Source organism: Flavobacterium sp. MR2016-29, assembly GCF_015350695.1.
Taxonomy (GTDB): Bacteria; Bacteroidota; Bacteroidia; order Flavobacteriales; family Flavobacteriaceae; genus Flavobacterium.
Genome location: NZ_JADKPU010000004.1, coordinates 115344 through 230686, shown reverse-complemented (window position 1 = coordinate 230686; position 115343 = coordinate 115344). Strand labels below are relative to the sequence as shown.

Annotated in this window: 94 protein-coding genes, 3 tRNA genes and 1 pseudogene (2 of these 98 cut by a window edge); 58 read left to right on the top strand and 40 right to left on the bottom strand. The window is 33.4% G+C overall.

Annotation, left to right across the window (positions count from 1 at the left end; all coding sequences use genetic code 11):
* The 11 genes from IR010_RS11730 to nirB all read right to left on the bottom strand — a co-directional run.
* Positions 1 to 429 carry the 5' portion of a class I SAM-dependent methyltransferase gene (locus IR010_RS11730; RefSeq protein WP_194604010.1) on the bottom strand. It extends 195 nt beyond the left edge of the window, so the window shows 429 of its 624 coding nt (coding positions 1–429); the start codon lies at positions 427 to 429; its stop codon lies off the left edge, out of view.
* A 2-nt stretch (positions 430 to 431) separates the two neighbouring features.
* Entirely contained in the window at positions 432 to 1145 is a 714-nt protein-coding gene (locus tag IR010_RS11725) for an endonuclease/exonuclease/phosphatase family protein (RefSeq protein ID WP_194604008.1), read from the bottom strand.
* Positions 1146 to 1176: 31 nt separating this feature from the next.
* Positions 1177 to 1881, bottom strand: coding sequence for a hypothetical protein (locus IR010_RS11720; RefSeq protein ID WP_029273035.1), 705 nt, complete (start codon positions 1879 to 1881; stop codon positions 1177 to 1179).
* 154 nt (positions 1882 to 2035) lie between these two features.
* The gene (locus IR010_RS11715) at positions 2036 to 2401 is read right to left on the bottom strand and encodes a hypothetical protein (RefSeq protein ID WP_029273036.1); all 366 of its coding nucleotides are present in this window, start codon (positions 2399 to 2401) and stop codon (positions 2036 to 2038) included.
* A 137-nt stretch (positions 2402 to 2538) separates the two neighbouring features.
* Complete coding sequence (locus IR010_RS11710; protein WP_194604004.1) at positions 2539 to 3795, bottom strand: alginate export family protein; 1257 nt, start codon at positions 3793 to 3795, stop codon at positions 2539 to 2541.
* 100 nt (positions 3796 to 3895) lie between these two features.
* Positions 3896 to 5374, bottom strand: coding sequence for an MFS transporter (locus tag IR010_RS11705; protein WP_194604001.1), 1479 nt, complete (start codon positions 5372 to 5374; stop codon positions 3896 to 3898).
* Positions 5375 to 5470: 96 nt separating this feature from the next.
* Entirely contained in the window at positions 5471 to 6130 is a 660-nt protein-coding gene (locus IR010_RS11700; RefSeq protein WP_194569158.1) for a response regulator transcription factor, read from the bottom strand.
* 228 nt (positions 6131 to 6358) lie between these two features.
* Positions 6359 to 8161 carry an ATP-binding protein gene (locus IR010_RS11695; protein ID WP_194603998.1) on the bottom strand — a complete coding sequence of 601 codons (1803 nt, stop codon included), beginning with the start codon at positions 8159 to 8161 and terminating at the stop codon, positions 6359 to 6361.
* Between the two features lie 9 nt (positions 8162 to 8170).
* Complete coding sequence (locus IR010_RS11690; RefSeq protein ID WP_194603995.1) at positions 8171 to 8755, bottom strand: DUF4202 domain-containing protein; 585 nt, start codon at positions 8753 to 8755, stop codon at positions 8171 to 8173.
* Between the two features lie 143 nt (positions 8756 to 8898).
* Positions 8899 to 9276: a nitrite reductase small subunit NirD gene (gene nirD / locus IR010_RS11685; RefSeq protein ID WP_194569152.1), complete on the bottom strand. Its 378-nt coding sequence runs from the start codon at positions 9274 to 9276 to the stop codon at positions 8899 to 8901.
* Between the two features lie 167 nt (positions 9277 to 9443).
* A complete protein-coding gene (gene nirB / locus IR010_RS11680) occupies positions 9444 to 11957 on the bottom strand; it encodes a nitrite reductase large subunit NirB (protein ID WP_194603992.1) in 2514 nt (837 codons plus the stop codon).
* A gap of 273 nt (positions 11958 to 12230) precedes the next feature.
* On the opposite strand from nirB, the gene IR010_RS11675 reads away from it, so the two are divergent.
* The 3 genes from IR010_RS11675 (at position 12231) to IR010_RS11665 (ending at position 14891) form a co-directional block, all read left to right on the top strand.
* On the top strand, positions 12231 to 13016 hold the full coding sequence (locus IR010_RS11675; protein WP_194603989.1) for an META domain-containing protein: 786 nt from the start codon (positions 12231 to 12233) through the stop codon (positions 13014 to 13016).
* A gap of 107 nt (positions 13017 to 13123) precedes the next feature.
* A complete protein-coding gene (locus IR010_RS11670; protein ID WP_194569146.1) occupies positions 13124 to 13555 on the top strand; it encodes an META domain-containing protein in 432 nt (143 codons plus the stop codon).
* A gap of 104 nt (positions 13556 to 13659) precedes the next feature.
* Positions 13660 to 14891, top strand: a protein-coding gene (locus tag IR010_RS11665) for an IS3 family transposase (RefSeq protein WP_194603986.1) whose coding sequence is annotated in 2 segments (ribosomal slippage) — positions 13660 to 14020 and positions 14020 to 14891 — 1233 coding nt in all. Because the reading frame shifts where the segments join, the coding sequence is not laid out codon by codon here.
* A 216-nt stretch (positions 14892 to 15107) separates the two neighbouring features.
* On the opposite strand, the gene IR010_RS11660 is transcribed toward IR010_RS11665, so the two are convergent.
* Positions 15108 to 16388 carry a DUF2130 domain-containing protein gene (locus IR010_RS11660; RefSeq protein ID WP_194603983.1) on the bottom strand — a complete coding sequence of 427 codons (1281 nt, stop codon included), beginning with the start codon at positions 16386 to 16388 and terminating at the stop codon, positions 15108 to 15110.
* Positions 16389 to 16759: 371 nt separating this feature from the next.
* Positions 16760 to 17647, bottom strand: a complete 888-nt coding sequence (locus tag IR010_RS11655; protein WP_194603981.1) for a LysR family transcriptional regulator — start codon at positions 17645 to 17647, stop codon at positions 16760 to 16762.
* Positions 17648 to 17862: 215 nt separating this feature from the next.
* Here IR010_RS11655 and IR010_RS11650 point away from each other — a divergent pair, with 215 nt between their 5' ends.
* Positions 17863 to 18570 (top strand): class I SAM-dependent methyltransferase, encoded by a 708-nt coding sequence (locus IR010_RS11650; RefSeq protein WP_194603978.1) that lies wholly within the window; start codon positions 17863 to 17865, stop codon positions 18568 to 18570.
* 109 nt (positions 18571 to 18679) lie between these two features.
* Here IR010_RS11650 and IR010_RS11645 read toward each other — a convergent pair whose 3' ends face one another.
* The 3 genes from IR010_RS11645 to IR010_RS11635 all read right to left on the bottom strand — a co-directional run bounded on the left by IR010_RS11645 (position 18680) and on the right by IR010_RS11635 (position 20701).
* Positions 18680 to 18958 (bottom strand): putative quinol monooxygenase, encoded by a 279-nt coding sequence (locus tag IR010_RS11645; RefSeq protein WP_194603975.1) that lies wholly within the window; start codon positions 18956 to 18958, stop codon positions 18680 to 18682.
* A gap of 2 nt (positions 18959 to 18960) precedes the next feature.
* Positions 18961 to 19563, bottom strand: coding sequence for an NAD(P)H-dependent oxidoreductase (locus tag IR010_RS11640; RefSeq protein ID WP_194603972.1), 603 nt, complete (start codon positions 19561 to 19563; stop codon positions 18961 to 18963).
* Positions 19564 to 19714: 151 nt separating this feature from the next.
* Positions 19715 to 20701, bottom strand: a complete 987-nt coding sequence (locus IR010_RS11635; protein ID WP_194603969.1) for an aldo/keto reductase — start codon at positions 20699 to 20701, stop codon at positions 19715 to 19717.
* A 117-nt stretch (positions 20702 to 20818) separates the two neighbouring features.
* Here IR010_RS11635 and IR010_RS11630 point away from each other — a divergent pair, with 117 nt between their 5' ends.
* Entirely contained in the window at positions 20819 to 21664 is an 846-nt protein-coding gene (locus IR010_RS11630; protein ID WP_029273053.1) for an AraC family transcriptional regulator, read from the top strand.
* A gap of 110 nt (positions 21665 to 21774) precedes the next feature.
* On the opposite strand, the gene IR010_RS11625 is transcribed toward IR010_RS11630, so the two are convergent.
* Both IR010_RS11625 and IR010_RS11620 read right to left on the bottom strand, forming a co-directional pair.
* Complete coding sequence (locus IR010_RS11625) at positions 21775 to 22536, bottom strand: C40 family peptidase (protein WP_194603966.1); 762 nt, start codon at positions 22534 to 22536, stop codon at positions 21775 to 21777.
* A 68-nt stretch (positions 22537 to 22604) separates the two neighbouring features.
* Positions 22605 to 23783, bottom strand: coding sequence for an acetyl-CoA C-acyltransferase (locus tag IR010_RS11620; protein ID WP_194603963.1), 1179 nt, complete (start codon positions 23781 to 23783; stop codon positions 22605 to 22607).
* Between the two features lie 240 nt (positions 23784 to 24023).
* Here IR010_RS11620 and IR010_RS11615 point away from each other — a divergent pair.
* The 8 genes from IR010_RS11615 to IR010_RS11580 all read left to right on the top strand — a co-directional run bounded on the left by IR010_RS11615 (position 24024) and on the right by IR010_RS11580 (position 29886).
* Positions 24024 to 24107, top strand: a tRNA-Ser gene (locus tag IR010_RS11615).
* Between the two features lie 16 nt (positions 24108 to 24123).
* Positions 24124 to 24198 (top strand) — tRNA-Pro (locus IR010_RS11610).
* A gap of 31 nt (positions 24199 to 24229) precedes the next feature.
* Positions 24230 to 24303 (top strand) — tRNA-Arg (locus IR010_RS11605).
* Between the two features lie 373 nt (positions 24304 to 24676).
* Positions 24677 to 26071, top strand: a complete 1395-nt coding sequence (locus IR010_RS11600; RefSeq protein ID WP_194603960.1) for a DUF262 domain-containing protein — start codon at positions 24677 to 24679, stop codon at positions 26069 to 26071.
* The gene (locus IR010_RS11595) at positions 26065 to 27177 is read left to right on the top strand and encodes an AAA family ATPase (RefSeq protein WP_194603958.1); all 1113 of its coding nucleotides are present in this window, start codon (positions 26065 to 26067) and stop codon (positions 27175 to 27177) included. Before IR010_RS11600 ends, IR010_RS11595 begins: the two co-directional genes overlap by 7 nt.
* Position 27178: 1 nt before the next feature.
* The gene (locus IR010_RS11590) at positions 27179 to 28084 is read left to right on the top strand and encodes a hypothetical protein (protein ID WP_194603955.1); all 906 of its coding nucleotides are present in this window, start codon (positions 27179 to 27181) and stop codon (positions 28082 to 28084) included.
* A 123-nt stretch (positions 28085 to 28207) separates the two neighbouring features.
* Positions 28208 to 29380: an ImmA/IrrE family metallo-endopeptidase gene (locus tag IR010_RS11585; RefSeq protein WP_194603952.1), complete on the top strand. Its 1173-nt coding sequence runs from the start codon at positions 28208 to 28210 to the stop codon at positions 29378 to 29380.
* A 5-nt stretch (positions 29381 to 29385) separates the two neighbouring features.
* On the top strand, positions 29386 to 29886 hold the full coding sequence (locus IR010_RS11580; protein WP_194603948.1) for a DUF4411 family protein: 501 nt from the start codon (positions 29386 to 29388) through the stop codon (positions 29884 to 29886).
* A gap of 308 nt (positions 29887 to 30194) precedes the next feature.
* Here the strand turns inward: IR010_RS11580 and IR010_RS11575 are convergent, their stop codons facing one another.
* Positions 30195 to 30737: a hypothetical protein gene (locus IR010_RS11575; RefSeq protein WP_194603946.1), complete on the bottom strand. Its 543-nt coding sequence runs from the start codon at positions 30735 to 30737 to the stop codon at positions 30195 to 30197.
* Between the two features lie 87 nt (positions 30738 to 30824).
* Between IR010_RS11575 and IR010_RS11570 the strand changes: the two are divergent.
* Together IR010_RS11570 and IR010_RS11565 are read left to right on the top strand one after the other, a co-directional pair.
* Positions 30825 to 31052, top strand: a pseudogene (locus tag IR010_RS11570) (helix-turn-helix domain-containing protein); the annotation flags it as partial.
* Between the two features lie 233 nt (positions 31053 to 31285).
* The gene (locus IR010_RS11565; RefSeq protein WP_194603943.1) at positions 31286 to 32338 is read left to right on the top strand and encodes an alpha/beta hydrolase; all 1053 of its coding nucleotides are present in this window, start codon (positions 31286 to 31288) and stop codon (positions 32336 to 32338) included.
* Between the two features lie 69 nt (positions 32339 to 32407).
* On the opposite strand, the gene IR010_RS11560 is transcribed toward IR010_RS11565, so the two are convergent.
* The 6 genes from IR010_RS11560 to IR010_RS11535 all read right to left on the bottom strand — a co-directional run bounded on the left by IR010_RS11560 (position 32408) and on the right by IR010_RS11535 (position 36606).
* On the bottom strand, positions 32408 to 32887 hold the full coding sequence (locus IR010_RS11560) for a hypothetical protein (RefSeq protein WP_194603940.1): 480 nt from the start codon (positions 32885 to 32887) through the stop codon (positions 32408 to 32410).
* Positions 32888 to 32974: 87 nt separating this feature from the next.
* Positions 32975 to 34159 carry a DUF3570 domain-containing protein gene (locus tag IR010_RS11555; RefSeq protein WP_194603937.1) on the bottom strand — a complete coding sequence of 395 codons (1185 nt, stop codon included), beginning with the start codon at positions 34157 to 34159 and terminating at the stop codon, positions 32975 to 32977.
* Between the two features lie 18 nt (positions 34160 to 34177).
* Complete coding sequence (locus IR010_RS11550; protein WP_051662788.1) at positions 34178 to 34411, bottom strand: DUF4266 domain-containing protein; 234 nt, start codon at positions 34409 to 34411, stop codon at positions 34178 to 34180.
* Entirely contained in the window at positions 34408 to 35301 is an 894-nt protein-coding gene (locus IR010_RS11545; RefSeq protein ID WP_194603934.1) for an FAD:protein FMN transferase, read from the bottom strand. The genes IR010_RS11550 and IR010_RS11545 overlap by 4 nt, the downstream gene beginning before the upstream one ends.
* Positions 35302 to 35341: 40 nt before the next feature.
* On the bottom strand, positions 35342 to 35776 hold the full coding sequence (locus tag IR010_RS11540) for a thioredoxin family protein (RefSeq protein WP_194603930.1): 435 nt from the start codon (positions 35774 to 35776) through the stop codon (positions 35342 to 35344).
* A gap of 113 nt (positions 35777 to 35889) precedes the next feature.
* Complete coding sequence (locus tag IR010_RS11535; RefSeq protein ID WP_228515146.1) at positions 35890 to 36606, bottom strand: VIT family protein; 717 nt, start codon at positions 36604 to 36606, stop codon at positions 35890 to 35892.
* Positions 36607 to 37005: 399 nt separating this feature from the next.
* On the opposite strand from IR010_RS11535, the gene IR010_RS11530 reads away from it, so the two are divergent.
* The 9 genes from IR010_RS11530 (at position 37006) to nagB (ending at position 46491) form a co-directional block, all read left to right on the top strand.
* The gene (locus IR010_RS11530) at positions 37006 to 37596 is read left to right on the top strand and encodes a Crp/Fnr family transcriptional regulator (protein WP_194569345.1); all 591 of its coding nucleotides are present in this window, start codon (positions 37006 to 37008) and stop codon (positions 37594 to 37596) included.
* Positions 37597 to 37671: 75 nt separating this feature from the next.
* Positions 37672 to 38259 (top strand): NAD(P)H-dependent oxidoreductase, encoded by a 588-nt coding sequence (locus IR010_RS11525; protein ID WP_194569118.1) that lies wholly within the window; start codon positions 37672 to 37674, stop codon positions 38257 to 38259.
* A 24-nt stretch (positions 38260 to 38283) separates the two neighbouring features.
* A complete protein-coding gene (locus IR010_RS11520) occupies positions 38284 to 38502 on the top strand; it encodes a 2TM domain-containing protein (protein WP_194603927.1) in 219 nt (72 codons plus the stop codon).
* Between the two features lie 11 nt (positions 38503 to 38513).
* Complete coding sequence (locus IR010_RS11515) at positions 38514 to 39251, top strand: putative quinol monooxygenase (RefSeq protein ID WP_194603924.1); 738 nt, start codon at positions 38514 to 38516, stop codon at positions 39249 to 39251.
* A gap of 51 nt (positions 39252 to 39302) precedes the next feature.
* Positions 39303 to 40127: a DJ-1/PfpI/YhbO family deglycase/protease gene (locus IR010_RS11510; protein WP_194603921.1), complete on the top strand. Its 825-nt coding sequence runs from the start codon at positions 39303 to 39305 to the stop codon at positions 40125 to 40127.
* Between the two features lie 341 nt (positions 40128 to 40468).
* The gene (locus IR010_RS11505; protein WP_194603917.1) at positions 40469 to 41119 is read left to right on the top strand and encodes an NAD(P)H-binding protein; all 651 of its coding nucleotides are present in this window, start codon (positions 40469 to 40471) and stop codon (positions 41117 to 41119) included.
* A gap of 187 nt (positions 41120 to 41306) precedes the next feature.
* Complete coding sequence (locus tag IR010_RS11500) at positions 41307 to 42128, top strand: phospholipase A (RefSeq protein ID WP_194603914.1); 822 nt, start codon at positions 41307 to 41309, stop codon at positions 42126 to 42128.
* A 209-nt stretch (positions 42129 to 42337) separates the two neighbouring features.
* Positions 42338 to 44437 carry an alpha-L-fucosidase gene (locus IR010_RS11495; RefSeq protein WP_194603910.1) on the top strand — a complete coding sequence of 700 codons (2100 nt, stop codon included), beginning with the start codon at positions 42338 to 42340 and terminating at the stop codon, positions 44435 to 44437.
* Between the two features lie 140 nt (positions 44438 to 44577).
* Positions 44578 to 46491 (top strand): glucosamine-6-phosphate deaminase, encoded by a 1914-nt coding sequence (gene nagB / locus IR010_RS11490; RefSeq protein ID WP_194603907.1) that lies wholly within the window; start codon positions 44578 to 44580, stop codon positions 46489 to 46491.
* Between the two features lie 420 nt (positions 46492 to 46911).
* On the opposite strand, the gene IR010_RS11485 is transcribed toward nagB, so the two are convergent.
* Both IR010_RS11485 and IR010_RS11480 read right to left on the bottom strand, forming a co-directional pair.
* Positions 46912 to 47625: a LytR/AlgR family response regulator transcription factor gene (locus IR010_RS11485; protein ID WP_029273074.1), complete on the bottom strand. Its 714-nt coding sequence runs from the start codon at positions 47623 to 47625 to the stop codon at positions 46912 to 46914.
* Positions 47626 to 47700: 75 nt separating this feature from the next.
* Positions 47701 to 48759 carry a sensor histidine kinase gene (locus IR010_RS11480; RefSeq protein WP_029273075.1) on the bottom strand — a complete coding sequence of 353 codons (1059 nt, stop codon included), beginning with the start codon at positions 48757 to 48759 and terminating at the stop codon, positions 47701 to 47703.
* A gap of 121 nt (positions 48760 to 48880) precedes the next feature.
* Between IR010_RS11480 and IR010_RS11475 the strand changes: the two genes are divergently transcribed.
* The 18 genes from IR010_RS11475 to IR010_RS11390 all read left to right on the top strand — a co-directional run bounded on the left by IR010_RS11475 (position 48881) and on the right by IR010_RS11390 (position 82373).
* Complete coding sequence (locus IR010_RS11475) at positions 48881 to 51124, top strand: GH92 family glycosyl hydrolase (protein WP_194603904.1); 2244 nt, start codon at positions 48881 to 48883, stop codon at positions 51122 to 51124.
* A gap of 38 nt (positions 51125 to 51162) precedes the next feature.
* Positions 51163 to 53040 carry a sodium:solute symporter family protein gene (locus IR010_RS11470; protein WP_194569093.1) on the top strand — a complete coding sequence of 626 codons (1878 nt, stop codon included), beginning with the start codon at positions 51163 to 51165 and terminating at the stop codon, positions 53038 to 53040.
* Between the two features lie 222 nt (positions 53041 to 53262).
* The gene (locus IR010_RS11465; RefSeq protein WP_194569091.1) at positions 53263 to 54228 is read left to right on the top strand and encodes a glycoside hydrolase family 130 protein; all 966 of its coding nucleotides are present in this window, start codon (positions 53263 to 53265) and stop codon (positions 54226 to 54228) included.
* 7 nt (positions 54229 to 54235) lie between these two features.
* Positions 54236 to 55306 carry a carbohydrate-binding family 9-like protein gene (locus IR010_RS11460; RefSeq protein WP_194603901.1) on the top strand — a complete coding sequence of 357 codons (1071 nt, stop codon included), beginning with the start codon at positions 54236 to 54238 and terminating at the stop codon, positions 55304 to 55306.
* 6 nt (positions 55307 to 55312) lie between these two features.
* The gene (locus IR010_RS11455; RefSeq protein ID WP_194603899.1) at positions 55313 to 56392 is read left to right on the top strand and encodes a putative glycoside hydrolase; all 1080 of its coding nucleotides are present in this window, start codon (positions 55313 to 55315) and stop codon (positions 56390 to 56392) included.
* 119 nt (positions 56393 to 56511) lie between these two features.
* Positions 56512 to 57540 carry an isoaspartyl peptidase/L-asparaginase family protein gene (locus IR010_RS11450; RefSeq protein WP_194603897.1) on the top strand — a complete coding sequence of 343 codons (1029 nt, stop codon included), beginning with the start codon at positions 56512 to 56514 and terminating at the stop codon, positions 57538 to 57540.
* A 158-nt stretch (positions 57541 to 57698) separates the two neighbouring features.
* Entirely contained in the window at positions 57699 to 60839 is a 3141-nt protein-coding gene (locus IR010_RS11445; protein ID WP_194603895.1) for a glycoside hydrolase family 2 TIM barrel-domain containing protein, read from the top strand.
* A gap of 6 nt (positions 60840 to 60845) precedes the next feature.
* The gene (locus tag IR010_RS11440; protein ID WP_194603893.1) at positions 60846 to 63167 is read left to right on the top strand and encodes a beta-N-acetylhexosaminidase; all 2322 of its coding nucleotides are present in this window, start codon (positions 60846 to 60848) and stop codon (positions 63165 to 63167) included.
* 263 nt (positions 63168 to 63430) lie between these two features.
* Positions 63431 to 64915, top strand: coding sequence for an alpha-L-fucosidase (locus IR010_RS11435; protein ID WP_194603891.1), 1485 nt, complete (start codon positions 63431 to 63433; stop codon positions 64913 to 64915).
* Positions 64916 to 64919: 4 nt separating this feature from the next.
* The gene (locus IR010_RS11430; protein ID WP_194603889.1) at positions 64920 to 67163 is read left to right on the top strand and encodes a GH92 family glycosyl hydrolase; all 2244 of its coding nucleotides are present in this window, start codon (positions 64920 to 64922) and stop codon (positions 67161 to 67163) included.
* Between the two features lie 13 nt (positions 67164 to 67176).
* The gene (locus IR010_RS11425; protein WP_194603887.1) at positions 67177 to 69837 is read left to right on the top strand and encodes a glycoside hydrolase family 3 protein; all 2661 of its coding nucleotides are present in this window, start codon (positions 67177 to 67179) and stop codon (positions 69835 to 69837) included.
* A 265-nt stretch (positions 69838 to 70102) separates the two neighbouring features.
* Positions 70103 to 73198 carry a SusC/RagA family TonB-linked outer membrane protein gene (locus IR010_RS11420; protein WP_194569072.1) on the top strand — a complete coding sequence of 1032 codons (3096 nt, stop codon included), beginning with the start codon at positions 70103 to 70105 and terminating at the stop codon, positions 73196 to 73198.
* 17 nt (positions 73199 to 73215) lie between these two features.
* A complete protein-coding gene (locus IR010_RS11415) occupies positions 73216 to 74802 on the top strand; it encodes a SusD/RagB family nutrient-binding outer membrane lipoprotein (protein WP_194569068.1) in 1587 nt (528 codons plus the stop codon).
* A 140-nt stretch (positions 74803 to 74942) separates the two neighbouring features.
* Positions 74943 to 76265, top strand: a complete 1323-nt coding sequence (locus IR010_RS11410; protein ID WP_194603885.1) for a sugar MFS transporter — start codon at positions 74943 to 74945, stop codon at positions 76263 to 76265.
* A gap of 105 nt (positions 76266 to 76370) precedes the next feature.
* Positions 76371 to 77342 carry a sialidase family protein gene (locus tag IR010_RS11405; RefSeq protein ID WP_317174456.1) on the top strand — a complete coding sequence of 324 codons (972 nt, stop codon included), beginning with the start codon at positions 76371 to 76373 and terminating at the stop codon, positions 77340 to 77342.
* 52 nt (positions 77343 to 77394) lie between these two features.
* The gene (locus IR010_RS11400) at positions 77395 to 78375 is read left to right on the top strand and encodes a M20/M25/M40 family metallo-hydrolase (RefSeq protein ID WP_194603879.1); all 981 of its coding nucleotides are present in this window, start codon (positions 77395 to 77397) and stop codon (positions 78373 to 78375) included.
* A gap of 319 nt (positions 78376 to 78694) precedes the next feature.
* The gene (locus IR010_RS11395; protein ID WP_194603876.1) at positions 78695 to 81091 is read left to right on the top strand and encodes a TonB-dependent receptor; all 2397 of its coding nucleotides are present in this window, start codon (positions 78695 to 78697) and stop codon (positions 81089 to 81091) included.
* Between the two features lie 178 nt (positions 81092 to 81269).
* A complete protein-coding gene (locus tag IR010_RS11390; RefSeq protein ID WP_194603874.1) occupies positions 81270 to 82373 on the top strand; it encodes a fatty acid desaturase family protein in 1104 nt (367 codons plus the stop codon).
* A gap of 45 nt (positions 82374 to 82418) precedes the next feature.
* Here the strand turns inward: IR010_RS11390 and IR010_RS11385 are convergent, their stop codons facing one another.
* On the bottom strand, positions 82419 to 82946 hold the full coding sequence (locus IR010_RS11385) for a hypothetical protein (RefSeq protein WP_194603871.1): 528 nt from the start codon (positions 82944 to 82946) through the stop codon (positions 82419 to 82421).
* 236 nt (positions 82947 to 83182) lie between these two features.
* Between IR010_RS11385 and IR010_RS11380 the strand changes: the two genes are divergently transcribed.
* The gene (locus IR010_RS11380) at positions 83183 to 83836 is read left to right on the top strand and encodes a M15 family metallopeptidase (protein WP_194569055.1); all 654 of its coding nucleotides are present in this window, start codon (positions 83183 to 83185) and stop codon (positions 83834 to 83836) included.
* Here the strand turns inward: IR010_RS11380 and IR010_RS11375 are convergent, their stop codons facing one another.
* The 8 genes from IR010_RS11375 to tsaD all read right to left on the bottom strand — a co-directional run bounded on the left by IR010_RS11375 (position 83837) and on the right by tsaD (position 90928).
* Positions 83837 to 84400 (bottom strand): hypothetical protein, encoded by a 564-nt coding sequence (locus IR010_RS11375; protein ID WP_029273096.1) that lies wholly within the window; start codon positions 84398 to 84400, stop codon positions 83837 to 83839.
* Positions 84401 to 84402: 2 nt separating this feature from the next.
* Positions 84403 to 85590 (bottom strand): THUMP-like domain-containing protein, encoded by a 1188-nt coding sequence (locus IR010_RS11370; RefSeq protein ID WP_194569053.1) that lies wholly within the window; start codon positions 85588 to 85590, stop codon positions 84403 to 84405.
* 2 nt (positions 85591 to 85592) lie between these two features.
* A complete protein-coding gene (locus tag IR010_RS11365; protein ID WP_194603868.1) occupies positions 85593 to 86684 on the bottom strand; it encodes an AI-2E family transporter in 1092 nt (363 codons plus the stop codon).
* A 109-nt stretch (positions 86685 to 86793) separates the two neighbouring features.
* On the bottom strand, positions 86794 to 87744 hold the full coding sequence (locus tag IR010_RS11360) for a zinc metalloprotease (RefSeq protein ID WP_029273099.1): 951 nt from the start codon (positions 87742 to 87744) through the stop codon (positions 86794 to 86796).
* A gap of 159 nt (positions 87745 to 87903) precedes the next feature.
* On the bottom strand, positions 87904 to 88398 hold the full coding sequence (locus IR010_RS11355) for a TrmH family RNA methyltransferase (RefSeq protein ID WP_194603865.1): 495 nt from the start codon (positions 88396 to 88398) through the stop codon (positions 87904 to 87906).
* A gap of 10 nt (positions 88399 to 88408) precedes the next feature.
* Entirely contained in the window at positions 88409 to 89047 is a 639-nt protein-coding gene (locus IR010_RS11350; protein WP_194603862.1) for a DUF4159 domain-containing protein, read from the bottom strand.
* Between the two features lie 142 nt (positions 89048 to 89189).
* Positions 89190 to 89903, bottom strand: coding sequence for a 16S rRNA (uracil(1498)-N(3))-methyltransferase (locus tag IR010_RS11345; RefSeq protein WP_194603859.1), 714 nt, complete (start codon positions 89901 to 89903; stop codon positions 89190 to 89192).
* Between the two features lie 2 nt (positions 89904 to 89905).
* Positions 89906 to 90928, bottom strand: coding sequence for a tRNA (adenosine(37)-N6)-threonylcarbamoyltransferase complex transferase subunit TsaD (tsaD, locus tag IR010_RS11340; RefSeq protein ID WP_194603856.1), 1023 nt, complete (start codon positions 90926 to 90928; stop codon positions 89906 to 89908).
* A gap of 205 nt (positions 90929 to 91133) precedes the next feature.
* Between tsaD and IR010_RS11335 the strand changes: the two genes are divergently transcribed.
* From IR010_RS11335 to IR010_RS11315, 5 genes are all read left to right on the top strand, one after another.
* Positions 91134 to 95621 carry a translocation/assembly module TamB domain-containing protein gene (locus IR010_RS11335; RefSeq protein WP_228515145.1) on the top strand — a complete coding sequence of 1496 codons (4488 nt, stop codon included), beginning with the start codon at positions 91134 to 91136 and terminating at the stop codon, positions 95619 to 95621.
* Positions 95622 to 95930: 309 nt separating this feature from the next.
* Positions 95931 to 96917, top strand: coding sequence for a 6-phosphofructokinase (pfkA, locus tag IR010_RS11330; protein ID WP_029273105.1), 987 nt, complete (start codon positions 95931 to 95933; stop codon positions 96915 to 96917).
* Positions 96918 to 97015: 98 nt separating this feature from the next.
* Positions 97016 to 98020 carry a type I glyceraldehyde-3-phosphate dehydrogenase gene (gap, locus tag IR010_RS11325; protein WP_194603853.1) on the top strand — a complete coding sequence of 335 codons (1005 nt, stop codon included), beginning with the start codon at positions 97016 to 97018 and terminating at the stop codon, positions 98018 to 98020.
* Positions 98021 to 98151: 131 nt separating this feature from the next.
* Complete coding sequence (locus IR010_RS11320; protein WP_194569043.1) at positions 98152 to 99003, top strand: N-acetylglucosamine kinase; 852 nt, start codon at positions 98152 to 98154, stop codon at positions 99001 to 99003.
* Between the two features lie 10 nt (positions 99004 to 99013).
* Entirely contained in the window at positions 99014 to 99388 is a 375-nt protein-coding gene (locus IR010_RS11315) for a methylglyoxal synthase (protein ID WP_029273108.1), read from the top strand.
* On the opposite strand, the gene IR010_RS11310 is transcribed toward IR010_RS11315, so the two are convergent.
* Positions 99369 to 99749: a RidA family protein gene (locus IR010_RS11310; RefSeq protein WP_194603850.1), complete on the bottom strand. Its 381-nt coding sequence runs from the start codon at positions 99747 to 99749 to the stop codon at positions 99369 to 99371. The genes IR010_RS11315 and IR010_RS11310 overlap by 20 nt on opposite strands.
* Before the next feature lie 26 nt (positions 99750 to 99775).
* Complete coding sequence (locus IR010_RS11305; RefSeq protein WP_029273110.1) at positions 99776 to 102475, bottom strand: putative LPS assembly protein LptD; 2700 nt, start codon at positions 102473 to 102475, stop codon at positions 99776 to 99778.
* Between the two features lie 82 nt (positions 102476 to 102557).
* Here IR010_RS11305 and IR010_RS11300 point away from each other — a divergent pair, with 82 nt between their 5' ends.
* From IR010_RS11300 to IR010_RS11270, 7 genes are all read left to right on the top strand, one after another.
* Positions 102558 to 103682 (top strand): N-acetylmuramoyl-L-alanine amidase, encoded by a 1125-nt coding sequence (locus tag IR010_RS11300; protein ID WP_194569037.1) that lies wholly within the window; start codon positions 102558 to 102560, stop codon positions 103680 to 103682.
* A 50-nt stretch (positions 103683 to 103732) separates the two neighbouring features.
* The gene (locus IR010_RS11295; RefSeq protein ID WP_194603847.1) at positions 103733 to 104698 is read left to right on the top strand and encodes an MlaD family protein; all 966 of its coding nucleotides are present in this window, start codon (positions 103733 to 103735) and stop codon (positions 104696 to 104698) included.
* A gap of 5 nt (positions 104699 to 104703) precedes the next feature.
* Positions 104704 to 106038 (top strand): (Fe-S)-binding protein, encoded by a 1335-nt coding sequence (locus tag IR010_RS11290; RefSeq protein WP_194603844.1) that lies wholly within the window; start codon positions 104704 to 104706, stop codon positions 106036 to 106038.
* 121 nt (positions 106039 to 106159) lie between these two features.
* Positions 106160 to 106951, top strand: coding sequence for a (Fe-S)-binding protein (locus IR010_RS11285; protein ID WP_194569031.1), 792 nt, complete (start codon positions 106160 to 106162; stop codon positions 106949 to 106951).
* Between the two features lie 99 nt (positions 106952 to 107050).
* On the top strand, positions 107051 to 107533 hold the full coding sequence (locus tag IR010_RS11280; RefSeq protein ID WP_194569029.1) for an ABC transporter ATPase: 483 nt from the start codon (positions 107051 to 107053) through the stop codon (positions 107531 to 107533).
* A 501-nt stretch (positions 107534 to 108034) separates the two neighbouring features.
* A complete protein-coding gene (bshA, locus tag IR010_RS11275) occupies positions 108035 to 109180 on the top strand; it encodes an N-acetyl-alpha-D-glucosaminyl L-malate synthase BshA (RefSeq protein ID WP_194569027.1) in 1146 nt (381 codons plus the stop codon).
* A gap of 16 nt (positions 109181 to 109196) precedes the next feature.
* A complete protein-coding gene (locus IR010_RS11270) occupies positions 109197 to 109619 on the top strand; it encodes a protease complex subunit PrcB family protein (protein WP_029273118.1) in 423 nt (140 codons plus the stop codon).
* Between the two features lie 135 nt (positions 109620 to 109754).
* Here the strand turns inward: IR010_RS11270 and IR010_RS11265 are convergent, their stop codons facing one another.
* Both IR010_RS11265 and IR010_RS11260 read right to left on the bottom strand, forming a co-directional pair.
* Positions 109755 to 110252, bottom strand: coding sequence for a hypothetical protein (locus IR010_RS11265; RefSeq protein ID WP_029273119.1), 498 nt, complete (start codon positions 110250 to 110252; stop codon positions 109755 to 109757).
* Positions 110253 to 110413: 161 nt separating this feature from the next.
* Positions 110414 to 111238: a UDP-2,3-diacylglucosamine diphosphatase gene (locus IR010_RS11260; RefSeq protein ID WP_029273120.1), complete on the bottom strand. Its 825-nt coding sequence runs from the start codon at positions 111236 to 111238 to the stop codon at positions 110414 to 110416.
* A 188-nt stretch (positions 111239 to 111426) separates the two neighbouring features.
* On the opposite strand from IR010_RS11260, the gene aroC reads away from it, so the two are divergent.
* From aroC to IR010_RS11245, 3 genes are all read left to right on the top strand, one after another.
* Complete coding sequence (aroC, locus tag IR010_RS11255; RefSeq protein WP_029273121.1) at positions 111427 to 112485, top strand: chorismate synthase; 1059 nt, start codon at positions 111427 to 111429, stop codon at positions 112483 to 112485.
* 57 nt (positions 112486 to 112542) lie between these two features.
* Complete coding sequence (locus IR010_RS11250) at positions 112543 to 113826, top strand: dicarboxylate/amino acid:cation symporter (protein ID WP_194603841.1); 1284 nt, start codon at positions 112543 to 112545, stop codon at positions 113824 to 113826.
* Positions 113827 to 113974: 148 nt separating this feature from the next.
* Positions 113975 to 115343, top strand: partial view of a response regulator gene (locus tag IR010_RS11245; RefSeq protein WP_228515144.1) — the 5' portion only. The gene runs 809 nt beyond the window's last position; only the first 1369 of its 2178 coding nucleotides appear in the window; it begins with the start codon at positions 113975 to 113977; the stop codon falls past the right edge of the window.

Sequence of the window (115343 nt, the reverse complement as noted above, 5' to 3'; positions counted from 1 at the left end):
ATGTTTTTTGCTGAAGGCTTCAAAAATAATAACACCGTTTTTACGCAAATAAGTTTCAAGGGTTTTGTGAATAGCCGATTTAATTTCTCCAGGAAAGTGTGCGTAAATTAGAGCAATTGCATCGAATTGTTCTGGTTGATAATTTAGAGTTTCTAATTCCCCAACCTGATAATCTATTACAACATTATTAATTTCGGCAAGTTTAATTGCTTTGTTTTTTCCTTCTTCACTAATATCAAAAGCAGCAACTTTCCAGCCTAATTTTGCAGCAAAAACAGCATTTCTTCCTTCGCCTTCTGCAGGAAAAAGAATAGTTCCTGGATTTAGTTTTTCTATTTGTTCTTTTAAGTAATTATTAGGTGCTGTGCCGTATGCAAATTCTTCGTTGCTGTAGCGGTCGTTCCATCTGTCTGTCCAGGCGTTGGTCATTTTTATAAATTGAAGTTGATTATTAATGGTTTATGATCGCTGTGAATTGTCCAATCTTGATAATTTCCTATCTCTACGCTTTCTAAGATTTCGATAAAATCATTCGAAGCAAAACAATAATCAAGATGATACGGTTTGTTTTCGTGGCGATACAAATATAAAGTAGGATGTTCTTCTTTTCCCTGCGTTTGATTGTAATATTTGTGATAGGTGCTAAAGATTTTCTTGGCTTCTAATTTTGTTACAACGGCGGTGTGGTTTCCTTCTCGCCGTGGTTTGTCCCAAATAGTATTGCTGTTGAAATCTCCAATTAAAATCGTTTTATTTTCTTGAATCAAATTTTCATAATAATGAATCGCTTTCCAAACCTGAGTTACGTAAGCTCCATCTTTATCAGCTGGGTTATTTGCCCAAACGGCAAACAATGTAAAATCAACTTTTCCGCCAGTTACGGCAATGGGCAAAATGTTTTTAAAATCGGGATTATGGCAATTCAGCAATTTAAATTTATAGTCGCTATAAGAAAAAACGCCAAGCCCTTTATGCGGATTTGTGCCGTACCAAAGAATATCGTTTGGCAATTGTACTTCGCTTGAAAATTTCAATTTTTCAGGACTTTCACACTCAGAAATTACGACAATATCAGGATTATAAGCAAGAATAAATGCTGCTTTTTTTCTGAATGCCATGTTGCAATTCCAAGCAATGAGTTTCATTTTCTGGAAATTTTAAAAAGAGAATAAAAAACTAAGCAATCCAAGTGCCTTCAACTTGATCAATAATCCATTTATTATTGACTTTTTTAATATAAATTCTAAATCCTTGTCCACAAAGTCCGCCACAAACAAAACCTCCATCTAAAATTCCAAATTGTTTATTTTTATCGAACTGTATTCTAGAAAATGAAACCACTCCAGAAAAGACAAAATTATATTTAGTATTCCAAATAGCGTCTCTTTCTTTTGGAAATTCTGAAATATTCTTGAGTACAAATTTATTATTGAGTCTTATGTCTTTAAATTCGAATAAATATTCGCTTTCAATCTTTTCTTTTGGTGTGAAGATTTTTGAGTTTTTAAAATGTTTTTCAAAATCTTCTTTTAGATCTTGACTGTTGTTTTTTAATTTTGGATCAAATGCAATAATAATTTTTGATGTATCATTTTTAATTTTTTCCGTATTGATTTTCCATTCTAACAATTTTTGCTTTTGCTCTTTTGTTGCTTTTGTACTGTCAACACCAATGTAATGACCAGTTTTATCATAAATTGCTTTTCCATACTCAGGAGGAAAATTTGTGTATAATCTTAAATCAAGACAAGTTGAATCGATTAAACTTGGAAAAATTTCAGTCATAACATTTTTCTCAAATTCTAAATCAGTAATTTTCCTTTCACAGCTAGCAAAAAGAATAATTCCTACTATTATTGGTAAATTGATAAGTCTCTTCATATACCAAATATAACAATTAAACCTGCAAAATAAATTATGCAAAACCTCAAAAAAAAATACCCTTTTCCAAAATTGAAAAAGAGTAAATTGTAAATGTTTATTTTAAAAAAAAATTGTTTCTTTCAACTAAAAATTCTAGGATTTAAACAAATTATTAACCAACAAGTGTTGTAATACCACTATTTATGTCAATTTCTGCAAAATTATGTTTTCCCATAACGATAAGCAGTTTGTCTGAATTATAACCTACATATCTTATTTGAGGTTCTCCACGTTTTGGTTCTCCGCAAACAGAAATAACATTGGTCTGCCATTTTAATTTGCTTCTTTTGTAGGCTGATATTGTTTGTAAATCGTTTTCAACATAATAAATAATGTTGTTTTTTTTAATTCCTCTTTTTTGTGTTTTTGCAAAATTTATTTCTGAATTTTTTGAAATTAAAGCATCATTGTATTTTTCAGAAATACCACTGTGAGTTGCAATAAAAGTAAGCATCGATAATTTTAAAAATTGTTTCATAGGATAGAATTGGGGGTTCGTAATCATTTCAAATATAACTAATTAAAACATATAACCAACTTTTCATAAAGAAAAAAAAATACCCTTTTCAAGAAATAGGAAAAGGGTAAAATTGATATGTTAATTTTGAATAAAAACTATTTTTTCCAGCTAAAAATTTTGGGATTTACAGAAATCATTAACCAAGCCCAATTGTTTGTATGACCGGCGTCTCCATTTTTGATGAATTCTAAAGTGTGAGAACCAAACATTTGAGAATAACCGCCTGAAACAGTAATGTCTTTTTTGAAATTATAAGCAAAAGTTGCGTCTATCTCTGTTCCTAAATACGAATCTAATTTTTCATTTAGTGGCGTAACTACATCTGCAGCAGCTAAGAATGCATGCGGAATTAAAGCAAACTGCCATTTATTGGCATTGTAATTTAATTTGATAAATGCATCTTGCAAACCAACATTGTTCAGGTGATTTCCAACATAAAAATAATCCATATAACCATTAAAACCGTGATTGGTGCCAAAAATTGGGTTGAACGATTTAATTACAGAACTTCCGTCGTTTGTATTTTTTCCGGAAAGGAATTCATATCCTAAACCAGCTTTAAATGATGCTGTTATTTGATAGCCAAAATTGGCACCGGCGTTCCACGCGCTTACTTGCAAATTTGTACTTTTTCCTGTTTGTCCGTATGCCCAAAAATTACTGTCGATTTTACTGGTTTTATAAGCGAGATATGGGCCAAAAGTTTGTTTGTAATCGACCAATAATTTAGCATCAGCATTTGCGTATTCATAACCTGTGTTAAGCACTAAAAAACTCAACCCTAAATCACTAAATTGAGTGTGGTACCAAGCATATTGCAAAGCTTTGTAATTGGCAACTGTATATGGCGTTTGCAAAACATTTTCAGCAGTCGAATTATAAGCTCCTCCAAAATCTAACTGCTGTTTTTCTTGACGGAAAGAAACCGTTAACGCATCATGGCTTTGCGCTTGTTGTCCCCAATCTTGCTCTCCCAAAATACGCTGATTATCGTATGAAAGGACTTGACGGCCAATTTTTGCACTCCATTTTTCGGTAAAATTATATTGTGCCCAAGCTTCAAAAACGGCAACTCCATTTTTATCGGCAACAGTATTTGGAGCAACATCGCCCCAAGTTCTCGTATTTTGAAAAGTTAATTTTACAGTTAACTCGTCTTGTTTGTAATTGAAATTTAAACGAGAACGTTGTGAGATTTGCGAAGTGCCTTCTTGTCCTTCCGGCAACAATGTTTTATAACCATTTCGGTATTCAAAACGAGGCCTTATCTGTAAATTTACATCTAATTCCTGAGCTTCAATTGAAGCATTGATTCCGAGAACTATCAGGAGAATTATTTTTATTTTTTTCATAAAACTGGTAATTTTTTGATGGCGTAAATTTATAAGAAAAATAAGCCTTTACTAAATATGGAAGTTATTATTTTAAAATTTTAGCAACAGGTTATTCAAACTATTGTCTGTCAATAACTTTTGATAATATAGGCTGTTTTTCATTCATTATTTTTGTGATTGTGTAATGCATCCAAATCAAACAAATGACAGAGAAAACTAAAATAAAAATCCATGAGCTGGACCAAATTCCGGTTGCAGTTAATAAATACCCAAAAATAATTGGTCCGAAGAAACCGCCCAAACCGCCAATCATTCCGACCATGCCGCCAACAACGCCAACTTCTGTCGGGAAATATTCTGGAATATGTTTGTAAACTGCTGCTTTCCCAATTCCCCACGAAATACCAATTAAAATTACTAAGACTAAGAAAACCCACATATTGGCGTCAAATTTAATTACGGTGATTCCTTTAGCCAAAAGTTCTTTTTTCTTTACGGTTTGGTTTTGCTGCACGACCACTTGCTGCCATGAAGTGCTGGTTGGAAAAATAGCATTTTCAGATTCATTTTCTTTTTTCTGAGCGATTGCAAAGGCTGTTTCCCCAATTTTAATATTATCTTTCGCAACAGAAGTTACAGTTCCTTTTTTAGTGGCCAAAACGCCAGGTCCGGTTGTTGTGATTTCCATTTTCGGAACCATTAACAGGGCACTTAAAATGACAGATGAACTCAAAACCCAATACATAACTTTTCGTGCTCCGAATTTATCTGATAAGTAACCTCCAAAAGCCCTGATTACACCAGATGGCAAACTGAAAAGCGTTGCAAACAAACCGCCCATAACCAAACTCGTCTGATATACATTCATGAAATTTGGCAGAAGCCATTGTGAATACGCGACAAAACATCCAAAAACTAAAAAGTAATACGCCCCAAATCGCCAAACTCTGGCTGATTTTAAAGACTGAAGCATTTCAGAAACAGACTTTGTATGGTTTTCTATTTTTTTGTTTGTTGCAAAAATTAAAAAGGCAATTCCGATTACGACTAAAGCCACAGCATATATTATGGGAAGGATTTTCCAGCCATTCTGCGGATCATTAGTAGAAAAATGATTTAATAATGATGGCGCTAAAAAAGTGGTTATTGCAGCGCCGGCATTTCCCATTCCGAAAATTCCAAGCGCGCGCCCTTGCCATTCTTTTGGATACCAAATTGAAGTATAACCAATTCCGACAGCAAAACTCGTTCCTACCATTCCAAAAAAGAAACTCAATAAAGCAAACATAAAAAAGCTGTCAGCAAATGGAAGTAAGAATAATGGAACGGAAGAGAGGAGAAGCAAAAGAGAAAAGACATATTTGCCTCCAAATTTATCTGTCAACATACCTATTGGCAAACGCATAATAGAACCAGTCAAAATTGGGATACCGAGTAACCAGCCAACTTGAACAACGCTCCAATGGAAAATACCGTTATCGATTAAAAAGGTAACTAATACACCATTTAAAGTCCAACAGGCAAAACACACCGTGAATGCCAAAGTATTTAAAAATAAAATTTTGTGTGACTGCGAGAGTGCGTTTGTATTTTTCATAGTACTTATATTTTTGAGTAAAAATAAGTACTATAACGTAGTTAAAAACTGCTAAAACGCAGTTTTTTAAAAATAATTAAGTATTTATACGTAATTTTATAAAAGTGAATATTCAGTTGCTTTATTAGAAAGCTCCATCAGATTTTTTACTTTTAGCTTTTTCATTAAATTAAAGCGATGTACTTCTGCAGTTCTCTTGCTGATTTCAAGAGCTTCGGCGATTTCTTTGTTTCCTTTTCCAGACAATAAAAGCTGAAGAATTTCTTTTTCTCTTTTCGTAATCATCATTTCATCTCCTAAATTTTGTTTCGGTTCTAAAGATGAAGATGAATTTGTCAATTGGCTGATTAGAATAGAAGAGATGTCGCCACTGAAATATTTTCCGCCTGCAGCAACAGTATGCAAAGCTTTTAAAAATTCTTCTTTGCTTGAACCTTTTAGTAAATAACCATCGGCTCCAGCTTTGATTGATTTTAATACATATTCTTCAGATTCGTGCATTGAAAGCATAATAATTTTTATGTTATTATTTTCGCTTCTAAGTTTTTCTACTACCTCAATACCGGTTAAGTTTGGCATACGAATATCTACTATAAGTAAATCAGGTTTGGTTGTGGCAACTACTTCAAGAGCATCAGAGCCATCAATTGCTTCGCCTGCTACCTCAATGTTTGCTTCGTTTTCAAGTAAAGATTTTATGCCATCTCTCACAAATACATGATCATCTGCTAGAACAACTCGAATAGTATTACTCATGACTTACTTAATTTTGATTCTAAATTTTTACGTATATTCATCTATAAATATTGGGCTAAGATACGTAATTTTTAAAAATTAGATTCCAATTTTTAAAAATTCCAAATTCCAAAGATTAGCTGAACATTAAAAGTAAATTAAAAAATTATAAAGTTTAAGATTACAAATTGCAATTATCTGATTTGCATTTTGAAAAAGTTTGGAATTTGGAATTTAAAAATTGGAACTTTATATAGGAATATTAAAAGTAATCCTCGTGCCTTCGCCGGGAATCGATTTGAAGAAAACGCGTCCGTTTATGTATTGAATTCTTTCTTTCATAAACAATAATCCCATTCCGGATTCGCTGTTGCGTTTTTTGTCCACTTCAATTATGTCGAAACCTTTTCCATTGTCGTCTACGATGATGCTTAATAAAGTTTCACTGTGCGAAAGCTGTACAATAATATGAGAGGATTCGGCATATTTTATAGCATTGTTGATTGCTTCCTGAGTGAGACGATAAATATTGATTTCGATTAATGAATCTAAACGTTGCTTAAAATCGGTTTTGTTGTAAAACAGAATTTCTTTTCCGGTTAGTTTTGAAAGTTCTTGTGTTAATTTTGCTAAGGAAGAAACGATTCCGTGATCGCTTAATTCTGGAGGCATTAAGTTAAAAGTTGCGGTACGAACGCCTTTAATAATATCAAGTGACAGCTTCTTTAAATATTCAATTTTTTGGGATGATTTTTCTTTGTCATCCAGATTTATGCTTTCTAAACTAAATTTTAAACCGGTCAGCATTTGCCCAATTCCGTCATGAATTTCTTTAGCAATTCTGTTTTGTTCATTTTCTTGATTTTCAACAATTTTACTCGAAATAATTTTTTGCTGATTTATCTTTTCGGTACTGTTTTCAATATTTAAGCGTTCGACTTCTCGTTGTGCTTTTTTGCGTTCCGTAATGTTGAAACAGATAATTAAAAGCTCAGATTCTTCTTTTTTAATTGTTACTGGAACCATTGATAAGTCAAGCCAAATCGTCTGGTTTTCTTTGTTTATTATTTTAATTTCGCCTTGCCAGCCACTTCTGTGCTTTTCAAAAATGATTCGGTCAATATTTAATTGTTCTTTTTCATCGGTTGTTAAAACTTCAGAGAATTTTTTGTTCGATGAAAACTTGGTGTAGTTTAGAAGTTTGGCGAATTTTTCTCCAATATGAATAATGGATCCATCCGGCGCAATTCGGCAATAGAGTAAAGTGTTCTCCATTGCATAATTCAGAGATTTTAATTCTTTAACTGAATTTTCTTTGATTTCACTGATAATTTCCGTGTCATAAGCCAATTTTAACGCTTTCTTTTCTGAAGATAAAAGCCTTGTAATTAATTTTTCTATTTTTTTATTTGTAGGCTTGAAAATGAAGAAAAATTCTAAAAGCAAAACAAATAAAGTAAAACCAAAAATCCAATATTCTATTTTGCGTTGTTGTGTTACCTTTTCGTGCGCCTCGAGATCATACTGCGTTACAATCTGATTCATTTTCGAAAGGAAAATGCCTTCGTTTTCTAAAATAATCTGTACCAGTTTTTGATTTTCAACTTGCTTGTTTTTGTCGTTTAAATTTGAAATTAAAATATTTGAAGCAGTATAAATTCTATTAAAACTAGGTTCTATTTCAAGATATAATTGATTTAGAATTTCACTTTTTTGATGTGGAAAACCCAAACTGTCACTTCCATTCTCAAGTGCATCATGGTTGTCTTTCCAATTGGATAAAACCTTTTTTAAATGCGATTTTTTTTTGGCTGTAGCCGAATCAGAAACATAATGCAGAATCAGGACTTCTTTCACGATTTTCTGGCTCAGCATCCTTTGTTTTCCAGAAAAATTAATGATTTTAGAATCGCTTAATTGCTGATTCAGATTGTATTGCACTAAAACCTGACTTAAAATGATAGTTACAGCAATAGTCAAAAGTGCAAAAAAATACAGACGACGTAAATTTTTGAAAGTAATTTTATCTTCTTCCTGATTGCTGTTTTTCATATAATTCAATTACAATCCTAGAGAAGCTTTAATTAGGCTTAAATTTTCTGCAGAATAATTGATTTTTAAGGCTTCCTGATGTCCTTTCTCAGACATTTTGTCCCAAGTTTTTTTGATGATGTTTTTTAGTTTTTCCTCGTCGTGTTTGTGTACAAAAGGATCTAAATAGTACTCAAGAAAAACAAGACAGATCACATCTTCTAGCAATTGAGTTTCGTGATCTTTTTTAAGTAATTTTTTCTCAATTAAAAAAGAAACGCGATCAATAAAAGTCTGATCGTAACCTGCTTTTTCTAGGATTTCGGCAGTCTTTTTAGCGTGAAATTTTTTTAATTCTTCTCTCCATCTCAAATAACCAACGCGATCCATCGGATACGATTCGCGAGCGACTTTCCATCTGCAGATGTGCTGTGCTTTTGAAGCAATCTGGATTTCTTCTGAAGCTTCTGGATCAAATTGCATCAACCTCCCATACATCCGGTTTGAATATAATAATTCTTTAGGGAATTCATTATTTTGATCGATTTCGATATTTGGATCTTGTGCATTTTCAGCATCAATCCATTCGCTTGCTTTTTGAAAAGGTGTAGTCATTTTTTGGTTTGATAATAGATTTCAAAGATAGGGAATTAGTAAATATGTGAAATGTGAAAAGTGAGTAGTTAAAAGTGAGATGAAAGAAGCAAGAAGCAAGATGATAAAAGTTCTTCAAATCTTGCTTCTTGGCTCTTAAAAGTCTAATCAACAAATCCAACAAATACTTCATTCTCCACAACTTTAATCGGATAGGTTGCAATTTTAAAATCATCTCCGTTTAAGTTAGATCCATCAATAAGTGAAAATGTTTTTTTATGCATAGGACAAGCAATTTTCGGAATATCATCTGCAGATCCAGTCATTCCTCTTGATAATACCATTTCCATTTTGTGCGGACAGGCATTTTGGCAAGCATACCATTCATTACGTCGTGTGAAGTTAAAAATAGCAATTTGTTTGTTTTTGTATTTGATACAGCCGCCGCGATTGGTTGGAAAATCTTCAACTTTACCTGCTTTGAACCAAATTGTAGCATCATTAGGATGTACTGTTTCGTATTGATTTAAGATTTCTTCCATTTTTAATAATTTTTTATTTGCCACTAAGGCGCTAAGGCGCAAAGTTTTTCTTTCTCTTCTTTGTCTTTTTAATTTCGCAAATTCGCTAAGACGCAAAGTTTTTTTTAAAATTTCTTACAATAAAACTTTGCGACTTAGCGTCTTTGGGATCAATTCCAATTAGCTTTTTATGACCAAGCTTTTGGTGCTTTTTGATCTCTTAACGGAACAAAAACAGCATTATCATCTTTTTCGTCTGAGTTTATGAAATGATTGAAACGTTTCAGTAATCTTGGTTTTTCCAGAACTTGTTTCCATTCGCATTCAAAAGTGTTAACCAAAGTCTGCATTTCGGCTTCTAAGGTTTCACAGATTCCTAAACGGTCTTCGATAATAACTTCTTTTAGATATTCTAAGCCACCATCTAGTTTTTCTAGCCAGGTTGATGTTCGAATAAGCGGACCGGCAGTTCTTATATAATACATTAAAAATCTGTCCATATATTTGATAACAGTTTCTTTATCAATTTTTTCTGCTAATAAAACAGCATGTTTTGGGTTGGCTCCGCCATTTCCGGCGATGTATAAATTCCAGCCTCCTTCAACGGCAATTAATCCAAAATCTTTTCCGCGGGCTTCTGCGCATTCGCGAATGCAGGCCGAAACACCACCTTTTAATTTGTGTGGAGAACGAATTCCTTTGTATCTGTTTTCCAGTTCGATGGCAAATCCGGCGCTGTCGTCCATTCCGTAGCGACACCATGCATTCCCGACACAGCTTTTTACGGCACGAAGCGATTTTCCGTAGGCATGACCGCTTTCGAAACCATTGTCAATTAAGATTTTCCATATTTTTGGAAGATCACTCAAATGTGCTCCGAATAAATCAACTCTTTGCGCTCCGGTAATTTTAGTATATAAATCGAATTGTTTAGCCACTTCGCCAATTACGATTAATTTCTCGGCCGTAATTTCTCCTCCTGCAACTCTTGGAACAACAGAATAAGTTCCGTTTCGTTGAATATTCGCTAAAAATCTGTCGTTTGTATCCTGAGTGGTAACGTGTTTGTTTGCCGTATCGTTATATATACTGGAGAAAATAGAAGCAACAACAGGTTTGCAAACTTCACAGCCATCGCCTTTTCCGTGATGATCCAAAACCTCATAAAAATTTTCATATTTGTTGATTTTAACGAAATCGAATAGTTCCTGGCGATTATAATTGAAATGCTCACAGATTACTTCTTTTACTTCTTTTCCTAAAGATTTTTGTGTTGCTTTTACCAAATCTGAAACCATTGGCTTACAGCCTCCACAGCCAGAAGTTGCTTTTGTATGTTTTACAACATCAGAGAAACTAGAACAGCTTTCGTCTAAAATTTTACAGCAAATAGTGCCTTTAGTAACATTTTCGCAAGAACAAATTACAGCTGTATCTGGTAAGTCCATTACACTTCCTAAACTTGAACCTTCAGCACCATCGCGTGAACCTAAAATCAAATCTTCAGGATTTTTAGGTAAGGCCATCGCATTGCTGTAAATCTGAAAAAGCGAATTATAATCACTGGCATCTCCCACTAAAATTCCGCCTAGTAAGGTTTTAGAATCTTTAGTAACGTTGATTCTTTTGTAAATGCCGCTTAATTTGTTTTCATAAATAATTGCCGTTACATTTTCGTTTTCGACAAAAGGATCACCAAAACTCGCTACTTCAACACCAATTAATTTTAATTGAGTCGACATATCAATGGTTTCTCGCATGGTTTTAGAACCCTTTAAGATTTGCTCGGCAGCAACATCGGCCATTTCGTAACCCGGAGCAACAAGTCCGTAAATATTTTGATTGTAAAGCGCTACTTCGCCAATAGCATAAATGGAAGGATCTGATGTCTGCATCTGATTGTTTACCACAACGCCGCCTCGTAAACCCACTTCAAGTCCTGAAACTCTTGCAAGTTCGTCGCGAGGTTTGATTCCGGCAGATATAACCAGCATATCAACTTTTAACAATTCGTCCTCGGCAAACATCATTCCTGTTATGCATGCTGCTCCGTCAATATATTGTGTGGCTTTGTTAAGATGAATTCTTATATTTAATTCCTCAATTTTGGATTGCAGCATATCGCTTGCTCCTTTGTCTAATTGTCTCGGCATTAATCTCGGAGCAAATTCCACCACATGCGGATTCAGTCCTAAATCCCTAACGGCTTTTGCTGCTTCAAGACCTAATAAACCGCCTCCTAAAACGGCAGCTTCTGTTGCGCCTTTTTGTTTTATTTTTTTGGCGTAAGCCATAATTGCATCCAGATCTTCGATTGTTCTGTAAACAAAAACACCTTCTTTTTCTACTCCGTCAATTGGAGGAACAAATGCAGATGAACCTGTTGCTAAAACTAAGTAATCGTACGTATGCGTTTTTTCAAGATGTGTATGTATCGTTTTTTCTTTTCGGTTAATGTCTGTAATTAATTCAGAAGTGTTTAAAGTAATATTGTTTTCTTCGTACCATTCGCTAGTTGATAAACATAAATCGTCAGCGGTCTTACCTCCAAAGTATTCACTTAAGTGAACACGATCGTAAGCACGTCTTGGTTCTTCACCAAAAACCGTAATCTGATACTTTTCTTGTCCTGATTTTGAAATGAATTTTTCGCAAAATTTATAACCAACCATCCCGTTTCCAACTACTATTACTTTAATCATGATTTCTTTAATTATGTATTATTATGCGAATATAAGTATTTATACTTATTTAAATACGTATTATTTTCAATTTTTAATTATTTTGCATTTTTCATAATTACGTATTTTAGCGTAAATCTCTACGTAATCCGGATTTGAGGGAGATTTGCTATCTTGAAAATTATTCTAAATTTGAAAGCATTCTAAATAATAAATTCAAAAAAATGTCGTAAATTCATAAGAATTTTACTCGTGTTTTATTAAAAACAAAAAGACATTTTAAATAAAAAAGTTATGAAAAATATACTTTCGCTAGTGCTTTTACTTTCTTTACTAATAGGCTGCAAATCTACAGCCGGCAAAACTTCGGATATAAAACAAACTACTTCTTCTGAATACGGAACTCAAGAAGATGAAATGAAATATTTTTTTACAGCTACTGGAAATGAACCTTTTTGGGGACTAAAAATGGGAAATGATAATATAATTTTTACTTCGCTGATTACAGGAAAGGAAAAGCTTATTTTTCCTGCTGTTGAAGCTATAAAATCAATGGATGCGAATGTAAAGATGTATAAATTAAGCAATGAAACAGCCACGGCAACAATTTCAATACAACAGTTAGAATGTCAAAATTCGATGTCTGGTGCTATTTCTCCGTACAAAGTTACAGTCGATATTAAAAATAATATAGAGATGGAATCAAAAAAGCTTGAAGGATGCGGGAAGTACAATACCGATTATCGACTTCATGATATCTGGGTTTTGGAAGAATTAAATGGATTTAAAGTTTTTGTGACTGATTTTCAAAGAGAACTGCCAAGAATTGAAATTAATTCAACTGAAAATAAATTTATGGGTTACGGCGGATGTAATGCTATCACGGGAACTATATTTTATGAAAAAGATCTGTTGAGATTTACAAATGGAATTTCGACTTTGATGGCCTGCCCGCAGGGAAATAAGGAAAGTCAATTTACGAAAGCGCTTCAAAGTACGACAACCTATACTATTGGAGATAACAGATTAACACTTTCAAATCCTTCAGGTAAGCTTTTGGTTTTTAGAAAAGTAGATTAATCTTATGATTATAAATGTCTTAGAATAGTCTAAAAATAACTTATAGCAGCTATAGGTTAGTGTAGTGGTATAATACTTTTGTAAAATAAAACTTATATTTATTTTGCATGAAAAGGATTTTAATGCTATTTATTGCTGTTTCGTTGACTTACAGCTGTAAATCTTCTAAAGAAGTGAATTCAACAGCTTCAACTACTGAAAAGTCAATTGAAAAGAAATTACAGCAAACTTGGGTTTTAGAGAATCTAAACGGTAAAATTGTTACTGAAAAAGATTTTTCAACGCTTCCAAAAATTACGATGAATGCTTCAACTTTTTCGGGATTTACAGGATGTAATGCGATAAAAGGGAATTTACTTTCGAAAGGTGAGGGACAAGTTCAGTTTACGAGTCTTTCCTTAGAAACCAAAAAATGTGATGCGAAGAAAGAAGGTGAATTTGTACAGTTGTTAAGAACCAATTCAGGTTATTCTGTTGAAAATAACAAGCTTTACTTATCTAATCAGTTTGGTTTGACAATGTCTTTCAAAAAAGGTTAATTCAAAAAGAAAACTGAAAAAGAAAAAAGGCTTCGAAATTAATCGAAGCCTTTTTTCTTTTGTCTGTCTCGTCCTAGAATAAGTTGACAAAAAATTGACTTATTATGAATTTACCTGAAAATAAACCAGAAAGACGAAGTCAAAGAGATTATAATCATGGCTTTAAATTAGCTGTAATTTCTCAAGTAGAAAAAGGCGAATTAACCTATAAGCAGGCCCAAAAGAAGTATGGTATTCAAGGAAGAAGCACTGTTTTGGTATGGTTAAGAAAATTTGGTACCTTAGACTGGAGTAAACCTAATTTGTTGTTTATGTCTAAGTCTAAGGAAACACCCGCACAAACCATCAAACGCCTGGAAAAAGAGTTAGCAGATGAAAAGCTTAGAAATCTGGTTCTTAACACTATGATTGATATTTCAGACAGTCAGCATGGAACCCAGATAAGAAAAAAGTATTCTCCCAAACCATCCGACGCATCCAACAAGGACAAGGCATAAGCATGTCAAAAACTTGTAGATTGTTTGGGATAAGCCGGCAAGCTATTTATCAGCAGGAAGCACGTTGCTTAGAGCAAGAAAAAGAATTGCTTAAAGTAAAACAATTGGTTGAAAATCAAAGAAAAATCATGCCGCGTATAGGCACAAGAAAATTATATTTTTTACTCAAGCAGCCCTTATTGGACAATGGAATAAAAATAGGAAGAGACAGGCTTTTTGATTATTTAAAAAGGGAGCAGATGCTTGTGAAACCAGTAAAAAATTATACCAAAACAACATTTTCAAAACATTGGCTGCGCAAGCATCCAAATTTACTAAAAGACCTTGTTGTTTATAGGCCCGAACAAGTATTTGTTAGTGATATTACTTATATTAAATCATATGAAAGAACTCATTATCTCTCTTTGGTCACAGATGTTTTTAGCAGAAAAATTGTTGGGTATAAATTAAGTGATGATATGGGTGCTGAAAATGTAGTTAAAGCTTTGAGAATGGCTATCAAAAACAGAAAAACCAATCACCCTTTGATACATCATTCAGACAGAGGCTTGCAATATTGCTCAAGTATTTATCAGCAGGAACTAAGTAAAAATAATATCATGCCTTCAATGACAGATGGTTACGACTGCTATCAAAATGCTTTAGCTGAGCAAATAAATGGAATATTGAAATGTGAATTCTTAATATATAAATGTAAATCAGGAATTGATCTTAAACGATTCATTAAAGAATCAATAGAATGCTATAACACCAAAAGACCACATTTAAGTTTAAAAATGAAAACACCTAATTTTGTATATGAAAAAACCAGTGAAAATAACTTCACTGGTTTTAATTAATATTGTAAAAATCGTCAATCTATTTTAGGACGACTCAGTCATTTCAATCCCGACGCCTCGGGATCGAAATGACAATATTGTGTTTGATTTTCAACTTTTAACGAATTGAAATTCGTTGCCACAAAATAAATTGTTCTTTGGTAACTTTAAAAAAAAATCCGTGCCCATCCGTGTTTTCGCGTTAGCGAATCCGTTTAATCCGTGTCCCATATATTGTTATTCCAATAATTCCTTAGGATCTTCATTATCATCTTCAATAAAATCCAATTCTAAAGCTCGAACAGTCTGCACAGCATTTCCGGCAATTCCACGAATCGAACCGTACATCCCTAAGGTATTGTGAACTACTTTTTCGATTTGTTTCTCTCGCTGTTTCCAGATTCTCTGCATGGCTCTTTTTTCAGACTCTAAATCATTCTGCATTTGCGTAAAACCTTCAACAATTCCCTCAATTTGCAAGAGGAATTCATTGCTGGTTAAGAAATCGTATAACATCGACATTTTATCACCTTTATTTTCCTGCGCCTGAACTGCCTGACTTACCTGAATCAAGGATTGACGCAAAACAGCGCTCAAACCTTTAAATTCTTCATAAGTACAAATCCAGATTCCGTCGCGCATGCCCATTCGGTCCATTCCGGAAGGCATAACTTCGGTAACTAAAACTCCAATATTAGCTCTTTTCGTTCTGATATCATTTTTGAATTTTTCAATCCATGTGGGCTGAAAAGCTTTTGTTCTTTTGCTTTCGTAATAAATAGAACCGCAATTTTGCAGTTCGCGAGTGTTCACAATTTGAAGACAATCAGCGCCATTTGCACCTTTTTTGACTTCGTCGATACTATCTAGCGGAAAATTATTTGCCAGCCATTCTTCAATAGCCAATTCCATTACTTCGCCTTGCAATTGCATAGAACCTTGTTCCTGCTTGCGTTTCATTTCTTCAATTAGCTTTTTCTGATCATCAGATTGCTTTTGGTATTCTTTAATTTTTAGCTCGTTTTTTTCTTCTTCCTGTTTACGGATTTTATCACGTTCCAAAACCAAAGTAGCATTTAGCTGTTTTTGTGCTTCGGCTTCAATTGCATCTTTCATTTCCAGTTTTTCACGCTGTAACTTGGCAATTTCACCCTGCATTTTATTTAACTCCCTGATTTTATCTGATTTTTCAGAAAGTTCTTTTTCCATTAAAAGTAAACGGTCTTTATTTTCTTCGTCGAGTTTAATTTTAAGCCTTTCAGAAATTTCTTTTTCGGCTATTTTTCTTTCTCTTTCCAGTCGCTCGGCAAAAAGTTCGTTTTCTTGTTTCTTTTTAGCTTCAAATTCGGCTTTGGCTTTCTCGAATTGCTCGTTCTTAAGTTCTAATTCTTTATTTTGAATAGTTGCTTTTTGCTGAAATTCTTTGCGTATGCTATCTTCTAACTGATGTTTTAAAATATCATTTACATCGATAGTTGTTCCGCAATTTGGGCACTGAATTGAAGATTGCTCTGCCATTTTATTGATTTTTTGAGTAGAATTATAATTTGCTAAGGTATTTAAAAGTTCTCTTTTTCTTATTGCGATTTGTGTGATAAATTGTAACGATTTTTGTTTTCCACCAATGGCACTAATTTGCACTAATTCTTTTTTACAGTGTGCAATTTAAATGCTTTTAAAGTTTACTTTTTACGGATTTCCTTAATTTAAAAATAATTTTTTCCAGTTGATGTCCATCCTGACGAAGGAAGGATCACACACGAAACTCGACAAACATTGAAGATTCTGTTTACTGCATTTCTTGTGTGATCCTTCCTTCGTCAGGATGACAAATAGCTATGAAAAAATCTGCGCCTTTGTGACTCTGCGCGATTAATTTCAAAACACACTTAATTCGACCCACTTTTCTTCAACAAAAAATCAACCGCAGCTTGAGTAATTTCAGAATCATCTTCTTTTGAAGTAATCAGAGAAACATCAGTAAAAAGATTTACTTTTTTTAGTTCGATAAAACCTATTTCAGAATCCTGATTGTTTTTGGCAATATTGGATGGAACAATCGAAATTCCTAATCCGTTTTTTACCAATTGCACAATCGAATTGATATTGTTGGCTTCGTGAATAATCTTTGGCGTAAAGCCATAAAAAGAACAAAGTTCTAATAAAACTTCGTGATAATGCGGTGCGTAATCTTTGTTGAAAAACACAAAAGTTTCATCTTTTAGATTTAAAATTTCTGTATCTGATTTTATTTGAATACTTTTTTGATGGTAAACCAGAGAAAATCCATCTTTAAACCATAAATGTGCTTTTATTTTGGGAGATTTTATGGGTGAGCGAATAATTCCCAGTTCAATTTTTCCTTGTTCTAAAGCATCAATTTGTTTGGTTGTAGAAACTTCAAAAAGCTTGAAATTCACGTAGGGAAATTGTATTTTTAAATGTTGGATCAATTCAGAAATGACGGCTGAATAAATTGAACTGATATATGCGATTCTAAATTCGCCCGAAACATTTTCGGCGATCTTTTTTGTTTGAATGGAAATGCATTCCAAATTCTTAAAAAGCGCTTTTACTTCTTTTTCGAAATATTTTCCGGCTTCGGTCAATTCAACCTTTTTATTATTTCGGATGAATAGTTTTGCCTGAAGTTCGTCTTCCAGCTCCATAATCTGTCGACTTAACGGTGGCTGAGAAATAAATAGCTTTTCTGAAGCTTTGGTGAAGTTCAGTTCTTCGGCTACAGCCAAAAAATATTTAAGATGACGTAATTCCATAAATACCTATTAAGTATTGATAATTGACAAAATAAGTATTTTTGAAGTATATATCAAAGTGATAGTTTTGGAAAATAAAATATTTCTCTCGCAGATTCTGCAGATTCTGCAGATCTTTTTTTCTTTTAGGAATAGAGATCTTATGATTAAATTATTTATAAAATAATAATCTGCTGTATCTGCAAAATCTGCGAGAGAAATCTAAAACAAAAAACATGAAAAAATCAACTATTGAAGAGATTAGAGAAAGGTTTGACAATGATGTCGAACGATTTTCAAATTTAGAAACGGGTCAAGTGGCCACAATCGACGCGACAATTTCTTTAGAATTAATTACTGAAGCTTCAAAAAGAATTGTTCCGATTGCTAAAAATGTATTGGATATTGGCTGTGGTGCCGGAAATTACACTATAAAAATGTTATCTAAAGTGCCAAATTTGAATTGCACTTTGGTCGATTTAAGTTTGCCAATGCTGGATCGTGCGTTTGAAAGAGTTTCGGCAGCAACAAACGGTAAAGTAGAAGTGAAGCAGGGCGATATTCGTGACATAAACTTACCGGAAAATGAGTTTGATATTATTTTAGCCGGAGCGGTTTTGCATCATTTAAGAGATGATGAAGATTGGGAAACGACTTTTACTAAAATATTTAAGTTATTGAAACCCGGCGGTTGTTTTATGATTTCAGACTTGATTACGCAAGACACAGCGTTATTAAATGAATATACCTGGCAACGCTATGGTGATTATTTAGAAGGTATTGGAGGTGCTGAATATCGTCAGAAAGTATTGGATTACGTTGAAAAAGAAGATACGCCAAGATCAATGAATTACCAATTGGATTTAATGAAGAAAGTTGGTTTTAAAAGCGTTGAAATTTTGCATAAGAATATGTGTTTTGGTGCTTTTGGCGGAATTAAGTAATTCTTGTACATTTTTTGTCCTGCAAGGTTTTCAGAACCTTGTGGGTCTTCTTTTATGCATATAAGACACCTGCAAGGATTTGGAAACCTTGCAGGAGACTTATTGTGTTTTATAAAATTTGCAGCGTTTTATAAACCTGAATAGGTGACGAAACCAAACTTTCGCTTTTTGAAATAAAATCCAGTAAATAAGGCTGGTTATTGTGAATGTCAAGTCCTGGCTGATCTTTCCATTCTTCCCAAATAATAAACACATTTTCAGATGCGTGAAGATCGTAACGTACGCAGGCAGCTTCTTTTCTGGTTTCGGTAACCAAATGATTTAACATGCTTTGTAGTTGTTCTGTACTTTCGGTTTTGCTTTTAAAAATAGCTGTAATTGAAATCATGATTATAAATTTTTAAAAATTTGTTCTAAATGATTGGTATAATTTTCTTTAAAGATGCTGATGTTTTCTGCGGTTGCACCTTTTTCAACGTCGTGGAAATGGAAACCGTTTAGTTTTTCCATACCTGTAAATTTATTCATTTTATGGAAACCAAACATTGCTCCGTCATCAACAGATGTTTCTTCGAAGAATTCTCCCGGAAGTGTAAAAGCAGTTGCAGGAGCGTTCCAGCTGGTGGTTAACATGTATTTGCGTCCGTGTAAAAGTCCGCCAGTTCCGTAATTAATGTCGGGATTGGTTCTGGTTCTTCCGTCGCTTTTGTAAATTCCTTTGTTGTGTCCGGCGGTGAAAACGTCGTCGATGTATTTTTTGAAAAGGTTTGGTAATTGAAACCACCAAACTGGTGTGTGATATACGATAACATCTGCCCAAACGAATTTCTCTACTTCTTCATCAAGGTTGATTTCTTGCTTAATGTCGGTTGCTTTTATTTCGTAGTTTTTACTTTTTAGGTATTCGATTGTCCAATCGGTAACGGTTTCATTGAATTTCCCGCCTGAATGTGCGAAGTTTTGACTGCCGTTGATGATAAATATTTTTTTCATTTTCTTGTTTTCTTATGAAATCTTAAGTGTGAGGGATAGAGGCGGTATCCTTTTGTGAAGTGAAACGGAACAAAAGATATAGCCGAAAGCCCGACCCGGAGGGGCACACCCAAATTCTAATTATTTAAATTTTGAGATTGTTTTTGATTATTTATTGTAATTTCGAAATGGCCTGATTGATGAAATCCAGTTCTGAAAGTGATAAATCAAAATCCATTGCTTTTGCGTTTGAAATGGCTTGTTCTGCGTTTCTTGCTCCGGCTAAAACAATTGCGATTCCTTTTTGTAAGGTTGTCCAGCGTAAAACCAATTGCGAAATTGAAATGTGTTTTGAGTTTGCCAGTGAACTTAATTCTTCGACCAACGTTTTTACTTTTTGAAGATCAAACTGACCGAAATAACCGTTTCTGTGATCGTTTTCTTTTAATTTACTGTCGGTGAAATATTTTCCGGTTAATAAACCTCTTTCCATTGGACTATAAGCAATAATTCCGATGTTTTCTGCGATTGTAAATGGAATTAAATCGGTTTCGATTTTACGGTTCAGCATACTGTAAGCTACTTGATTTGAAGCTATTTGAACTGTTTTTTGTGCTTCCTGAATTTGAGAAATATTATAATTGCTTACTCCAAATGCTCTGATTTTTCCTTGCTGGATTAAGGTTTCTACCGCCTCCATCGTTTCAGAAATTGGTGTTGTAGAATCTGGCCAGTGAATTTGTAACAGGTCGATATAATCGGTTTGAAGTCGTTTTAAGCTGTCTTCGATTTCTTTTATAACATTGCTTTTTGAAGAATATTTGTAAACGGGAATTTTTTTTCCGTTGTCATCAGCATCAAAAAAGAAATCTCCTTTTCCGTTATTACTTCCGTCCCAAACCAAACCGAATTTTGTAAGTAACTGAATTTTAGAACGGTCCTGGCTTTTGATCGCTTCGCCAATCATTTCTTCACTTAATCCGAATCCGTAAAAAGGGGCGGTGTCGATTGTGGTTACGCCGTGATCGATTGAGGCGTGGATGGAATCGATTGAATCTTTTTTTTCGTTTCCGCCCCACATGTTGCCGCCAATAGCAAATGCACCGTAAGTTATGGTTGATAATTCAAGTTCTGAGTTGCCTAATTTTCTATATTCCATAATGTTGTATTTTAAATCTTAAATTTCACTTGGCAAAATTATACCATTTTTAAGAGTGTTAAATGGTATATATTTGTGTTTTTTATGTAAATTTGCAACTTCAAAATTATTATTGATATGAAAAAAGAGAACTTATATGAGCCTTTTACAGTTTCTTTCGAGACTTTAGACGAATATCCGGATGTGGGTGATCGTCATAATTTTTTTGAATTGGTTTACATTTTAAGCGGAACAGGAAGGCAGTGTATCAATAAAAATATTTTTGAATATGATGCCGGACATATGTTTTTATTGACGCCTGAGGATTGTCATAATTTTACAATTGAAACGGAAACGAAGTTTTTCTTTTTGAGGTTTAATGATATTTATTTGAAGAATTCGAGTCTGCAGAATGAGAATATTCAGCGTTTAGAGTATATTCTACAAAATGCCAATCATCAGCCAGGCTGTATTTTGAAAAATGATGCCGATAAATGTTTGGTAAAAGTGATGATTGAAGCAATTTGTCGTGAACATCAGGATAAAGATGTGTACAATAAAGAATTGATTCAGCAATTGGTGAATACTTTAATTATTATTGTGGCGAGAAATATTGCGAAGTATTTACCGGAACAGGTAAATGTTGGCACAGAAGCAAAAGCGATGGATATCCTGCAATATATTCAGACTAATATTTATTATCCTGAAAGAATCAAGGCCGAATCTATAAGTGAGTATTTCGGAATTTCAAATACGTATTTAGGGCGTTATTTTAAGAAACATGCCGATGAAACGATGCAACAATATATTAGTAATTATAAAACGAAACTGATTGAACATCGTTTGCAATTCAGTGATAAGCGTATTAATGAAATCGCTTATGAATTTGGTTTTACGGATGAAAGCCATTTTAATAAGTTCTTTAAGAAGCAAAGAGGGAATAGTCCTTCGGAATTTAGAAAGACGATTCGAATTAGTGCGTGATATATTGGCACACGGATGACACGGATTTAGACTGGTTTACACGGATTTTATTTTTTTGCCGATGTTGGATAAATTTTAATTATTTGAATCTTGAAATCTGGGCTGAAAAATTAAATGATCTTTTTAATTACGCGTAATTTATGGGTGTGTTTGTTTAGTTCCGGATTATAAATTCCTAAATGGTCAAGACGGTCAATGCGGACTTTTCCACTTGCGTGAATGATGTAATTATTCTCCATAATAATACCGACGTGAATGATGTTTCCTTCGTCATTATCAAAAAAGGCTAAATCTCCGGCTTCACTTTCTTCAATAAAACTTAAAGGTTCGCCGTCAAGCGCTTGCTGTGAGGCGTCACGGTGAATTTTATAGCCGTTTAATTTGTAAACCATTTGTGTAAAACCAGAACAATCGATTCCGAATGGTGTTTTTCCGCCCCAAAGATAAGGTGCGTTCAAATACATAAAGGCAGTATTTATAAGTGCGCTTTTTGGTTTTACGCCACTGGTTTTTGTTCCTTCAAAATCAAAGTTTGAAGTGTTGATTTCAGTATTGTTTAAGAATGATAAAGAAGCTCCAAGCGGAATTGGAAGTAATAAGTTTTCTGGCGCGGTGATATAATCAATCAAATCAGCGTTTAAAATAATTGCTTCATTGCTTAACTGATTGTAATTTGCTTCAGAAATTACCTGATATTGCTTAGGATCTACCCAGCCTTCATAATCATCAAAATGAATTTTTATTTTTGCCCATTGATTTTGGCGTTCTAAGATTTGGATGTGCTCGCCAAACAAAAGCTGTGTAACGATTTCACTTCTGTCGCTTGGTTCAGATCGAACGGGTACTATGGCTAGATTGCAAATTCCGAACATTTAGGGTAATTTATAGGTTTAAAATTAGGAGTTACTTTATCATAACTCCTAATCTAATGTATTATTATTTAGGCTCTTTCAATAACAATTGCCGAAGCACCGCCACCGCCATTACAAATTGCAGCAGCACCAGTTTTAGCATTATTTTGTTCTAGAACATTTAGTAAAGTTACGATAATTCTAGCTCCAGAACATCCAAGAGGATGTCCTAATGAAACTGCTCCGCCGTTTACATTTACTTTATCATTATTAAGACCAAGGATTTTTGAATTGGCTAATCCAACAACAGCGAAAGCTTCATTAAATTCGAAATAATCCACATCATCAATTGCAATTCCAGCCTTATTTAGTGCTTTTGGCAATGCTTTTGCAGGACTTGTTGTAAACCATTTTGGCTCTTGAGCAGCATCAGCATAACCTTTTATGTAGGCTAGGGGCTTTAATCCCAATGCAATTGCTTTTTCTTCAGACATTAAAACTATAGCTGCAGCTCCATCATTAATGGTAGAAGCATTTGCAGCAGTAACTGTTCCGTCTTTAGTGAAAACGGCACTTAAAGAAGGAATTTTATCTAGTTTTACGTTAGTGTATTCTTCATCTCTAGAAACGATGATTGGTTCACCGCGTCTTTGCGGTACTTCAACAGGAACAATTTCGTTGTCGAATTTCCCGGCATCCCAAGCTTTTGCACTTCTTTCGTAAGATTGAATCGCAAAATTATCTTGTTCTTCACGGCTGATGTTGTATTCAGTTGCACATAAATCAGCGCAAACTCCCATTGCGTTGTTATCGTAAGCATCTGTCAAACCATCTTTTTGCATTCCGTCAAGCATAGTTGCTGGACCAAATTTAGTTCCGTTACGCATTTGTACGTAATGTGGAATCAAGCTCATGTTTTCCATTCCTCCGGCTACTACAATTTCGGCATCGCCACAAGCGATTGCCTGAGCGCCAAACATAACAGCTTTCATTCCAGAAGCACAAACTTTGTTTACGGTTGTAGCAGCAACCTCTTCAGACAAACCAGCAAAAAGTGCCGCTTGACGTGCAGGTGCCTGACCAACTCCGGCCTGAACTACATTGCCCATAAAAACTTCATCAACTAATTTTGGGTCTAGGTTAATTTTTTGAAGTGCGCCTTTTATAGCGGCAGCACCTAATTTTGGTGCGGGTACGGTAGATAACCCTCCCATGAAACTTCCGATAGGTGTTCTAACGGCAGAAACGATAACAACTCTTTTGTTCATTTTCTGTTAATATTAGTTAATCAAGCAAATTTACTCTTTATTTGAATAAATTCAAATTTTGCATCTATTCGATTGAATTTTTAATTTAGTATGAATTTTTTGTTAATTCTATTCGTTTGATTGTGAACTGTTTTAAAAAAAAGATTGAAAAAAGATAAAAAAAAGCGGAGAAATAGTTGTGAGTAATATAATGTTGTGTTACATTTGCAACCGCAAAATAGGACATGTTTCCTTGAGCTTGGAGAGGTGCCAGAGCGGTAATGGAGCAGATTGCTAATCTGTCGACGGGTAACCGTCGCCAGGGTTCGAGTCCCTGTCTCTCCGCTTAAAAATTTGCCTTCGGGGTGTAGCGTAGCCCGGTTATCGCGCCTGCTTTGGGAGCAGGAGGCCGCAGGTTCGAATCCTGCCACCCCGACAAAAACTTTGCCATAAGTTTTAAAATAAATGGACGCATAGCTCAGCTGGATAGAGCACCTGCCTTCTAAGCAGGCGGTCGAAGGTTCGAATCCTTCTGCGTTCACAAAAAGCCTCATAATCTTTTGATTTTGAGGCTTTTCTTTTTTAGTTACCAGTTTAGTTGCCTTTTTGGATGTTGGTAACTTATTAATTTTTTTACAAATTAATTTTTTATTTAAGTTGATTTCTTTAATAGTTTAAAGTTCTTTTTTAAATAATTTAAATAGAAAAATTTAATGATCTCTTGGAAAAAGAGAGTTCTTCGTGTAACTCTAGTTACTTTTGGTGATTAAGAATATAATATTTTCCATTAGTTGATACATGCTTGAATATCAAAATATACTATATTTAAACTTTTAAATTTAGCATGTTAGCCTTTTTTGTTTAAGATTGGATAACAATATAATTACTATTATCGAAATAAATAAAGAAAAGCTATGTTAAATATTTACGTTGAAATTGATGGTCAAGAACAAGAGGTTAAATTTTTTAAAAATGAAAATCTTAAAACTTGGATAGCTGATTGTTTAATACCAGACGAATTTATAACAATTGATGAAATTGATGGAACACTTGAAGAAACTACTTTAAGTATGTCAATTGGTATTTCTACTCCTAAGATTATTGTGTATGAAAGAATTTTGGATTCTTTTATAGATTATAAAGAAGATATGGCGGTAGGATTTGAACCTACTGATGAAAATTTATCTAATGAAAATTTAATTGAGCCATATAATCCAGATGATATTAAAGTTAGAAGAGAGGGGTTTTCAGTTTTTGAAGTTAATAGAATGATGATTTCAAAAGATGGTGATATTGATTTGAATCCAGATTTTCAAAGAAATCTTGTTTGGGATAATACACGAAAATCAGCGTTAATAGAATCAATATTACTTGGCATACCAATACCGGTTTTTTACTTTGCTGAAACTAAATCGGGTAACTACAATGTAGTTGATGGTCTACAGAGATTATCGACGATTAAGCAATATCTTAATAATGAATTTTACTTAAAAAAGCTAGAGCATTTAGGTGAAGATTGTAATAATAGATATTATATGAAGCCAGAAGATGATTCCGAATTTAAACCTAAAAGAAAATATTTAGATCGAAAATATACTAGAAGATTAGAAAACGCTCAATTGATTGTAAATGTTATTGAGCATGCTTCACCTCAAAAGGTAAAATACGATATATTTAAAAGACTTAATACAGGAGGAAGACCACTCAATAAACAGGAGGTTAGAAATTGTATAGCAACGAAGGAAGTCAGAAAGTTTTTAAAGGCGTCCGTACTTTCTGAGGAATTTTTAAAAGCAACAGGAGAGAGTGTTAATGATAATCGAATGGATGCGCAAGAATTAGTATTAAGATTTACTGGATTCAGAGCAGAAAGAGAAGGTAGACTTGTCTATGGAGGCGACATGAATTCATTTTTAGATAGTACAATGGATTTGATTAATGACTTTAGTGAATTAGAGCTTGAAAGATATAAGTTAGAATTTATCAATTCTTTAAAAATTAATTATCATCTTTTTGGCGAATTTTGTTTTAGAAAATGCCTAACAGAGCATTTAATAACAGGAGCAAGAAAACAATTTATCAATAAAGCATTATTTGTTACCTGGAGTATGATAAATTTTGATAATGAATATGAAAAAATCAAGCAAAGTTTTGGTTTTGGAGAATTTTCTAAAATCTTAGCCGAAGAATTAGATCAAAAAGGAAAGTATTATACTATACTAACTACAGGAACGAGTGATAAGAATAATCTTAAGGATGCTATTACAATTGGTAGAAATTTATTATTACAAAATAATATAGTATGGTAGATAAAATTCATATAAAAAATTTTAAGTGCTTAAAAGATAATGCTATAAATTTTAGAAATTTAACAGTCCTCGCTGGAACAAATTCTGTGGGTAAATCCTCAGTAATACAAGCATTGTTACTTTCTAAAATTACGATTGAAAAATTAATACAATTTAGTCAACTAGCTGAAGCATTTAAAAAAAATAAAAAAATAGAAATACCATTAAATGGTAAGTACCTTTTAAATTTAGGCAATACATTGGAAGTACTAAGTAGAGATGTTGATTCTAATATTATATCATTTTCTCTTTACAATCATCAATCTAAAAGTGAGATGTTTTTTCCATTAATTGCTGAAGATAATAAGCTAGATTCATATAATTTAGAGCTTCATGAAAGTTGGATAAACAAAAATAGTTTTCAGGATTTACAAGAAGAATTTTATTATTTGAATGCAGAAAGACTTGGACCTAGACTTACATATGATGTAGAACAACAAGAGTTTGAAAATGTGGGGTATCAAGGAGAATATGCAATACAGGTTTTGGCTCAGAATAAAGAGAATCAAATTGTTAATTTTGAAAAGAGAGGTTATTCTAATATACAAGACCCCAAATTGATTAGTCAAGTTAGGGCTTGGATGTCCTATATTATTCCTGATTTCTACATAGATATTGCGGAATTAGAAGGTAAATTAAAAAAAGCGCATACAACTTATTCAAAAAGTAGTCCAACAAATGTTGGCTTTGGAATATCGTATGTTTTACCAATAGTTGTCAATGGATTAATAGCTAAAGAAAATTCTCTATTTATAGTTGAAAACCCGGAAGCGCACTTACATCCAAAAGGCCAGTCAAATATTGGTTATTTTCTAGCTCAATTATCAAATTCTGGACTTCAAGTTGTAATAGAGACTCATAGCGAACATGTTATTAATGGAATTAGAAGAGCGGCAATTTCAACCAAAGGTTTTGATGTAAAAAATATTCTTTTTAATTTTTTCTCAAAGGAAATAGTAAAGGAGATTAATGTTTTAAATAATGGAGATTTAGATGATTTTCCCATTGATTTTTTTGATCAGACTAGACAAGATCTACTTGAAATTTTAAAACTTTCTAAAAGATAATATGGGAAATTTATTTTTTATTAATGAAACTTTAGAACTAAGCACAGTATCAATTTCAGATAGAGATCAGAGATTTATTAATTTTTGTAAAGCTATGAATTTAGTAAAATTAGAGAAGGATAATTTATATGCAACAGAAGATATTTTTACAATACAGTTCTCTTATGGTAATGTCTTTTCTGATTTGTTTTATAAGAGTTGGTCAGAAATAAATATTAATCCAAATTTACAAGGGATATCAAATACTGCTCACTCATTATTTCAATCACTTTTTTTCGCTGTTCCAAATATGATCTCTATAGTTAATTCTTATGAAGAGTTTTTTAATTTATATGAAAAATTTAACATTGGCTATACGGGAATTGAACAAAACCAAAATGATTATATTCCATTTGTTTGTTGTGCAAATACTTGGCTTGAATGGAAATGTGAATGGTTGTCAAATAACCAAAACTTAATTAAATGGGATGATGTCGAAGACCTTTTTTTGCCTAATAAAAAAGAATCTGATGAACTTTTACGTCAGGAAATAATTAAACATGGCAAGGAATCTGCATTAATAGATAAATATGAAAATAATATTGGACAAGCATTTCATGATGAAGTTATGAGGCATAAAGGAAGTCAAATAGGAGCCTATACTATTGAAATTGGTGGAAAAATTGCAAAAATTAACTTTTATAAATACGAAGTAGAACTATCCAAAAAAGAGCAGTCAGAATGCCACTCCCTGAGAAATATTTTTAGTATCATTTCGAAAGATGGTTCACTGCAATATATTTCCTTAGATCATGCACACGGAATGTTTGAGTTTCATAATCATACTGGTGCGCATCAGGGTGAGTATAAATTTAATGGCAGTTTTAATTCTGAAGCGGAAGATGACCACAGTTTTAGAACGCTTTAAAAAGTATGACATATAAGAATATGTCGTGACCATCAGTTTGCTAATTTGATATATAAAACATAAATGCTTAGGTAAATGTTTTTATTGAAAACATTATTGTATATTTCATTAATAATTAAAAGAGTGGCAGATTTAGCGTACATAACTCCAAATATATTAAAGTGGGCAAGAGAATCTGCTAAGATGACGATTGATATTGCTGCACGTAAAATTCCTATTACCGTTGAGCAGTTAGATGCATTTGAAAATGGTAATTTGTATCCTACCATAAGTCAAGCACAAAAGTTAGCCCATCTTTATAAAAGACCGTTTGCGTTGTTTTTTCTCCCTAAGATTCCAAGAGATTTTACTCCATTGCAAGATTATAGAAAAAATGGTTCTCTTGAATTAGGTACGGGGTCGACTTTTATAATTCGCGAAATTCAACAAAAACAAAATTGGATTAGTGAAGTTTATAAAGAGAATGGAGAGAGTATATTGCCATTTGTTGGAAAGTTTACCATAAATGATAATCCTATTGATGTTGCTAACGATATTCTTAAAACATTAGGAATTTCGCCATTTAATTATACTACTGATAATCCTATTAGAGAATGGATTAATAAATCTGAACGAGAAAGTATATTTGTTTCCAGGACCAGTTTTATACATTCACATTTGAAACTAGATAGTGAAGAATTACAAGGATTTGCTATATCTGATTTATATGCTCCATTTGTATTTATTAATTCCGATGACTGGGATGCCCCACAGTTATTTACATTAGTTCATGAATTAGCTCATATATGGATTGCAGAGACAGGGATTTCTAATGATATAGAGCCTTCAATAGAAGACAAAGATAAATTTCATCCTATTGAATTATTTTGTAATGAAGTTGCAGCAAATGCTCTAATGCCGAAAGATTTAATGAGTAGTTTAGATTATAGTACATTTGATAATTCTGTGACTTTATTAAAAACAGCAAAAAAAATAGGGGTTAGTTCGTTTGCATTAATAGTTAGGGCATTGAATCTTAAAATTATTAATAATACAGAATATAAAAAATTGAAAGAAGAAGCAGATTCATCCTATAGATTATTTTTAAAAAAAGAAGAAGAAAAGAAATTAAGGCAAAAAAATGCTACAGGAGGACCAAACTATTTTTTATTACAAGTAAATAGAAATAGTAGATTATTTACTCATACAGTATTGGATGCTTTTAAGAGTGGATTTATAGAGCCAACCCAAGCAAGTAATTTGCTCAATGTGAAAATTAATAAATTCCCTCAATTAGAAGCGCAATTATATAAATGATAAATATGACGGAAATATATTGTTTAGATGCTAACGTTTTAATTACGGCATGGAATTCCTATTATTCGATGAAAGTTTGTCCACAATATTGGGAGATCTTAAATGAACTAGGTAAGCAACGAAAAATATTTTTACCTGATGCAGTAAAAGAAGAAATCTTAAAAACTGAAGATGATTTATCGAAATGGTTGAAACAAAGTCAGATTGTTATAAGAAAAATTGATGGACCAGTTACGCAATGTCTCCAACAGATTTACTCTGCCAATCCTCTACATGAAACACTTGTCGACAATATTAAGGGACGTTCATTGGCTGACCCATGGTTAATAGCACATGCAATAAATGAAAAAGCTACAATTGTTACGAAGGAAATGAAAACTTTATCAGATTCAAAAAGAATTAGAATCCCTAATGTTTGTGAGAATATGAATATTCGTTGTATAAATGATTTTCAATTTATTGAAGAATTAAGCATTCGATTTAATTGTCAACTTGGAGATTCCTAGTTAATTTACTTTCTTATTCTTTATATAATTTAAAAAATGTTATTTCAATATTTTCAACTTCATTACTATTTACTAAAAACCTTGCAACAATTAATAAATTGATGCAACAAAAATGCAACGTTTTATACTTAAAATGCCCTCTAATGGCAATGTAGATAAGGTTTTAACGTTTTTAAAGTTGTAAAATAATTAAATTTCGTTGCATTGCGCAAAAAAGGTGTAAGTGCTTTTTTAATGCAATGCCCAACCTATTGCAATGAATCTTAATAAAATTTTACAGTACTTTTTGTTTAAATAGATTTAGTAAGTTACTTGTAGTCTGGTGTATTCATGAAAATTATACTTTTATTTCCTTGCGTAATACCTATCATTTCACGACCATTGTGAAAAAATACATTCACCTCTTTATTTTTGTCGGACGTCGAGGTATAAATATAACTATCCATCTCTTTAATGATACCTAAACTAACTGGATTAATAAGGCTTATTTCGACAGTTTGCCCATCCGGCATATCACTTATTATCTGTAATTCATCCATTTTACCATTAACAAAAAGCAAATTTGTTTCTGCTTTAGTAACAACTCCCTTGGAATATATATAATTATATACTTCAAATTGATCATCTACTGTTGCTTCATTCGTAGTCACTTCACTATTAACTGGTTGATCGTACTGAATTTCAGTTTGGGAATTAGCATTGCTTGGACTTGCTAATTTATTTATCTCAATTATGTTTTCATTTGTATTTGAGCAAGAACATTTAAAAATAAGAAAAATAAAAAAGAAACTTACACATGTAAAAATTGCACTGGGTCCAGAAATTGGTTGTTTAGGTTTTGAATAACTCATGTTTTTAAGATTGATTTTCACTCAAAACCCCAAGTGAAATTATTGAAAAAAAAGCGTGGGTTTGTAACACTACCTAGAATTCGAGGTTCACCAAGTTATTTAAGTGATATGCTGCGTTCTTTGATAGGAAATAATGCACAACAGCACATACATATTAAAGTGATTGAAAAAGCTAAAGAGCTGTTGTCTACGACTAGTTTATCTGTGGCGCAAGTGGCTTTTCAGCTTGGTTTTGAACATCCGCAATCGTTTAGTAAATTTTTTAAGACTAAAACAAAAACCTCTCCATTAGAGTTTAGGCAATCTTTTAACTGATAATATTTAGATTTTTGAGATTGAATCCGCATGCATTCACTAAAGCCATTCAATTGAAGTGGCTTTTTGTTTTATTTAATTCTTGAAAGTTTTAAATTTTGTAAATAAATTTCGTTTTTTAAGACCAATATTTTATATTTTCTAAATAGATTATTTTATACTAAATTGGAAAAATAAATTAAACCATTTTAAAGAAAAAGTGTCTTATTAAAATAATCTTAAAATATGTTAAAATGAAAGCCCCAATTTTACTTATTATTTCTTTGTTTCTATTACTATCCTGCTCAAAAAATGACGCAGATGAGTCAAATCAAGATTCTGGTTATGTAGATGATGATTTGGCAGGACCTATTTCGAGGCCAAAAACCGGATATGGTTCTGATGGCAGTTACGAAGTAGCAAAAATTAGTTTTCCAAGCCCATTATATAGTGGGAAAAATGTTGAAATTTTTTATCCAAAAGGAATAACTTCACCCAAACCTGTTATTTTTTATTCGCATCCTTACGGAGGTGAAGAGAGTTCATATAATATAGGATTGTATGAGTTTATTGCAAAGAAAGGATATGTTGTAGTATTTGCTCCCTATCCAACTACAGGTGTGACAGTAGAAGAAAGATACGATACTCTATGGCAAAGTTTTAAAAAAGCTGTGACCGATTATCCTGCTATAATTGATACAAAAAAAGTAGGTTTCATGGGACATTCATTTGGCGGAGGAGCTTCTTTTGCTTTAGCGCACAGAGGCTTCATTGATGAAGGCTGGGGACAAAACGGACGTTTTATTTTCGCAATGGCACAATGGTATTCGTATGAAATTACACAGGCAGAATTACAAGGTTTCCCAGAAAATACAAAACTGATCACCCAAGTATATAATGATGATGTAACGAATGATCATAGATTGGCAATTGATATTTTTAAAAATATAAATATTCCAAACGCTGAAAAAGATTTTGTCTTAATAAAAAAATCAGTTTTACCTACATTTACTTACACAGCAGAACATAATCTTCCTAATACGCAAAGTTCATATGATGCATATGATTATTATGGAATTTACAGATTACTTGACGCAATGATTGATTACAGTTTTAATGGAAATGCAGCAGCCAAAAATGTAGCACTCGGAAATGGGTCTAAAGAGCAGGTAACAATGCCAAGTTATAATGGGCAGGCACTATCGCCACTAGAAGTAACCGATAATCCTTCTCCCTTATATCAACAGAGTAAATATTCTTTTCAATGTGGTGCATTAAATAATCCGAGAATTGCAAATTGTAATTAAGATATGATAATATTGAATGGATATTTAGTTTAACATAAAAAAAGAGGCTCTATTGAGCCTCTTTTAAATTTAATGTTTCCCGTTTCCTTTTCCTTTTCCATTTCCATTGTGGTTGCCATTATCGTGATGACCATTATCTTTTCCTTGTTTATTATTTCCTTTGCCAGGTTTTTGACCGATTGTTTTTTGAGGTTGCCCTTTATAGCCTTTTCCGTATTTTACTTTATGAGTTTTGAAATTATCATAAGGACGATCTCCTCTATAATCTGTCAATACAACTTTATATTCATTATATAGATCATAATTTCTGTAAGCAGAAGGAAGTGATCTGGTTCTGACCCATTTTCCGTTATTTAAATAAACATAATTTGATGTGCTTACATCATAATAGGTTTCAAGATCTGGCAGATAATAATAGCGAACATCTGTGTAGCCTGCAGGTCCCCATGCTGGTGGTGTGCCTATATTGACATTAACAGATACCTGTGCTTGAGAGTAGCTAAAAGAAAGGAATAATACTCCAATCAATAAATATTTTAAAGTTTTCATAATTTCAATTTTTAAATCATTACTATATCTAGAATAAACAAGAAACGTGCCTAAAATTATTATAGATTATAAGTTGTTGATTGTCTTTTATTTGTATTTTATGTTAATGCTAATAATATCCGAAGTCATATTAGTAGTTCTGGTATAATGCCCATAACGGAGTTCTAATGTATTCCAATGTTTAAGTCCAAAGATTCCGTTTAGAGGCGTAAATTTCATACCCATTCCAAAAAAACTGCTGTCAAACTTAGATAAATCATAATTACTGGTGTAATATTCATCAGCTGCAGTATGTTCTCCGTAAGGTTTAAAATACTTAGTTCCCGTCTGCGTATAATATCTATAAAACGGACTCACTGAAAATGCCTGGGTTAATTTCACAGGAATTTCAAGATCGGCAGTATGCGCTTTTAAGCTCCAATCGTCAGTATAATATCTGTAATAAGCACGAATAATTACATTGTCACCTAAAAAATAACTTGCCCTCATTCCCAATGGAATTTTTAATCTGGTATCTGGCATTTTTTCTTGATGCACCGAACCATCTGCGAAATACACTCTATGAAAAGGAAGGCTTAGATATCCGTTTTGGCTGATTACATCTCCTACAAGCATTACCTGAAGGTTTTTGTTTACAACCTGTGAGTAACTTAAAGTTCCTGCAAAAGTATTTCTGTTGGCACTGCCGTAACCTTCACTTCCTGGCGCGCGAAGCTCAACGGGTTCTATTAGTTTTAGCTGATCAAGAAAGGTTTGAAATTTAGCTGTAAATTCTCCGTTTCTGTCTTTTGTTTTTTGTGAGAAACTAATATTTCCTCCAAAAGACTGGTAGTCAAACTCCGTTGATGATGAAACTCCAATCCCTAATGTTCTTCCTTTTTCTTCATTTTCTCTCAAATAAGTCAAAGACGGATAGAATCGATTGTCTGAAGAAGACGCAGATGAATTTGCGCTCAAATCAATCATATCTGATGATGCTGAGGTATAATGATCTATACCAGCTTCGATATCAAAAGTATGCTTAATTCCGGTTTCTCCGTATTTTACTAATTTAACATCAATAGTATTTGCAATATCAGTAAGATGTTCAGAACCAATGCCTCCAGTAACGGCAGAATTGTTTCCGTCCTGTTTATAATAACTCGAAACTAGATTAACTTCTTCCAATTTTAATTTTTTGCTTTTGTAACTGGTAGAATCAGTAGGAACATTTTGTGCTCTTACCTGAAATAGTGCCAATAAAGCAAACCCTGTTATGAATATTCTTTTCATTTTTTTACCGTATGAAAATTAGTTGCACCCGCAGCCACCACCGCTTTTTCCTGAATTTGCTCCGGAAGCTCCTTCACGGTAGGATTGAAAACTGAGTTCTGTCTTTTCGATTTTTCGATTAGAAAGGACCATTTCAGAATCGTTGATTTTTCCTTTCTGGTATTCTTTTACCGAAGTACAAGAGGTGAAGAGAATGGCTGTAAAAGCGATGCTGCAGAACAGTACGAGATTTTTTTGCTTTGGCTTTTTCATTTCAGGTTAATGTTTTTTGATGTGTAAATTTTATTGCTGTCATCGATAATAATACAATATAAATCAGGGATCTGATCTATTAAAAATAAGCCTGCCTTAATTCCCATAACCGCTATTGGAGTTGCCATTGCATCTGCAAATTCTGCATTAGAAGCGATAATGGTAACACTTTTAATTCCGGTTATTGGCAGCCCTGTTTTTGGGTCAATGGTATGCGAATATTTTTTGCCATTAATGGTTACGAACTTTTCATAGTTGCCAGAGGTTGCTACTGCTTTATTGGATATTTCCATATACGAAAATGCACCAGTTGGAGCATCTGGATTTGCCACGCCAATAGTCCATTTTTTACCATTTGGCTGTAGTCCCCACGCACAAAGATCTCCGCTTGCATTAATAATGCCGCTTTGAACATTATTTTTAACTAGGATTTGTTTAGCCATTTCTGCGGCATATCCTTTTCCGATACCTCCAAACCCAATTCGCATGCCTTTTTCTTTTAGAAATACTGTAGTTTTTTCTTTGTCTAAATTGATATTTCTATAATCAATAAGATGCACCATTCTTAAAGCTGTTTCGGCATCTGGAAGCTTGGTCATTGTTTTGTCAAAATTCCAAAGACTTTTGTCGATACTTCCGTAAGAGATATCAAATGCACCTTGTGTAATTTTCGAAATCCCGACAGATCTTTCAATAAGATTAAAAACTTCCAGATATACTTTTACAGGTTTAACTCCTGCATTTTCATTAATCAGGTTCGTCTGACTGTCTTCTTTATAAGTAGTCAAAAGTTTTTCAATTCGCCTTATTTCTTCAATAGCGAGATTAATATTCTCATTCCCTTTTTTCTCATTTTCATCTACCACTGTAATTGTGAAGTTGTTTCCCATGAGTTTTAGGGATTGTGAATATTTTTGTTTTTTTGATATGTTATTTTCGACTGTCACAGATCGCTTTTATTTCGGCAGTCCATTGTTCAGGTGAGGTTTCAGGTTTTCCGTGCCAAGTTTTGATTACTTTGCCATCAGCATCTAGAAGAAGTGTTAAAGGGAAACTTCCTTCTTTGTTGTATATTTCCGCTAATCCTTCATTTCGCTTAACTTGCTCAGGCGTTCCGATGTTTTTCTTTTTCCTTGGAAAATCAGCATTAACCAATACTAAATTTTCATTTGCCATATCTGTGAATACCTGACTTTCAAGATATTCTTTGCGCGTTACAATACAGGTTCCGCACCAGTCTGAACCAGAGAAGTTTAAAAGAATTAATTCGTGCTTTTCCTTTGCCGTTTTTTTTGCATTATTAAAGTCAGGTTCCCAATTTATTGGAAGCACCATTAATAATAGGAATAATGTAATTAGCTTCATTTTGCAGTTTGTTTTTAGATATAACGAAATAACGAATTGTTGTGTATCTTATTTTTTTTAATCCCTTAAGATTCGATTAATTTTTTTTTAAGTCTAAAATCAATAGACTTCTTTTAAGTGGTCTGAACGCCAAAAGCATAGCCAACTAGTGCCGACATTGCCATAGCAAATGTGCCCCAAATACAAATACGAAATACAGCTTTTAGTGTATGTGATCCGCCAGCTTGGGCTGCTAGTATTCCGGATAATGCTAAAAAGAGTATCGAAAATCCATATTGATAAAATACCATTTGTTTTATTGGAGCAAAAATAGCGACCAAAAGCGGCAGTAATCCTCCGATAATAAATGAAACAGCTGATGCGAAAGCCGCCATTAAAGGATTAGCCTGTGTAATTTCATTGATTCCAAGTTCATCTCTCGCATGTGCTTCGAGTGCATTATGAGCTGTTAATTCGATCGCAACTTGTTTTGCCAATTCTTTATTTAGTCCTCGCTGCACATAAATATGTGTTAACTCTTCAAGTTCCGATTCAGGCATGTTTTCAAGTTCTTCTTTCTCTCGCTTTAGATCGGCTGTTTCTACGTCAGCCTGAGAACTAACCGAAACATATTCGCCCGCAGCCATTGACAGTGCGCCTGCGACTAAACCTGCAACTGCTGCAAGTAAAATAGGCTCTCTTGTAATACTTGCCGCTGCTACTCCAATTGCTAGGCTTGTAGTCGATAAAATTCCGTCATTTGCTCCCAGCACGGCTGCTCTCAGCCAACCGCTTCTATTAATGTAATGATTTTCAGGCTCCATATTTGGGTTTATATTAATTAAATTCATTCATGATTTTTTAAAGATTTTTGAGCATTTGGATCGTGCTAATCTTTCAAAACTTTTTAGTTGCAGAGTTTAACTGAGAGGTTGTTTTTACAATTTTCCTTCTTCAATTAGTACATGCGTTATTAAATTTGCTTTTTTGAATGCTGCTCCATAACCTAAATTTGAAAGAACAATTAAAAATTTAAATAGTACCTCATTAAAACTATTTGTAGTCAAAGAAAAATAGCTTGTCTAAACCAAATTTATGAAAAAAAGTGTCTTTAATTCTTTATTGATAAGTATCTTGTTAACAGTATTTTGAATTTAGAATCAATCTTTTTTATTTGGGTTGTAAAATCAGATTAATTTTAGAATCTAATTCTTTAATTTTGTTAGCGGCATTTTTTAAAATTGAGTATGATGGAACCAGGAGTCGAGATACTTTTAAAATCGGTCAGGAAAATTTGCCCTGCTGTAACGGATGATGAGCTTTCTCTGTTTGCTTCAAAATTTACATTAGAAGAATTAAATAAAAAGGATTTTTTTCTTCAATTTGGCAAAGTGCAAAAAGAAATTGGTTTTATTGCAAGCGGATTAGTGCGTTCCTCTTTTGTAGACAATGACGGAAATGAAATTACCGTAGGTTTTTATAGTGAAGGCGATTATGCTACACATTATCCTGCTTTTATAACACAGCAGCCAAGCCAATATTCAATTCAATGCTTAGAACCAACGACCATGGTTTGCCTTTCATATGAAAACCTGCAATGGATCTATGAAAACTTACCGGTTTTTGAAAAATATGGGCGGTTAGTTGCTGAAGAAATTTTAAAGCGCCAACAGGCTCGTATTGAAAGCTTCATATTTCAAACTGCGGAAGAGCGTTATCTTGATTTTATTAAACATCATTCCGGTCTATTTAACAGAATATCTGTTTCTCATCTTTGCAGCTTTCTTGGTATCGAAAGACAATCTCTTACTAGAATTCGACAAAAATTAGCGCATAAATAGTTTTTTGACACTTTTGTGTCAGCAGCCCCTCTTCTTTATTTAAAATCTTTGCAGTGTCAAATTAAATGAACTGCAATGAAAACGAATATCTTACTAATACTTGGCCATCCTTCTGAAAATTCTTTTTGTAATGCATTGCTAGATGCTTACAGAAAAGGAGTAGAAAGTACAGGAGCAAACTGTAAAACCCTTTATATATCTAAATTAGATTTCAATGTAAATCTTTCTGAAGGTTATAAAGCGAATGAAACTTTACCACTAGAAAAAGATCTGATAAATGCTCAGGAACTTATCAAGTGGGCAGACCATGTTGTTTTGTCTTATCCAAACTGGTGGGGTTTTATGCCTGCCATTACCAAAGGGTTTATAGACAGAATTCTTTTGCCTGACTTTGCATTTAAACATCATTCAGGGAAAATATTTCCAGAAAAACTCTTAAAAGGAAAAAGCCTAAGACTTTTAGTTACGATGGATACACCAAAATGGTGGTTCTATTTGATCTATCGTGCATCTCAATATCAAATCCTCAAAAATATTGTTTTTGGCTATGTAGGATTTGATCCTATTAAATTTTCAACTTTTGGTTTTATGAGAAAATCAACAGAAAATCAACGAAGTAAATGGTTGAAAAAGGTAGAACAATTAGGAAAAAAACTTAAATAAATATAATTATAAAAATCAAATATCATGAAACATTTAGCAAACGAGCATACAATTGCTCAAATCAATCCAAACAAAGGGTTTAGAATTCACTTATTAGTATTTGTATTGACGATTCCGGCCATTTGGTTAATATGGTTTATTACAGACAGAACTTATTTATGGCCAATTTGGCAAACAGCTGCGTGGGCAATAGGATTGGTTTTTCATTATCTAGGCGTTTTTGTTTTCAAAAGAAATAAATAAAAAGCAAAATTATGAAGACAAAAACAGTAATGATTTTTACGACTCTTTTTCTCTCGATTGGCAAATTAGCAATAGCACAAAATTCAAATAAAAGAGAGGAAGAAATGGTTGCAAAAATTACGCGCTATGAAGTAAAAAAGGGATATCAGCAGGAATTTCAAAAAACCTTAGGTGATTATGTATTGCAATCTTTGTCAAATGATGATAATATTATGTCAGAAGCTTACTTTGAACAAGATGATAAGTCTGTAATTTGGTTATTTGAGCGTTGGACAAATCAAAGCAAGTTGGATAAATTCAAAAACAATTCAATCTCAAAAGCATTAATAACATTAGAAAAAGCGGCACTAGTTAAGCCTGAAAAAATAATTTATGTAAAAGATTTAGAACCCATTTCTAAACAGCAATGGCGCAGAGCAAGCAAAACAGAAGATGACCAGCTTACAATCATACTTTTTGTAGACGCTAAGAAAGGTACAGAAGAAAATTTTAAAGATGTATACCACACAGCTATGCCTCAATTTCGAAACGAGTCTGGCGTAGTAACCTATCAACTATCAGAATTGAAGGAAGATAATACTCAGTTTGTAACTTTTGAAAAATTCAGAAGTAAAGATGCGTTCCAGTATCACCTTAATTTTCCACCCATTCAACCTGTTATTAATTACTTAAATACAAATATAAAAAAGCAGCCCTTTCAGGATGGAATTCATACTCTAATCGAATTTGCACCGCTTACACGTGAATAAGAAGAAATAAAACTTTAAATAAATTATGATCAACAATTAAATCTAAGAAAAATGAAAAAAATGAATCAAATCATCGTTGCAGGTATCATAAGTATACTTGCGGTATCAAATGTAGAAGCTCAAGTAACAGTAAAAACAAAAGAAATGAAAACAAATTATAGTAATGAGTTAGAAATTGTAAATAAATTATCAACTCAGTCGGCAGTCGTTAATATGCCCGTATCAAAATTATTGGATGCTCCAGGAAATGAGGCTTTAAAGTCTTTCTTTTTTACGCCTGTAAAAAACAAATCAGCTCTAAAAGGAAAAAAAATTGCCGTTATCGTGGCTGATGGTTTCGAGGAAATTGAATTAACCGGTCCTGTATGGTATTTTAAAGAATTAGGAGCAGAAGTAGAAATAGTGGCTCCGAAATATAATCCCGCTCCAGAAAGATACGGACTTGTATATCCAGAGATGTCAAAAACACATGTAATGGCAATTCAATACTTACAGCCCGTTGGCTGGATTAAATTTGATCGAACTGCTGATCAGATAAAAGTAAGCGACTATGATGCCGTATTTATTCCGGGTGGCGCTTGGAATCCTGATAATCTTCGAAACGATAAAGATGTGATTAAATTCATTCAGGATTTCAATAAATCCGGAAAATTAATTGCTGCTATCTGTCATGCTCCAGTAGTTTTAGCATCTGCCGATATTTTGAAAGGAAGAAAACTAACAGGATATTGGAACATTCAAGTGGATTTAAAAAATGCCGGAGGTAAGGTATTAGAAGAAACAGTAGTAACTGACGGAAATATCATAACCAGCAGACATCCGATTGATGTGGCAGATTTTTCAAAAGCTGTTGAAAGTTGGTTAATTAAAAAGTAATAAGGATTCTGATCTAAAAGTTGCACCAACTATTTAATCTTAAAAAGTTAATATTTCCCTGAATTCTTTAAAATAAATTCAGGGAAATACTTTGAACACAAAAGCAGTCAAGTATTGCTGTTTCAGTTTATATTCAAATTTTGTTTATTTTTATATAGATTTTTATTCTCAGTAAAACAACAAAAGGATTTCAAAACGCATTAATAGTCAGCTATACGAAATTGCCGAAGTCGTCTTTTTATAAAAAGCATAATCTTATTTTTAGAGCGATGAGTGCTGGCGGTGTATTGGGTTTAAATTACCTATATATATTAGAAATTATTATTTAGAAATTTAATACTATGAAAGCATTAATTATTGGCGCAACAGGTTCGACAGGAGAATTTCTAGTTGATGAACTCTTGGCAGACAAAGATTATACAACTGTTACAATTTTTGTTCGAAGATCAACAGGAAAACAAAATCCGAAGCTTGTAGAACATATTATTGACTTTTCTAATATAGAGGCATATAAAGATTTGATTGTTGGCGATGTCCTTTTTTCGTGTTTGGGAACAACTCTAAAAGCCGCCGGTTCAAAAGAGAATCAAAGGAAAATAGATTATGAAATTCCCGCAGCTTTTGCCAAATTAGCCAAAGAAAACGGTCTATCTTCGGTCGTTTTATTGTCTGCTTATGGTGCTTCTTCGCAAAGCAAGGTTTTTTATTCTCAAATAAAAGGAGAACTTGAAGATAAAATTGCTGCACTTGATTTTGAGCAGTATATTATTTTTAAACCGGGACTGCTTTTAAGAAAAGATACAGACCGTCTTGGTGAAAAGATAATTGCGAAGCTATTAAATATGATCAACGCAATAGGTTTATTTAGAAAATTTAAACCGTTGCCAACAGCGATTTTGGCAGAAAAATTAGCAAAGGCGCCAAAAATATTGCCTAAAGGAACCTCTATAATTCAGCTTGAAGAAATATTTAATTTTGGTAAATCTATCTAATGTAATTTACTTCTAAATTTATGATTATGAAGTCTTTATAAACTAGTAATATTCGATTAGTTTTGATTGATTAAAGGGCTTATATTTATTGGGTTAACTCTCTTTTTTTTTGAGTTAATGCCAGAGATTAAAATACATTACTTTTATTTTAAAAGCTTAAATATAAGCCTCAACTTAAACTATAAGAATGTATTTTAAATATCTATTGCTTTGTTTGATTTTGTTTTCAATCAATATAAATGCACAAATTTTAGAGCCTAAAAAAAACTTCCGTGCTGCAGATTCGCTGTTAAAGGAACCAAGTTTTTCTGTTCACAAAGACAATTATTTTTTAACAGGCGTACCCATAAATACCGACATTACTCGCGATAATGCTGATGTAAAATATCAAGTAAGTTTTAAATTAAGATTGAAGTCAAAACCTTTGTGGGGCGGTTTCTTTCCGTATTTGATGTATACACAAAAAGCCTTTTGGGATATTTATGCCAGCTCAAAGCCATTTTCAGAACTTAATTTTAATCCGGGTGTTGCCATCGTTCGCCCATTTTATTTAAAAGGCGGAAGACTGACTTATGGAACAATTTCACTAGAACATGAGTCAAATGGGAGAGATTCAATTTATTCCAGAACTTGGAATATGCTGGCCTTTTCATTAAAATCACAAATTTCTCCAAGATGGATTGTGGGAATCAGAGGATGGATTCCGATTGTTGACAAAGAAGACAATCCGGAGCTTACCAAATATGTAGGTTATGGCGAAGCAAGTGCAACATATCAGATACAGCCGGGACGATGGAGCGCAGATATTCTTTTTAGAAAAGGAAGCGGTCTTATTAATTACGGGTCCTTGCAGACACAGGTAAATTGGAGGCCGTACAAAAATGAGAATTACTATCTAACACTTCAATGGTTTGTTGGGTATACAGAAAGTTTAATAGATTACCAAGAACATAAAAGTATGCTGCGTTTAGGATTTACAATAAAACCTCAAAATATGGGTATTTTTTAAATTTCTAAATCATAAAAATATATTTTACCAAAACCACTCTAATGAAGTGGTTTTTTGTTTTTTATACCTGTTCGTAAAAAAACTGGTTTTATAATTTTCCCAATATGCGCTCAAAAATGTTATTGGTCGAAATAGTATGAAATACAATGTTGATTTACTTTAAATTTATATTTTAATTCACTTGCTAACAAAATATTAATCGACCCTTAATGAAAAATATTTTTCTATTACTAAGTTTTCTTTTTATAACAGCACCAATATATTCTCAGGAATTGGCAAATGTTCCAAAGCCTTTTGGTCCGTTGCCAACACAAAAACAAATTGACTGGCAGGAAATGGAATTTTATGCTTTTGTGCATTTTTCATTAAATACATTTACGAATAAAGAGTGGGGTTATGGGGATGAATCTCCAGCGCTTTTTAATCCCACAAATTTAGATGTTCGTCAATGGGCGCGCGTTGTGAAAGAAGCAGGTATGAAAGGAATTATTTTGGTTGCAAAGCACCACGATGGATTTTGTTTGTGGCCGTCTGCTTATACAGAACGTTCGGTAAAAAATTCTCCTTGGAAAAATGGAAAAGGTGATTTAGTGAAAGAATTAGCCGCCGCTTGTAAAGAATACAACTTAAAATTGGGATTATATCTTTCGCCGTGGGATAGAAATCGCGCTGATTATGGAAAACCAGAATATGTTACGTATTTCAGAAATCAGCTAAAAGAGCTGCTTACAAATTACGGAGATGTTTTTGAAATGTGGTTTGATGGTGCAAACGGTGGAGACGGTTACTATGGCGGTGCAAATGAAACTCGAAAAATCAATACACTGGAATATTACAATTGGGATGAAACCTATGAATTGATTTATAAAACTGCTCCTAAAACTTTGGTTTGGGGAGTTGGTCCTTCAGAAGCTCGATGGATTGGAAATGAGGAAGGCCGTGCCGGAAAAACAAATTGGGCTCTTTTACGCCAAAAAGATGAATTGGCTGGAAAAGTGCATTATACTGAATTCATGTCGGGTCATGAAGATGGAGAAAAATGGGTTCCGGGCGAAGCCGATGTTTCGATCAGACCGGGCTGGTTTTATCATGCTGTTGAAGATGACAAAGTCCGTCCGCTAGATGAAATGGTCGATATTTACTATGAATCAATTGGTCGAAATGCTACTTTATTATTAAATCTTCCGGTTGATAAAAGAGGTTTGGTTCATGAAAATGATGAGGCAAGATTAAAGGAATTAGTTTCAACAATTAAAGCCGATTTTAAAACCGAATTGCTTTCAAAAACCAAAATTTCTGCTGATAACGTTAGAGGAAACAGCACAGCATTTGCAGCAAAAAATACGTCTGATGGGAATAAAAATACGTATTGGGCGACAGATGACAATGTAAAAACAGCTTCGATTGTTTTTGAATTTGATAAACCAACGGCAATTAATCGAATTTTGCTTCAAGAATATATCGCACTCGGACAGCGCGTAAAAGCTTTTAATGTTGAGGTTAAAATAGATGGAAACTGGAAAACCGTTGCAAACGAAACCACGATTGGCTACAAAAGAATTTTAAGAATCGAAAGAGTTACAGCATCGGCATTGAAAATAAATATTACAGATTCTAAAGCCAATATTGTGATTTCGAATATTCAGGCTTACAATGCGCCGACCTTTGTGCGCATGCCGGAAATTCAGCGTGATAAAAATGGCGATGTTACGATTAAATCGGAAGATGGAAATCCTGTTTATTATTCGCTTGACGGAAAAAATCCAATGAAAAAAAGTACTTTATATAAAGGAGTGTTTCGATACAATAAAGCAGTTACAATAAAAGCGATTGCAATAAACACGGTAGAAAATACTAGCAGTGCTGTAAAAATGGCAAAATACGGTGTTTCAAAAGAAAACTGGAAAATAGTTTCGGCGTCAAGCGGTGATTTGAAGTCGGCAAACCGAATTATTGATGGAAATCCAAATTCCGACTGGAGTTTTGGCGGTGAGTCTAATAAACTGCCACAGGAAATTATAATCGATTTGGGAAATACATTGAACATAAATGGTTTTACGTATATACCGCAGCAAGTGGGTAATAATCTTAATTTAATTTCAAATTACGAATTCTACACCAGTATTGATAGTGTGACTTGGAAATTGCAGTCAGAAGGTGAATTTTCGAATATTAAACACAATCCAATCGAACAGATAAAGACGTTTAAAAAAGATAAAGCAAGGTATATTCGTTTCGTCGCCAAGTCGGCAGTAGGGAAGGGATCAACAGTTTCTATAGCAGAAATAAATGTAATTGAAACACAATAAACGACAGTTGGATTAAAATATTTTTGCTTAAAGTTTCTAATTATGTCTTCTAACGAAGTTTATATGTTATTAGTCGAATTTTTGATTATTTACTCTATGTAATATTTAATTTTATACTAAATAATTACAACAACAGGCAAATGATTAAAGAAAGTATAAATTTCAAAGAAGCTGGAAAATTCGAAGAAACCCGTTTTGAGAAGATTCATAATGTAATTTTCGATTCGTCTCAGGAAGCTTCGATATTAGTAGCTCAAGAAATAGCCAATATTATTCAAAGAAAAGAAGAGTTAAGCGAACCTTGCGTTTTAGGATTAGCAACAGGGTCGTCACCAATAAAAGTTTACGAAGAACTGGTTAGATTGCATAAAGAAGAAGGATTGAGTTTTGCAAATGTTGTAACCTTCAATTTAGATGAATATTACCCAATGGATAAGGAAAATATTCAGAGTTATTATCATTTTATGCATGAGCATCTTTTTAATCATGTTAACATTCATCCGGAAAATATTAATATTCCAGACGGAAACATAAGTAATGAAGATTTACAGCAATATTGCATTGATTATGAAATGAAAATTAAAGCCTATGGCGGATTGGATTTTCAGCTTTTAGGAATTGGAAGAACAGGACACATTGGGTTTAATGAGCCTGGATCTCACGTTAATTCAGGAACAAGAAGCATTACACTTGATCATTTAACGCGAACTGATGCAGCATCATCATTTTTAGGTATTGATAATGTACCTCGAAAAGCTATTACAATGGGAATTGGTACTGTAAAAAATGCCAAAAGAATTGTACTTCTTGGATGGGGAATCAGCAAAGCAGAAATTATAAAGAAAACAATCGAAGGCGAAATTTCATCTCGAGTTCCGGCTACGTATTTACAACAGCACAACAACACAACTTTTGTTTTAGATACCGAAGCGTCATCAGAATTAACTCGAGTAAAAACGCCTTGGTTGGTAAAATCAGTAGTTTGGACAGATGAGCTAAAACTGAAAGCCGTAGCTTGGTTAAGTGAATTGACTAAAAAACCTTTCCTTAAACTGACAGACAAAGATTATAACGACAACGGAATGTCGAGCGTTTTAACTGAAGAAGGAACTGCATACGATTTGAATATTAAAATGTTCAACAAAATGCAACAAACCATTACAGGCTGGCCAGGAGGAAAACCTAATGCAGACGATACCTACAGACCGGAACGCGCGAATCCAGAAAGAAAAAGAATTATCATTTTTAGTCCGCATCCGGATGATGATGTGATTTCGATGGGAGGAACTTTTGACCGACTTGTAGAGCAAGGTCATGATGTTCATATTGCATATCAAACCTCAGGAAATATTGCGGTTTCAAACGAAGAAGCTTTAAAATTTGCTGAAATATCTAAGGCATTAAATGCAAATTCCGCTGAATCAGAAAATATCATAAGTTTTTTGAAAAGTAAGAAAGGAAATGATATCGATTCACTAGAAGTTAGAAAATTAAAAGGATTGATAAGAAGAAGCGAATCGCTTGCCGCAACACGATATTTAGGTTTGCCAGATTCTAATGTTAATTTTTTAGATCTGCCTTTTTATGAAACAGGTACGGTTAAGAAAAATAATCTGGGAGAAGCTGATATACAAATCATGTGTGATATTATCGAAAGAATAAAACCGCACCAGATTTATGCTGCCGGAGATTTAGCAGATCCGCACGGAACACATAAAGTATGTCTGGACAGTTTATTCGAAGCACTAAAAAGATTAAAACACAACAGTTATATGGATGACTGCTGGGTTTGGCTTTACAGAGGTGCTTGGCATGAATGGGAATCGTACCAAATTGAAATGGCGGTACCCATGAGCCCAGATCAAGTTCTTAAAAAACGTCATGCTATTTTCTATCACCAGTCTCAAAAAGATGGAGTGATGTTTCAAGGCGATGACAGCAGAGAATTCTGGGTTAGAGTAGAAGACAGAAACAGATTGACTGCAGAAAAATATCACGCTTTAGGTTTAGCAGATTATTCGGCTATCGAAGCATTTAAGAGATATTTTTTCTAATGTAATCTTTACGATAAAATAGGCTATTTCATGTGGTTTATTTGGTTAGTTACCAACTTGAAAATGCAGCTGTGGTGGCTGCATTTTTTTTTGTTTTGTATTGAGATGTAATGTAAAGAAATTTAACCGCAAAGAGCGCTAAGGTTTCGCAAAGAAACGCAGAGAATTTTTACGTCTTTATGTCATCCTGAGCGAAGTCGAAGGACCGCAACGTAAATCGACAATCTATGTAGAGCTTCTGGTGATATCCTTCTACTTCGCTCAGGATGATTTTTTGTTTTTATACGTGGCGTAGTTTTACCGCAAAGAGCACTAAGGTTTTTTGCTTAGTCTTAGAAAAGGAGTATAAAAAAGTTCGCAAAGCTTTATGATAAACTTAGCGAACCTTGCGTGAATCGTAGCGCACTTTGCGGTTAAATACTATATAGAAGAATTCAAAATTCTTTGCTTTACATGATCAATATACGATCTTCCAATTACATATCTTAGACCTTCAATTTCGATGCTGTTTCCTTCAACTGCGTCGATTTTATCAATAGCAATCGTGTAAGATCTGTGTATTCTTAAAAAATTTCTTTCTGGCAGTAAATCAGTAAAATCAGATAAAGTGCTGTGAATAATGTATTTTCCGGTTAAGGTGTTTATTTTTAAATAATCCTTTAAGCTTTCGATCACTAAAATTTCATTGAAGAAAATCTTTTTCATTCTCTTTTTGTCAATCTTCACAAAAATAAAAGGGCTTTCAGGATTGTTTTCCTGCGGAAGGGTGCTGTTGGTGTTTAATCTTTTGCTGATTTTGTTCAGCGTTTTCATTAACCTCGGAAATTCAATAGGTTTTACTAAATAATCTAAAACATCTAATTCGTAAGTTTCTATCGCAAATTGACTATAAGCGCTCGTAATAATAAGTATTGGCGGATTTTCTAGACTTTTTATAAAATTAATACCGTCAAGGACTGGCATGTTAATATCAAGAAAAATTACATCAACTTTGTTGTTTTTCAAAAAATTTAAGCCTTCGATTGGGTTACTGAAAGTATTTATTACCTCAAAATTTTCAATCGGCTCTAAATAATTTTTAATAACATTGATCGCCAAAGGCTCATCGTCAATAATCAAACAATTTATTTTCATTTCTATAGTCTTAGTAATTTGAGCGACACAATTTAGCAGATAATATATATACGAGTAAAAGTAGCTTTAGGTTGTTTAGGTTACTTTTATCACAAGCTTTACGACAAAAATATTCTTTTTATCTTTAAAAGAAAGCTTATAGTCACTTTTATTATAACCTAATTCTAATCTTTTCTTAACGTTCTCAATGCCTATACCACTTGACTTGTTAAAATTGTCTTTGTGGTGCGTAATTTCTGGCGTTGGGTTCGAAATAGTAAAGTGAAGAAAATCGCCCTTAACTTTAAAATTAATATCAATAATCACTTTTCCGGTGTTTTTGTTTACACCATGTTTAAATGCATTTTCAATAAAAGTCAATAATATAATAGGAGCAATTTCTTTGTCATGAATATCTCCAGAAACAGACATATTTACTTCTAGCCGCTCATCATTTCTGATTCTTTCTAAGTCCAAATAATTTTGAATACAAAGGATTTCATTCTCTAAAGATTGTCTTTTGCTTTTTGTATCGTAAAGCATATAGCGCATTAATTCAGAAAGCTTGAGAACAATTTTAGGTGTTTTGTTTGATTTTTCTACAGATAAAGAATAAATATTATTAAGCGTATTAAAGAAAAAATGAGGAGAAATTTGAGATTTTAAGAAAAGCAATTCGGTTTCGAGCTGGGATTTTTCAAGATCGGTTACCCTTTTTTGTTCTTTCAAAAAGTCTAATGTTATTTTAATTGCAGTAACAAATGTTATGACATAAAGCTCACCCATCATCATGTCGATCGTATAATTAAGAGTTAGTTTGTCGATTGTCTGTGGTCCTTCAGGCCAGACATCATGGGTGATCAGCAAATAAGTAAGGTTGAATTTTAGGATGACCATTAAAAATATTGCCGACAAAACAGAAAGCACATAAAGCACGTATTTTTTTCGATAAACCAGATACGGCATAAAGATTAAAAGGTTTAGATAACATAGTGTCATGTGAATTGGAAAACCCAGCAAATTTGTCTTTAAAGAATACAAATAATCATTAAAATAACTTCCCCAGCGAAAAGTATTGAATAGAAAATAAGTAAGCCAAAAGATGATGTGATAATGCAATGGTATGCGATATAATTTGCCAGAATTGAAATTCATAATAATAGTATGTTTTGTGACTTTTTTTGATGTTTATCTAAGTTAATGTGTCGTCCGTCTAAATTAATTTTAATAAAAGTTCAATTTACATAAATTTAAAGTTAAATTAAGATTGTTTTATATGAAGAATTTTACACTGCTTGTTTTGTTTGTCATTTTGGCTGCAAGTTGCAAAATTAATGTAAACAAAAATAAGCATCAAAAAACCTTTTTTGCAGATCATGTCGATCCTTTTATCGGAACTGGCGGGCACGGGCATACTTATCCCGGCGCTACTGTTCCTTTTGGAATGGTTCAGCTGAGTCCAGACAACGGAATTTCGAGCTGGGACTGGTGTTCAGGATATCATTATTCTGATTCTATAGTGTCTGGCTTCAGTCATTTACATCTAAGCGGAACAGGAATTGGAGATTTGGCAGACATCTTATTTATGCCGACAAACAAAAAAGCCGATTTAACATTAAAAACAACTTCAAGAGATCAATTACCTTATAAATCAAAATACAGTCATGCTAACGAAAAAGCAACACCGGGCTCTTACCAAGTTTTTCTTGAAGATCCTAAAATCAATGTAGAATTAACTTCTTCGCAAAGAACAGCGTATCATAAATATACCTTCGCAAAAAACGACAAACAATCTGTTATTATCGATTTAGGATTTGCCATAAATTGGGATAAAACGTTAAAAACAGGTCTTACTATTGAAGACGAATACACGATAAGCGGTTACCGTTTTAGTTCGGGCTGGGCAAAAAATCAAAAAGTATTTTTTGTGGCAAAATTTTCAAAACCTATTTCAGAATCGGTTTTGTTTGCTAATAAACAAATAATTTCAGGAAATACTGCAGCAGGAGAAAATTCATCTGCACAATTATTTTTTGATGCGAAAAATTCTAATGAATTATTCGTAAAAGTGGCTTTGTCATCTGTTAGTGTGGCAAATGCCAAAGATAATTTAGATGCTGAAAAATCGAATTTCGATACTGCAAAATCTCAGGCATCTACAATATGGAATACTGCTTTAAGTAAAATTGAAGTAGAAACACCAGTAGATTCGTTAAAAACAATTTTCTATACCGCGATGTTCCACACTCAAGTTGCCCCTGTAACCTATAGTGATAAAAACGGTCAGTTTAGAAAAGAGGATGATCAAATTGCTTTGGCAAAAGGTTATACCGCTTACTCGACCTTATCACTATGGGATACTTTTAGAGCCGAAAATCCTCTTTTAACTTTATTAGCTCCAGACAAAACTTCGGATATTGTGAACTCGATGTTAGCTTATTACGATACAAAAAAAATATTACCGGTTTGGACACTCTACGCCAATGAAACGAATACAATGACAGGATATCATTCCATTCCGGTAATTGTTGACGCATACTTAAAAGGAATCAAAGGTTTTAATGCCGAAAAAGCATTTTCAGCAATGAAAGCAACAATGATGCAAGACGAACGCGGTTTGAACTTCTACAAAAAATACGGTTATATTCCGTATAACTTATTAGATGAATCAGTTACTATCACTTTAGAATATGCTTATGACGATTGGTGTGTTGCGCAAATGGCAAAAGCTTTAGGTAAAACTGAAGATTATCAATTCTTTTTAAATCGTTCAAAAGCGTATCAGCATTTATTTGATTCGAAAACAGGATTTATGAGAGGAAAATCTGAAGACGGGAAATCATGGAACGAACCTTTCGATCCAAAGCATTCTAACCACAGAGAACACACTGATTATACTGAGGGAAATGCTTGGCAGCACAGTTGGTTTGTACCGCAAAATGTTGATGATTTTATTTCGCTTCACGGAAGTAATGAACTTTTTGCGAAACGTCTAGAACAATTGTTTACCGAAAGCTCAGAAATTACAGGAAGCAATGTTTCAGCAGATATTTCAGGATTAATAGGTCAATATGCGCACGGAAACGAGCCAAGTCACCACATTGCCTATATGTTTAATCATGCCAATCAGCCTTGGAGAACGCAATATTGGGTTCGTCATATTTTAGATACACAATACAACACAACGCCAAACGGATTAAGCGGCAATGAAGACTGTGGCCAAATGTCGGCTTGGTATGTCTTCAGTTCAATGGGATTATATCCCATGAATCCTGCTTCAGGAGAATATGAAATAGGAAGTCCGATTTTTGAAAAAGCAACAATAAATCTGGAAGGCGGTAAAACATTTGTTATTGAAGCAGAAAATGTTTCTGATAAAAACTTTTATATCCAATCGGCGACGCTAAACGGAGCTGTATTCGATAAAACAGTAATAACACACAAGCAAATAACAGAAGGAGGAATTTTGCATTTTGTAATGGGAGCCACACCCAATAAAAACTGGGGAATAAAAAAATAATTTAACCACGTAACTAACCAATAAACAAACATAAATTAATGGATATCATTGACGTATCAATCATCGTAGCTTATATACTGCTCTCAGTAGGAATAGGAATTTGGATTTCAAGAAAAGCATCAAAAGGATTAGATGATTATTTCCTAGGCGGAAAAACAATTAAATGGTATTTTTTAGGACTGAGCAATGGTTCAGGTATGTTTGATGTTTCAGGAACTTCCTGGATGATTGGAGTTTTGTTTTTATACGGAGTAAAAAGTTTCATGTTTATGTGGCTTTGGCCAATATGGAATCAGATTTTTGTAATGATGTTTCTGGCCGTTTGGATTAGAAGATCAAAAGTAATGACAGGTTCTGAGTGGATTTTAACCCGTTTTGGAAGCGACAGAGCCGGAAAAGCTTCTCATATTATTGTGGCTATTTTTGCCATCATTTCTACAATTGGTTTTATTGCTTACTTTTTTGAAGGAATTGGAAAATTTGTAACCATCATTCTTCCTTGGGATTTAACGCTTCATTACGGTGATTTAATTTTGCTGACTTCAGAGCGCTCGTATGCGTTGATCATTATACTTTTAACTACAATTTACACGGTTAAAGGCGGCATGTTTTCGGTTGTTGCTACAGAAGTTGTGCAATATCTAATTATGATTATCGCAGGAGTTTTGATTGCCGGTTACGCTTTTATTAATTATACAGATCTTCAAATAAATTCGGTTATTACCGAGGAGTGGAAAAATGTTTTTTTTGGATGGCAGTTTGAAACCCAATGGAGTGATAAATTTCAAACCTTCAATAACTTAATTGATTCTGAAGGTTACAAAATGTTTGGTGCTTTTATCGGAATGACTTTATTCAAAGGGTTTTTTGCCAGTATCGCAGGTCCAACACCAAGTTATGATTTACAACGAGTGCTGTCTACTAAATCAGTAAAAGAAGCAGCGTATATGAGCGGTTTTACCAACTTGATTTTATTCATTCCACGATATTTATTAATTACCGGAATTGTAGTTATTGCTTTGGTAAACTTAGCCCCAGAATTAAATGCCAACACAGCTTTAACCGGAGCGGACTTAGAATTATTGATGCCAAAAGTGGTAAATTTATATATTCCGGTTGGAATAAAAGGAATTCTTCTTGCAGGTTTATTAGCTGCTTTTATGTCTGGATTTTCAGCATTCGTAAACGCTGGACCAGCTTATATTGTAAATGATATTTATAAAAAATATTTCAAACCGGTTGCAACAAATGCACATTATATAAAAGTAAGTCAGATTTCTTCTTTCTTAGTTGTTGGTTTAGGCGTTTTCATGGGATTCTTCGCTGACTCAATTAATTCATTAACGCTTTGGATTACAAGTGCTTTGTATGGAGGTTACGTAGCTGCCAATTTCTTAAAATGGATTTGGTGGAGATTTAATGGCTGGGGTTATTTCTGGGGAATGTTCGCCGGTTTAATTGTAGCATCTTTACAATTTGCTTTAGGTCAAGCCAAAGGAAGTTTATCCGAAGGATCATTTTTATACGATTTAGCACAAGTGCAAGCTATTTATCTGTTTCCATTAATATTTGGTTTCTCTATTTTAGGCTGTCTTTTAGGAACTTTCTTAAGCAAGCCAACAGATATTGAAGTGCTGAAATCTTTCTACACTAATGTCAGACCTTGGGGCTGGTGGAATCCGGTTTACAAAACATTAAAATTAGAAGATCAGACTTTCGAAAAAAATAATGATTTCTGGAAAGATATGCTGAACTGTGCCATCGGAATTGTGTGGCAGTCAAGCATGATCCTGCTTCCGATATTTTTCATCATCAGAGATTATCCAAAAGCAATTACAGCATTAATTGTCTTTTTAGTGACGACAACCATTTTGAAATTTACATGGCTGGATAAAGTTCGCAGAATAGAAGATTAGTCAAATTAGAAAATTAGTCAATTAGAATATTTAACACATAGAAACATAGGTTTCAAATGTGTTGAAAAAAGAGAATAACAAGAAACTAGTTTCTGACACATAGATCTATGTTTATTTAAACAAGTGAAACGCCTTTTATGCGGTTACAAAAACTATGTTTCTATGTGTTTAAATAATGACAAAAGCATAAAAAAAATAAAATAAACAAAAAAACAAATAAAAATGAGCAGTATTCCTTGGCAAGACAGACCCGAAAACAGTAACGATGTAATGTGGAGATATTCTGAAAATCCAATTATCGACAGATACGCAATACCATCATCAAACAGTATTTTCAATAGTGCTGTAGTTCCTTTTGGAGATGGTTTCGCCGGTGTTTTCAGATGTGATAATAAAGCGGTTCAAATGAATATTTTTGCCGGTTTCAGTAAAAACGGAATCGATTGGGACATTAATCACGAACCAATCGTAATGCAGTCAGGAAATACGGATATGATCGAATCAGCTTATAAATACGACCCGCGTGTTGTTTTTATCGAAGATCGTTACTGGATTACTTGGTGTAATGGTTATAACGGACCCACAATTGGTATTGGATATACTTTTGATTTTAAAGAATTTTTTCAGTGTGAAAATGCCTTTTTGCCTTTCAACAGAAATGGTGTTTTGTTTCCGCAAAAAATAAACGGAAAATACGCGATGTTAAGCCGCCCAAGTGATAACGGACATACCCCTTTTGGCGATATCTGGATTAGCTACAGCCCAGATATGAAATATTGGGGAGAACACCGTTTAGTAATGAAACCAAGTCCTTTTGAACAAAGCGCATGGCAATGTACAAAGGTAGGTGCAGGACCAATTCCGATTTTAACAAACGAAGGCTGGCTGATGATTTACCACGGCGTTATCAATACCTGCAACGGTTTTCGTTATGCAATGGGATCAGCGCTTTTAGAGGTTGATTCTCCGGATAAAGTAAAATACAGAACGCAGCCGTATTTATTAGGACCTGCAGAAATTTATGAAATGGTAGGAGACGTGCCAAATGTAGTTTTCCCATGTGCTGCTTTACACGATACAGAAGAAGATAAATTAGCTGTATATTACGGTGCAGCAGATACAGTTGTGGCAATAGCATTTGGTAAATTAAGTGAGGTAGTTCAGTTTACAAAAGATAACAGTTTATAAAAAAAGGATGCGTTTAAAATTGAAATGGTTAACAGTTGTTTTACTTTTTATTTCGGTTGCAGGGTTTTCTCAACTGAAAAAAAGCACCATTATTCCTAAAACTTATGTTGCAGCAAAAGCGACAAACCCCATTTTGATTGATGGAGAAGAAGGCGATGCGTCATGGAACAAGGCAGAGTGGACAGATATTTTTGAAGATATCGAAAACAATGTAAAACCAAAATATGCAACAAAAGTTAAAATGCTCTGGGATGAAACCAATTTTTATATTTTAGCAAAAATTGACGAACCTCATGTTTGGGCAAATTTAAAACAACGCGATACAATTATTTTTTATAACAATGATTTTGAAGTTTTTATAGATCCCGACGGCGATACTTTTAACTATTATGAATTAGAACTAAATGCATTAAATACAGCCTGGGATCTATTTTTATCAAAACCGTATCGAGAAAATGACAATGTTGTTTTAAACGACTGGAATATTCCAGGTCTAAAATCGGCGGTTAAAATTCACGGAACTCTTAATAACCCAAACGATACAGATGAAGGCTGGATGCTAGAAATGGCAATTCCATGGGCGTCTTATAAAACATCTTATTTCGATCAAAATGTTCCTGTCGACAAGTTTTGGAGAGTCAATTTTTCAAGGGTAAATTGGCAACACACCTTAAAAGACGGCACTTATGAAAGAAAGAAAGATGCCAGCGGAAAATTTTTGCCAGAATACAATTGGGTTTGGTCGCCAATGGGCGTAATCAATATGCATGAACCTGAAAAGTGGGGTTATGTTTATTTCTCTTCAAAAGAAGGAAAACAAAGTTTTACAATTCCGCAGGATGAAAAAGTAAAATGGGAACTTTATAATTTGTACCGAGCTCAAAAAGAATACTATCAGAAAAACAAAACATGGGCAAAATCTTTAGTCAATCTTACTAAGGAAACCATTATTGTTGATGGTAAAATTCTGAAACCACTTATAGAAAATCATGCAGCCGGATTTAATATTTCTGTGAAAAGTCCTTTTTCTGATCAAACCTTTATTATTAAGCAAGACGGCAAAATAATATCAAAATAAACCACTATGAAACTACCAAAACTATTACTTTTTTTATTGGCATTCAGCATTTTTTCGTGTGCCAAAAAAGAAGAACAAACCACTTTTAAATTTGGTGTCTGGACAACCGCAGATGCTAAAAAATCAGATGCAGATTACACAAAAGAATTTAAAAAATACAAAGACGGAGGAATTGATGAAGTATTGATCAATACTGGCACTGATCCAAAACTTTTAAAAAGAATAGCGCCTCTAGCAGCAAAAGAAGGCCTAAAAGTTCACGCCTGGATTATGGCTATGAACAGACCTGGAGATTCAGTCGCATTAAAGCACCCAGAATGGTATCAGGTTAGCAAAGAAGGAAAATCTTGTTTTGATAATCGCCCTTATGTAGATTATTACCAATGGTTATGTCCAACCAGAAAAGAATCTAGAAATCACGTTTTACATTTAGTTGAAGAATTGGCAAAAGTAGACGGAATCGAAAGTGTTCATTTAGATTACATTCGTTTCCCGGATATCTTTTTGCCAATTAGTTTATTGCCAAAATACAATTTGGTTCAAGATATAGAATTGCCTCAATTTGACTTTTGTTATTGTGATGAATGTGTAAAAGCATTTGAAAAAATTCATCATAAAAATCCAAAAAACAGCCACAATACTTCTATTGATATGGAGTGGAAAAATTTCAGATTAAATGCCATAAAAGCGGTTGTTGATGATGCGTATAAAATTGCACACAAACACAACAAACAATTGACTGCAGCAGTTTTTCCTTATCCAGAAATGGCAGATCATATGGTGCGCCAGCGTTGGGACAAATGGAATATCGATGAGGTTTACCCAATGATTTACCACAGTTTTTACGATGAAGAAATTGACTGGGTTGGTTATGCAACCAAACAAGGTGTTGCTGATTTAGAAGATAAGAAAACAAAAATAAATACAGGAATTTATATTCCAGGATTGAAAAATGATGCAGAATTGAAAGAAGCAATTTTATTGGCAAAAGAAAATGGAGCTGTTGGTGTTTCATTTTTTGACGGAAATGCATTATCCGAAAGCAATTTAAAGACCATCAAAGAAACAAAAGCAAGTTTAAAATAAGTATACAGAACAATTTATCATCCTGAGGAACAAAGAATCACACACGTAACTCGACAAAAATTAGCGAGCTAGATTGCGGAGTTTCTTTTGAGTAATATTTTAAAGATAAAAGTAAGAGCATGTCAAATAGAAGAGACTTTATAAAAAAAACAACTTTAGGCACATTTGCCCTAACTTCTGTTTTGAGCTTAAGCGGATTTGCGAAAAATCAGGAAAATGAGATTGAAAATGAATTAGAATTTGCTTCAAAAAAAACAAAAAAGCCGATTATAATTTCGACATGGAATCATGGTCTTCCAGCTAATGAGGAAAGCTGGAAACAATTAAAAGCCGGGAAACCTGCCTTAGACGCCATTGAAGCCGGTATGAAAATCCCTGAAGCAGATCCGAATGTCCGCAGTGTTGGATATGGAGGATATCCGGATCGCGAGGGAAAAGTAACTTTAGATGCCTGTATCATGGATCACAACAGCAATTGTGGTTCGGTTTGTTTTTTACAAGGCATTATGCATCCCATTTCTGTGGCAAAAAGAGTATTGCAAAATACACCGCACGTTATGTTAGCCGGACAAGGCGCATTGCAATTTGCATTATCTGAAGGATTTAAAGAAGAAAATCTATTAACTCCAGAATCTGAAAAAGACTGGAAAAAATGGCTGGAAGATTCTAAGTACAAACCAGTTATTAATATAGAAAATCACGATACCATAAGCATGCTAATGTTAGATCAAGATGGAAATCTTGCTGGTGGCTGTACAACGAGTGGCGCCGCTTGGAAAATGCACGGACGCGTCGGTGACTCCCCAATAATCGGCGCGGGTCTTTTTCTGGATAATGAAGTTGGCGCCGCTGCAGCCACAGGATTGGGAGAAGCAGTTATTAGAACTGCCGGAAGTGCCATGGTGGTTGAATTAATGCGTCAGGGAAAATCACCATACGATGCCTGTAAAGAAATTACAGAACGTATTTACAACAAACACAAAAACCACAAAGACATGGAATATCTGCAAGTTGGTTTTATTGCGTTAAATAAAAATGGCGAACATGCAGGCTACAGTTTAAGATCTGGTTTTAACTTTGCTGTTTCTGACGATGAAAAAGGGCACAGAATGGAAGATGCAAAATTTAAAATGTCTTGGGATAAGTAATTGCGCAATTTTGTCATTTCGATCCGGAGCTTCGGGAGAGAAATCACACTAGTTAATCGATACAAATTGTGAGATACTTTGCAGAATTTCTAGTGTTATTTTGACGTAAGGAGAAATGACAAACAGAACTAAAAAGCTACAGAATAAAAAAACAAAAAATGAAAAAAACAATATCCATATTATCCTTATTAATTACTTCAATAGTTTCTGTTAATGCTCAGGAAAAAGTACCGTTTTGGCAGAACGAAAAAATTAATGAAGATAATAGAGAGCCCATGCACGCTGCTTATTATGTTTTTGAAAATGAAGCATTAGCGGCGAAAAACGAATGGAGACAATCTAAAAATTATCTGGACATTAACGGAGCCTGGAAATTTAAATATGTTGACAATCCAGCTTCACTTCCAAAAGATTTTGAGAAAACTAATTTTGATGATAAGGCTTGGGATAATTTTAGAATTCCGGCAAGCTGGGATGTAAACGGTTATGGATATCCTGTTTATGTCAATACAACTTACGATTTTGATTATTTAATGGCGCCAAATCCACCTTTTGTGCCTACGAAATATAATCCGACAGGAGTTTACAGAAGAGAAATCACGATCGATAAATCTTGGGAAGGAAAAGATATTTTTCTTCATATCGGTACAGCAAAATCAAACTTAACCGTTTGGGTAAACGGCGTTTATGTAGGTTATGGCGAAGATGGAAAACTTCCGTCAGAATTCAACTTAAATAAATATGTAAAAGCTGGAAAAAACACTATTGTTCTTCAGGTTATGAAATGGAATGACGGTTCGTATTTAGAATGTCAGGACATGTGGAGAATGAGCGGTATTACACGTGATTCTTATTTAGTTGCCAGAAATAAAGCACATTTAAAAGACTATGAAATCATTCCGGATTTAGATGCTAATTATGTAAATGGAAGCCTGAAAATTTCAACTCAATTTTCAGATTTAGATAAAAAAGAAAACTATACTTTAGACGTTCAGTTAAAAGATGGCGACAAGATCATTACTTCAAAAAATAGTACCGCTTTAAGCGAAAAACAAACGTTTGATTTTGCTGTAAATAATCCAAAGAAATGGAGTGCAGAAATTCCGAATTTATATCAAATCAGTTTTATTTTAAAAGATAAAAAAGGCAGCATTGTTGAAGTTATAAATCAGAATGTTGGCTTTAGAAAAGTAGAAATCAAAGGAGGACAGCTTTTGGTAAACGGAAAAGCGATTTACATAAAAGGAGTAAACCGCCATGAAATTGATCCGGTAACCGGACAAACGATTTCTAGAGAACGCATGGAGCAAGACATTAAATTGATGAAACAATTTAATCTTAATGCAGTGAGAATGTCGCATTATCCGAATGATGAATATTTCTACGAATTATGTGATAAATACGGAATTTATGTGGTTGATGAAGCCAACATAGAATCGCACGGAATGGGTTATGATATTACTAAAACTTTGGGTAATAAACCAGACTGGGAATTGTCGCACATTCAGCGTATGCAGAGAATGATTGAAAGAGATAAAAATCATACTTCTGTAATTATCTGGAGTATGGGTAATGAAGCTGGAAATGGTTATAACTTTTACAGAGGCTATTTGTGGATTAAAAACAGAGATAAATCGCGTCCAATTCAATACGAAAGAGCAACTGCGGGAGCTTGGGACGGAAAAGATTTAAAATTTGAATGGGATTCTGATATTATCGACCCAATGTACAGTTCTCCAAACAAAATGGAGGAATATATTTTAGCAAACCCAAATCCGTCAAGACCTTATATTCAGTGTGAATATGCTCATGCGATGGGGAATTCGATGGGAAATTTTAAAGATTACTGGGATGTCATTCGTAAATACCCAAATTTTCAGGGAGGATTTATCTGGGATATGATCGATCAATCGGTATATAAAAAATTAGCTGACGGAACTACGATTTTAGCTTACGGAGGAGATTTCGGCCCAAAAGATGTAAAAAGCGATAATAACTTTGTAAACAACGGCGTATTTACGGTTGACAGAAAACCAAATCCGCATGCTTTAGAAATGCGAAATGTATTGCAAAATATTTTGACTTCTTGGGAAAATCAGGAAACCACAACAATAAAAGTGTACAATGAATTCTCATTTAAAGATTTAAGTAATGTGACTTTGCATTGGAAGTTAATATTAGACGGAAAAGAAGATGAAAGCGGTGTTATTGAAAATTTAGATATTAACGCAAATCAATATAAAACGTGTCAGCTTCCGGTTAATTTACAAGGAAAAAAGTTTCAAGAAGCTTTTATAAATATAAGTTATCAGTTAAAACAAGACGAGCCATTTTTATCAAAAGGTTTCGAAATCGCCAAAGAACAGCTGGCGTACAAAGGAATTTGGAAAAATGATATTAAAATTGAAGGTGCAGGAAAAATTGCTGTAGAGAAAAAAGAAAACAACACCATTTTTAAAAGCGAAAAAGCCGAAATTGCTTTCGATAAAAAAACAGGATTTATAAATGGGTATTCATACAATAATTTGCCAATTATAAAAGAAGGTTATCAATTGCGTCCAAACTTTTGGAGAGCACCAAATGATAATGATTTTGGAGCAAATCTTCAGATCAATTTGAAAGCTTGGAAAGATGCAACAGAAAATCCAACTTTGGTAAATTGGAATTATTCGGTTACAAAAGACAATATAATTTTGGTTAAAGCGACATATAATTTAACTCAAGTTTCTTCGATTTTAGAATTAAATTACGAGATTAACAGCAACGGTGAATTGATCGTGAAACAGCAATTGAATATGGATGAGACCAAACAACAGCCTGTTTTGCCAAGATTTGGAATGGAAGTAATTGTACCAAAAGATTTCAGTAATATGAATTATTACGGAAGAGGGCCGCACGAAAACTATATCGACAGAAATTACAGTTCGAAAGTTGGTCTTTACACACAAACTGTTTCAGAGCAATATTATCCGTATATCCGTCCGCAGGAAACCGGAAATAAAACGGATGTTCGGTTCTTAGAATTATCAAGTGATAAATTGAAGCTAACCGTAACATCAGATAATTTATTAGCCGTAACTGCTTTGCATTTCTTAAATGAAGATTTAGACGACGGTTTGCAAAAAGACCAAAGACATGCTGCCGAATTGAAAGAAAGAGATTTAACAAGCTTAAAAATTGATTACAAGCAAATGGGCGTTGGCGGTATCGACAGCTGGCAGGCTTGGCCAATGGAAAAATATTTGTTGAGAGGCAAAACTTATGAATATCAATTTAAAATAACACCATCAATAAAATAATTCATTATGAGGATTTTAAAACCATTCCTTATCGTATTCTTCTTGACTGTTTTAAATTCTGGCTACAGCCAAAAAATATATACAGAAAAGGACATTCAGATTATTCCAAAACCGAATCAATTGTTGATCCAGCCGGGAGCATTTGAATTTTCTAAAAGCACAAAATTTGTTGCCACTACTGATTTTCAAAAGGAAATTTCGACGGCGTTGATCAATAAGTTTGAAAAAGCCGCGGGATGGCGTCCTGAAATTTCAGCGACAAGTCCGCAAAGCAATTTTATTCAATTTAAAGTAGATCAAACATTGAATAAGGAAGCTTACAAATTAGAGGTAAGTGCACAGAGCATTACGATTACCGCTAAAGGAAATGCAGGTTTTATTTATGGATTAGAAAGTGTTCGCCAATTATTGCCGAATGCTATTGAAAGTAAAAATGTGATAACAACGCAAAAATGGGAAATCCCAAATGTGGTTATAACAGATGAGCCGCGTTTTCAATGGAGAGGATTAATGTTAGATTTATCGCGTCATTTTTTTGATAAAAACTATGTAATCGAAACGATTGATCGATTGGCAATGTTAAAAATGAATGTTTTGCATTTGCATTTAGTTGATGACCAAGGCTGGAGAATCGAAATTAAAAAATATCCAAAATTAACTGAAGTTGGCGCTTGGAGAGTCGATCAGGAAAATGCAGCCTGGAATGCAAGACTAACTACAAACCCAGATGAAAAAGGAACTTATGGTGGTTTTTTAACTCAGGAAGAATTAAAAGAAATTGTAAAATATGCAGCAACAAAAAATATCGAAATCATTCCAGAAATCGAAATGCCGGCGCACGTTAGTTCTGCAATTGCTTCTTATCCGGAATTGGCCTGTTTTAATCAGAGAATTGGTGTTCCGTCAGGCGGATTATGGCCAATTACAGATATTTATTGCGCTGGAAAAGAAACTACATTTGAGTTTCTGCAAAATGTAATTGATGAAGTTATTGCTATTTTTCCATCAAAATACATTCATATTGGAGGTGACGAAGCAACAAAAACCAATTGGGACAAATGTCCGCTTTGTCAAAAAAGAATGAAGGACAATGGTCTTAAAAATGCACATGAACTGCAAAGTTATTTTGTAAAAAGAATGGAGAAATACATTAATTCTAAAGGCAAAAAGATAATTGGCTGGGATGAAATTTTAGAAGGCGGTTTGGCTCCAGCAGCAACTGTAATGAGCTGGAGAGGTACAAAAGGCGGAACTGATGCAGCAGAACAAGGCCATGATGTTATTATGACACCAGAATCGCACTGTTATTTTAATTTTTATCAAGGACCTCAAAACGAAGAACCTATAGCTTTTGATGGTTATACGCCTTTAAGCAAAGTATACGAATTCGACCCGGTTGTTGAAACAATGACACCAGAACAGACAAAACACGTTTTAGGCGGACAGGCAAATTTATGGGCAGAATATCTTCCAAATACAAAAGAATCAGAATATATGATTTTCCCAAGATTAGCTGCCTTATCTGAGGTTTTATGGAGTTCAAAAGAAAAACGAAACTGGAATGATTTTACTTCTAGATTACCTTCGTTATTAGTGCGTTACGATTATTTAGGCATCAATTATGCAAAAAGTGCTTATTTGGTAACGGCTGCTTCAACTGCTGATATGGCTCAAAAGCAAATTAATATTACTTTAAAAAATGAATTCCCAAATCCAGATATTCGTTATGTATTGGGCGATAAAACGTTGGCAGGAAATGCTGTAAAATATACAACTCCAATTCAGGTAAAAGAAACTACAATTGTAAAAGCTTCTTTGTTTCAAAATGAAAAATTAGTAGGTAAAATTTTTACGGACACTATTATTTTTCACAAAGGTGTTGCGCACAAAGTAAAATATTTAACGCCTTATAATAACAATTATAAAGGAGACGGACCGTATACAATGAATAATAGTATTCGAGGATCTAAAAACTTTCACGATGGTCAATGGCAGGCGTGGCTGGTAAATGATATGGAACTTGTTGTTGATCTAGAAAAACAAGAAAGTGTAGAACAAGTGATTATTGGAACTTTAGAAAGCCAGGGTTCTGGGGTTAATTTTCCAACGCAAATAAAAGTTTTGATCTCAAATGATGATATTACTTATAAAGAAGTCGGCAAAATATCGCGTCAGTATGCTGTGAATGTAAATTCAGAACTAAAAGATTTCAAAATCAATTTTGGAAAACAAAATGCAAGATTTATAAAAGTAATCGCAACTAACTTGAAGAAAAGTCCAAAAGGAGAAAGTTCATGGTTATTCGTTGATGAAATTTTAGTGAATTAATAACCACAATTTTTGTCAAAGCCATATGTTCATAGTATTACACCCAATCTTGTCATTTCGACGAAGGAGAAATCTCACGAGTAGCTCGACAAAGATTGACGATTTACTATGAGGAGTTTCTTGCGAAGATTTCTCCTTCGTCGAAATGACAAAAATGTGGAGAAACTTTGACAAAATTAGGTAGCAGGGACACTTTGTCTTAATATCTTAAATGTGGAATTTTACAATTAAACAAAAACAAAAAACAATAAAATAGAGTAAAGATGAAAAGAGGAATATTCATAATCGCGATATTATTTTCAGTTCAAATGTTTTCGCAGGCTATTTATGAAGATGAGCGCTATGTACCAGAAACGGATCCAGCAGTGTTGAAAAATTTAGAAGAATGGCAGGGTAAAAAATTCGGATTGTTAATGCACTGGGGAACTTACAGCCAATGGGGAATTGTAGAATCTTGGTCAATATGTCCTGAAGATTATGGATGGTGTGAACGTAAAAAAGGAAGTAATCCAGCAAATTACAATCAATATGTAGCCGATTATGAAGGTTTGAAAAAGACTTTTAATCCAACGAAATTTGATCCTGTAAAATGGGCAAAAGCAGCAAAAGCAGCGGGAATGAAATACATGGTTTTCACTACAAAACACCATGACGGATTTAATATGTACGACACCAAATATTCTGATTATAAAGTAACTGACAAAGATTGTCCTTTCAGCACAAATCCGAAAGCAGATATTTTAAAAGAAGTTTTCAATGCTTTTAGAGCGGAGAATATTTCGACTGGAGCCTATTTCTCTAAACCAGACTGGCATAACGAAAATTACTGGGATCCGTATTTTCCTCCTTTCGACAGAAACGTAAATTACGATCCATCTCTATATCCAGAAAAATGGAAAAAGTATGTTGATTTTACGCATAACCAAATTTTAGAAATCCTTAGTAATTATGGCAAAGTAGATATTTTATGGCTTGATGGAGGATGGGTTAAAAAAAGAGATCAGCAAAACATAAAAGAAAACTACGATGAGAAGTTTGCAGAAAACGAATCGAAAAATGGTTTTATCAAACACAGAGTTGTAGATCAAGATCCTAAAATGGATGAACTGGTTATAAAAGCGCGTCAGAAACAACCAGGATTAATCGTGGTTGACAGAGCCGTTCACGGTAAAAACCAAAACTATTTAACGCCTGAAGGACGCGTTCCTGCAAAAACTTTGCCTTATCCATGGGAATCTTGTATTACTTCTGGCGGTGGCTGGTCTTATACTCCAGATGCAACTTATTTAACTGGAAGACAAGGAATTCATATGTTGGTTGATATTGTAGCAAAAGGCGGAAACTTATTGTTGAATATTGCGCCAAGTCCAGAAGGAGAATGGCAAAAAGGTGCTTATGATTTGTTAGCAGCTTACGGAGACTGGATGAAAGTAAACAGTACAGCGATTTATGAGACAAAACCAATCGAACCTTTTAAGGAAGAGAATATTTGTTTTACACAAAATAAAACTGGAAATGTATTTGCATTTTATTTAGCAAAAGATGGAGAAGATAAAATTCCTGCAGCTGTTACAGTAAAATCGATCAGCCCTAAAAAAGGAACAAAAATTACAATGTTAGGTTCTAAAACTTCTTTAAAATGGACAAAAGAAGGAAACGGATTTAAAGTTGTAATTCCAGAAAGTTTACGAAACAACTTACCATGTAAAGAAGCTTGGACTTTAAAAATTGAAGCTATTAACAGATAAAAATATGTTTTCAATACAAAAAATAATATCAAAAACAGCATGTATTTTTTACATGCTGTTTTTTAGCATCAGCATTTTTGCACAAGAACCTGCTGATTTTGTAAATCCGTTTATTGGAACTTCTAATTATGGAGCGACTTTTCCGGGTCCAATTGCGCCACGAGGTATGGCTAGCATAAGTCCGTTTAATGTTGCCGGAGTAAAAAATACTCCAATGGAAAAAGACAGTCAGTGGCTATCGAATCCTTATGTTAATGAAAATACTTTTTTAACCGGATTTAGTCAGGTCAATTTAAGCGGTGTCGGCTGTCCGGAATTAGGCGTTATTTTAGTAATGCCAACAACCGGAAATGTTGAAATTGATCATTTAAAATACGGTTCAACGTATTCTAACGAAGTAGCAAAAGCAGCGTATTACAGCGTTGATATTGACAAGTATAAAGTTAAAGGTGAATTTACAGCTTCAAAACGAGTGGGCGTTAGCAGATTTACTTTCCCGAAAGGGCAATCCAATATTTTAATAAATCTTGGTTTAGGATTAACCAATGAAGAAGGTGCAATGATAAAAGTCGTTTCATCTACAGAAATTGAAGGAATGCGCTCTGTTGGTTCATTTTGTTACAACAGTCCAGAAGATGCTTATCCGGTTTATTTTGTGGCGAAATTTTCAAAACCTGCAGCTAAATTCGGCATTTGGAAAAAAACTTCAAAATATAAAGGAACCGAGGCACAATGGATGGGCTATAACGGCAAAGCCAGAATGATGGAAAATACCATTAAAACTGTTGTTGGTGACAGTATTGGAAGTTATTTTACCTATAAATTCGAAAAACAAGAAACGGTTGAAGTTAAAATTGGAATTTCGTATGTAAGCATCGAAAATGCCCGTGAAAACTTAGAAAAAGAAACCGGTAGCAAGTCTTTTGATAACGTTTATAAAAAAACCTATAATGAGTGGAATGAGGAACTTTCGAAGATTCTAGTTGAAGGCGGTTCAAAAGACGAAAATACGATTTTTTACACAGCTTTGTACCACACTTTAATTCATCCAAATATTTTAAATGATTTCAACGGCGAGTACCCAGAGATCAAAAGAAGAAAGATTGGTAAAACTGATGGCACCCGTTATACCGTATTTTCATTATGGGACACCTATAGAAATATGCATCCGCTAACCTCTTTAGTTTATCCTAAGCAACAATCTGATATGATAAAAAGTATGTTGGATATGTATGATGAAAACAGCTGGCTGCCAAAATGGGAATTAAATTCAACAGAAACATTTACCATGGTAGGAGATCCGGCAAGTATTGTGATAGTCGATGCCTGTTTAAAGGGAATTCAGGATTTTGACTTTAACAAAGCCTATTATGCGATGTTAAAAGGCGCAGATAATGCTGAAAATAATCCGTTGCGCCCGGGACTTAAAGAATATATCGATAAAGGTTATGTTTCAACCAATTATCCTGGCCCAGTTTCTACAACACTAGAATATAATACTTCAGATTATGCGATTTCACTTTTAGCAAAAGCTCTTGGTGAAAAAGATGATTATAAGCGTTTTACGAAACGTTCATTATCCTACAGAAAATTATATGACAAAGATTTAAAATTACTTCGCCCAAGGACAGCTGACGGAAAATGGTATGAACCTTTTGATCCTGTGGCGGGAGCTAATTTTCAAACAAATGTTGGTTTTATCGAAGGCAATGCTTGGCAATATGCTTTTATGGTACCACATGATATCAAAGGATTGATAAAATTAATGGGCGGTGAAAAACCTTTCTCCGATCAATTGCAAAAAGTTTTTGATATCAAACAATTTGATATGGCAAACGAGCCGGATATTGCCTATCCGTATTTATTCAATTACATAAAAGGAGAAGAGTGGAAAAGTCAGCAAATGGTAAAGAAATTGGTGAAAGAATATTTTAAGAATGAACCTAAAGGATTACCAGGAAATGATGATACAGGAACAATGTCGGCTTGGCTGGTATATTCTATGATAGGAATTTATCCAATTTCTCCCGGAGATCCAATTTACACGATTACAGCGCCAATGTTTCATAGAGTGACGATCAAATTAGATCCAAGATATTATAAAAAAGAAAGCATTGTAATTGAAAGACAAATTAATAATGATGGAAAAATCAATTCGATTGAGATAAACGGAAAACCACTTAACAGCTTTTTTATTTCGCACGAAGATTTTGTGAATGGAACAAAGCTCAAAGTGATTCAAAATTAAAAACAATACAACTATGTTACAATTAAGAATGAAAAAAACAGCCATTATTTTTGTAATGGCTGTAGGTATTTTTAACCAAGGTTATTCGCAGAAAAAATATCCGTATCAAGATGCAAAATTACCGGTTGAAGATAGGGTAAAGGACTTATTAAGCCGAATGAGTTTAGAGGAAAAAGTGCGCCAAATGGATATGTATAAAGGCGAATTTTTTAAAGAAAAAGAAGATTTCTCTAAAACAAAATCAGATATAAAGATTGGAAATTTGGGTATTGGTGCGATTCACGATATTTATCCGCGTTCAGCGAAAATGATCAATGACCTTCAAAGCGAGGTTATTAAAAAAAATAAATGGGGAATTCCTGCACTTATTATGTGCGAGATGCTTCACGGTTATTTAGATGACGGAAGTACGGCTTTCCCAATGAACATTGGTTTAGGAGCAACTTGGGATACTAATTTAATGGGCAAAGTTGGAGGCGTAATTGGTACTGAAGCCAGAGCACATGGTGTTCATTTTGGTTTAGGTCCAAATCTTGACGTTGGCCGTGAACCGCGCTGGGGAAGAGTTGCCGAGACTTTTGGTGAAGATGTTTATTTAATTAGTGAAATAGGAACAGCAATGATTAAAGGAATGCAGGGCAACGATTTAAAATCAGATCGTTCTATTATTGCAGAACCTAAACATTTTGCAGTTCATGGTATCCCAGAAGGCGGTGCAAATTCTTCGCCTGTATTAGTTGGTGAGCGTTCAGTACGTCAGGATTTTTTACCGTCATTTGAAAAAGCATTTATAAAAGGAGGCGCATTGGGAACAATGTGTGCGTATTCTGAGTTAGACGGAATTCCTTGTGCAGCTAACCATTGGTTACTGACAGATGTTTTGAGAAACGAATGGGGTTTTAAAGGAATTGTAGTATCTGATTTAGGAGCAATTAAATATTTGCAGACGACGCATAATGTAGCGAGTTCGCCAAAAGAAAGTATTAGAGAAGCAGTTTCTGCAGGAGTTGACATGCAGTTTTATGATTTTACAAATGAATTTTGGCAGACAAGTATTATAGAATTGGTTAATGAAAAGAAACTGACAATGGAGCAGATCGACCGTGCTGCTGGAGGAGTTTTAAGATTAAAATTTTTATTGGGATTATTTGAAAATCCATACACAGATAAAAATTTAATTAAAGAACGTTTTCACACAAAAGAAAATCAGGATATAGCTTTAGAAGCAGCACATAAATCTATTGTTTTATTAAAAAATGAAAACAATATCTTGCCTTTAAAGAAAGACATTAAAACAGTTGCTGTTATCGGACCAAATGCAAATGCTTCAAGACTTGGAGGATATGCAGTTAAAAATAAAGTTGGAACTACGGTTTTAGAAGGTATTCAGCAAGTGGCGGGCAAAAACACAAACGTACTTTATGAAGAAGGTGTTTCTTTAATTGTAAAAGGACAAATTATTCCATCGAAATATTTATTTACTCCAGATGGATCTCAAAACGGATTAAAAGGAGAATATTTCAATAACAGAAAAGTAGAAGGAACTCCAGCATTGACTCGTATTGACAATCAATTAGAATTTGACTGGCCTTGGTCTCCTGGAGATGGTGTTACAGATGACGATTTTTCTATTCGCTGGACAGGTTATATTCAGTCAGATAAAGCATTTGACGGCTGGTTAGGTTTAAGTTCTGATGATGGAATCAGAATGTGGATTGACGATCAATTGGTTATCGACAACTGGACAAAAGGGGCAACGAGCATGGTTACTACTCCCAAAAATATCGAAGCAGGAAAAAAATACAAAGTCCGCATAGAAATGTGGGAAGGAGGCTGGGGAGCCAGAGCTCACTTGCGTTGGAATTTAGAAAAAGTAAACTTTCAGCCGGCAATCGACATTGCTAAAAAAGCAGATGTAGTAATTGTAGTTTTAGGAGAATCAAATGAATTGGTTGAAGAAAACAGAGATGTTGCTTCATTAGATTTGCACGGCATGCAGCAAGAATTAATCGAAGCGATTCAAAAAACAGGAACTCCTGTAGTTTGTGTTCTATTAAACGGCCGTCCGCTTTCTACAAACTGGATCAATGAAAATATTCCTGCAGTTGTTGAAGGATGGTTTCCTGGAGAATTAGGAGGAAAGGCTGTAGCCGATGTTTTATTTGGAGATTATAATCCAGGTGGAAGATTGCCAATAACCGTTCCAAAATCAGTTGGACAGCTGCCTATATATTATAACCAAAAACCATCTGCCATTCACAGATATGTGGCAGAGAGCGAACATCCTTTATATACATTCGGTTTTGGATTGAGTTATACAAAATTTGAATATTCAAATCTTAAAATCAGTTCTGCAGAAATTAAAGCGGATGGAGAATTAAAAGTTACTGTAGATGTTAAAAATACTGGAAATTTAGATGGAGATGAAGTAGCACAATTATATATTAATGATGTTTATAGTTCTGTTACAACTCCCGAAAAAACCTTAAAAGGATTTAAAAGGTTACATATTAAAAAAGGAGAAACTGCAACTGTAGAATTTATACTTACTCCAGCAGAGTTATCTATCTGGAATAGAGAAATGAAAAGAGTGGTAGAACCGGGCGATTTTAAAGTGATGGTAGGAGGGAATTCTACTGATTTGTTAAAAACGAATTTCAAAGTTTTAGAGTAAATCTCGCAAAACGAAGAAAAATGTTCATCTTTTTGGTTAATAAGGAATGAATAATGCTGATAATAACCAAAATCAGTTAGATTAGTTAGGTTTTAGTTGTTAAAATAAAGAGGATTAAGATTACAAAGGAAGCCAGTATTGGCGCGGAAAGTGTTAAATTTTACCCAACACCTTTTCAAAATTGTCATTTGTCGAAATAATATTTTGTTAACAGAATGTATTCTTAAGTTTAACATGTTATTAACTCTAAAAAAAACAACTAAACATGGCTAAGAACGTACTAAAATTACTGTTTGTTGTGTGCCTTTTCGGATTTCAAAATCTGCAGGCACAAACAACAGTAAAAGGAACGATTACAGATGCTGTAAGCGGAATTCCGATTCCGGGAGCAAATGTTATCGTTAAAGGAACAAAAACGAGCGCATCATCAGATTTTGATGGTAAATACAGTATTACTGTTCCAAATCAAACAGCAGTTTTAATTTTTTCTTATGTAGGATCTGCTACAAAAGAAGTTGCTGTTGCGGGACAAACTACTATTAATGTAGGTTTAGGTGCAGCCACACAACAATTAGGTGAAGTTGTGGTAACTGCTCTTGGTATTAAAAGAGAGAAAAAGGCAATTACTTATTCTGCTCAAAACATTTCAGTAGATGAGATTTCAGAAGCAAGATCATTAAACGTTGCCAACTCACTTTCAGGTAAAGTTGCAGGTCTTAATTATTCTACGACTTCTAATGGTGTAGGCAGTTCATCTAGAATTACTTTAAGAGGAAACAGATCACTTAACGGTAATAACCAACCTTTATATGTAGTGGATGGTGTGCCAATCAGTAACGGTACAACATCAACTAATCCTGATATTGATACAGGAGGAACTACACAGCCAGATGGTATTTCTAACATTAACCCAGAAGATATTGCTTCGATGACAGTCCTTAAAGGACCATCTGCAGCAGCCCTTTATGGTTCTAGAGCATCAAATGGTGTTATCGTTATTACAACAAAATCTGGTAAAGCAGGAAAAACTTCCGTTTCGTTATCATCTAATTTCATGGCTTCTTCTGCTTATAATTTGATGAATTTGCAAAATGAGTACGGACAAGGAACAAACGGCGCTTATGTTGCAAACTCTTCTTCAAGCTGGGGAGGAAAATTAGACGGAAGCCAAGTTTCAAACTGGCAGTTAGTTCGTAACCCAAATTATGCAGGGCCAGCTACACAAAGTTATTCTCCACAGCCAAATAACGTTATTGATTTCTACAAAACAGGTTATAATTTAGCTAATACATTAACTGTTACGGCAGGTAACGAAAAAGCACAAGGTTATTTCTCTTATACAAATACAAAAGCTGAAGGTATTGTTGGCGGAAACCAATTAGACAGACACAATCTTAACTTGAGATTGACTAGTAAAATATCTGATAAATTATCGTTGGATGTAAAAACCAACTACATCATTCAGGATATTGACAACTTGTTAAGAACTGGAGAAGAATCTATCGGAACATCAGCTTATTTATTGCCTCGTAGTATTGCATATAATGACTACAAAAATTTCGAATATATTGATGCAGCAGGGCAAAGACAAATGAATTATTTCATTGATGAAACTGGATCTCCAGGAGGAAACCCATTCTGGTCTGCTTTGAGAGATGATGCTCGTACAGATAAAAGAAACAGATTTATTGGTTTAGCCTCTCTTAAATATGAGTTTACAAAAACTTTAAGTTTACAAGGTAGAGCTGGTTTAGACCAAATGACAAACAAAAACGTAAGAAACAGATATGCTACAGTTGCATTTAACAATAACTTAGGTTCATACAGCGAATCGTATGAAACAGTAAGTGAATTGAATGTCGATGCTTTGCTTTCTTACAACGAAAAATTTGGAGATTTTTCTGTTGGACTTAATGCTGGAGCAAGTTCATTACAACAGAATAATTCAGCTTTAAATTCTGGTGGTGTTTTAAGTAAAAGAAATTATTTTGCCCTAAGTAATGTTTCAACAATTCAATCTACATCAACAGCTTCAGAAAAAAGAATTAACTCAGTTTACGGATTCGGTCAAATTGGTTTCAGAAACTATTTGTTTTTAGACTTAACAGCTAGAAATGACTGGTCTTCTACATTGCCAACAGATTATTTTTACCCTTCTGCGGGTCTTTCTGCTGTTCTTTCTGATATGTTTACATTGCCAGAAACTATTAGTTTTGCAAAATTAAGAGCTTCGTATGCACAAGTAGGAAATGATACAGATCCTTATCAAACACAACAAAGATTCTCTTATATTGGTGGAAACGGCGGTATGTTATACGGACAAAGTACAAAAGCTAATCCAAACTTAAAACCTGAGATTTCTTCTTCTACAGAGTTTGGTGCAGATGTTCGATTTTTTAATAATCGTTTAGGTTTAGATTTTACATACTTTAATACATTAACAAATAATCAAATTTTCTACATCAATACGCCTGAGGCTTCTGGATATTCTAGAGCTATCGTAAATGGTGGTGATATCGAAAATAAAGGTATTGAGCTTACTCTGACTGCAACTCCTATTCAAACAGAAAACTTTACATGGGATATTACAGCAAACTACGCATCTTATAAGTCAAAAATTAAATCTATTGCAGATGGAAGAGAAGAATTAGTTCTTGGAGAAGGACGTTTAGTAAGAAGTAAAGTTGTTGTTGGCGGTGAATATGGCGATTTATACATTAAAGGTTTCCAAAGAGATCCAAGCGGCAACATTATTGTAAACAGTGCAGGTATTCCATTAGCAACAAATGGTTTTGATGTGCGTGCTGGTAACTTTAACCCAGACTGGACAGCAGGTTTTAAAAACAACTTTAAATACAAAGATTTCTCTTTAAGTTTCTTAGTTGATTTCAGAATTGGTGGTGAAGTTATTTCATACACTCAGGCAAGACAAGCCGGTTTAGGAGTAAGTGATGTTACTCTTGCAGGAAGAGAAGGAGGAATTGTAGTTAATGGAGTTGTTGGAAGTACTTCTGGCGGTGTAACAACGTATACACCAAACACAACAAGTATTACTGCAGAACAATACTGGACAGCAATTGGACAAAGAACACCAATCGCAGAACCTTTTGTTTATGATGCAACAAACATCAGATTAAGAGAACTTGTATTGGGTTATTCATTACCAAAACATATTTTGGGCGAATCAGGTTTCACAAGTATTGATTTTTCATTAGTAGGAAGAAATTTATTCTTTTTCATGAACAAAGCTAAATATTTTGATCCAGAAGCAGGAGCAGGAACAGGAAACCTGCAAGGTATAGAATCTTTCAACATTCCTTCAACGAGAGATTATGGAGTTAATGTTAAATTCGGATTTTAATTAAATAAAGAGACATCATGAAATATAGTTTTAAAATAAAAACATTGGGAGTTGCTTTAATGGCAGTTTCTATTTTGTCAAGCTGTTCAGGCGACTTTGATGAGATAAACAAAGATCCTAATTCGTTGACTGAAGATCAGTTAGATGCTACTTTAGCAGGACCTTCTTTTGCATCAGCGCTTTATGCAGGTATTCATAACGGATCTTACTCATCGCCAGGTGTAGATGATCAAGGTACATGGGGTATCGCAACGGGTATTTTATCTTCTACTTTTATTCACTATCTAAATTGTGGATATGGTACTGAGAGAAATGCATTCGTAAATGGATATGAAGGACGTGGATGGACAAGATTTTACACAGTTGCTGTTCCGGCCTTAAACAATGCTATTAAAGCATCTGAAGGAAATGCTGAAGCTTTGGCAGTTCTTAAAATCTGGAAAGTTTTCATGTACAATCAAATGGTAGATGCTTACGGACCAATTCCGTATACTGAAGCAGGAAATGGTAAAGAAAAAGTGCCTTACGATAGCGTAGAAAGTATTTACGAAGATTTCTTTAAATTGCTAGATGAAGCTAATACTACATTAAGTTCTTCTTCTCTAACAACAGTTGCTTCACTTCAGCCAAACGACCGATTGTATGCTGGTAACGTGTCAAACTGGAGAGTATTCGGAAACAGTTTAAGATTGCGTTTAGCATTGAGAATTTCTGATGTTGAACCTGCTAAAGCAAAAACACAAGCTGAAGCTGCTGTAGCAGCAGGAGTTATGGAAACAAACGCTCAAAGTGCATTCTTTAAAGCTAGTAATATTACTCCAAACAATTTAAATATGATTGTAAACAGCTGGGGTTATACTATGACAGCTTCTATGGAAAGTATTCTTGTAGGATATAATGATCCAAGATTAGCAAAATGGTTTGCTCCAATTGATACTGGAGTTTATAGAGGTCAGCCTGTTGGAGGATTAGAAGATCAATTTGGAACTACTAAATTCTCTGCCTTCAATAATGACATTATGGGTAATGGTGCTGCAGGAAATATTAGTGAGTCTAAAAACATTGAAGTTTTTATGGCATCTGAAAATTATTTAAGCAGAGCAGAAGGAGCTTTAAATGGATGGAACATGGGCGGAACTGCTCAAACTTTATATGAAACAGGTATCAGATTGTCTATGCAGCAATGGGGAATTGTTGATAACACAGCAATTAACAGCTACATCGCAGGATCAACTTTGCCAACTTTGCCAAACGTTTTAACAGTTTATCCAAATCTAGACTTGAAAGATATTCCAGTTAAATTGCCTGTAGCATGGTCTGCAACTGAAGCTAGTCAGCGTACACAAATTGCTGTTCAAAAGTACTTGGCTATTTTTCCTGAATCTTGGGAATCTTGGGCAGACTTACGCAGAAGTGATGCAAAAGTTATTTATGCACCGCTTAATACAGATAATAATGATGCTGGAGTAGGTAAAAGTTTAATGAAGAGAATTATTTATACAACAAATGAATATTCTTCAAACAAAGATGCTGTTACTGACGCAATCACAAAATTAAAAGGTCCTGACACTGGAGGAACTAAACTTTGGTGGGATACTAAATAATTAAGGTAAAGAAGACGAGATTCGTTACTTTAAAGATAAAAGGAGAGGTGACTCTCCTTTTGTTTTATACGCCTATTTGTAAAAAAATGGTTATCTGATTTGAAATAAAGCTATTGATAACCGAAATAAAAAGAATAACTATGCCTAACAAAAATACATCTCAAAATAACAATACATTAATTCCAATACTAATTATAGCCAGCCTATTTTTTGTTTTCGGATTTGTAACCTGGATAAACGGCGCTTTGATTCCGTTTATGAAAACAATCAACGAATTAACATCTGCCCAATCGCTTTTAGTTGCATCAGCATCGTATATTTCATTTGTAGTTATGGCACTGCCGGCGTCGTACATTTTAGGAAAAATTGGATATAAAAAAGGAATGTCGTTAGGATTGTTTATAATGGGATTTGGAGCTTTAATTTTTATACCTGCAGCAGAAGCCAGAACGTACTGGATGTTTTTAACCGGTATATTTGTTCAAGGTGCAGGAATGACGTTATTGCAAACGGCATCAAACCCTTATATAACGATTTTGGGTCCAATTGAAAGTGCTGCAAAACGAATTTCGATTATGGGAATTTGCAATAAGATTGCAGGTGCTTTAGGGTCGCTAATTTTTGGTTCTCTTTTATTGTCTGGAATAGATGAAATTCAAGAGAAACTAAGTGCAGTCAGTGCAGTCGAAAAGGCTAAATTGTTAGATACAATGGCAGACAGCGTGGTTGCGCCTTATATCACAATGGCTGTTGTTTTATTTGTTTTGGGAATATTAATTAGAAAAGCACCTTTGCCAGATGTTGAAGCAGCACCAATTGAAACAGCAAAAGAAGGCGAAACTACAAAAACAAGCATTTTTCAATTTCCGCATTTATGGCTGGGCGTACTTACACTTTTTATGTACGTAGGTGTTGAGGTTATCGCAGGAGATACAATTATAGCGTACGGAATTGCTTTAGGTTTTCCGGCTGCAGATGCCAAATTTTTTACGACTTTTACGTTATTGGCAATGGTAGTAACCTATGCTTTAGGTGCATTTTTAATTCCAAAATACATTAGTCAGGCTTTGGCATTAAAAGCAAGTGCAGTTTTAGGAATTGTACTTTCATTTTGCATTGTATTTTCTACCGGATTTACTTCTATTTTATTTGTTGCCGCTTTAGGTATTGCAAATGCATTGGTTTGGCCGGCAATATGGCCCCTGACTTTAAATGGTTTGGGCAAATTCACCAAAACAGCTTCAGCATTGTTAATTATGGCTATTTCTGGAGGTGCAGTTATTCCGCCTCTTTACGGGAAATTAGTAGACATAAATAAAATAGATATGCTGACTAATGGAATGAGCGAAGTTGCTGCAACGGCAAATGCTGCAACAAAAGGATATTGGATATTATTGCCTTGTTATATTTTTATTTTATACTATGCCCTTTATGGCCATAAATTAGGTTTAAATAAAAAATAATTTTAATAACGTTAAGGATAAGAGATGAGTTTAAAAATAAATTGTTCAGTACTTTTTTTAGTTTTTGTATGTCTTTCTTGCAGCTCTGTAAAAAAGGAATTAACAGTGTCTAATATTACCCAAAATTTTATTACAGATCAGCCCGTAACAACAAACAGCCATGCCGCAACATTAGTTGAATTAGCTCCAAATAAAATTATGGCAGCTTGGTTTGGAGGTAAATATGAAGGTGCTAAAGATGTAGGGATTTATTATTCGAATTATGAAAACCAAAAATGGTCTGCACCTAAAAATCTTGTTCTGCCTCTGGTGAAAGAAGGAGATACATTGCCTTGCTGGAATCCTGTTTTATTTAAAAGTAAAAGTCAAAATTTGTATTTATTTTATAAAGTAGGAAAAAATCCGAGAGAGTGGTTTGGCGCCATGATCATTTCAAAAGATAACGGAAACACGTGGAGCATTCCAAAATATCTTCCGAAAGATATACTTGGGCCTATTAAAAACAAACCTGTTGAAGCAGCTCCCGGCATTATTTTATGCGGAAGCAGTACAGAAAGTGTTCAGAATAATCAATGGAGATCTCATGTAGAAACGTATACGGAAGCCACTGATATTTGGAAAAAGATTACTATTCAAGATAAAAAAGAATTTGATATTATTCAGCCAACATTTTTAGTTCATTCTGATAAAATAATTCAGATGTTGTTTCGCAGTAAACACAATACACTGATTACAAGCTGGTCTAAAGATAACGGACAAAACTGGAAAGATACAGATAGCATTAATGTTGTAAATTCGAATTCCGGAATTGATGCGCTGACGCTTTCTAAAAAATCATTTCTCTTAGTCAATAATCCACTAAAACAAGGAAAAGATTGGTTCAACGGCCGAAATGTTTTAGATGTAGAATATTCTAAAGATGGAGTAAATTGGAAAAAGTTATTTGATCTCGAAAATCAAAAAGAAGGCGAATTCAGTTATCCGGCTATTATTCAAACTTCAGACGATAAAATTCATGTGCTTTATACATATAACAGAAAGTATATTAAGCATGTAGTATTCGAATTGAAGAAATAAATTGAATACTTTTTATTTTACAAAACAAGTTATTTAAAACAAAGCATAAGTCATGAAATCTTTTCAAATTTCAAAAATTAAACCCTTTTTCATAAGTGTATTATTTTTTAATAGCAGCATTAACGCTCAAAATAATAGTAATGCAGAGACATTCTATAAGCACGATAAGTACCTTTCTTCGGATAAATTAGAAGGCCGTTTTCCTGGCACAAAAGGAAATAATGATGCAGCATCTTATATCAAAAAATATTTTAAAAAATATGGTTTGAAAGAATTCAACCAAAGTTATTATCAGCCTTTTAAAGTATTTGTAAAAGAAGGAATAAACAAAGTGAAGTCAGACAGCGTTACAACTCAAAATGTTGTAGGCTATATAGAAGGATCAGATGATAAACTTAAAAATGAATTTATCATAATAGGCGCGCATTATGATCATTGGGGATGGGGAGGTGCAGGCTCTAGCAGTAAAAAAAAGGAAGCCGTAGAAATTCATAACGGAGCAGATGACAACGCTTCTGGTGTTGCAGCTTTGCTTTCTATTTTAGAAGAAGTATCTAAATCCTCAGTAAAACCAAAAAGGAGTATTATTTTTATTTCATTCAGCGGTGAAGAAGAAGGTTTGGTAGGCTCTAAATATTTTGTGAGTCATTTGCCTGTCGAAAAAAGCGCTGTAAAAGTTATGCTTAATATGGATATGGTAGGAAGATTGAATACTGAAAAACAACTTTATATGGGAGGAGCCGGAACCTTCCCAAATGGTGTTGAATTGATGAAGAAATTACAAGAAAACAACGGATTAAACCCTGTTATACATGCGGGAGATGTAGGAGGATCTGACCATGTTTCTTTTTACAAATCTTCTATATCCGCAGTTGGTTTTCATACGGGCGGACATCCGCAATATCATACTCCAGAAGATGATATCGATTTAATTAATATTGATGGAGGGGCATTGGTCGTAAAGTATATTTACAATGCTTTGGTACAAATTGCAAATTATCAGGAATCACTTTATTTTATAAAACAAGATTAAAAATAAAGAATCCTTTTGGACTTATTATTTAAATAAAAAAAGCCTTTCAAGATTAATGATTTTGAAGGCTTTTTTGTTTTTATAGGTTCACTATGTAATCCTGATTAGCACTATTCGCTTGTCTTAAAAAGCTTCTTTCTTTTATACTTAAATAAGTATTTCGGATAAAAAAAAGCAATCTTCTTTTTTTACATTAAAAATAATAACAAATAAATAGTAAAACAGAGCATTCGCATTATTATCTGGAATAAATAAAAATAATTTGGTTTGTTTTAACACAACGTATAAATTTGCGCTATTCAAAATAATTCTAAATAACATGAAAGTAAAAATATTACTTCCGCTTTTGAGCAGCTGTTTAATGTTGCTGACTGCTGTAAGTTCGTTTGCGCAAACTGGTACCATAAAAGGTACAGTATCGTTGTCTAATGATGAAATTGCAGATAATGTTTCAATAACTCTTAAAGGAACCCACATCGGAACTGTTACTGATGCTCAGGGAAACTATGAGATAAAAAATGTAAAACCAGGTAATTACACATTAAAAGCTTCTGTAGTAGGATTTTCTGCTAAAGAAAAAAGCATTACAATTACATCTGGAGTTGAAATTGTAGAAAACTTTGCATTAATCACAACATCTGAAACACTTACAGAAGTATTTGTAAAAGGTAATGCAAACAAGTACACTAAATCAGAAAGCGAATACGTTTCTAGAATGTCAGTTAAAAACATTGAAAACTCGCAAGTATATAATGTTGTGACTAAAGAATTGATGAAAGACCAATTGGTTACAAACCAAGATGAAGCGTTGAAAAACGTTCCAGGTTTATACCAATTATGGGGAGCTACGAATCGTGCAGGTGATGGAGGTTCTTGGTATTCACTACGTGGATTCACTACTCAGAGTTTAGTAAGAAATGGTCTTGCAGGAAAAGTAAACAGCAATTCAGATGCTGCAAATCTTGAGCGAATTGAAGTTATCAAAGGACCATCTGCTACATTATTCGGAAATGTACTTTCATCTTACGGAGGATTAATCAACCGTGTGACTAAAAAGCCTTACGAAAATTTTGGTGGAGAAATCTCATATCAAAATGGAAGCTATGGATTTAGCCGTTTAACAGCTGATATCAATACTCCTATAAACGAAGATCATACTGCATTGTTCAGATTAAATGGATCTTATAGCAGTGCTAATACTTTTCAGGATTACGGTTCGTCAAAAAGTTACTTTTTCGCACCTTCTTTCTCTTATAAAATAAACGATAAACTAACAGTATCTATAGATGCTGAAATAGGAAGTCAGGATAATTCAGGTATGTCATTAATCTATCTTCCTTTTGGAGTATCGATTGCTGATTTAGGAGTAAGTAATGCTAAAGATCTTAACATCAATTTCAAAAGATCATTCTTAGGAAATGAATTTATTACGAATACTAAAACATTCAATGTTTTTGCACAGGCTAATTATAAAATCTCTGACGAATGGACTTCTCAATCTGTATTCAGCAGCAGTTCTAATAAAGCAGTAGGTCCGCAAACATGGTTTTACCTTTTGCCAAACGAACAGTTATCAAGAAATGCTTGGGATGCAAACGGTAGAGATAATGCTATAGAATTTCAACAAAACTTCAATGGTGATTTAAATATCGGATCAATGAGAAACCGCTTTTTAGCAGGTATTGATTTATACAACGGTACAAATAAATTAGGATACCAAAGTTTACCAAATTTTGCTGCATACGATGTAGTAAATTATAATGGAACAGCAGCAAATTATTATGATTTTAACCCAACCAATGTAAAAGATGCAATGGCTGGAAATGGTAATGCTCCTTATACTACAAACAGCGATATATCTACATATAGTGCGTACGTTGCAGATGCAATTAATATTACAGAAAGATTATTAGTTTCAGCAGCGGTACGTTTCGATCATTTTGAAAATCAAGGATCATTTGATGCTGCTGCAAATACTAAAGCTGAGAACTTTTCTCAAAATGCATTCTCACCAAAATTTGGTGCAGTTTTTCAAATCTTAAAAGATCAATTATCTGTATTTGGTAACTACCAAAATAGTTTTACCAACAAAGGATTCTTAAACGCTAACGTTGGAGGTGCACTTCAATTAGTACAATTTGATCCGGAAAGAGCGAATCAATTTGAAGGAGGAGTGAAATTAAATGCTTTCCAAAACAAATTAAGCGCTACAATCAGTTACTATGACATCAAAGTAAAAGATATCGTAACAGCAGACCCAAATTTACCAAATGCAAGTATTCAGAACGGTACACAATTCAGTAAAGGTTTTGAAGTAGAAGTTACTGCTAACCCTATTCCTGGATTAAATCTTCTGGTTGGTTTCTCTAAAAATGACTCAGACTTAAACGGAAAAAGACCTGTAACCGCAGGACCAGAGACTTTGATTAATTACTGGTTTAGCTATAACCTGCAAGAAACTAAACTTAAAGGATTAGGTTTAGGATTTGGAGGAAACTACGGAGATGCTACAAATATTTACGATAACGGACCAGGCGAAACTTTTGCACTTCCATCGTATTCTGTAATAAATGCTGCATTGTACTATGATCAGCCTAAATACAGAGTAGCATTAAAAGTAAATAACCTTACAGATGAATTATACTTTAACGGTTATACTACAATCAACGTTCAGGCTCCACGTACCATTATGGGAAGCGTAACGTTTAAATTCTAATTGAATTAACCCATATAATGATAGGAAAAAGCCCGAACATCTGTTCGGGCTTTTTCTATAGTTGAAAAAGGAAATCAAACGTAACCTTTTTGTGATTTTTTACAATGCAATATTTTGATATAGTGAGTTTTAACTTTTTTTATTAAATTTGGTGTGATAATTTCTAGCAATGCCTGTTATGGAAAAATTAAAACGCCCGGTTTATCTCAAAGCCGGTACTGATGATTTTTTTAAAAAGATGCGCACAGAAGTGAACGAAACTATTTTACAAAACTCATCCTTGTACCTTTTTAATATTATTAAATCTTTGGGACTTTTAGTTCTCTTCTTTCTATTTTATAGCTGTATTTTAATTTTCGGAAACAGTACTCCCTTGCTATTTCTATTTTATATTTTGTGCGGTATCAACATGATTGTGTTGTTTATAAATGCATTTCATGATGCAGCACACGGAGCATTGTTTAAAAAATCAAAACACAACGAATGGTTTATGTATGTTTTAGAACTTTTTGGCGGTAATCATTGGCTTTGGACGCGACGGCATATCAATCTTCATCATGCTTATCCTAACGTTCCAGATTGGGATGTTGACATCAAGCAAAGTGATATAATCAGGATTTTTCCAAATAGTCCCTTGTTTAATTATCATAAGTATCAGCATATTTATATGTGGCTTATTTATCCTTTTTATAGCCTGAATTGGATTTACATCAGAGATTTTAAGGATTTTTTCGGGAAGAAGGACAATTACGTCAAAAAAGTGGTAGAGGCTATTCCAACTCGTGAAGTGTATACTTTATTTATCGCAAAAGCAATCAATCTTTTTTATTTGCTGTTGCTGCCAATGTTATTATTGAGTCAGCCATGGTATCTTGTTTTAGTGGCTTGGTTTGCCATGCATTTGTTTGGCAGTATGATTGGCGTCGTGGCACTTGTATCTACACATGTTGATGAAGATGCACACTTTCCAGTAACAGACGAAGACGGAAATCTTTCTGCTACTTGGGCAATGCATCAAATGATTGTTACAAAAGATTTCAGTACAAACAGCAAATTAGCTAACTTTTTATATGGCGGATTTACACATCATGTTGCACATCATCTTTTTCCGGGGGTTGGGCATACTTACTATCCTTATATAACACCGATTATAAGGCGTTATGCCGCAGAATATAATCTTCCATACACTTCATATCCTTTTTATCATGCCGTTCGTTCGCATTTCAGAATGCTTAAAAATAAAGGTATACATGAGAATATTATGATGATAGGAGAAATTTAATTATGAATTATGCTTACTAACAAGCCGAAACTAATAACTCATAATTCAAAACTTCTTCTCAATATTGGCGTTAATTTTTTTAGTGTTTAAATCTTGTAATAACGAATCTTTTAAAATAATTCTGAAATTATCTTCTGCAAAAACGGTTAACTTTGATTGACTGAATTTATAGACGTTGATTTTATTGTTTTTTGCGTCGATATAAAGATCGTATGAATACGTTGTACAGTCGTGCTGTTTACAGCCGCCGGCATGCAAAATATCGCCTTCTTTGGTAAATGGAGTTTCTGTGTTCCAATATTTTACCATTTGATCATACTCTGTGCCTAAAAGTGTTTTTAATCGTGGTGTTATACTGCTATTGGTTAATAAATGCGTGCCGATAACACTTTTATCAACCAAGCTTTTTAATGTGTCTGACGGATTAATTACAGCTGAATCTGTTTTTAAAGCATCGATTTTTATTGAGGTGGAATCTGTCGTTGGGATACTTTTAATAGTTTCTTTTTTGCATGAAACCATTGCAAAGCAACTCAAGGCAACTATAAATAAATTCTTTGCTTTTTTCTCCATAATGTTTATTTTTTGAATTAAATAATTGGTTTATAAAGTCTTAATGAGCTAATTTAACGAAAATATATTAGATTATTAGGGTAATTGAAAGTAAATTAGTACTGGTTTTTATAGTTTAATTTTTGTTTTTTCTTAAAGGGAAATAGCTTTATTAAAGATGGAAATTGGGAACGAATTAATTTAAAATAGGAGTTTGCCTTTTTTTTGCTTAATTTCATTTTTCAAATAAACGCTTTATGACGAATTGCACTAAATCTTTAATTTTTATACTTTCTATGTTTTTTATTACTGCTTCGAACGCTCAAAATGAAGTGTATTCAAGACCAGTAAAACAAGAAATTGCAGATACAACTTTTGTTAATTTAAAAGACTTTAGCAGTGATTTTATTTATGATATGAAATATGCTACAGATGATAATTTTCTAAAAGCCAAAGTATATGATTGTGCCGAATGTTTTTTGCGTTTTAAAACAGTTCAAGCTTTAGTTGCAGCAAATAAAGAGTTTAAGAAAAAAGGTTTTAAGATAAAATTATACGATTGTTACCGACCGTTATCAATCCAGAAGAAAATGTGGGAGATCGTGTCGAATCCAGAATATGTGGCAGATCCAAAAAAAGGCTCCATCCACAATAGAGGAGGAGCCGTTGATATTTCTTTAGTTGATGTAAATGGAAAAGAAGTGGATATGGGAACTCCTTTTGATTTCTTCGGAATTCAAGCGAGTCATAATTATACAAAACTTTCAAATGAAGTAAAATCAAATAGAAAGTTTCTGAAGAAAATCATGATAAAAAATGGCTTCAATTCTTTTGATTCTGAATGGTGGCATTATAATTTAAAAGCAGGTTTAAAAGATAAAGTGGCCAATCAAAAATGGAAATGCGATTAATTATTCAACACAGCGAATATTATCCATGAAATAAGTATCTGGTTTATAAACCTTATTGTTCATTTCAGATGTTAATTCGCTTTTTATAATATAATCTTCAGTAGCAGTCAAATATTTAATTCGCATCATGGTAACGGGCGAATTTTTTAACTCTTCGAAATTATCTTTCATAAACATAAAAATCCCTGTATTAATGCGATTGTTAACATCTTTATCATGAATTAGCGTACCACAGTTTTCTTGATCGATATGTATTAAAGTCACTACTTTTCCGTTTTGCAATTGCAAAAATACTCTTGAGTTTTTGTCGAAACAGTTTGCTTTTATAAAGTCTTTGCTTTTTTGAATAAGCTGTAAATTTAAAGTTGGAAGACCATCAGTCTGCGCGAGAGCGAAGAAAACATAATTAGATGTTCCTCCAAAGTTTTTCTCGCTCACAAGGTATTCATTTGTAATTTTATAAGTACCAATTGAGTCAGTTACATTGGCACTGTATTCACATGGTTTTTGGGCAAATGCGGTAAAGGTTAATAGAAAAAAAGTTAGTGTAATTAGTTGTTTCATTTTTAAGTAATTTTTCTGCAAATTAAAACTATTTTGTTATCATTTTTATCTGTTGTAAAAAAACAATAAACATTTCCTCCATTTTTTATTTTCCACTTTTTTCGAATATTTTCTACCGTGTCCGGAAAATTTCTTGTTGTGATATTGGCTTGCGTATTAACGAGCTCATTTTTCATTTCATTTTTACTGTACGAAATTACTTTTTCAATCTCAAAACGTCGCCCCGGAAAATCAATCAATTCTGCTGAGGTGTATAAGTGCGAGTGTTTGTGAAGTTTATCTATTTTAAAAACAGTACTTACTTCATCAAAACCACCAGATTTCATTATTGCTGAATTGGGTTCGTAAACATATTTTTGAGGCAGATTAAAAGAGGGAAATACAGTTTCATTTCCTAAAACAAATTCAAAAGTTTCTGTTTTGTCTTTTAAAATATGAGCTGTTTTAATTGTTATTTCACCAAAATAATGATTGTGAATCTCAAAAAGCAATTCTTTTACTTCATTTTGAAGGGCAATAATATGAATGTTTTTAACGAATTTTAATTCAGATAAACCAGCTGAAATATCCAATAAAGGCGCCGTTTTAATTAAAATTGAATCGGCTTTTTCGAAGTAAAAATCTAAAGAATCAGGAACATTCGGCAGACAATCTTTCAGCATAAAAACCTTGCCTTTCGCGTCATTTCTGCGAGAAGGATCAATGTAAATCCAATCCCATTTAAAACCTGATTCGGCTTCGTTTAAGACATTAGCAGAATCATCGGCATAACAAAAACAATTTTTAACATCTAACTGTTCAAAATTATGTTTTACAATTGCTGATAAATCCTCGTTGATTTCGCAATGCGCAACGACTTTAAACTTTTTAGAAAAGTAATAATCATCAACTCCAAAACCGCCAGTCAGATCAATTAAAGTTTTACCAGAAATTAATGAAGCTTTATAAGAAGCTGTTTTTTCAGATGAGGTTTGTTCAACAGAAATCTTGCTCGGATAAAGTATATTTTCCGTTGAGAACCAAGTAGGTAATTTTTCTTTTGCTTTTGATTTGGCTTCAATCTGATTTAAAATCAAAATCCAGTCGACCTCAGGAAAAGGATTTTTCTGAAACGCTAATTTTGCAATCGGAGCACCAACATTTTGAGATATAAAATCTTGAATATTTTGGTGCAGAATAGAAGTGTTCAAAGCTAAATTCTTTCAGTTAATACAGATACAATTTTATTGTTAGGAAAAAATTCTTTTAAAATTACTTTGAGCATGGTATAAACTGGAATAGCGATAATCATTCCGACAATTCCAAAAGTAATACCGCTGATTAATGTAATCAAGAATATTTCTAACGGGTGCGAATTTACACTTTTTGATGAAATTATAGGCTGGCTGATATTATTATCAATTGCCTGAACAAGTAAAAATCCAATAAGTACATAAATGGTTTTAGGTAAAATCTCTGACTGAAAATCACTTCCAATCATACTGATCATCGTCAAGATTCCGGCTAATATTGTTCCGATAATTGGTCCGATGTATGGAATGATATTCAAAATGGCACATAAAAAAGCAATTACAAATGCATTTTGATTCCCAAAAATAAGCAGTACAATCAGATACAAAATAAAAACCACAGTTAATTGAAGCAGTAATCCAATAAAATAGCGCGTCAGCAAATGATTTATTTTAGTAATCGAATTTATAATTTTATCCTCATTAGAATCCGGAAGAATTCTTCTGGCACTTGCTTTAAAAGCATCTTGGTCTTTAATAAAGAAAAAAGTTATGAAGAATACAGAAACTAAACCCATTCCCATATTGGCTAAAAAGTTTATTAAAGAATTGATAAAACCTGTAAAATAACCAATCCCAAATGCTGATGTAATTTTTGAATCTTTTAGCATTTTATTCAAATCGACATGCTGAATATTAAAATAAGCTTCAATACTTCGCTCTGTTTGCATAAACTGGTTTTGCAGGTTATTGGTATCTAATAGTGACAAATTATTGGCCTGCGAAATAATTAACGGAACAAACAAAAATATAAATCCAACTAGCAATAATATAAAAACGATCAACGTCGTGGCGGCAGCCAAAGAATTTCCGAATTTTAATTTATTTTTTAAAAATTGCACTAACGGATTGGCAATAAGGCATAGTATTAATGAAATACATAAATACACAATTACAGTTTGTATTTCGTATAAAAAATATAAAATAGCTCCCACAACTAAGATGGTAGATAAAGCTCTTAAAATTCCGTTAGAAATAATTTTTGATGTGATCATATTTTGGTTTTAGACTATAAATATAGGAAAAAGCTTTTAAAATAGCGGGATAAACAAAAAAAAGCGAGACCATTTAGATCTCGCTTTATAATTGATTTTATTTTTGTTTTTAGATTCCGAATCCAGCTCTTGGACCACCAGAAACAAATATTGCTGCCATTCTGCTTTTTTGTCCGTTTGAGAACATGTACATAGCATTATCGTCAACATAATCCATGTAGTTCATTGTCATTTCTACAGGAGTTCCAGAACAAGTACTATAATGTGGATAAGCCGGTACACCATAGTTTTCCTCGTTGTGAGTTGGTGTATCTGCAACTAGATCGCTTCCGCAAGTTGCATCTCCCCAGATATGACGTAAATTCATCCAGTGACCAACTTCGTGAGTTGCAGTTCTTCCTAAATTAAATGGAGCATTAGCAGCACCAGATAATCCAAAATATCTAGAATCGATTACAACACCGTCAGTTGCAGATGCTCCTCCAGGAAATTGTGCATACCCTAAGATACCGCCGCCAATAGCGCAAGACCATAAGTTAAGTTTTGTTGTAGGAGAAGTTGGTGCAATACCACCTTGAGCCGTTTTTTTCATGGCGTCATTTGTTCCCCAAGAAGTTTTTGTTGTAGATTTTCTGATAACTTGATCTAAAACAAATGTAATTCCTACGTTGGCTTTTACACCAGCAAAAAGTGCAGGAACACTATTGAAATCAGAGTTTAATGCATTAAAATCTTTGTTTAAAACGTCAATTTGAGACTGGATTTGTGCATTCGAAATGTTTTGAGCAGTTGTTTTGTACAAAACATTAACTACTACCGGAATTTCAATTTTGCCATTTACCAAACGATTGGTTAAAATTTTGTTTGTTGTAAAGGCTTCAATTTCATTCATTCGAATTGCTAACATAGGATCAGCTTTTAATTGTGCTTCTAAAACTTGTTGTGAGGCGCATCCACGACGAGTTATTGCACTTGCTTCTGAACCGCTAGTTTCAGATTGATCATTTTGACATGCAAACAGTACTAAAGCAGCAACTGCGGAAATAAGAACTTTTTTCATAATAATTTGGGTTTTTTGTTATAAAAAATTTGATTTGGTTAACCAGATCGCAATTTTATAACAAAAACACTTTGTAGCCAAATTTTTATATCAAATTATTTGTGAGAATTTTACAACAGCCCGTACAGCTTGATTCCTACAAAAATTAACACAATTTTATTAAGATGTAAATTCGTACAAAGCTATACTTGCAGCTTGTACAACATTCATCGAACTGTTCTTTCCAAACATATTTATGTGTACAATTTGGTTTGAAATTTTCAAAAGTTCATCAGAAATTCCATCAATCTCACTTCCTATGATAAGAGCAATTTTTTGATGATCAGGAATTAAGACTTGTTTTAGCGGTTTGCTGTTGTTTGCAATTTCTAAAGAGATAATTTCAAATCTATTTTCTAGCAGATAATGTATCAGATCTGAAGTTTCTTCAATTATAGTATGCGGTACATGAAGATGCGTACTGCGTGAGGTTTTGTTTATTTTCCTTGGTGTCAGCGGAATATCTTTTCCTAAAAAAATAATATTTTCAACACCAAAAGCTTCACTAATTCTAAAAAGAGACCCGATATTCTGCTGAAAATAAATATGATCACAAACTAATGTAATCGGAAATGTTTTTCTTTCAAATTGATTTTCTTCGTGAGTAAGCTGCACTTTTTTAAAATTAGTTGGTAAAAATATAATTAATGATATTCGCACCCATTTTCAAGGCTTTGTCTCGAACATCTGCAGGATCATTATGTACTTCCGGATCTTCCCAGCCATCTCCTAAATCGCATTCGTACGTATATAAGAGAACCAATTTGTTTTCGACGAAAATTCCAAAAGCCTGAGGGCGAGTTCCATCGTGTTCGTGAATTTTTGGCAATCCATTCGGAAAAGGAAATGGTTTTTGAAAAATAGGATGATTGGCAGGAATTTCAACTAAATCATTATTTGGGAATATCTTTTTAATTTCTTTTCGAATGTATTGATCCATTCCGTAATTGTCATCAATATGAAGAAAACCTCCCGCAGTAAGATAATTTCTTAGATTGGTAACGTCAGAATCGCTAAAAACAACATTTCCGTGTCCGGTCATATGTACAAACGGGTAGGAAAGCAAGTCCGGATTACTTGGTTCAACCGTTGAAGGTTTTGCTTTTATGCGCGTATTAATATTCGAATTGCAAAAACGGATTAAATTGGGCAAAGAAGTAGGATTTGCATACCAGTCACCACCGCCACTGTATTTCAGCAAAGCAATTTCTTGTGAGAAAGAAGGGATTGAAATCAATAAAAATAACAAGAATATTTTTTTCATAATTATATGTTTTGTCATTTCGACGAAGGAGAAATCACAATTGAAATTCCTCATGCTATATCGCCAATCTTTGTAGAGCTGCTAGTGTGATCTCTCGTTCCTCGAGATGACAAACTTGCCGCAATTGTATATAGCTGTGATTTTAATTTGATGTTTCATTAAAAAATACAACGCTGTGACAAGCCACAACAGCTGCAGTTTCAGTTCGTAATCGCGTATTTCCTAAAGTCACAGGCTTAAAATTATTTTCTAAAGCCAATGCAATTTCCTTTTCAGAAAAATCTCCCTCAGGACCAATGAGCAAAGTAACATTTTCGTTTGGTTTTAAAACTTCTTTTAGCGATTTTTTATCTGTTTCTTCGCAGTGCGCGATCAATTGCAGTCCTTCATTTCTTTGTTTGACGAATTCTTTAAACGAAATTGCTTCATTCAATTTAGGAAGAAATGTTTCGTTCGACTGTTTCATCGCGGCTAAAATAATTTTCTCAAAACGTTCTAAGTTAATTACTTTACGCTCAGAACGATCACAGAAAATTGGCGTAATTTCTTGAATTCCAATTTCAGTTGCTTTTTCTAAAAACCACTCAAAACGATCGTTCATTTTAGTTGGTGCTACGGCTAAATGCAAACGAAATTTTGGTTCAGGAGATTTTGTTATCGAAAGCACTTCAACAATACATTTATTGTCCGATGCTAGCGTGATTTCGGTTTCAAACAACAATCCCAAACCATTTGTAACGTGCAGAATATCTGAATCTTTTTTGCGTAAAACCTTTATAATATGACGGCTTTCTTCTTTATCAAAAGAAAAAGTTTCAGTCGTTTCGTCAATATCTGGATTGTAAAATAATTGCATAATTAAAATTGAATTCGCGCTTTAGAAACAACTGAAGAAGTTTCAAAACGACTTGATAAATATTTTTGATAGCCTACAATTCCAATCATTGCAGCATTATCAGTTGTGTATTCGAATTTAGGGACAAAAGTTTTCCAGCCGTATTTGCCTTCGCTTTCTTTCAATCGGGTTCTAATTCCTGAATTTGCAGAAACGCCTCCGCCAATTGCAATTTGCTTAATTCCGGTTTCTTTGACGGCAAGTTTTAATTTATCCATCAAAATTTCTATGATTGTGTATTGAATAGAAGCACAAATATCATTTAGATTTTCTTCGATGAAATTTGGATTTTGAAGTTTGTTCTTTTGAATAAAATATAAAATAGCTGTTTTTAATCCAGAGAAACTAAAATCCAATCCGGGAACTTTTGGTTTTGTAAAAGCAAAAGCTTTTGGATTTCCCAATTTCGCATATTTGTCGATCAATGGACCGCCAGGATAGGGAAGTCCTAAAATTTTTGCGCTCTTGTCAAATGCTTCTCCAACAGCGTCATCTGTAGTTTCACCGATAATTTCCATATCAAAAAAACCATTAACTTTTACAATCTGGGTATGGCCACCACTTATGGTTAGGGCTAAAAAAGGAAACTCAGGTTTGTCAAACCCTTCTTCATCAATAAAGTGTGCTAAAATATGCGCATGCATATGATTTACAGCAATTAACGGAATTTTTAATGCTAGTGATAATGATTTGCTGAAAGAACTTCCTACCAATAAAGACCCCATTAAACCTGGCCCTTGAGTAAAAGCAATGGCGGATAGCTGTTCTTTTTGTACATTTGCTTTGCGAAGTGCAGCATCGATTACCGGAACAATGTTTTGCTGATGTGCTCTCGAAGCTAATTCAGGAACTACACCACCATATTGGTTGTGAATTAACTGATTGGCTACAACATTTGAGAGTACTTTGTCGTTATGTAAAACCGCGGCAGCAGTATCATCGCAGGAACTTTCGATGGCAAGAATAAAAACCTCTGAATTTTGCATATAAAGGCACAAATTTTGAATTATATTTGACAAATCAAATTTTTAATTTTCTTTGATTGTAAAGGAGAAGCCAAAATTAAAGAATTTTTATCAAAACAGTCGATCTTTGCTGTTCAAAATAAATTAAAAGAAAACTAAAATAAAAGCAGCTATCAAAAAAGTAAAGAAAATAGTATCCAGAACCCTAATTGGGTTAATCTTACTTTTGCTAGCAGTGGCTATAACATTGTCTTTGCCTTACGTTCAGACAAAAATCGCCCAATATGTTACTGAATCTCTAAATTCAGATTTTAAAACAGATATTCATGTTGATAAAGTTGCTGTAAATATTTTTGGAGGCGTAAAACTTAAAAAAGTTTTGATTTACGATCATCACAAAAAGGTTTTAATTTATTCTGATATTATTTCTACCGATATTTTAAGTATTAAAAGATTGCTTGATGGTGATTTAATATTTGGTGATCTTCGTTTAACAGGTTTGATTTTTAATCTAAAAACCTATAAAAACGAAAACGAAAATAATATCAATAAATTTATCCGATTATTTGAGTCGGATAAGCCTTCTAAAACAAACAAGCACTTTTTGCTGACAGCGAGAAACGCTTATATTTCTCAAGGAAATTTTTCAGTTGTTGATGAAAATAAAATGACTCCTAGATTTTTGGATTTCAAAAAATTAAATGCTTACATCAGTGATTTTAAACTAGAAGGACCGAATGTTACAACAACAATTCACCGTTTTTCTTTTTTAGACCACCGTGGTTTGTATGTTTCTAATTTCACTGGAAAATTAACGTATACCAAAAAACAGATAAAAGTTGAAAATCTTGCAATTAAAACAAAAAGATCTTCAATATATGGAGAGGCTGTTTTAAATTATAAAGTAGAAGATTTTCTTCATTTTACAGATAAAGTAAAATTTAATGTTGCATTAGATTCTGCTTCAATTGCCTCAAATGACATTCGATATTTTTATGACGGATTAGGAAAAAACCAGCATTTTAAAATCAAAACTAAACTAAGAGGAACACTCAATAATCTTAATTTAAGAGGGCTTAGGCTAAGCGATACAAACGGTTCTCGAATTGTTGGAAACATTAATTTCAAGAATCTTTTAGGAGATAAAACCCAAAAGTTTTCTATGGAAGGAAAATTCGACAGGTTGATTTCAAGTTATGATAATTTGGTTGTTTTATTGCCAAATGTTTTAGGTAAAAAATTACCTAAAGAACTTAAAAGAGTCGGGAAATTTAATATTGTCGGAAAAGCAAAAGTCTCTACGACTGATCTTGAAGCCGATTTTAAAATGGTTACTGATTTAGGAAACGGTCAGGCAGATATTCATATGAATAATATGGATTTTATTGATAAAGCATCATATTCGGGTAATATAATCTTAGAAAATTTTGATGTGGGAGCTTTGTTAGCGAGAAAAGATATTGGCAAAACCACTTTAAATTTAGATGTTGACGGAGTCGGGTTTACTGAAAAGTATTTGAATACAATTATTAAAGGTGATATTGCAAAATTAGATTACAATAAGTACACTTATAATAATATAACAGTAAATGGTAATTTTAAATTGCCTTATTATAAAGGAGAGATTTCTGTAAACGATCCCAACCTAAGCTTAACTTTTGATGGTTTAGTTGATTTGAGCAAACGCGAAAGCAGGTACGATTTTCATATTAATGTTGAAAATGCAGATTTACGAAAACTTAAGTTTATAAACGATTCGATTTCTCATTTTAAAGGAGATGCCGTTGTTCAGGTAACGGGTAATTCTATCGAAAATCTTCAAGGAAATATTTATATAAAAGATGCTGAATATCAGAACCCAAAGTCAACTTATGCTTTTGATGAACTGCAGGTTACTTCAAATTTTGATGCCGATAGACTGCGAACAATAACGATTAATTCTACCGATGTTGTTAATGGTAAAATCGTTGGGAAATTCCGTTTTGATCAGCTAGATAAATTGGTAATGAATTCGGTTGGAAGTCTTTATACCAATTATAAACCTTATAAAGTTAAAAAAGGACAGTTCCTGCGTTTCAATTTTCATGTTTATGATAAAGTTGTAGAAATGCTTTATCCAGAAATCAATATCGATTCGTCGACTGTAGTGCGCGGTAAAATTGATTCTGATTTGCAAGAATTTAAATTCAGATTTAATTCTCAAAAAATAACGGCATCAAAAAATACATTTGATAATGTCCGAATCAATATCGATAATAAAAACCCGCTTTATAACGCTTTTGTCGAGTTAGACAGTATCAAAACGCCTTATTATAAGGTGCGTGATTTTAGTTTGATCAATGTAACATCAAAAGATACTTTGTTTGTTCGTTCAGAGTTTAAAGGCGGAGAAAAAGGTCAGGATTATTTTAATCTGGATTTGTATCATACCATCGATAAAAACAAAAATAATATTGTCGGGATTAAAAAATCTGAAATGAAATTTAAAGACTATTTATGGTATTTAAACGAAAATGCAGAAAAAGACAATCAGATTGTTTTTGATAAAAACTTTAAAAATTTTACTATTGATAATATAGTGTTATCACATGAAAATCAGAAAATTGATTTAAACGGAATTATAAAAGGAAGTGATTATAAAGATATTGTGCTGAATTTTGAAGATGTTGATATTAATAAAATTACGCCTTTAACATCGAAGTTTGTGTTTAATGGTAATATGAACGGAAATATCAATTACAAGCAAAATAAAAATGTTTATCAGCCCACGGCCTCGATTGTCATTGATCATCTTAATTTGAATAAAATAGAATTAGGAACGCTGAATTTTGATATTTCTGGTGATGAAAGTTTTAAAAAGTTTACCATAAATTCATCAATACAGAATGGTTTTACAGAATCGTTTAGAGCAAACGGAACTTTTGCTGTCGAAAATAAAGAGACTTTTTTAGATCTGAATTTAAAACTCGAAGGATTTAATCTGGCGACTTTAGGAACTGTTGGAGGAGATGTTTTGTCAAACGTCAGAGGATCTGTTTCTGGAAATGCGGCTGTTGTTGGAAATCTAAAAAAACCTGAAATCAACGGACGATTGTATGTAGAAAAGGCAGGAATGACAATTCCGTACCTAAATACAGATTATGAATTAAGCGATCGAACCGTAATTGATTTGACAGATGAAAAGTTTTTATTCAGAAACAATCAATTAACTGATACAAAATACAATACCAAAGGATTATTGAATGGAAGTATAGAGCATCATAATTTTAGTGACTGGAAACTTGATTTAACCATAACATCTAAAAGGTTGCTGGCGCTGGATACTAAAGACAGTGATGATGCGGCTTATTTTGGTACAGCATTTATAAATGGAACAGCCAGTATAAAAGGACCAACAGAAAGTTTATTTATAAAAGTGGATGCCAAATCTGAAAAAGGCACAGAAGTTAAGATACCTATTAATAATGTTCAAAGTGTTGGAGAAAGCAGTTGGATTCATTTTGTAACGCCAAAAGAAAAATACAATCTAGCGAATGGTATTGTCGAGAAAACCAGAAACTATAACGGTCTTGAACTAGAGTTTGATTTTGATATAACACCAGATGCCGAAGTAGAAGTAATTTTAGACCGAAACTCTGGACATGGTATGAAAGGAAAAGGATATGGATCGCTTTTGTTTAAAATTAATACACTCGGTAAATTTAATATGTGGGGAGATTTCCAGGCATATGAAGGAACTTATAATTTTAAATATGGCGGTTTAATTGATAAAAAATTCGCAGTCAAAAAAGGTGGATCTATTATTTGGGAAGGAAACCCGATGAAAGCACAGTTGAATTTAGAAGCAGTTTATCGAACTTCTGCCAATCCTGCTGTATTACTAGAGAACTCTTCTTTCAATAAAAAAGTGCCAGTTGAAGTAGTTATTGGTTTAAGAGGAGATTTAACAAGTCCGGAGCCTAATTTTGATATTCAATTTCCTTCTGTGAGTAATGTTTTAAAATCAGAGATTCAATATAAATTAGACGATAAAGATGTCCGTCAGACCCAAGCTTTGTATTTGCTTTCAACTGGTTCGTTTATGAGTCCGGATGGTTTCAATCAAAGTGATTTGTCTGGAACTTTTGCAGAAACAGCAGCAAGTTTGCTGGGCGGTATCATAAAATCAGATAATGATAAATTTAATATTGATTTAAATTTTATTTCGGCAGACAAAAGAATTGGACAAGAAGCAGATGGTCAGTTCGTAGCAAATATTTCCTCTCAGATTAATGAAAAAATATCGATTAATGGAAAAGTCGGAGTTCCGGTAGGAGGTGTTAATGAATCAGCAATTGTTGGAGATATAGAAATATTGTACAGAGTGAATGAAGATGGATCAATGAACCTTCGTTTGTTTAATAAAGAAAACGATATCAATTATATAGGACAAGGAATTGGTTATACACAAGGAGTCGGTATTTCGTATGAAGTAGATTTTGATACGTTCAGCGAACTGGTGAATAAATTATTCAAAAGCCATAAACTTGAAAGAGCAATAAAAAATTCTTCTGATGATCCGGACTCTTATCTGAATCCTGATTTTATCAACTTTAATAATAAAAAAGAAGCTGAAAAAAATAATAAAAAGTCAGATAAAAAAGATGACGAAAAAAAGCCTCAACCCCAAAATAGCAATAATCAAGGATTGATTCCAGATAATGACGATTTTTAAGCTTTTGTTAAAAAAGCGTAATAAAAAAACCATTCGCCACAACGAATGGTTTTTTTATACTAATTTTAGATTTCCAAAATATTTTTGCGTAATGAAGTCAACCTCACATTTTTATAACACTTCATTTATGTATTGTTAATTTTAAGGATTTAATTAAAATAAGCACCTTTTATTATTTTAAATGAATTTTTTAGTATCGAAAAACTTATTAACGAAAACGTTTGAATTTAACATATTTTATTAATTTATTATAAACATAACCTAGAAAGTGGTGAATGTTTGCTAATTTTACACTTTAATACTTAAATAATGCCAAAAACAATAAAAAAAGTAGGTGTTCTAACCTCAGGAGGAGACTCGCCAGGAATGAATGCTGCAATACGATCAGTTGTTCGAACATGCGCTTATCATAACATAGAATGCATAGGAATTTATAGAGGGTATCAAGGAATGATCGAAGGAGATTTCAAAGAAATGGGCCCTCGAAGCGTAAATAATATTGTAAACAAAGGTGGAACGATCTTAAAATCGGCTCGTTCTGTTGAGTTTAGAACCCCAGAAGGTAGAAAAAAAGCGCACGAAAATCTTTTGAAAGCTGGAGTTGACGCTCTAGTAGTAATTGGAGGTGACGGAAGTTTTACCGGAGGATTGATTTTTAATTCAGAATATGATTTTCCAGTAATGGGAATTCCAGGTACAATTGATAATGATATTTTTGGTACAAGTCATACTTTAGGATATGATACAGCCTTAAATACTGTTGTAGATTGTATTGATAAAATTAGAGACACTGCAAGTTCACATAACCGTCTGTTCTTTGTAGAGGTTATGGGTAGAGATGCAGGTCATATTGCTCTTAATGCAGGTATTGGAGCTGGTGCAGAAGAAATCCTTATTCCTGAAGAAGATTTAGGTTTAGACAGATTGCTAGACTCTCTTCAAAAAAGTAAAGCTTCAGGAAAATCATCAAGTATAGTGGTTATTGCTGAAGGCGATAAAATTGGTAAAAACGTTTTCGAATTAAAAGATTATGTTGAAGCTAATTTGCCTGAGTACGACGTAAGAGTTTCTGTTTTAGGACACATGCAGCGTGGTGGTTCTCCATCTTGTTTTGACCGTGTTTTAGCAAGCCGTTTAGGTGTAAAGGCAGTAGAATCTTTAATAGAAGGAAAATCTAATTACATGGTTGGTTTACAAGCTGATAAAGTGGCTTTAACACCACTTGAGCAGGCAATTAAAGGTAAATCTGAAATTGATAGAGAATTATTGAGAGTGTCTGATATCATGTCGACATAAAGATATAAAGTTAAAAGTTTAAAAAAGGAAAGAAGTTTATTGTGAGGAAATTAGACTTTAAATTAGTGTAATAAAAACAAAAGCAAAAATTAAGTAAAATGTCAAAAGTAAAATTAGGAATAAACGGATTTGGACGTATCGGAAGAATCGTTTTTAGAGAATCTTTCAATAGAGATAATGTAGAAGTAGTAGCAATCAACGATTTATTAGATGTAGATCACTTAGCTTACTTATTAAAATATGATTCAGTTCACGGTCGTTTCAACGGAACTGTAGAAGTAAAAGAAGGAAAACTTTACGTAAACGGAAGAAATATCCGTATTACTGCAGAAAGAAATCCAGCTGACTTAAAATGGAACGAAGTTGATGTTGATGTAGTTGCAGAATGTACTGGTATCTTCACAACTATCGAAACTGCAAATGAGCACATTAAAGGTGGTGCTAAAAAAGTAATTATTTCTGCTCCATCTGCAGATGCTCCAATGTTTGTAATGGGAGTAAATCACGAAACTGCAAAAGCTTCTGATTTAGTTGTTTCTAACGCTTCTTGTACTACAAACTGTTTAGCTCCTTTAGCTAAAGTTATTCACGATAACTTCGGAATTGAAGAAGCTTTAATGACAACTGTTCATGCTACAACTTCAACTCAAATGACAGCTGACGGACCTTCTAGAAAAGACTGGAGAGGTGGGCGTGCTGCTTCAATTAACATTATTCCTTCTTCAACTGGAGCTGCAAAAGCGGTTGGAAAAGTAATTCCTTCTTTGAATGGAAAATTAACTGGAATGTCTTTCCGTGTTCCTACTGCTGACGTTTCTGTAGTTGATTTAACTGTAAAAGTTTCTAAACAAACTTCATACGAAGAAATCTTGGCTGTTTTAAAAACTGCATCTGAAACTACAATGAAAGGTATTTTAGGATATACTGAAGATGCTGTTGTATCGCAAGATTTTATTTCTGACAAAAGAACTTCAATCGTTGATGCTACTGCAGGAATTGGTTTAAATTCAACTTTCTTCAAATTTGTATCTTGGTACGACAATGAGTACGGATACTCTAGTAAATTGATTGATTTATCTGTACACATTGCAGGTTTAAAATAATATTATATAATTTTACAAAATCCCGTTATTTCAAAATAACGGGATTTTCTTATTTTGTTACGTCTTTAATTAATGTAAAAAGTACACTTTTTAATTTAGTTAAAGAAAAACTAATCCAAAAACTAAAGAAAATGAAATTAATAGTTGATAGTGGATCTACTAAAGCCGATTGGATTGCAATTGATGATAATGGAAAAGTATTATTCACCACACAAACTTTAGGATTAAATCCTGAAATTCTTGACGGTCCTGAAATTGTTTCAAGATTAAACGATCGTTTTGATATCCTTCAAAATAAAAAAAATGCTACCCATTTGTTCTTTTACGGAGCAGGTTGCGGAACGGAGAGAATGCAGACTTCTCTTTCTCAAATATTTCAAGAATATTTTAATAATGCAATAGTTGAAGTTCATGAAGATACTTATGCTGCGGTTTATGCAACAACTCCAAAAGGAGAAGAAGCAATCGTAAGTATTTTAGGAACAGGTTCTAACTGCAGCTATTTTGATGGCAAACTATTACATCAAAAAGTTCAGTCGCTGGGCTATATTGTTATGGATGACTGCAGTGGAAATGTTTTCGGAAAAGAATTAATCAGAAAATATTATTTCAATAAAATGCCTAAAGAATTAGCAGTTGAATTTGAAAAAGAATATAATTTAGATGCTGATTTTATCAAAAACAAATTATACAAAGAACCAAATCCAAACGCATATTTAGCGACTTTTGCGAAGTTCTTGATCAAACATAAAGATTCTGAATTTTGTAGAAAAATTATCTTCAAAGGAATGAAATCGTTCGTTAAAAATTACATTCACCAATTTGATAATTGTAAAGAAGTTCCAGTTCATTTTGTTGGTTCTATTGCTTTCTATTTAAAAGATGAATTACAAGAAACATTTAATAAATATGAACTACAATTAGGTAATGTTTTAAGAAGACCGATTGATGGACTAATTGCATACCATGTTGCTAATCAATAGTTCTGGTTTTATGGAAATTGCTATTATTGCTCATGATGGTAAAAAAGCTGATTTAATTGATTTCTTAATTAAAAACGAGGCTGTTTTGCATCACGAAAAAATAAAGCTGATTGGTACAGGAACTACTGGAGGAAAAGCCGAAGCTGCAGGTTTTAAAACGCAAAGAATGCTTTCTGGACCTTTAGGAGGTGATGCACAAATTGCAGGAAGAGTTGCAGAAGGAATAACTCAAATGGTTTTCTTTTTTAAAGATCCTTTATCGAGTCATCCACACGAAGCTGATATCAATATGCTGATTCGTGTTTGTGATGTGCACAATGTGCCGCTGGCCACGAATGAAGCAACGGCACAATTATTATTAGATGCTATTGCACTGCAATTATAGAAATTTCAACATTTACATTTTTTGGCAAACATGCCACTTGAACCGTTTCACGAGCTGGAGCGGTTTTTTCGTTAAAATAAGATCCGTAAACCGTGTTTATTGCAGCAAAATTATTCATATCCATGATAAAAATAGTTGCTTTCACAACGTTTTCAAACGTCATATTTGCAGCTTCTAGAATTGCTGCTATATTTTCCATAACTTGTTTTGTTTCGTCAAGAATATTTTCAGTAACAAGTTCTCCTGAAGCTGGGTTTATAGCAATTTGTCCAGAAGCATAAATTGTATTTCCTGATAATACGGCTTGATTGTAAGGACCGATTGGAGCAGGAGCTTTTTCAGTAAAGATGATTTTTTTCATATGAATTATTTTTATTCGAAAGTAATTTATCGATTAGAGGTACTTCGTTTATTCCATTTAATGTCGCTTAAGACACCAGATTTAATTCCGATAAAGAAATTCCAGTTTGAATTTGGTCCAAGAGGCGTCCAGTTAAAAGCCATTCTCCAGCTCAATAAATCCCTCTCAAAACGGAATTGTGTAAAAGTAACTCCCTTTTGCACAAAGTCATAACCAGTAGAAACACCGCCTTTCCATTTCGGTGTAATATCCATATTGGCTGAAATCATGATAGAGTTATTACTAATTTTATTTTCTCTGTTTACATTGCTGTATGTTAGTGAATAAGCCAATGTCATGTCCCAAGGCAATTTAGAGTTGAAAAATTCGGTTATAACATCTTCTCCTTTGTCTTCCTTGTCATTTGCAAACTGACTATTTCGACTGTCATTTAAATCAGTATTAGTTCCGAATAAATCATCTTTACGACCTCCATTCCGTTCGCTTTGCTTGTTTTCTTCCTTTTGTCCTTTATTCGAAAAGCTATAATTTAGAGTAAGGTTTGCGCTTGTCATTCTAAATAAACTTCCACCGTTGTCGATGTTGAATTTATCTATTTTTGCCCCAGAATTGTCAATAGCGTAAGGATCTAATACTGCTCCAAAATTGACATTCATTTTGTTGTCAAAAAATTGTGTCCCACCACTTACCAGCAAAGGCTGCCAAGCTAGAGTTTGCTTTCCGTCAGCATCAAAGTTATAGCTCGTACTGAAGTTCAGGTTGTTTAAAAGCATTATTTTTTTGGGTTCTGTCTTTGTGCTGTCGCTGTCTCTTACTTTAGCTTCAAAAGTATTGCTCAGAGCAAAACCTACTATATTAGAATTTGCTTTGCCAGGAGCGCCAAAAACACCGCCCTCAAAGCGAGTATACTCCGTTGTAATTCGGCCAGAAGCATCTACAGCATAAGTGTTATAGTATTTTTCAAAGCTCGGTGTGTAAGCATATGTAATTGAAGGACGCATGACATGACGAATCGATTGAATTTTTTTGTCTTCACCAAAATTAAAAGTACCGTAAATTGTAGTTCCTAAATTTGTGCTGAAATTGTATGTTCTAAAGGCATCAAAACCATTTACAGTTGTAGTAACAACTTGGCTTTGATTTGCGTCGTAATTTTTATTAATGGTTTTGGTTACCCAAGTTTCCTGGTAATTAGTTGAAGCTCCGGCACTGAAATATTTGAATATTTTAAAGTTGGTACTTATCGGAATAGTATGTTGCATACCAATTTGCGCGTCTTTAAACATTTGTGGCTTAAAGAATAAAGAATCGGTTGTTACAAAGCTATTTTTTCCGCTTAAGTTATATTGTAAATTGATGTTTTTAATAAATCCTTTTTTTACGCCGTCTTTTCCAACAAAAGGATACACACGGTCTATACTTGCCTGAAGTGATGGCAGAGTCATGTTTATTACTTCTGTTTGTGTATTTTGTGAATGCGTTGCTGTTAATGATATACGAGCCTGCGGAATTGTATTAAAGGTTTTATTGTAAGAAATAGATGAACTTAAAGTATTATTCAAATTAGACCCTACATTGGCCTGATTAATAGATTGTTTGAAGTATTTACTACTACCCATGTTTACAGAGGCTGAAAATGTCGAATTTGGGTTCGATTTAGTGTCTTTTGAGTGCGACCACTGAATGTTGTAAATGCTTTGTTTTGAATAATCTGGATAACCTCTCTCACTGCTGATCAAGTTTTCAAAACGTACGTTGATATTTCCTCTGTATTTATATCTTGTAGCGTATGCAGACTCAAATCGCATGGCGTAACTTCCATTTGTGTAATAATCGCCTAAAACGGTAAGGTCATAATTGTCGCTCAAGGCAAAATAATACCCTCCATTTTGTAAAGAGAAACCTCTTGTGTTTGAGTCGTTATAGCTAGGGATAATTATTCCAGATATACTTTTTTCTTCACTCATTGGAAAATAAGCGAAGGGCAATGCAATAGGAGTAGGAACATCAGCAATAACCATATTGGTTAAACCTGTCACTACTTTTTTTCCGGGAATAAATTTTACCTTGTTGGTTTGAAAATAATATTCGGGATTGTCTACATCTGTAGAAGTAGTAAAACGCGCTCCTTTTAAAAAGTAAACAGAATCATTTTCTTTTTTAGTAACTGCAGCTTTTATTTTAAATTCTCCTTGTTCGGTTCTTGAATTATAAATTAAAGCTTTTTTTGTTTTAAAATTAAATCGGATTGAGTCAGGCTGTACTTCACTCGATCCTTGTTTGAAGTTTGGATATTGAGTTAAAACTCCTGCTGAATCTTTTATTCTTCCGGCATAGACTTCATCTTTTTCATAATCAAGTACAATTATGCCCGATTTTAACTCAACATCTTTATAATATAATTCAGCTTCGTTATAAAGTGTGATCAGCTTTTTCTTCTGATCAATCTTAGCATAATCTTTAGCTTTATATTTTACCTTTCCGTCAAGAAAAGTCTTTGTAGGCTTAATGCTGTCCACTTTCACAGTGTCAACTGTGGCGTTTTTTGTTTTATCTGTTTGTTTTACAGTTGGTAACGGCTTTTTTTTAGTTTTTATATCTTGCGAATATAATTTACCACATCCTAGTGTTAGGAAAAATGATAATAAAACGATATTAAATAAGTTTGTATGCAAAGGTTTAAATGCTATTTTTGTAAAAGTATGGCTTGTTTTTTGACATGTCAAACTTACATATAATTTTTTGTCAAAAATAATCAATTGTAAAAATTATAGCAGTTGCATTTTATTAAAATTAACTTTTAGATTTATGAACATATTTAACAAAACTAGGCTAATCTTTAGTTTTTTTCTAACGATAATTTCATTTTGTGCTTACAGTCAGGCAAATGTTTTTAAGGTAACACTTGATGCTGGACATGGTGATCATGACTTTGGAGCTGTTTACAGTGGTCGGATAGAAAAAAATATTGCTTTGGCCATTGTGCTGAAAGTTGGAAAAATTTTGGAAGCCAGCCCAAATGTTGATGTTATTTATACCCGAAAAACGGATGTTTTTATTGATTTGGTCGAAAGAGCCAATATTGCAAACAGAGCAAATTCTAATATTTTTGTCTCTATTCACTGTAATGCAAATAAAAATACTGCTGCAGACGGAACAGAAACTTATGTAATGGGTTTGAGTAAAGTCGCATCGAATCTTGAGGCTGCGAAAAAAGAGAACTCGGTTATTACGTTGGAGAAAGATTACAAGCGTAAATATGAAGGTTATGACCCGAATTCGCCAGAATCGATGATTGGAATGACTCTTATGCAGGAAGAATATTTAGATAATAGTATTTCACTAGCTGATAAAATTGAAGCTAACTTTGACAGATTAGGGAAAAAACTTCGTCAAGGCGGTGTAAAACAAGCTCCATTTATGGTGCTTCATAAAGCTTACATGCCTAGAGTTTTAGTTGAAACAGGTTTTGTTTCAAATCCTACAGAGGGAAATATTTTAAATTCAGAAGACGGACAAAACGATATTGCCAAAGCTATTGCTGAAGCGATATTAAGTTATAAAAGCGAGTATTTTGGTTCTGGAGTTCCAGAAATAGCAGATGCCCGCCCAGCAAGAGATACTTCGACTCCAAAAAAACCTAAGGCAGATCCTGTTGTACCTGCTAAAAATGCTCCAAAAGGAACTTTTTATAAAGTACAGCTTATCGCAAGTATAAAGAAAACACCGCTAGATCCTAAAAACTTTAAAGGATTGAAAAACGTTACAATGCTGTATGAAAACAATATTTATAAATATTTCTATCAGGAAACTTCAGATTATGAAGCAGCAAAAAAATATTTGCAAGAAGCTAAAAGTAAAGGATATGGAGCGTCATTTTTGACAGCAACTAAAGATGGAGAAAAAATCAGTATTCAAGACGCGACTAAATAATAGCCACAAGTTCGAATATTTATATTAATTTTGTACAAACACTTAGAATTTTGAAACTAACAAGAGAAATTAAAACGGCTATTTTAGTCATCGCGTCAATTTTATTATTTATTTGGGGCTATAGTTTTTTAAAAGGCAGAGACCTTTTTACAAATTACAAAACATTATATGTTGAATATGATAATGTGGAGGATTTGGCAGCATCAGCACCTGTAACCATAAACGGACTTGTAGTTGGTAAAGTAAATAAGATTACAATTAATGAATTAACTGGTAAATTATTAGTTGAACTTCAGCTAAAAACTGATTTTCCAATTTCTAAAACTAGTACAGCATCTTTATATTCGCCAAGTTTAATTGGAGGAAAACAAATTAAAATTGTACCTAATCTTGCAGATAAAGATCCTGCAGTTGAAGGACAGGCGTTAGTTGGAAATGTTGAATTAGGGTTAACTGATTCCTTAGGAGGAAAATTAGAACCTATTCAGCAAAAACTAGATAAAATGCTGGTTAATATTGATGTTTTGGTTAGTGGGCTAAACAATACTTTAGATAAGACTACACAAGAAAACTTAAAGAAAACAATTGCTGAACTGAGCCAGACTATGCAACAGTTTCATAAAGCTTCTGGAAGCCTTAATAATATTTTGGATACTAATAAAGGCCAAATTAACAGCGCTGTTTCGAACTTGAATAAAATGTCAAGTAACTTTAACAAAATATCTGATTCCCTAAACAAAGCTGACTTAGGAAAAACAGTTCGTAATTTAAACCAGACTTTAGCGAAAGTTGATGGTCTTATGAGCAACTTAAACTCAGGAAAAGGTACTGCAGGAAAATTATTGACGGACGATGCTTTATATAAAAATTTGGCTAAAACTTCGAAAGAGCTTGAATTGCTGTTGCAGGATGTTCGTCTTTACCCAACTCGTTATGTAAATGTTTCTCTTTTTGGAAAGAAAAACAAACCTTATGTAGCACCGAAAGAAGATGCAAATTCAACTACTAAAAATTAATTAGAATGAGTTATTTAGATAATATTTTGTTCGCTATACTTCTTATAGTTGGTTTCGGTTTTTTTGCAACGAGCGTAAAAAAGATCATCCGAAACATTAACTTAGGTGTAGACATAAATCGAAAAGATAATTCTAAAGCACGTTGGAAAAACATGGCAATGATTGCTCTTGGGCAATCTAAAATGGTAAAACGTCCTGTAGCTGGAGTGTTGCATATCGTGGTTTACCTTGGTTTTATTATCATTAATATCGAATTATTAGAAATCATCATCGATGGGTTATTTGGTACACATAGAGTTTTTGCTTTTTTAGGAACAGCTTATGATGTACTGATTGGATCTTTTGAAATATTAGCACTTTTGGTTCTTGTAGCTGTTTCCGTTTTCTGGATCAGAAGAAACATTGTGAGATTGAAACGTTTTATTAATCCAGATTTAAATGGATTTCCTAAAAGTGATGCCAATTACATCTTGTATTTTGAGATGGTTTTAATGACATTATTTTTATTGATGAATGCTTCTGATGTGCATTTGCAAAATGTTCCGGGAGGATTTTCTCATTTTCATAAAGCAGGAAGCTTTCCTGTAAGTCAATTTATTGCACCAATTTTTAACGGAATGTCGAATGAATTGGTGATGTTGCTTACTGAAGTATTCTGGTGGTTGCATATTGCAGGTATTCTAGTTTTTATGAACTATTTGTACTTTTCAAAACATTTGCACATTCTTTTAGCTTTCCCAAATACCTATTTTGCAGATTTAGAGCCTAAAGGAAAATTTGACAATTTAGAGTCGGTTACAAAAGAAGTTAAGTTGATGATGGATCCAAATGCTGATCCGTTTGCAGCGGCTCCAGCTGATGAAAATGCTGTCCCAAGTAAATTTGGAGCAAGTGATGTTCAGGATTTAAACTGGGTTCAGTTATTAAATGCTTATACTTGTACGGAATGTGGACGCTGTACATCATCATGTCCAGCAAATCAAACGGGTAAAAAATTGTCTCCTCGTAAAATTATGATGGATACGAGAGACCGTCTGCAAGAAGTTGGAAAAAATATAGATGCTAATAAAGGTGTTTTTGTTCCAGACAATAAAACACTATTAAACGATTATATTACACCAGAAGAATTGTGGGCATGTACTTCTTGTAACGCTTGTGTAGAAGAATGTCCGGTAAATATCAGTCCGTTGTCTATTATTATGGATATGCGCCGCTATCTAGTAATGGAACAAAGTGCTGCTCCTATGTCATTGAATGCCATGATGACTAATATTGAAAACAATGGAGCGCCTTGGCAATACAATCAGCAGGACAGATTGAATTGGAAGAACGAGAATTAAAATAGTTAATTGGTTATTTTTTAGCCCTTTAATCCATTAATAAAATAAAATTTCGGTTTTTAGTAAAGGTTATTTAGAGAGATTAACCAAATAGAATTTAGCCGATTAACAACAAAAAAAGATGTCAGAAAGTTTAGTAGTGCCTACAATGGCAGAAATGCTAGCCCAAGGAACACAGCCAGAAGTTTTATTTTGGGTTGGTTGCGCGGGAAGTTTTGATGATAGAGCAAAAAAAATTACAAAAGCATTTGTACGTATTTTAAACCGCACGAATGTATCATTTGCAGTACTAGGTACAGAAGAGAGTTGTACCGGAGATCCTGCAAAACGAGCAGGAAATGAATTTTTGTTTCAGATGCAGGCCATGATGAATATCGAGGTTTTAAATGCATACGAAGCAAAAAAAATCGTTACGGCTTGTCCGCATTGTTTTAATACTTTAAAAAATGAATATCCTGAGTTAGGAGGTCAATACGATGTAATTCATCATACAGAGTTTTTAAAATCTTTAATTGATGAAGGAAGACTCACTGTTGAAGGAGGACAATTTAAAGGTAAAAAAATCACTTTTCACGATCCTTGTTATTTAGGAAGAGCCAATAAGGTATACGAAGCTCCAAGAGATTTGATTCAAAAACTTGATGTTGAATTAGTCGAAATGAAACGTTCTAAAGCAAACGGCTTATGTTGTGGAGCAGGTGGAGCGCAAATGTTTAAAGATGCTGAACCAGGAAACAAAGAAGTGAATGTTTTGCGTACAGAAGATGCTTTGGAAGTTCAGCCGGATATTATTGCAGCAGGCTGTCCGTTCTGTAATACAATGTTAACTGACGGTATTAAAAATAAAGAAAAAGAAGGTCAAGTTAAAGTAATGGATATTGCGGAGTTAATTGCTAACGCACAAGATTTATAGTTTTTGAGGTGCAAAGTTTCAAAGGTTCAGAGCTATAAAGGTTTGTAACTTGAAATTTCTCAAATCTAAAATCGAATAATCTAAAATCTAAAATTAAAAATGTATATACCTTTTGAAAATTTACCTGGTGAATCCAGAATCTGGATTTATCAATCGAACAGAAAATTTTCTGAGGAAGAATTTTCTGAAATTGAGACTGATTTAAAGTCTTTTGTAGAAAGCTGGGCTGCTCATGGAACTAGTTTAGAAGCTTCTTATTTATTGAAATATAACCGATTCATTATTTTGGCTGTAAATCAAGATGTGCAGGCAGCGACAGGTTGTTCTATCGATAGTTCAGTGGAATTTATTCAGAGTTTAGAGAAAAAATACAATGTCGATTTACTTGACAAAATGAATGTTACTTTTAAGCTAGGAGAGCATATTGCACACAAACCATTACTTGATTTCAAGAAAATGGTGAAAGACAAATCGGTATCTGAGAATACGATTGTTTTTAATAATTTGGTAAACAATATTGAAGAATTTAACGAATCTTGGGAAGTTCCGGCGGCAGACAGCTGGCACAGTAGATTTTTCTAAAAGACATTTATAATATTTGAAAGGCATAAAATTTAGATTTTGTGCCTTTTTTTTATTTTATTGGTTTGAAATTGTTTCAGGTTTAAGGTTTCAAGTTTTAAGTTTGTCATTCTAAAGAATTCGATGAATCGCACATGTAGCTCGACAATGATCATCAGGTTAGACTTTCTTTTGAAAACCAGAACTTCTAATGTAGCCCCGATGGGAGCGGTATCCTTTTTCTTGCTTCTTTAGCAAGGAAAAGATATAGCGGACAGCGGGACAAATCGTTCTTTTGAAAACTAATCTTCTGCTGCTGAAATCAGCTATTAGTTAGGAGTTATGTAAAAAAAACTTTTAAGGCCTTTGATGCGCTTAGGATAATAAACGGAATTTAAGTTCGTAAATCTAGAATCCTAATAATCTCCTAATCTGATTGATCTAAGATTTACAAAAATCTAACATTTTAAATGTCCGAATAAATGTGATTTTTGAGTACTTTCGTAGTATTAAATTTAATACATGAAAATAGCAATAGTTTGTTATCCGACTTTTGGTGGTAGTGGGGTTGTAGCCACAGAATTAGGCCTTGAATTAGCCAGACGCGGACACGAAATCCATTTTATTACCTACAGTCAGCCCGTTAGGCTGGCACTTTTAAATCCAAATGTTCATTATCACGAAGTAAACGTTCCTGAATATCCTCTTTTCCATTATCAGCCTTATGAGTTGGCTTTGTCAAGTAAATTGGTCGATATGGTGAAATTATATCAAATTGAAGTTCTTCATGTGCATTATGCAATTCCGCACGCTTATGCGGGTTATATGGCAAAGCAAATGCTTAAAAATGAAGGGATTAATCTTCCGATGATTACAACACTTCACGGAACTGATATTACGCTGGTAGGAAATCATCCTTTTTATAAACCCGCAGTAACATTCAGCATCAATAAATCAGATTATGTAACTTCCGTTTCACAGAGTTTGAAAGATGATACTTTGAAATTATTCAAAATTAAAAACAAAATAAGGGTAATTCCGAATTTTATTGAATTGGATAAAGTAAAAAAAGATCCTTTGGCACCTTGTCACCGTTATGTAATGGCGAAGGAAGACGAGCGCATCATTACGCATATCAGCAATTTTAGAAAAGTAAAACGTATTCCGGATATTATTAAGATTTTTTACAATATTCAGAAAGTTATGCCTGCTAAATTGATGATGGTAGGTGATGGCCCTGAGAAAGAAAAAGCAGAGATTTTATGTCAGGAATTGGGAATTTACGATAAAGTAATTTTCTTTGGAAATAGTAATGAAATTGATAAAATTTTACTTTTGACAGATTTGTTTTTGCTTCCTTCAGAAACAGAAAGTTTTGGTTTGGCAGCTTTAGAAGCAATGGCGTGCGGAGTTCCTGTAATTTCAAGTAATTCCGGTGGTTTGCCTGAAGTAAATTTCGATGGTTATTCAGGCTATTTAAGCAATGTTGGAAATGTTGAAGAAATGGCTGCAAATGCAGTAAAGATTTTAGAGGACGATGCTGTTTTGAACCAATTTAAAGCAAATGCCTTAGAGGTTGCAAAGAAATTTGACATTATAAATATATTACCTAAATATGAAGCTTTGTATCAAAGAGCAATAGATGATTATAAATATGAGAAACATTAATTTTAAATAAACGTAAATGAAAAAAGTAATTTCGGTTTTGACAGTTTTTGTTTTAATTTCTTGTGGAGCAAAAAAAACAACAGATTCAAAGGCATTGTATGAGGTTTTAACGGAACAATCTGATGGAGGAGGGAATATTAAGTTTTTTGAAATTTTGACAGAACCAAATGAGATCAAAATGCTGCAAAATGATCCGCTTTTAGCTGATAAAATGAAACAGGCCGATATTAATAATTCTAACTATGTTATTCTGAACATGGGTGAGAAGAACACCGGAGGTTATTCTATTGGAGTTGAGAAGGTAGAAGAAACAGAAAAAAATATTATTATTACAGTTAAGGAAAATGCTCCAGCTACAGATGCGATGGTAATGCAGGTGATTACTTACCCTTACACAGTTGTAAAGGTGCACTCTAAAAAAGAGATTATTATCAAATAATTATTAAGAAACACTTCGACTTCGCTCAGTGTGAAAATGATGTTTTTTAAAGTAATTTCTTTTTTCTGAATAAAAAAAAATCCTGTCGTTTTGAGGCGACAGGATTTTCTTTACAATTATTTTTTACTTTTTATTTTAGAATTTGAATTTGATTCCTAAACCAACGTCAAATCCAAAGTTATCATCATCATAATATCCAGAACCAATTTCTGGTCTAGCATCTAATGACAATAAAATAGGCACTTCCTTAAATCCGTATTCAATACCTATATCTCCAGCAGCAAAAACATACGTTCCGCTGTCGTTATATTTTACATTATTGTTATAGTAATCATGATCCCAAGCAGCGATACCGCCACCTACACCAGCGTACCAGTTGAATCCTCCATCGATGTTCCAAACCCATTGGTAAAGAGCAACACCTTTGATTGCATCTACATCACTGCTGTTTCTCCATCCTAAATCGAATTCAAGTCTGTTTTTTTGATTTAATCCTCTTTGGTAAGATACTTCTCCTCCAAAACCGTTATTGTCGCCTAAACGTAATCCTAATGCATTTTTAGCAATGTCTTGTGCTTGTGCCGTAAATGCAAGTCCGATTAGCATAATGGCAGATAGAATGATTTTTTTCATAAAAATGGTTATTAATTTTTTTCAAATGTATAATTACAGTCAAATACAGAACGTATAAAATTATTAGAAATTGTTATATAATTCACATTTTAATAGTGGTCAAGATGTAACTTGATTTGAAGAAAGTCAATAACGGCGGTAAGTTTCTTAAAATGAAGAGTTTACTTTTTAATAATCATCGAAGCCAGCAATTCAGAAGTTAGATTGTCTTCCATTTCAAAAAGATTTTCTTCTTCAGTAAAATTGCTTTCAGCGTAAGAGAATAATTTCCAACGCTTTTTGTGGTATTCAAGAGCAGTTAGATTTTCTACCCAATCTCCTGAATTTAAGTATAATGTAGATCCGTGTTTGTTTTCTTTGGTAATTATTTTAGGTTCATGAATATGTCCGCAAATTACATAATCATAATTTTTTTCGATAGCAAGATCTGTAGCAGTAGTTTCAAAATCCGAGATAAATTTAACGGCTTTTTTTACACTTGCTTTTATTTTCTTAGAAAAGGAGTAGGGTTCACGGCCAAGTTTTGCCAAGCACCAATTTGCAAATCGATTAGATAGAATTAAGTAATCGTAACCTAAACCGCCAAGTTTAGCAATCCATTTTGAATGCTGTACAGAAGCATCAAAAACATCTCCATGAAAAATCCAAGCTTTTTTATTGTCTAGTTCTAAGACTAATTTATCGACTAAAGAAAAATTTCCCATATTCATATCGCTGAATTTTCGAAGAATTTCATCGTGATTTCCAGTAATATAATACACTTTAGTACCTTTAGAAGCCATTCCGATTATTTTTTGAATGACTCTTAAATGCGCCTTTGGGAAGTAAGATTTTCGAAATTGCCAAGCATCAATTATATCACCATTTAAAACTAAAGTTTTTGGTTTAATGCTTGATAAATAGTTGTTTAGTTCTTTAGCATGGCTTCCATAAGTTCCCAAGTGGACATCAGAAAGAATAACCAATTCAACATTTCTTTTTTTCAATTTTTCAATTTTTGAAGTTTAGCAAATAAAAGAAACTTAGACAAGTTTTGCTTTATGAAAAGGTTACCAATTTGGCTCCAATTTTAATAAATTATGATTTTTAAGATGCTTAACCTTTAGTTAATAATACCAATTTTAAATTTTTTAATTTAATTCATAAAACTTACATTTGCTCAAAACAAATTACAATGGCAGGAAATAGCTACGGCACACTATATAAAGTTACTACATTTGGAGAATCTCATGGCGAAGCTTTAGGCGGGATTATCGACGGTTGTCCATCAGGAATAGAACTTGATTTAGAGGCGATTGAGGTTGAAATGTCTCGAAGAAAACCAGGACAATCAGCTATCGTTACACAAAGAAAAGAACCAGATGCAGTTCAGTTTTTATCTGGTATTTTTGAAGGAAAAACTACTGGAACTCCAATTGGCTTTATTATTCCAAATACCAATCAAAAATCAGACGATTACTCTCATATAAAAGATAATTACAGACCTAGCCACGCAGATTACGTTTACGATCAAAAATACGGTTTTCGTGATTATCGCGGTGGAGGAAGAAGTTCTGCTCGTGAAACCGCAAGCAGAGTAGTAGCTGGTGCAATTGCAAAACAAATGCTGCCTGAAATTAAAATCAATGCATATGTTTCATCTGTGGGCCCAATTCACTTAGATACGCCTTATCAAGATTTAGATTTTTCTAAAATCGAAAGTAATCCAGTTCGTTGTCCTGATGAAAAATCAGCGGCAATTATGGAAGAATACATTCGTGATATCCGCAAGCAAGGTGATACTGTTGGTGGTGTTGTGTCCTGTGTAATTCAAAATGTTCCGGTTGGTTTAGGAGAGCCAGTTTTTGATAAACTACACGCTGAATTAGGAAAAGCAATGCTATCTATAAACGCAGTAAAAGGTTTTGAATACGGAAGCGGTTTTTCAGGATCTGAAATGAAAGGAAGCGAACACAACGATTTATACAATCCTGACGGAACTACAAAAACAAATCTTTCTGGAGGAATTCAGGGTGGAATAAGCAACGGAATGGATATTTATTTTAGAGTGGCTTTTAAGCCCGTTGCTACTATTATGCAAACTCAGGATTCTCTAGATAATAAAGGAAATATTACACCAATGACAGGAAAAGGACGTCATGATCCGTGTGTAGTACCTCGCGCAGTACCAATTGTTGAAGCAATGGCTGCGATTGTTTTAGCTGATTTTTATTTGATCAATAAAACATATTAATAAAAGTTAAGGCAGTGAGGGTCTTAATATTTTAATTATAAATAAAAAAACAAATTAATGCAACAAGTTACAGAAACCAAAAAAAAATCATTTCTTTCAGGCTTAACAGGGCAAATCATTATAGCGATGGTTCTTGGAGCAACTTTAGGAATTATATTGCACAATTCGATTTCGCCTGAAGCAGCACAATCATTCAGCAATAAAATAAAAATGCTTGCCACCATTTTTATCCGTTTAGTGCAAATGATTATTTCACCTTTAGTATTTACCACCTTAGTTGTAGGAATTGCCAAACTTGGAGATATTAAAACAGTGGGAAGAATTGGAGGAAAAGCGCTTGGATGGTTTTTTACAGCTTCATTTATTTCCTTACTAATTGGACTGTTTTATGTAAATATTTTAGAACCTGGAGTGGGTTTGAAATTAGGACATGTTGATATGGCAGCAGCTTCAGAAGTTACTGCAAAAACAACATCATTGTCTTTTGAAAATTTTGTTGAACATATTGTTCCTAAAAGTATTTTTGAAGCAATGGCAACTAATGAAATTTTGCAGATTGTAATTTTTTCTATCTTTTTTGGATTAGCAGCAGCTTCATTAGGAAGTACCGTTAAACCAGTTGTAAATGCTCTGGATAAAGCTTCGCATATCGTTTTAAAAATGGTGAATTATGTAATGAACTTTGCTCCAGTTGGAGTTTTTGGTGCGATTGCAGGTGTATTTGCGATTAGAGATGCCGAAGAATTAGTGATTACATATTTTAAATTTTTCGGATCTTTTTTAATCGGAATAAGCACTTTGTGGGTCATTTTAATTGCAATTGGCTATATTTTCTTAAAAGGCAGAATGACCGAATTATTGCGTCGTATTATCGGACCGTTAGCAATTGCTTTTGGAACAACAAGCAGTGAAGCCGTTTTTCCTAAATTAACAGAAGAACTAGAACAATTTGGTGTAAAAGATAAAATTGTATCCTTTATGCTGCCGCTGGGATATTCGTTTAATCTGGACGGAAGTATGATGTATATGACATTTGCAAGTATTTTTATTGCTCAATTCTATGGTGTTCACTTGTCTTTGGGAACGCAAATGGCAATGCTTTTGGTTTTAATGCTTACCAGCAAAGGTATTGCAGGAGTGCCAAGAGCGAGTTTAGTAGTTGTAGCAGCGACCTGCGGTATGTTTGATATTCCGGTTGAAGGAATTGCCCTTATTTTGCCAATCGATCATTTTTGTGATATGTTTAGAAGTGCAACCAACGTTTTAGGAAATGCATTAGCAACTTCAGTTGTTGGACAATGGGAAGATAATAAAGGCCTAGAGCCAAATTTGGAAGAATAAAATTAGAAAATTTCCAGTCGTTTTTATCACTTAAATAATGATAAAAAAGATAAACAATAATTAATGAAAAGTTGTATTTTATAGTGAAATACAGCTTTTTTTTATTTTTAAGTGTATATTTGAGAAAATTAGCCGATTTATGCCCCGAATGCGGATTTTTTTTCTTTTCATACTGTTTCTGAATTGTTTTGCCAATTCAGCAAGCGCGCAATCTGAAACCATTTCAGATGCTAAAATAAACAAACTTGTTAAGCAGGCTTGGGAGGATTTTAAAGATTCTAATTTCGAAAAATCTTTAATTGCTTCACGCGTGGCTTTGAACTACGCAACGGCTTCAAAAAACAATTATTTAATTTCAAAATCTTATAAAATTATCGCTGGCAATTATAATGAATTGTCAGAGTTTGATAAGGCGATTTTCTTCTACAATAAAAGTTTGTATTATGCTAATAAAACAAACAACGATTCTATAAAATACAGCCTCCATAATAATCTGGGAAATATATATTGTTTTGAAAAAAAACAGTTTGATAAGGGAATTTCATATTATAAAAAATCTATTGCTTACGGTTTAAAAATCAACGATATCAGCCAAGTGTATTTTACTAACGTAAACATTGCATGGGCTTATTTTGATGTTGGGAAATTTAAAGAGGGTTATCCTTATTTAAGGTTTGTTGGTGATAATATCAAAAAATACGGCGATGAATCTACTGAGATTGTAGTAAACATGCTTAACGGAATGTATGCCAGCTACACAAATAAAAATGACGAAGCAAATGCTTTTTTTATAAAAGCCATCGAAGTAGGTAAAACCAGTGAAGAAAAATCGGACTTGTCTTATGCGCATTTAGAATATTCAAAATTTTTAACCAAGATTAAAAAATACAAAGAAGCTTACGAAAATCTTATCATCTTCAATAAGATGACTGAAGATATTTACAATCAGGAAAAATTAAAAAAAGCCTCTATAGCTGGATTTAATCTGGAATTAGACGAATACAAAAGACAAATTGATAAAATTGAGAATGAAAAGATATCTCAATACCAAAGTCTTAAAAAGTCTAGAATTATTGTTATTCTTTTTGTTCTTATTTCTTTTATTCTAATTTTCTTGATTATTACATTGATCAAGAATATCAGATTTAAGAAAAAACACAATTTAGAGCTCTTACAAGCAAAAGAAATTGCAGAAGAAGCCTCGTTGCTTAAAACACAATTTATTTCGACTATAAGCCATGAATTGCGTACGCCATTGTATGGAGTGGTCGGAATCACGAATATGCTTCTGGAAGAGCATAAAGAATTATCTCGAAGCCAGCATTTAAGTTCTTTGAAATTTTCTGCAAGATATTTACTTTCACTTGTTAATGATATTTTACAGATTAATAAAATTGAGGAAAACAAAGTAGTTCTTGAAAATTTGACATTTAATATTTCAGATGAAATTACAATGATCAAAAACTCTCTTTCTTTTTTATCTCAAAAGAATAACAATGTAATCTCGGTTTATATTG

Coding starts and splice junctions, on each gene's coding strand:
- IR010_RS11400 (WP_194603879.1), top strand. CDS start 77,395: ATGAAATCTTTTCAAATTTCAAAAATTAAACCCTTTTTCATAAGTGTA.
- IR010_RS11595 (WP_194603958.1), top strand. CDS start 26,065: ATGGTAGATAAAATTCATATAAAAAATTTTAAGTGCTTAAAAGATAAT.
- IR010_RS11620 (WP_194603963.1), bottom strand. CDS start 23,783: ATGAACAAAAGAGTTGTTATCGTTTCTGCCGTTAGAACACCTATCGGA.
- IR010_RS11630 (WP_029273053.1), top strand. CDS start 20,819: ATGAAAAAAGAGAACTTATATGAGCCTTTTACAGTTTCTTTCGAGACT.
- nirB (WP_194603992.1), bottom strand. CDS start 11,957: ATGATTAAAGTAATAGTAGTTGGAAACGGGATGGTTGGTTATAAATTT.
- IR010_RS11285 (WP_194569031.1), top strand. CDS start 106,160: ATGTCAGAAAGTTTAGTAGTGCCTACAATGGCAGAAATGCTAGCCCAA.
- IR010_RS11600 (WP_194603960.1), top strand. CDS start 24,677: ATGTTAAATATTTACGTTGAAATTGATGGTCAAGAACAAGAGGTTAAA.
- IR010_RS11480 (WP_029273075.1), bottom strand. CDS start 48,759: ATGAATTTCAATTCTGGCAAATTATATCGCATACCATTGCATTATCAC.
- IR010_RS11470 (WP_194569093.1), top strand. CDS start 51,163: ATGGATATCATTGACGTATCAATCATCGTAGCTTATATACTGCTCTCA.
- IR010_RS11460 (WP_194603901.1), top strand. CDS start 54,236: ATGCGTTTAAAATTGAAATGGTTAACAGTTGTTTTACTTTTTATTTCG.
- IR010_RS11320 (WP_194569043.1), top strand. CDS start 98,152: ATGAAATTAATAGTTGATAGTGGATCTACTAAAGCCGATTGGATTGCA.
- IR010_RS11560 (WP_194603940.1), bottom strand. CDS start 32,887: ATGAAAACTTTAAAATATTTATTGATTGGAGTATTATTCCTTTCTTTT.
- gap (WP_194603853.1), top strand. CDS start 97,016: ATGTCAAAAGTAAAATTAGGAATAAACGGATTTGGACGTATCGGAAGA.
- pfkA (WP_029273105.1), top strand. CDS start 95,931: ATGCCAAAAACAATAAAAAAAGTAGGTGTTCTAACCTCAGGAGGAGAC.
- IR010_RS11690 (WP_194603995.1), bottom strand. CDS start 8,755: ATGACTACACCTTTTCAAAAAGCAAGCGAATGGATTGATGCTGAAAAT.
- IR010_RS11640 (WP_194603972.1), bottom strand. CDS start 19,563: ATGAAAAAAATATTTATCATCAACGGCAGTCAAAACTTCGCACATTCA.
- IR010_RS11485 (WP_029273074.1), bottom strand. CDS start 47,625: ATGAAAATAAATTGTTTGATTATTGACGATGAGCCTTTGGCGATCAAT.
- IR010_RS11310 (WP_194603850.1), bottom strand. CDS start 99,749: ATGAAAAAAATCATCTTTACTGAAAAAGCTCCTGCTCCAATCGGTCCT.
- IR010_RS11520 (WP_194603927.1), top strand. CDS start 38,284: ATGAAACATTTAGCAAACGAGCATACAATTGCTCAAATCAATCCAAAC.
- IR010_RS11670 (WP_194569146.1), top strand. CDS start 13,124: ATGAAAAGGATTTTAATGCTATTTATTGCTGTTTCGTTGACTTACAGC.
- IR010_RS11695 (WP_194603998.1), bottom strand. CDS start 8,161: ATGAAAAACAGCAATCAGGAAGAAGATAAAATTACTTTCAAAAATTTA.
- IR010_RS11265 (WP_029273119.1), bottom strand. CDS start 110,252: ATGAAAAAAATCATTCTATCTGCCATTATGCTAATCGGACTTGCATTT.
- IR010_RS11380 (WP_194569055.1), top strand. CDS start 83,183: ATGACGAATTGCACTAAATCTTTAATTTTTATACTTTCTATGTTTTTT.
- IR010_RS11590 (WP_194603955.1), top strand. CDS start 27,179: ATGGGAAATTTATTTTTTATTAATGAAACTTTAGAACTAAGCACAGTA.
- IR010_RS11500 (WP_194603914.1), top strand. CDS start 41,307: ATGTATTTTAAATATCTATTGCTTTGTTTGATTTTGTTTTCAATCAAT.
- IR010_RS11360 (WP_029273099.1), bottom strand. CDS start 87,744: ATGAAAAAAGTTCTTATTTCCGCAGTTGCTGCTTTAGTACTGTTTGCA.
- IR010_RS11705 (WP_194604001.1), bottom strand. CDS start 5,374: ATGAAAAATACAAACGCACTCTCGCAGTCACACAAAATTTTATTTTTA.
- IR010_RS11395 (WP_194603876.1), top strand. CDS start 78,695: ATGAAAGTAAAAATATTACTTCCGCTTTTGAGCAGCTGTTTAATGTTG.
- IR010_RS11250 (WP_194603841.1), top strand. CDS start 112,543: ATGCAACAAGTTACAGAAACCAAAAAAAAATCATTTCTTTCAGGCTTA.
- IR010_RS11375 (WP_029273096.1), bottom strand. CDS start 84,400: ATGAAACAACTAATTACACTAACTTTTTTTCTATTAACCTTTACCGCA.
- IR010_RS11270 (WP_029273118.1), top strand. CDS start 109,197: ATGAAAAAAGTAATTTCGGTTTTGACAGTTTTTGTTTTAATTTCTTGT.
- IR010_RS11650 (WP_194603978.1), top strand. CDS start 17,863: ATGAAAAAATCAACTATTGAAGAGATTAGAGAAAGGTTTGACAATGAT.
- IR010_RS11435 (WP_194603891.1), top strand. CDS start 63,431: ATGAAAAGAGGAATATTCATAATCGCGATATTATTTTCAGTTCAAATG.
- IR010_RS11625 (WP_194603966.1), bottom strand. CDS start 22,536: ATGTTCGGAATTTGCAATCTAGCCATAGTACCCGTTCGATCTGAACCA.
- aroC (WP_029273121.1), top strand. CDS start 111,427: ATGGCAGGAAATAGCTACGGCACACTATATAAAGTTACTACATTTGGA.
- IR010_RS11725 (WP_194604008.1), bottom strand. CDS start 1,145: ATGAAACTCATTGCTTGGAATTGCAACATGGCATTCAGAAAAAAAGCA.
- IR010_RS11550 (WP_051662788.1), bottom strand. CDS start 34,411: ATGAAAAAGCCAAAGCAAAAAAATCTCGTACTGTTCTGCAGCATCGCT.
- IR010_RS11465 (WP_194569091.1), top strand. CDS start 53,263: ATGAGCAGTATTCCTTGGCAAGACAGACCCGAAAACAGTAACGATGTA.
- IR010_RS11575 (WP_194603946.1), bottom strand. CDS start 30,737: ATGAGTTATTCAAAACCTAAACAACCAATTTCTGGACCCAGTGCAATT.
- tsaD (WP_194603856.1), bottom strand. CDS start 90,928: ATGCAAAATTCAGAGGTTTTTATTCTTGCCATCGAAAGTTCCTGCGAT.
- IR010_RS11495 (WP_194603910.1), top strand. CDS start 42,338: ATGAAAAATATTTTTCTATTACTAAGTTTTCTTTTTATAACAGCACCA.
- IR010_RS11440 (WP_194603893.1), top strand. CDS start 60,846: ATGAGGATTTTAAAACCATTCCTTATCGTATTCTTCTTGACTGTTTTA.
- IR010_RS11300 (WP_194569037.1), top strand. CDS start 102,558: ATGAACATATTTAACAAAACTAGGCTAATCTTTAGTTTTTTTCTAACG.
- IR010_RS11715 (WP_029273036.1), bottom strand. CDS start 2,401: ATGAAACAATTTTTAAAATTATCGATGCTTACTTTTATTGCAACTCAC.
- bshA (WP_194569027.1), top strand. CDS start 108,035: ATGAAAATAGCAATAGTTTGTTATCCGACTTTTGGTGGTAGTGGGGTT.
- IR010_RS11555 (WP_194603937.1), bottom strand. CDS start 34,159: ATGAAAAGAATATTCATAACAGGGTTTGCTTTATTGGCACTATTTCAG.
- IR010_RS11345 (WP_194603859.1), bottom strand. CDS start 89,903: ATGCAATTATTTTACAATCCAGATATTGACGAAACGACTGAAACTTTT.
- IR010_RS11635 (WP_194603969.1), bottom strand. CDS start 20,701: ATGGAATATAGAAAATTAGGCAACTCAGAACTTGAATTATCAACCATA.
- IR010_RS11365 (WP_194603868.1), bottom strand. CDS start 86,684: ATGATCACATCAAAAATTATTTCTAACGGAATTTTAAGAGCTTTATCT.
- IR010_RS11710 (WP_194604004.1), bottom strand. CDS start 3,795: ATGAAAAAAATAAAAATAATTCTCCTGATAGTTCTCGGAATCAATGCT.
- IR010_RS11530 (WP_194569345.1), top strand. CDS start 37,006: ATGGAACCAGGAGTCGAGATACTTTTAAAATCGGTCAGGAAAATTTGC.
- IR010_RS11385 (WP_194603871.1), bottom strand. CDS start 82,946: ATGGAGAAAAAAGCAAAGAATTTATTTATAGTTGCCTTGAGTTGCTTT.
- IR010_RS11450 (WP_194603897.1), top strand. CDS start 56,512: ATGTCAAATAGAAGAGACTTTATAAAAAAAACAACTTTAGGCACATTT.
- IR010_RS11545 (WP_194603934.1), bottom strand. CDS start 35,301: ATGGGAAACAACTTCACAATTACAGTGGTAGATGAAAATGAGAAAAAA.
- IR010_RS11475 (WP_194603904.1), top strand. CDS start 48,881: ATGAAGAATTTTACACTGCTTGTTTTGTTTGTCATTTTGGCTGCAAGT.
- IR010_RS11280 (WP_194569029.1), top strand. CDS start 107,051: ATGTATATACCTTTTGAAAATTTACCTGGTGAATCCAGAATCTGGATT.
- IR010_RS11660 (WP_194603983.1), bottom strand. CDS start 16,388: ATGGCAGAGCAATCTTCAATTCAGTGCCCAAATTGCGGAACAACTATC.
- IR010_RS11580 (WP_194603948.1), top strand. CDS start 29,386: ATGACGGAAATATATTGTTTAGATGCTAACGTTTTAATTACGGCATGG.
- IR010_RS11675 (WP_194603989.1), top strand. CDS start 12,231: ATGAAAAATATACTTTCGCTAGTGCTTTTACTTTCTTTACTAATAGGC.
- IR010_RS11540 (WP_194603930.1), bottom strand. CDS start 35,776: ATGAAGCTAATTACATTATTCCTATTATTAATGGTGCTTCCAATAAAT.
- IR010_RS11455 (WP_194603899.1), top strand. CDS start 55,313: ATGAAACTACCAAAACTATTACTTTTTTTATTGGCATTCAGCATTTTT.
- IR010_RS11350 (WP_194603862.1), bottom strand. CDS start 89,047: ATGAAAAAAATATTCTTGTTATTTTTATTGATTTCAATCCCTTCTTTC.
- IR010_RS11700 (WP_194569158.1), bottom strand. CDS start 6,130: ATGAGTAATACTATTCGAGTTGTTCTAGCAGATGATCATGTATTTGTG.
- IR010_RS11510 (WP_194603921.1), top strand. CDS start 39,303: ATGAAAAAAATGAATCAAATCATCGTTGCAGGTATCATAAGTATACTT.
- IR010_RS11525 (WP_194569118.1), top strand. CDS start 37,672: ATGAAAACGAATATCTTACTAATACTTGGCCATCCTTCTGAAAATTCT.
- IR010_RS11515 (WP_194603924.1), top strand. CDS start 38,514: ATGAAGACAAAAACAGTAATGATTTTTACGACTCTTTTTCTCTCGATT.
- IR010_RS11290 (WP_194603844.1), top strand. CDS start 104,704: ATGAGTTATTTAGATAATATTTTGTTCGCTATACTTCTTATAGTTGGT.
- IR010_RS11430 (WP_194603889.1), top strand. CDS start 64,920: ATGTTTTCAATACAAAAAATAATATCAAAAACAGCATGTATTTTTTAC.
- IR010_RS11390 (WP_194603874.1), top strand. CDS start 81,270: ATGGAAAAATTAAAACGCCCGGTTTATCTCAAAGCCGGTACTGATGAT.
- IR010_RS11720 (WP_029273035.1), bottom strand. CDS start 1,881: ATGAAGAGACTTATCAATTTACCAATAATAGTAGGAATTATTCTTTTT.
- nagB (WP_194603907.1), top strand. CDS start 44,578: ATGATTAAAGAAAGTATAAATTTCAAAGAAGCTGGAAAATTCGAAGAA.
- IR010_RS11315 (WP_029273108.1), top strand. CDS start 99,014: ATGGAAATTGCTATTATTGCTCATGATGGTAAAAAAGCTGATTTAATT.
- IR010_RS11425 (WP_194603887.1), top strand. CDS start 67,177: ATGTTACAATTAAGAATGAAAAAAACAGCCATTATTTTTGTAATGGCT.
- IR010_RS11445 (WP_194603895.1), top strand. CDS start 57,699: ATGAAAAAAACAATATCCATATTATCCTTATTAATTACTTCAATAGTT.
- IR010_RS11505 (WP_194603917.1), top strand. CDS start 40,469: ATGAAAGCATTAATTATTGGCGCAACAGGTTCGACAGGAGAATTTCTA.
- IR010_RS11535 (WP_228515146.1), bottom strand. CDS start 36,606: ATGAATTTAATTAATATAAACCCAAATATGGAGCCTGAAAATCATTAC.
- IR010_RS11565 (WP_194603943.1), top strand. CDS start 31,286: ATGAAAGCCCCAATTTTACTTATTATTTCTTTGTTTCTATTACTATCC.
- IR010_RS11645 (WP_194603975.1), bottom strand. CDS start 18,958: ATGATTTCAATTACAGCTATTTTTAAAAGCAAAACCGAAAGTACAGAA.
- IR010_RS11655 (WP_194603981.1), bottom strand. CDS start 17,647: ATGGAATTACGTCATCTTAAATATTTTTTGGCTGTAGCCGAAGAACTG.
- IR010_RS11410 (WP_194603885.1), top strand. CDS start 74,943: ATGCCTAACAAAAATACATCTCAAAATAACAATACATTAATTCCAATA.
- nirD (WP_194569152.1), bottom strand. CDS start 9,276: ATGGAAGAAATCTTAAATCAATACGAAACAGTACATCCTAATGATGCT.
- IR010_RS11415 (WP_194569068.1), top strand. CDS start 73,216: ATGAAATATAGTTTTAAAATAAAAACATTGGGAGTTGCTTTAATGGCA.
- IR010_RS11420 (WP_194569072.1), top strand. CDS start 70,103: ATGGCTAAGAACGTACTAAAATTACTGTTTGTTGTGTGCCTTTTCGGA.